General features: G+C 41.6%; 121 protein-coding genes and 5 pseudogenes (1 of these 126 only partly in view). 94 read left to right on the plus strand and 32 right to left on the minus strand.

The annotated features are described in order from the left end of the window. Nucleotides 1–55: 55 nt before the first annotated feature. Complete coding sequence (locus tag BA70_RS20775) at nucleotides 56–187, minus strand: hypothetical protein (RefSeq protein ID WP_275574577.1); 132 nt, start codon at nucleotides 185–187, stop codon at nucleotides 56–58. A gap of 67 nt (nucleotides 188–254) precedes the next feature. Continuing rightward, the gene (gene hemQ, locus BA70_RS03245; protein ID WP_034318155.1) at nucleotides 255–1,025 is read right to left on the minus strand and encodes a hydrogen peroxide-dependent heme synthase; all 771 of its coding nucleotides are present in this window, start codon (nucleotides 1,023–1,025) and stop codon (nucleotides 255–257) included. Nucleotides 1,026–1,265: 240 nt separating this feature from the next. Here hemQ and pta point away from each other — a divergent pair, with 240 nt between their 5' ends. From pta to BA70_RS03335, 18 genes and pseudogenes are all read left to right on the plus strand, one after another. Next, a complete protein-coding gene (pta, locus tag BA70_RS03250; RefSeq protein ID WP_034318158.1) occupies nucleotides 1,266–2,237 on the plus strand; it encodes a phosphate acetyltransferase in 972 nt (323 codons plus the stop codon). Nucleotides 2,238–2,349: 112 nt separating this feature from the next. Next, nucleotides 2,350–3,201 (plus strand): MurR/RpiR family transcriptional regulator, encoded by an 852-nt coding sequence (locus tag BA70_RS03255; RefSeq protein WP_034318160.1) that lies wholly within the window; start codon nucleotides 2,350–2,352, stop codon nucleotides 3,199–3,201. 152 nt (nucleotides 3,202–3,353) lie between these two features. After that, nucleotides 3,354–4,025 carry an RraA family protein gene (locus BA70_RS03260; RefSeq protein WP_078061631.1) on the plus strand — a complete coding sequence of 224 codons (672 nt, stop codon included), beginning with the start codon at nucleotides 3,354–3,356 and terminating at the stop codon, nucleotides 4,023–4,025. An 11-nt stretch (nucleotides 4,026–4,036) separates the two neighbouring features. After that, a complete protein-coding gene (locus BA70_RS03265) occupies nucleotides 4,037–4,912 on the plus strand; it encodes a prephenate dehydrogenase/arogenate dehydrogenase family protein (RefSeq protein WP_034318165.1) in 876 nt (291 codons plus the stop codon). 55 nt (nucleotides 4,913–4,967) lie between these two features. Continuing rightward, entirely contained in the window at nucleotides 4,968–6,302 is a 1,335-nt protein-coding gene (locus tag BA70_RS03270; RefSeq protein WP_034318166.1) for a TRAP transporter large permease subunit, read from the plus strand. A gap of 13 nt (nucleotides 6,303–6,315) precedes the next feature. Continuing rightward, a complete protein-coding gene (locus BA70_RS03275) occupies nucleotides 6,316–6,582 on the plus strand; it encodes a hypothetical protein (RefSeq protein WP_034318169.1) in 267 nt (88 codons plus the stop codon). A 166-nt stretch (nucleotides 6,583–6,748) separates the two neighbouring features. Then, nucleotides 6,749–7,156, plus strand: a complete 408-nt coding sequence (locus tag BA70_RS03280) for a YwqH-like family protein (protein WP_239646615.1) — start codon at nucleotides 6,749–6,751, stop codon at nucleotides 7,154–7,156. A 76-nt stretch (nucleotides 7,157–7,232) separates the two neighbouring features. After that, on the plus strand, nucleotides 7,233–7,559 hold the full coding sequence (locus tag BA70_RS03285) for a hypothetical protein (RefSeq protein ID WP_034318172.1): 327 nt from the start codon (nucleotides 7,233–7,235) through the stop codon (nucleotides 7,557–7,559). 208 nt (nucleotides 7,560–7,767) lie between these two features. Next, nucleotides 7,768–7,947: pseudogene (locus BA70_RS20780) on the plus strand (pre-toxin TG domain-containing protein); the annotation flags it as partial. A gap of 36 nt (nucleotides 7,948–7,983) precedes the next feature. Beyond that, entirely contained in the window at nucleotides 7,984–8,370 is a 387-nt protein-coding gene (locus BA70_RS03290; RefSeq protein ID WP_239646616.1) for a hypothetical protein, read from the plus strand. Between the two features lie 21 nt (nucleotides 8,371–8,391). Then, nucleotides 8,392–8,709, plus strand: a complete 318-nt coding sequence (locus BA70_RS03295; RefSeq protein ID WP_034318175.1) for a hypothetical protein — start codon at nucleotides 8,392–8,394, stop codon at nucleotides 8,707–8,709. A 111-nt stretch (nucleotides 8,710–8,820) separates the two neighbouring features. Beyond that, the gene (locus BA70_RS03300; RefSeq protein ID WP_034318178.1) at nucleotides 8,821–9,153 is read left to right on the plus strand and encodes a hypothetical protein; all 333 of its coding nucleotides are present in this window, start codon (nucleotides 8,821–8,823) and stop codon (nucleotides 9,151–9,153) included. 246 nt (nucleotides 9,154–9,399) lie between these two features. Further along, nucleotides 9,400–9,633, plus strand: a pseudogene (locus tag BA70_RS20950) (hypothetical protein). Nucleotides 9,634–9,713: 80 nt separating this feature from the next. Further along, the gene (locus BA70_RS03310; protein WP_078061632.1) at nucleotides 9,714–10,100 is read left to right on the plus strand and encodes an SMI1/KNR4 family protein; all 387 of its coding nucleotides are present in this window, start codon (nucleotides 9,714–9,716) and stop codon (nucleotides 10,098–10,100) included. Between the two features lie 282 nt (nucleotides 10,101–10,382). Beyond that, complete coding sequence (gene lipL, locus BA70_RS03320; protein WP_034318183.1) at nucleotides 10,383–11,228, plus strand: octanoyl-[GcvH]:protein N-octanoyltransferase; 846 nt, start codon at nucleotides 10,383–10,385, stop codon at nucleotides 11,226–11,228. Nucleotides 11,229–11,271: 43 nt separating this feature from the next. Next, a pseudogene (locus tag BA70_RS03325) lies at nucleotides 11,272–11,758 on the plus strand (tetratricopeptide repeat protein). Between the two features lie 118 nt (nucleotides 11,759–11,876). After that, on the plus strand, nucleotides 11,877–14,153 hold the full coding sequence (locus tag BA70_RS03330) for a glycosyltransferase (protein WP_034318186.1): 2,277 nt from the start codon (nucleotides 11,877–11,879) through the stop codon (nucleotides 14,151–14,153). Further along, a complete protein-coding gene (locus BA70_RS03335) occupies nucleotides 14,150–14,383 on the plus strand; it encodes a DUF5970 family protein (protein WP_034318189.1) in 234 nt (77 codons plus the stop codon). The genes BA70_RS03330 and BA70_RS03335 overlap by 4 nt, the downstream gene beginning before the upstream one ends. A gap of 34 nt (nucleotides 14,384–14,417) precedes the next feature. Here the strand turns inward: BA70_RS03335 and BA70_RS03340 are convergent, their stop codons facing one another. Beyond that, complete coding sequence (locus BA70_RS03340) at nucleotides 14,418–15,218, minus strand: RsfA family transcriptional regulator (protein ID WP_034318191.1); 801 nt, start codon at nucleotides 15,216–15,218, stop codon at nucleotides 14,418–14,420. 242 nt (nucleotides 15,219–15,460) lie between these two features. On the opposite strand from BA70_RS03340, the gene BA70_RS03345 reads away from it, so the two are divergent. The 4 genes from BA70_RS03345 (at nucleotide 15,461) to BA70_RS03360 (ending at nucleotide 18,722) form a co-directional block, all read left to right on the plus strand. After that, entirely contained in the window at nucleotides 15,461–15,682 is a 222-nt protein-coding gene (locus BA70_RS03345) for a YuzB family protein (protein WP_003215259.1), read from the plus strand. A gap of 170 nt (nucleotides 15,683–15,852) precedes the next feature. After that, entirely contained in the window at nucleotides 15,853–17,154 is a 1,302-nt protein-coding gene (locus tag BA70_RS03350; protein ID WP_034318194.1) for an HD domain-containing protein, read from the plus strand. A 30-nt stretch (nucleotides 17,155–17,184) separates the two neighbouring features. Beyond that, nucleotides 17,185–17,685 carry a YwgA family protein gene (locus BA70_RS03355; protein WP_034318197.1) on the plus strand — a complete coding sequence of 167 codons (501 nt, stop codon included), beginning with the start codon at nucleotides 17,185–17,187 and terminating at the stop codon, nucleotides 17,683–17,685. Nucleotides 17,686–17,909: 224 nt separating this feature from the next. Then, nucleotides 17,910–18,722 carry a zinc-dependent metalloprotease gene (locus BA70_RS03360; RefSeq protein WP_034318200.1) on the plus strand — a complete coding sequence of 271 codons (813 nt, stop codon included), beginning with the start codon at nucleotides 17,910–17,912 and terminating at the stop codon, nucleotides 18,720–18,722. A 55-nt stretch (nucleotides 18,723–18,777) separates the two neighbouring features. Here the strand turns inward: BA70_RS03360 and BA70_RS03365 are convergent, their stop codons facing one another. After that, entirely contained in the window at nucleotides 18,778–18,963 is a 186-nt protein-coding gene (locus BA70_RS03365; RefSeq protein ID WP_034318202.1) for a 2-hydroxymuconate tautomerase, read from the minus strand. A 107-nt stretch (nucleotides 18,964–19,070) separates the two neighbouring features. Between BA70_RS03365 and BA70_RS03370 the strand changes: the two genes are divergently transcribed. Together BA70_RS03370 and BA70_RS03375 are read left to right on the plus strand one after the other, a co-directional pair. Further along, on the plus strand, nucleotides 19,071–19,733 hold the full coding sequence (locus tag BA70_RS03370) for a site-2 protease family protein (protein ID WP_034318205.1): 663 nt from the start codon (nucleotides 19,071–19,073) through the stop codon (nucleotides 19,731–19,733). Between the two features lie 12 nt (nucleotides 19,734–19,745). Then, a complete protein-coding gene (locus BA70_RS03375) occupies nucleotides 19,746–20,264 on the plus strand; it encodes a YwhD family protein (protein WP_034318208.1) in 519 nt (172 codons plus the stop codon). 128 nt (nucleotides 20,265–20,392) lie between these two features. On the opposite strand, the gene BA70_RS03380 is transcribed toward BA70_RS03375, so the two are convergent. Next, nucleotides 20,393–22,462: a transglycosylase domain-containing protein gene (locus BA70_RS03380; RefSeq protein ID WP_034318210.1), complete on the minus strand. Its 2,070-nt coding sequence runs from the start codon at nucleotides 22,460–22,462 to the stop codon at nucleotides 20,393–20,395. Between the two features lie 227 nt (nucleotides 22,463–22,689). Between BA70_RS03380 and speE the strand changes: the two genes are divergently transcribed. The 4 genes from speE (at nucleotide 22,690) to argS (ending at nucleotide 27,102) form a co-directional block, all read left to right on the plus strand. Next, nucleotides 22,690–23,520 (plus strand): spermidine synthase, encoded by an 831-nt coding sequence (speE, locus tag BA70_RS03385; protein ID WP_034318212.1) that lies wholly within the window; start codon nucleotides 22,690–22,692, stop codon nucleotides 23,518–23,520. A gap of 69 nt (nucleotides 23,521–23,589) precedes the next feature. Continuing rightward, the gene (speB, locus tag BA70_RS03390; protein WP_034318213.1) at nucleotides 23,590–24,462 is read left to right on the plus strand and encodes an agmatinase; all 873 of its coding nucleotides are present in this window, start codon (nucleotides 23,590–23,592) and stop codon (nucleotides 24,460–24,462) included. Between the two features lie 547 nt (nucleotides 24,463–25,009). Beyond that, nucleotides 25,010–25,432, plus strand: a complete 423-nt coding sequence (locus tag BA70_RS03400) for a YwiB family protein (protein WP_034318216.1) — start codon at nucleotides 25,010–25,012, stop codon at nucleotides 25,430–25,432. Next, entirely contained in the window at nucleotides 25,429–27,102 is a 1,674-nt protein-coding gene (gene argS, locus BA70_RS03405) for an arginine--tRNA ligase (RefSeq protein WP_034318219.1), read from the plus strand. The genes BA70_RS03400 and argS overlap by 4 nt, the downstream gene beginning before the upstream one ends. A 407-nt stretch (nucleotides 27,103–27,509) precedes the next feature. On the opposite strand, the gene BA70_RS03410 is transcribed toward argS, so the two are convergent. Continuing rightward, the gene (locus BA70_RS03410; RefSeq protein ID WP_034318221.1) at nucleotides 27,510–28,481 is read right to left on the minus strand and encodes a S66 family peptidase; all 972 of its coding nucleotides are present in this window, start codon (nucleotides 28,479–28,481) and stop codon (nucleotides 27,510–27,512) included. A gap of 157 nt (nucleotides 28,482–28,638) precedes the next feature. On the opposite strand from BA70_RS03410, the gene cls (BA70_RS03415) reads away from it, so the two are divergent. The 3 genes from cls (BA70_RS03415) (at nucleotide 28,639) to BA70_RS03425 (ending at nucleotide 33,396) form a co-directional block, all read left to right on the plus strand. After that, complete coding sequence (gene cls, locus BA70_RS03415) at nucleotides 28,639–30,141, plus strand: cardiolipin synthase (protein ID WP_034318713.1); 1,503 nt, start codon at nucleotides 28,639–28,641, stop codon at nucleotides 30,139–30,141. A gap of 105 nt (nucleotides 30,142–30,246) precedes the next feature. Next, nucleotides 30,247–31,962 (plus strand): ABC transporter ATP-binding protein, encoded by a 1,716-nt coding sequence (locus tag BA70_RS03420; RefSeq protein WP_034318716.1) that lies wholly within the window; start codon nucleotides 30,247–30,249, stop codon nucleotides 31,960–31,962. Between the two features lie 435 nt (nucleotides 31,963–32,397). After that, nucleotides 32,398–33,396, plus strand: a complete 999-nt coding sequence (locus tag BA70_RS03425) for a S66 family peptidase (protein ID WP_034318223.1) — start codon at nucleotides 32,398–32,400, stop codon at nucleotides 33,394–33,396. 152 nt (nucleotides 33,397–33,548) lie between these two features. Here the strand turns inward: BA70_RS03425 and BA70_RS03430 are convergent, their stop codons facing one another. The 3 genes from BA70_RS03430 to cls (BA70_RS03440) form a co-directional block, all read right to left on the minus strand. After that, the gene (locus tag BA70_RS03430) at nucleotides 33,549–33,836 is read right to left on the minus strand and encodes a hypothetical protein (protein ID WP_051691107.1); all 288 of its coding nucleotides are present in this window, start codon (nucleotides 33,834–33,836) and stop codon (nucleotides 33,549–33,551) included. 73 nt (nucleotides 33,837–33,909) lie between these two features. Then, the gene (gene uvsE, locus BA70_RS03435; protein WP_034318226.1) at nucleotides 33,910–34,872 is read right to left on the minus strand and encodes a UV DNA damage repair endonuclease UvsE; all 963 of its coding nucleotides are present in this window, start codon (nucleotides 34,870–34,872) and stop codon (nucleotides 33,910–33,912) included. 12 nt (nucleotides 34,873–34,884) lie between these two features. Beyond that, nucleotides 34,885–36,081, minus strand: coding sequence for a cardiolipin synthase (gene cls / locus BA70_RS03440; RefSeq protein WP_034318229.1), 1,197 nt, complete (start codon nucleotides 36,079–36,081; stop codon nucleotides 34,885–34,887). A gap of 143 nt (nucleotides 36,082–36,224) precedes the next feature. Here cls (BA70_RS03440) and BA70_RS03445 point away from each other — a divergent pair, with 143 nt between their 5' ends. From BA70_RS03445 to BA70_RS03470, 6 genes are all read left to right on the plus strand, one after another. Continuing rightward, nucleotides 36,225–38,336, plus strand: coding sequence for a heterodisulfide reductase-related iron-sulfur binding cluster (locus BA70_RS03445; RefSeq protein WP_034318232.1), 2,112 nt, complete (start codon nucleotides 36,225–36,227; stop codon nucleotides 38,334–38,336). Nucleotides 38,337–38,437: 101 nt separating this feature from the next. Next, nucleotides 38,438–39,613 (plus strand): acetyl-CoA C-acetyltransferase, encoded by a 1,176-nt coding sequence (locus BA70_RS03450; protein ID WP_034318235.1) that lies wholly within the window; start codon nucleotides 38,438–38,440, stop codon nucleotides 39,611–39,613. 19 nt (nucleotides 39,614–39,632) lie between these two features. After that, nucleotides 39,633–40,496 carry a 3-hydroxybutyryl-CoA dehydrogenase gene (locus tag BA70_RS03455; protein ID WP_034318237.1) on the plus strand — a complete coding sequence of 288 codons (864 nt, stop codon included), beginning with the start codon at nucleotides 39,633–39,635 and terminating at the stop codon, nucleotides 40,494–40,496. An 11-nt stretch (nucleotides 40,497–40,507) separates the two neighbouring features. Beyond that, on the plus strand, nucleotides 40,508–41,620 hold the full coding sequence (locus BA70_RS03460; RefSeq protein ID WP_034318239.1) for an acyl-CoA dehydrogenase family protein: 1,113 nt from the start codon (nucleotides 40,508–40,510) through the stop codon (nucleotides 41,618–41,620). Nucleotides 41,621–41,636: 16 nt separating this feature from the next. Next, a complete protein-coding gene (locus BA70_RS03465; RefSeq protein WP_034318242.1) occupies nucleotides 41,637–42,779 on the plus strand; it encodes an acyl-CoA dehydrogenase in 1,143 nt (380 codons plus the stop codon). A gap of 149 nt (nucleotides 42,780–42,928) precedes the next feature. Beyond that, nucleotides 42,929–43,111 carry a hypothetical protein gene (locus tag BA70_RS03470; RefSeq protein ID WP_239646617.1) on the plus strand — a complete coding sequence of 61 codons (183 nt, stop codon included), beginning with the start codon at nucleotides 42,929–42,931 and terminating at the stop codon, nucleotides 43,109–43,111. A 14-nt stretch (nucleotides 43,112–43,125) separates the two neighbouring features. On the opposite strand, the gene BA70_RS03475 is transcribed toward BA70_RS03470, so the two are convergent. After that, nucleotides 43,126–43,599, minus strand: coding sequence for a DUF2798 domain-containing protein (locus BA70_RS03475; RefSeq protein ID WP_239646619.1), 474 nt, complete (start codon nucleotides 43,597–43,599; stop codon nucleotides 43,126–43,128). 377 nt (nucleotides 43,600–43,976) lie between these two features. On the opposite strand from BA70_RS03475, the gene rpoE reads away from it, so the two are divergent. Together rpoE and pyrG are read left to right on the plus strand one after the other, a co-directional pair. After that, nucleotides 43,977–44,516 (plus strand): DNA-directed RNA polymerase subunit delta, encoded by a 540-nt coding sequence (gene rpoE / locus BA70_RS03480; protein ID WP_034318249.1) that lies wholly within the window; start codon nucleotides 43,977–43,979, stop codon nucleotides 44,514–44,516. A gap of 238 nt (nucleotides 44,517–44,754) precedes the next feature. Further along, nucleotides 44,755–46,362, plus strand: a complete 1,608-nt coding sequence (pyrG, locus tag BA70_RS03485) for a glutamine hydrolyzing CTP synthase (protein ID WP_034318251.1) — start codon at nucleotides 44,755–44,757, stop codon at nucleotides 46,360–46,362. Between the two features lie 41 nt (nucleotides 46,363–46,403). Here the strand turns inward: pyrG and BA70_RS03490 are convergent, their stop codons facing one another. Beyond that, nucleotides 46,404–46,934 (minus strand): DUF2529 domain-containing protein, encoded by a 531-nt coding sequence (locus BA70_RS03490; protein ID WP_034318254.1) that lies wholly within the window; start codon nucleotides 46,932–46,934, stop codon nucleotides 46,404–46,406. A gap of 180 nt (nucleotides 46,935–47,114) precedes the next feature. Between BA70_RS03490 and BA70_RS03495 the strand changes: the two genes are divergently transcribed. The 10 genes from BA70_RS03495 (at nucleotide 47,115) to BA70_RS03540 (ending at nucleotide 57,507) form a co-directional block, all read left to right on the plus strand. Continuing rightward, nucleotides 47,115–47,489, plus strand: a complete 375-nt coding sequence (locus tag BA70_RS03495) for a response regulator (protein WP_003214681.1) — start codon at nucleotides 47,115–47,117, stop codon at nucleotides 47,487–47,489. Between the two features lie 178 nt (nucleotides 47,490–47,667). Continuing rightward, the gene (locus BA70_RS03500; RefSeq protein WP_034318256.1) at nucleotides 47,668–48,525 is read left to right on the plus strand and encodes a class II fructose-bisphosphate aldolase; all 858 of its coding nucleotides are present in this window, start codon (nucleotides 47,668–47,670) and stop codon (nucleotides 48,523–48,525) included. Nucleotides 48,526–48,636: 111 nt separating this feature from the next. Next, nucleotides 48,637–49,275, plus strand: coding sequence for a fructose-6-phosphate aldolase (gene fsa / locus BA70_RS03505; protein ID WP_034318259.1), 639 nt, complete (start codon nucleotides 48,637–48,639; stop codon nucleotides 49,273–49,275). A 247-nt stretch (nucleotides 49,276–49,522) separates the two neighbouring features. Then, nucleotides 49,523–50,812 carry a UDP-N-acetylglucosamine 1-carboxyvinyltransferase gene (locus BA70_RS03510; protein ID WP_034318262.1) on the plus strand — a complete coding sequence of 430 codons (1,290 nt, stop codon included), beginning with the start codon at nucleotides 49,523–49,525 and terminating at the stop codon, nucleotides 50,810–50,812. A gap of 32 nt (nucleotides 50,813–50,844) precedes the next feature. After that, nucleotides 50,845–51,810: a class II fructose-bisphosphatase gene (gene glpX / locus BA70_RS03515; protein ID WP_034318265.1), complete on the plus strand. Its 966-nt coding sequence runs from the start codon at nucleotides 50,845–50,847 to the stop codon at nucleotides 51,808–51,810. Nucleotides 51,811–52,175: 365 nt separating this feature from the next. Next, the gene (rho, locus tag BA70_RS03520) at nucleotides 52,176–53,459 is read left to right on the plus strand and encodes a transcription termination factor Rho (RefSeq protein WP_034318268.1); all 1,284 of its coding nucleotides are present in this window, start codon (nucleotides 52,176–52,178) and stop codon (nucleotides 53,457–53,459) included. 130 nt (nucleotides 53,460–53,589) lie between these two features. Further along, complete coding sequence (gene rpmE, locus BA70_RS03525) at nucleotides 53,590–53,790, plus strand: 50S ribosomal protein L31 (protein ID WP_034318270.1); 201 nt, start codon at nucleotides 53,590–53,592, stop codon at nucleotides 53,788–53,790. An 89-nt stretch (nucleotides 53,791–53,879) separates the two neighbouring features. Then, nucleotides 53,880–54,482: a thymidine kinase gene (locus BA70_RS03530; protein ID WP_034318272.1), complete on the plus strand. Its 603-nt coding sequence runs from the start codon at nucleotides 53,880–53,882 to the stop codon at nucleotides 54,480–54,482. A 278-nt stretch (nucleotides 54,483–54,760) separates the two neighbouring features. Continuing rightward, nucleotides 54,761–56,461, plus strand: coding sequence for an oxaloacetate-decarboxylating malate dehydrogenase (gene malS / locus BA70_RS03535; RefSeq protein ID WP_034318275.1), 1,701 nt, complete (start codon nucleotides 54,761–54,763; stop codon nucleotides 56,459–56,461). A gap of 89 nt (nucleotides 56,462–56,550) precedes the next feature. Continuing rightward, on the plus strand, nucleotides 56,551–57,507 hold the full coding sequence (locus BA70_RS03540; RefSeq protein ID WP_034318278.1) for an AEC family transporter: 957 nt from the start codon (nucleotides 56,551–56,553) through the stop codon (nucleotides 57,505–57,507). Nucleotides 57,508–57,737: 230 nt separating this feature from the next. Here BA70_RS03540 and racA read toward each other — a convergent pair whose 3' ends face one another. Then, nucleotides 57,738–58,286 carry a chromosome-anchoring protein RacA gene (gene racA / locus BA70_RS03545; RefSeq protein WP_034318280.1) on the minus strand — a complete coding sequence of 183 codons (549 nt, stop codon included), beginning with the start codon at nucleotides 58,284–58,286 and terminating at the stop codon, nucleotides 57,738–57,740. 210 nt (nucleotides 58,287–58,496) lie between these two features. Between racA and prfA the strand changes: the two genes are divergently transcribed. The 21 genes from prfA (at nucleotide 58,497) to BA70_RS03650 (ending at nucleotide 75,454) form a co-directional block, all read left to right on the plus strand. Next, nucleotides 58,497–59,564 (plus strand): peptide chain release factor 1, encoded by a 1,068-nt coding sequence (prfA, locus tag BA70_RS03550; RefSeq protein WP_034318282.1) that lies wholly within the window; start codon nucleotides 58,497–58,499, stop codon nucleotides 59,562–59,564. Continuing rightward, nucleotides 59,554–60,438 (plus strand): peptide chain release factor N(5)-glutamine methyltransferase, encoded by an 885-nt coding sequence (prmC, locus tag BA70_RS03555; RefSeq protein WP_034318285.1) that lies wholly within the window; start codon nucleotides 59,554–59,556, stop codon nucleotides 60,436–60,438. Before prfA ends, prmC begins: the two co-directional genes overlap by 11 nt. 142 nt (nucleotides 60,439–60,580) lie before the next feature. Beyond that, entirely contained in the window at nucleotides 60,581–61,060 is a 480-nt protein-coding gene (locus BA70_RS03560; protein ID WP_034318287.1) for a hypothetical protein, read from the plus strand. A 120-nt stretch (nucleotides 61,061–61,180) separates the two neighbouring features. Beyond that, the gene (spoIIR, locus tag BA70_RS03565) at nucleotides 61,181–61,837 is read left to right on the plus strand and encodes a stage II sporulation protein R (protein WP_034318289.1); all 657 of its coding nucleotides are present in this window, start codon (nucleotides 61,181–61,183) and stop codon (nucleotides 61,835–61,837) included. 63 nt (nucleotides 61,838–61,900) lie between these two features. After that, nucleotides 61,901–62,344: a GNAT family N-acetyltransferase gene (locus tag BA70_RS03570; protein WP_034318292.1), complete on the plus strand. Its 444-nt coding sequence runs from the start codon at nucleotides 61,901–61,903 to the stop codon at nucleotides 62,342–62,344. A 161-nt stretch (nucleotides 62,345–62,505) separates the two neighbouring features. Continuing rightward, nucleotides 62,506–63,558, plus strand: a complete 1,053-nt coding sequence (locus BA70_RS03575) for an L-threonylcarbamoyladenylate synthase (RefSeq protein ID WP_078061634.1) — start codon at nucleotides 62,506–62,508, stop codon at nucleotides 63,556–63,558. A gap of 60 nt (nucleotides 63,559–63,618) precedes the next feature. After that, a complete protein-coding gene (locus tag BA70_RS03580) occupies nucleotides 63,619–64,173 on the plus strand; it encodes a manganese efflux pump MntP (RefSeq protein WP_034318298.1) in 555 nt (184 codons plus the stop codon). A gap of 63 nt (nucleotides 64,174–64,236) precedes the next feature. Then, nucleotides 64,237–64,695 carry a low molecular weight protein arginine phosphatase gene (locus BA70_RS03585; protein WP_034318302.1) on the plus strand — a complete coding sequence of 153 codons (459 nt, stop codon included), beginning with the start codon at nucleotides 64,237–64,239 and terminating at the stop codon, nucleotides 64,693–64,695. Between the two features lie 141 nt (nucleotides 64,696–64,836). After that, the gene (gene rpiB / locus BA70_RS03590) at nucleotides 64,837–65,286 is read left to right on the plus strand and encodes a ribose 5-phosphate isomerase B (RefSeq protein ID WP_034318306.1); all 450 of its coding nucleotides are present in this window, start codon (nucleotides 64,837–64,839) and stop codon (nucleotides 65,284–65,286) included. Nucleotides 65,287–65,298: 12 nt separating this feature from the next. Next, a complete protein-coding gene (locus BA70_RS03595) occupies nucleotides 65,299–65,838 on the plus strand; it encodes a TIGR01440 family protein (RefSeq protein WP_034318309.1) in 540 nt (179 codons plus the stop codon). Nucleotides 65,839–66,015: 177 nt separating this feature from the next. Beyond that, nucleotides 66,016–67,263 (plus strand): serine hydroxymethyltransferase, encoded by a 1,248-nt coding sequence (gene glyA, locus BA70_RS03600; RefSeq protein WP_034318310.1) that lies wholly within the window; start codon nucleotides 66,016–66,018, stop codon nucleotides 67,261–67,263. 147 nt (nucleotides 67,264–67,410) lie between these two features. Beyond that, nucleotides 67,411–68,040, plus strand: coding sequence for a uracil phosphoribosyltransferase (gene upp, locus BA70_RS03605; RefSeq protein WP_003214553.1), 630 nt, complete (start codon nucleotides 67,411–67,413; stop codon nucleotides 68,038–68,040). Nucleotides 68,041–68,537: 497 nt separating this feature from the next. Next, nucleotides 68,538–68,921 (plus strand): ATP synthase subunit I, encoded by a 384-nt coding sequence (locus BA70_RS03610; protein WP_034318313.1) that lies wholly within the window; start codon nucleotides 68,538–68,540, stop codon nucleotides 68,919–68,921. Nucleotides 68,922–68,928: 7 nt separating this feature from the next. After that, complete coding sequence (gene atpB, locus BA70_RS03615; RefSeq protein WP_034318315.1) at nucleotides 68,929–69,663, plus strand: F0F1 ATP synthase subunit A; 735 nt, start codon at nucleotides 68,929–68,931, stop codon at nucleotides 69,661–69,663. A 48-nt stretch (nucleotides 69,664–69,711) separates the two neighbouring features. Further along, nucleotides 69,712–69,924: a F0F1 ATP synthase subunit C gene (gene atpE, locus BA70_RS03620; RefSeq protein WP_003214968.1), complete on the plus strand. Its 213-nt coding sequence runs from the start codon at nucleotides 69,712–69,714 to the stop codon at nucleotides 69,922–69,924. Nucleotides 69,925–70,044: 120 nt separating this feature from the next. Next, nucleotides 70,045–70,566, plus strand: a complete 522-nt coding sequence (gene atpF / locus BA70_RS03625; RefSeq protein WP_034318318.1) for a F0F1 ATP synthase subunit B — start codon at nucleotides 70,045–70,047, stop codon at nucleotides 70,564–70,566. Next, on the plus strand, nucleotides 70,563–71,108 hold the full coding sequence (locus BA70_RS03630) for a F0F1 ATP synthase subunit delta (RefSeq protein ID WP_034318321.1): 546 nt from the start codon (nucleotides 70,563–70,565) through the stop codon (nucleotides 71,106–71,108). Before atpF ends, BA70_RS03630 begins: the two co-directional genes overlap by 4 nt. Nucleotides 71,109–71,124: 16 nt before the next feature. After that, nucleotides 71,125–72,633: a F0F1 ATP synthase subunit alpha gene (gene atpA / locus BA70_RS03635; protein ID WP_034318323.1), complete on the plus strand. Its 1,509-nt coding sequence runs from the start codon at nucleotides 71,125–71,127 to the stop codon at nucleotides 72,631–72,633. An 88-nt stretch (nucleotides 72,634–72,721) separates the two neighbouring features. Then, nucleotides 72,722–73,588 (plus strand): F0F1 ATP synthase subunit gamma, encoded by an 867-nt coding sequence (locus BA70_RS03640; protein WP_034318324.1) that lies wholly within the window; start codon nucleotides 72,722–72,724, stop codon nucleotides 73,586–73,588. A gap of 24 nt (nucleotides 73,589–73,612) precedes the next feature. Beyond that, entirely contained in the window at nucleotides 73,613–75,034 is a 1,422-nt protein-coding gene (gene atpD / locus BA70_RS03645; RefSeq protein ID WP_034318326.1) for a F0F1 ATP synthase subunit beta, read from the plus strand. Between the two features lie 24 nt (nucleotides 75,035–75,058). Beyond that, nucleotides 75,059–75,454: a F0F1 ATP synthase subunit epsilon gene (locus BA70_RS03650; RefSeq protein ID WP_034318329.1), complete on the plus strand. Its 396-nt coding sequence runs from the start codon at nucleotides 75,059–75,061 to the stop codon at nucleotides 75,452–75,454. Nucleotides 75,455–75,502: 48 nt separating this feature from the next. Here the strand turns inward: BA70_RS03650 and BA70_RS03655 are convergent, their stop codons facing one another. Then, the gene (locus BA70_RS03655; protein ID WP_034318722.1) at nucleotides 75,503–75,970 is read right to left on the minus strand and encodes a hypothetical protein; all 468 of its coding nucleotides are present in this window, start codon (nucleotides 75,968–75,970) and stop codon (nucleotides 75,503–75,505) included. A gap of 170 nt (nucleotides 75,971–76,140) precedes the next feature. Here BA70_RS03655 and BA70_RS03660 point away from each other — a divergent pair, with 170 nt between their 5' ends. The 6 genes from BA70_RS03660 (at nucleotide 76,141) to BA70_RS03685 (ending at nucleotide 81,637) form a co-directional block, all read left to right on the plus strand. After that, nucleotides 76,141–76,371, plus strand: coding sequence for a DUF1146 family protein (locus BA70_RS03660; protein WP_008354922.1), 231 nt, complete (start codon nucleotides 76,141–76,143; stop codon nucleotides 76,369–76,371). Between the two features lie 128 nt (nucleotides 76,372–76,499). Next, a complete protein-coding gene (locus BA70_RS03665) occupies nucleotides 76,500–77,234 on the plus strand; it encodes a YwmB family TATA-box binding protein (protein ID WP_034318333.1) in 735 nt (244 codons plus the stop codon). Nucleotides 77,235–77,266: 32 nt separating this feature from the next. Beyond that, nucleotides 77,267–78,574 carry a UDP-N-acetylglucosamine 1-carboxyvinyltransferase gene (gene murA / locus BA70_RS03670; protein WP_034318336.1) on the plus strand — a complete coding sequence of 436 codons (1,308 nt, stop codon included), beginning with the start codon at nucleotides 77,267–77,269 and terminating at the stop codon, nucleotides 78,572–78,574. Between the two features lie 257 nt (nucleotides 78,575–78,831). Continuing rightward, on the plus strand, nucleotides 78,832–79,857 hold the full coding sequence (gene spoIID / locus BA70_RS03675; protein WP_034318339.1) for a stage II sporulation protein D: 1,026 nt from the start codon (nucleotides 78,832–78,834) through the stop codon (nucleotides 79,855–79,857). A gap of 324 nt (nucleotides 79,858–80,181) precedes the next feature. Further along, nucleotides 80,182–80,880 carry a VWA domain-containing protein gene (locus BA70_RS03680; RefSeq protein WP_078061635.1) on the plus strand — a complete coding sequence of 233 codons (699 nt, stop codon included), beginning with the start codon at nucleotides 80,182–80,184 and terminating at the stop codon, nucleotides 80,878–80,880. 82 nt (nucleotides 80,881–80,962) lie between these two features. After that, nucleotides 80,963–81,637, plus strand: coding sequence for a VWA domain-containing protein (locus BA70_RS03685; RefSeq protein ID WP_034318342.1), 675 nt, complete (start codon nucleotides 80,963–80,965; stop codon nucleotides 81,635–81,637). Nucleotides 81,638–81,691: 54 nt separating this feature from the next. Here BA70_RS03685 and BA70_RS03690 read toward each other — a convergent pair whose 3' ends face one another. Further along, the gene (locus BA70_RS03690) at nucleotides 81,692–84,040 is read right to left on the minus strand and encodes an FdhF/YdeP family oxidoreductase (RefSeq protein ID WP_034318345.1); all 2,349 of its coding nucleotides are present in this window, start codon (nucleotides 84,038–84,040) and stop codon (nucleotides 81,692–81,694) included. 83 nt (nucleotides 84,041–84,123) lie between these two features. Then, entirely contained in the window at nucleotides 84,124–85,389 is a 1,266-nt protein-coding gene (locus BA70_RS03695) for an L-lactate MFS transporter (protein ID WP_034318347.1), read from the minus strand. A 134-nt stretch (nucleotides 85,390–85,523) separates the two neighbouring features. On the opposite strand from BA70_RS03695, the gene fdhD reads away from it, so the two are divergent. Together fdhD and moaA are read left to right on the plus strand one after the other, a co-directional pair. Beyond that, on the plus strand, nucleotides 85,524–86,312 hold the full coding sequence (gene fdhD, locus BA70_RS03700; protein ID WP_034318349.1) for a formate dehydrogenase accessory sulfurtransferase FdhD: 789 nt from the start codon (nucleotides 85,524–85,526) through the stop codon (nucleotides 86,310–86,312). Between the two features lie 10 nt (nucleotides 86,313–86,322). Further along, entirely contained in the window at nucleotides 86,323–87,330 is a 1,008-nt protein-coding gene (moaA, locus tag BA70_RS03705; protein ID WP_034318351.1) for a GTP 3',8-cyclase MoaA, read from the plus strand. Between the two features lie 254 nt (nucleotides 87,331–87,584). Here moaA and rpsN read toward each other — a convergent pair whose 3' ends face one another. From rpsN to BA70_RS03725, 4 genes and pseudogenes are all read right to left on the minus strand, one after another. Next, nucleotides 87,585–87,854 carry a 30S ribosomal protein S14 gene (gene rpsN, locus BA70_RS03710; protein WP_034318354.1) on the minus strand — a complete coding sequence of 90 codons (270 nt, stop codon included), beginning with the start codon at nucleotides 87,852–87,854 and terminating at the stop codon, nucleotides 87,585–87,587. A gap of 16 nt (nucleotides 87,855–87,870) precedes the next feature. After that, entirely contained in the window at nucleotides 87,871–89,067 is a 1,197-nt protein-coding gene (locus BA70_RS03715) for a GTP-binding protein (RefSeq protein WP_034318357.1), read from the minus strand. Nucleotides 89,068–89,196: 129 nt separating this feature from the next. Continuing rightward, nucleotides 89,197–89,298, minus strand: a pseudogene (rpmG, locus tag BA70_RS19285) (50S ribosomal protein L33); the annotation flags it as partial. A gap of 142 nt (nucleotides 89,299–89,440) precedes the next feature. Beyond that, complete coding sequence (locus tag BA70_RS03725; protein ID WP_034318359.1) at nucleotides 89,441–89,863, minus strand: DUF5362 family protein; 423 nt, start codon at nucleotides 89,861–89,863, stop codon at nucleotides 89,441–89,443. Between the two features lie 298 nt (nucleotides 89,864–90,161). On the opposite strand from BA70_RS03725, the gene BA70_RS19290 reads away from it, so the two are divergent. Beyond that, the gene (locus tag BA70_RS19290; RefSeq protein ID WP_078061637.1) at nucleotides 90,162–90,356 is read left to right on the plus strand and encodes a hypothetical protein; all 195 of its coding nucleotides are present in this window, start codon (nucleotides 90,162–90,164) and stop codon (nucleotides 90,354–90,356) included. Nucleotides 90,357–90,389: 33 nt separating this feature from the next. Continuing rightward, nucleotides 90,390–90,791, plus strand: coding sequence for a hypothetical protein (locus BA70_RS03730; RefSeq protein ID WP_034318362.1), 402 nt, complete (start codon nucleotides 90,390–90,392; stop codon nucleotides 90,789–90,791). 48 nt (nucleotides 90,792–90,839) lie between these two features. Here BA70_RS03730 and BA70_RS03735 read toward each other — a convergent pair whose 3' ends face one another. Then, complete coding sequence (locus BA70_RS03735; RefSeq protein WP_034318365.1) at nucleotides 90,840–91,349, minus strand: thioredoxin domain-containing protein; 510 nt, start codon at nucleotides 91,347–91,349, stop codon at nucleotides 90,840–90,842. Between the two features lie 98 nt (nucleotides 91,350–91,447). On the opposite strand from BA70_RS03735, the gene BA70_RS03740 reads away from it, so the two are divergent. From BA70_RS03740 to BA70_RS03750, 3 genes are read left to right on the plus strand one after another with little or no spacing between them, the layout of a single operon-like run. Next, a complete protein-coding gene (locus tag BA70_RS03740) occupies nucleotides 91,448–93,247 on the plus strand; it encodes an ABC transporter ATP-binding protein (RefSeq protein ID WP_034318367.1) in 1,800 nt (599 codons plus the stop codon). 1 nt (nucleotide 93,248) lies between these two features. Beyond that, nucleotides 93,249–93,806: a MauE/DoxX family redox-associated membrane protein gene (locus BA70_RS03745; RefSeq protein WP_034318370.1), complete on the plus strand. Its 558-nt coding sequence runs from the start codon at nucleotides 93,249–93,251 to the stop codon at nucleotides 93,804–93,806. Then, entirely contained in the window at nucleotides 93,803–94,333 is a 531-nt protein-coding gene (locus BA70_RS03750; RefSeq protein WP_034318373.1) for a TlpA family protein disulfide reductase, read from the plus strand. The genes BA70_RS03745 and BA70_RS03750 overlap by 4 nt, the downstream gene beginning before the upstream one ends. 32 nt (nucleotides 94,334–94,365) lie before the next feature. Here the strand turns inward: BA70_RS03750 and BA70_RS03755 are convergent, their stop codons facing one another. Then, a complete protein-coding gene (locus BA70_RS03755; RefSeq protein ID WP_034318376.1) occupies nucleotides 94,366–94,875 on the minus strand; it encodes a GNAT family N-acetyltransferase in 510 nt (169 codons plus the stop codon). A gap of 116 nt (nucleotides 94,876–94,991) precedes the next feature. Between BA70_RS03755 and BA70_RS03760 the strand changes: the two genes are divergently transcribed. Next, nucleotides 94,992–95,888 (plus strand): stage II sporulation protein SpoIIQ, encoded by an 897-nt coding sequence (locus BA70_RS03760; RefSeq protein ID WP_003214850.1) that lies wholly within the window; start codon nucleotides 94,992–94,994, stop codon nucleotides 95,886–95,888. A gap of 85 nt (nucleotides 95,889–95,973) precedes the next feature. Here BA70_RS03760 and BA70_RS03765 read toward each other — a convergent pair whose 3' ends face one another. The 5 genes and pseudogenes from BA70_RS03765 to BA70_RS03785 all read right to left on the minus strand — a co-directional run bounded on the left by BA70_RS03765 (nucleotide 95,974) and on the right by BA70_RS03785 (nucleotide 100,097). Then, nucleotides 95,974–96,321, minus strand: a complete 348-nt coding sequence (locus BA70_RS03765; RefSeq protein WP_034318379.1) for a P-II family nitrogen regulator — start codon at nucleotides 96,319–96,321, stop codon at nucleotides 95,974–95,976. A gap of 18 nt (nucleotides 96,322–96,339) precedes the next feature. Next, nucleotides 96,340–97,548 (minus strand): ammonium transporter, encoded by a 1,209-nt coding sequence (locus BA70_RS03770; RefSeq protein ID WP_034318381.1) that lies wholly within the window; start codon nucleotides 97,546–97,548, stop codon nucleotides 96,340–96,342. 192 nt (nucleotides 97,549–97,740) lie between these two features. Further along, nucleotides 97,741–98,481 carry an amino acid ABC transporter ATP-binding protein gene (locus BA70_RS03775; RefSeq protein WP_034318382.1) on the minus strand — a complete coding sequence of 247 codons (741 nt, stop codon included), beginning with the start codon at nucleotides 98,479–98,481 and terminating at the stop codon, nucleotides 97,741–97,743. 10 nt (nucleotides 98,482–98,491) lie between these two features. Continuing rightward, entirely contained in the window at nucleotides 98,492–99,169 is a 678-nt protein-coding gene (locus BA70_RS03780) for an amino acid ABC transporter permease (protein WP_078061638.1), read from the minus strand. Nucleotides 99,170–99,210: 41 nt separating this feature from the next. Further along, nucleotides 99,211–100,097: pseudogene (locus BA70_RS03785) on the minus strand (transporter substrate-binding domain-containing protein). Nucleotides 100,098–100,275: 178 nt separating this feature from the next. Here BA70_RS03785 and BA70_RS03790 point away from each other — a divergent pair. After that, complete coding sequence (locus tag BA70_RS03790; protein WP_034318386.1) at nucleotides 100,276–101,664, plus strand: MFS transporter; 1,389 nt, start codon at nucleotides 100,276–100,278, stop codon at nucleotides 101,662–101,664. Between the two features lie 38 nt (nucleotides 101,665–101,702). On the opposite strand, the gene BA70_RS03795 is transcribed toward BA70_RS03790, so the two are convergent. The 3 genes from BA70_RS03795 to BA70_RS03805 all read right to left on the minus strand — a co-directional run bounded on the left by BA70_RS03795 (nucleotide 101,703) and on the right by BA70_RS03805 (nucleotide 104,030). After that, the gene (locus tag BA70_RS03795; protein WP_034318388.1) at nucleotides 101,703–102,302 is read right to left on the minus strand and encodes an undecaprenyl-diphosphatase; all 600 of its coding nucleotides are present in this window, start codon (nucleotides 102,300–102,302) and stop codon (nucleotides 101,703–101,705) included. A 111-nt stretch (nucleotides 102,303–102,413) separates the two neighbouring features. Then, entirely contained in the window at nucleotides 102,414–103,601 is a 1,188-nt protein-coding gene (locus tag BA70_RS03800; RefSeq protein WP_034318390.1) for an MFS transporter, read from the minus strand. A 15-nt stretch (nucleotides 103,602–103,616) separates the two neighbouring features. Continuing rightward, nucleotides 103,617–104,030, minus strand: coding sequence for a MarR family winged helix-turn-helix transcriptional regulator (locus tag BA70_RS03805; protein WP_034318392.1), 414 nt, complete (start codon nucleotides 104,028–104,030; stop codon nucleotides 103,617–103,619). A gap of 348 nt (nucleotides 104,031–104,378) precedes the next feature. Here BA70_RS03805 and spoIIID point away from each other — a divergent pair, with 348 nt between their 5' ends. The 4 genes from spoIIID (at nucleotide 104,379) to BA70_RS03825 (ending at nucleotide 107,656) form a co-directional block, all read left to right on the plus strand. Continuing rightward, nucleotides 104,379–104,657: a sporulation transcriptional regulator SpoIIID gene (gene spoIIID, locus BA70_RS03810; protein ID WP_008343327.1), complete on the plus strand. Its 279-nt coding sequence runs from the start codon at nucleotides 104,379–104,381 to the stop codon at nucleotides 104,655–104,657. A gap of 184 nt (nucleotides 104,658–104,841) precedes the next feature. Next, nucleotides 104,842–105,843 carry a cell shape-determining protein Mbl gene (gene mbl, locus BA70_RS03815; protein WP_034318394.1) on the plus strand — a complete coding sequence of 334 codons (1,002 nt, stop codon included), beginning with the start codon at nucleotides 104,842–104,844 and terminating at the stop codon, nucleotides 105,841–105,843. 124 nt (nucleotides 105,844–105,967) lie between these two features. Beyond that, the gene (locus tag BA70_RS03820; protein ID WP_034318395.1) at nucleotides 105,968–106,807 is read left to right on the plus strand and encodes a flagellar hook-basal body protein; all 840 of its coding nucleotides are present in this window, start codon (nucleotides 105,968–105,970) and stop codon (nucleotides 106,805–106,807) included. Between the two features lie 30 nt (nucleotides 106,808–106,837). Then, nucleotides 106,838–107,656, plus strand: a complete 819-nt coding sequence (locus BA70_RS03825) for a flagellar hook-basal body protein (RefSeq protein ID WP_034318397.1) — start codon at nucleotides 106,838–106,840, stop codon at nucleotides 107,654–107,656. A 14-nt stretch (nucleotides 107,657–107,670) separates the two neighbouring features. Here BA70_RS03825 and BA70_RS03830 read toward each other — a convergent pair whose 3' ends face one another. Next, the gene (locus tag BA70_RS03830; protein ID WP_034318399.1) at nucleotides 107,671–108,726 is read right to left on the minus strand and encodes a tetratricopeptide repeat protein; all 1,056 of its coding nucleotides are present in this window, start codon (nucleotides 108,724–108,726) and stop codon (nucleotides 107,671–107,673) included. Nucleotides 108,727–108,945: 219 nt separating this feature from the next. Between BA70_RS03830 and fabZ the strand changes: the two genes are divergently transcribed. Both fabZ and mscL read left to right on the plus strand, forming a co-directional pair. After that, nucleotides 108,946–109,380: a 3-hydroxyacyl-ACP dehydratase FabZ gene (gene fabZ, locus BA70_RS03835; RefSeq protein WP_034318400.1), complete on the plus strand. Its 435-nt coding sequence runs from the start codon at nucleotides 108,946–108,948 to the stop codon at nucleotides 109,378–109,380. A gap of 126 nt (nucleotides 109,381–109,506) precedes the next feature. Then, a complete protein-coding gene (mscL, locus tag BA70_RS03840; RefSeq protein ID WP_034318401.1) occupies nucleotides 109,507–109,902 on the plus strand; it encodes a large conductance mechanosensitive channel protein MscL in 396 nt (131 codons plus the stop codon). Nucleotides 109,903–109,929: 27 nt separating this feature from the next. Here the strand turns inward: mscL and BA70_RS03845 are convergent, their stop codons facing one another. Beyond that, complete coding sequence (locus BA70_RS03845) at nucleotides 109,930–110,340, minus strand: YwpF-like family protein (RefSeq protein WP_003215215.1); 411 nt, start codon at nucleotides 110,338–110,340, stop codon at nucleotides 109,930–109,932. 117 nt (nucleotides 110,341–110,457) lie between these two features. On the opposite strand from BA70_RS03845, the gene BA70_RS03850 reads away from it, so the two are divergent. From BA70_RS03850 to ytvA, 3 genes are all read left to right on the plus strand, one after another. Further along, nucleotides 110,458–110,814: a hypothetical protein gene (locus BA70_RS03850; RefSeq protein ID WP_034318403.1), complete on the plus strand. Its 357-nt coding sequence runs from the start codon at nucleotides 110,458–110,460 to the stop codon at nucleotides 110,812–110,814. 403 nt (nucleotides 110,815–111,217) lie between these two features. After that, a complete protein-coding gene (locus tag BA70_RS03855) occupies nucleotides 111,218–112,078 on the plus strand; it encodes a Cof-type HAD-IIB family hydrolase (protein ID WP_239646621.1) in 861 nt (286 codons plus the stop codon). A 151-nt stretch (nucleotides 112,079–112,229) separates the two neighbouring features. After that, nucleotides 112,230–113,018, plus strand: a complete 789-nt coding sequence (gene ytvA / locus BA70_RS03860) for a YtvA family blue-light photoreceptor (protein ID WP_034318409.1) — start codon at nucleotides 112,230–112,232, stop codon at nucleotides 113,016–113,018. Nucleotides 113,019–113,095: 77 nt separating this feature from the next. Here the strand turns inward: ytvA and BA70_RS03865 are convergent, their stop codons facing one another. After that, nucleotides 113,096–115,074, minus strand: the 3' portion of a protein-coding gene (locus tag BA70_RS03865) for a DEAD/DEAH box helicase (RefSeq protein ID WP_034318412.1). It continues 799 nt past the right edge of the window; 1,979 of the gene's 2,778 nt are visible here — the last part of the coding sequence; the start codon falls outside the window, past its right edge; it ends in the stop codon at nucleotides 113,096–113,098.

Here is a 115,074-nt window from a genome sequence, read left to right on the forward strand (position 1 = left end):
CAAGGGTTTTCATATCACGCTGAAAAGAAGACAAAGGGCTAAAATAAAGATCATTTTAGCCCTTTGTCGACAATACATGGAGATCATTTGCGACGTTTGGCAACAGCCCCATAATGACAAATTCAGTCATGCCAATCGAAAATGCACCGAGTGTTAATGCAAAAATAGCGATGGGGAAGTTTTTCATGATGAGATCCCCTTTCTAAACAAATACATAAAAAGGCTTCGGATCTCTCCGAAGCCTTAAGAGTTTATCATACATGGAAATATGACGCCAGTTGCTCGTTTGCTAATCGGTTTCCAACAAAGAAGGAACCAAATTCGCCGTAGCGTGCACTGACTTCATCAAATCGCATTTCATAAACCAGTTTTTTGAATTGAAGAACATCGTCAGAGAAAAGGGTGACGCCCCACTCATAATCATCAAAACCGACGGACCCTGTAATGATCTGTTTTACTTTACCAGCATAGCTTCGGCCAATTAAACCGTGGCTTCTCATGAGGGATTTACGTTCATCCATAGAGAGCATGTACCAGTTGTCATTGCCAGAACGTCTTTTATCCATTGGATAGAAGCACACGTATTTAGAAGAAGGGAGCTCAGGGTATAGACGCGCACGTACATGTGGGTTTTCGTAAGGATCCCCGCCATCTCCGCCGCCTGCTAAGTAGTTGCTGAGTTCAACAACTGACACGTACGAATAGGCTGGTATCGTAAATTCTGCTAGTCGTGATTTGTTGAATTCAAGCTCGATTTCATTCAGTTCTTCCATTGTCGGACGTAAAATCATGAGCATAATATCTGCTTTTTGGCCGACAATACTATAGATTGTTTGGCTTCCAGCCTTATCGTGCTCAGCTGTTTTCCATTTTTCCATTAGACCTGTGAACTCATGAATAATGGCTTGACGCTCATCGCTTGTCAGCAACTTCCAAGCTGTCCAGTCAATTGTTCTAAAATCATGCAGCGCATACCACCCGTCTAGTGTTTGAGCTGCTTCATTTGTTGTATGTTGTTCGCTCATTTCATTCACTCCTATTTACAGTTTTCCATCTGTTCCAACTATAACATAGTTTGTCTACATGAAGATGTGATCAAAACTTGAACGAAGAAAACAGCATTTATGGAAATTGATTAAATTAGTTTGAAAAATAAGAATTTAAATTGTAAGCGCTATAATATAAGTTGGTAGTTTGAATTTAGGTAGAAGAAGAGTATGCTTAAAAGAGAACGCTTTTTTTGTAAAATCAAGGAGGGTATTGAAGTGGCAGATATTTTTTCAACAGTTCAGGAAAAGGTTGCAGGTAAAGGCGTAAAGATCGTTTTTCCTGAGGGAATGGACGAACGCATTCTAACAGCCGTTCAAAAACTAGCAGATGGCAAAGTATTACAGCCAATTGTTGTAGGCAAGAAGCAAGAAGTTGAAGCAAAAGCAAAAGAATTAGGTCTTACACTTGATGGTGTTCACGTGTATGATCCTCATACATATGAAGGTTTTGAAGAGCTTGTACAAGCTTTCGTAGAAAGACGTAAAGGCAAAGCGACAGAAGAGCAAGCAAGAAAAGCATTACTGGATGAAAACTATTTCGGTACAATGCTTGTATATAAAGGTCTTGCAGACGGACTTGTGAGCGGTGCAGCACACTCAACTGCTGACACAGTACGCCCAGCACTTCAAATCATCAAAACAAAAGAAGGCGTAAAGAAAACGTCTGGCGTCTTCATCATGGCTCGCGGCGAAGAGCAGTATGTGTTTGCTGATTGTGCGATCAATATTGCACCAGACAGCCAGGATCTCGCAGAAATTGCGATCGAAAGTGCAAACACAGCAAAAATGTTTGACATCGAACCACGTGTAGCAATGCTTAGCTTCTCTACAAAAGGTTCAGCAAAATCAGACGAAACAGAAAAAGTATCTGAAGCGGTTCGCATTGCAAAAGAAAAGGCACCTGAGCTTGTACTTGATGGAGAATTCCAATTCGATGCAGCTTTCGTTCCTTCAGTGGCAGCGAAAAAAGCACCAGATTCCGTCATCAAAGGCGACGCTAGCGTATTTGTTTTCCCTAGCCTCGAAGCTGGAAACATCGGCTACAAAATTGCACAGCGCTTAGGTAACTTTGAAGCTGTAGGTCCAATTTTACAAGGCTTAAACCAGCCAGTAAACGATCTTTCAAGAGGCTGTAATGCAGAAGACGTTTACAATCTTGCGCTGATCACAGCAGCTCAAGCACTTTAATGTCATCTCGACTAAGGCAGCCAGTACGATAGATTCGTGCTGGCTGTTTTTTTATTGATGACAAATGTGTACAATATAGGGTGTAAAGCCGATAGAATGGGCAGGTGCTATAATGGAAGATTTAATACATAAACTTCAGCATAAAGTTGTGGAATTAACCGAGGCACAAAGAAGAATTGCAGATTATATTGTACAAAACCCGATGGAGGTCGCTTTTTTAACTGTAGATAAATTGGCGTCAAAAGTAGGGACGAGTACAGCTACCATCATGAGGTTTTCTGCCGCTGTGGGGTATTCCGGTTTTTCTGAGCTTCAAAAAGAGCTTCAATCAAATATGAAGCATAAGGCGGCACCTCAAACGAGACTTGAAGCGAACCTAAAGCATTCAAATAAGAGTAAGCTTCTGCATAATCATGTAGAACTGCAATTCCAAAATATCCAGTACGCACTGGACAATATCACTGAGGAAACCTTTCAGCACATTGTTGAAAAAATAGCAAAGTCCCGCCAGGTTCTCTGTACAAGTGTGCGAAGTGGAAGACCTGTTGGGGAGTACCTGTCACTAGGAATCAATCGGCTATTGGGGAACTGTCAATATATTGATGCAGATCAAAGTGACTGGGTGGATGATCTGGTTCATTTCAATTCTGATGACTTCATTATAGCTGTCAGCTATCCTCGTTATGCAAAACGTATGAAGGACTTGCTGGAGGCAGCGAAGTTATATCAGGTGGAAGTGCTTTTAATTACAGACAGCTACAGCTCTCCACTAACCAAGTATGCACAATATGTATTACCATGTTCCTCAGCGAGTGTAGGTTCTCATAACTCCGTCGTATCAGCTATCTTTATCGTAGATTTCATTTTAAGTGCTTTAGCGATTAATGAACCTGAAAGAACAAAACCACGTTTAGATCAAATCAATCACATGCTAACGAAAATGAGTTATCACACGACACATTAGTGGTGTGGTGACTCATTTTTTATTTTTATATTTTTTATGAAAGCGCTTTACTAAATAAAAACGAGGTGGTATGATCGTATCACAAAAGTAATATATATTACTTTTAATAATTTTAATGTAATGAATATAACTCAAAGGGGATGATGGAAACAATGAGTACAGTTCATTTAGAGTCAAATGATCTCATTGATCGGGCAAAAAAGCTTAACTCGACCTTGCTGTCAGACGTGATGGGGTGTACAGGTGCGATGGATCATCAGATCAAACCAGTTGCGAGAGGCATGAATGTAGTAGGTACAGCTTTTACCGTTAGCTTACGGCCAGGGGATAATTTATTTCTTCATCAAGCGATTTACTCTGCTCAAAAAGGAGATGTTCTCATCGTTGATGGGAAAGACCATAAGGGTCATGCCTATTTAGGGGAATTAATGGCCAGTTCAGCAAAAGCTGTTGGAATAGAAGGAATCGTGATTGACGGGCTTGTTCGCGATAAAGTCGCTTTAGAGGAATTAGCTTTTCCGATATATTGTAAGGGGTTTACGCCAAATGGACCTTTTAAGGACGGACCTGGTGAATTGAACCAAATCATCTCGTGCGGAGGTGTCAAAGTAACACCGGGAGACCTAGTCGTTGCTGATGATGACGGAGTGGTGATTGTTCCAAAGGAGAAGGCAGAAGCTATGCTGTCACTAGCTGAAGAGAAACTAGAATATGAAAACCAAAGACTAAAAACCATTCAACATTACATGAGCGAAGGAAAACAGGATATCAGTCTCTTAGCACCCGCATGGCTGGCAGACAGAATGAAAAAATTCCAGGGATAGGGGAAATGGTGATGAAGTTCGGTTTTATCGGTTATGGAGAAGCTGCATATGAGCTGTCAACGGGTTTAAAAACGGAAGGGTTAGATCATTTTTATGCGTATGATGTACTATTACAGAATGAGAAATATGCTGGAGCGATCAAAGAAAAAGCAGCTCATACAGGAGTTGAATTAACCAGCAGTGTCAGTGAAGTCATTGAGAAATCTGATATTGTGATTGCAGCTGTACCAGCGAATAAAACCTTAGAGGTGGCGCAATCCGTGTTAGGAAGTTTGAAAAAGCAGCAAGTATATGTGGATGTGTCAGCATCAACACCAGACATCAAAAAGCAAGTGGCAAAAGAAATTGACAAGCAAAATGCGCTTTTTGTAGATGCAGCCATGCTAGGATCTCTTCCAGTAAACAAACATAAGGTACCAATCACGGCAAGCGGTAGTGGAACAGACCGGTTCATTGAAGAAACGAAAAAGTATGGCATGAATATCACAAAAATCAGTGACCAACCAGGAGATGCTTCGGCCTTAAAATTGATAAGAAGCATTTATATGAAAGGTATTGTCGGACTTTTAATTGAATTTTTGGAAATTTCAAAAAAATATAATGTCGAAGATCAGGCCATTTCTTCTCTCAGTGAAACGATGGATAGCAAGAGCTTTGAAGAAACCATGAATCGCCTTGTGACAGGCAGTGCTCTGCATGCAAAAAGACGGGCGGTTGAGCTTCTTGGCTCTATTGAAATGCTTGATTCAGCTCATATTGATGCCAGCATGTCTCGGGCAGCACAACAGAAGTTAGAGAAATTAGCAGATTTCAACTTCTTTGAACGATTTGACGGGAAAAAACCAGTCAGCTGGGAAGAGGTCATTGAAGTGATGCAGCAAGGCTGATGTATTTGAAGCATTTCATTTCATCTATTTAATCAGGAGGAGGCGAAGATACGTCATGGGTTTTATTGCATTGATTGTATTCATAGCTGTCATCATTATATGGAATGTCGTAGTGAAACGGAATATGGGAGAAGCCATGCTATTAGGTTTTATTGCAACCACATTATTTGGCGGAATGGATGCATTAAGACTTTTCTGGGATGGTTTAATATTTGCATCCACATATGAGGTGCTTTATGCAGCCGTAGCATTTGTATTTATGGCCTATTTAATCGAAAAGTTAGAATTAATTCATGCACTCTTGCGAATCTTGAATTCAGTTGTAGGCAAACTTCCTGGTGGAGCGGCTTATATGAGTACGTTAGGTTCAGCTGTCTTAGGTGCTCTTTCAGGTTCGAATTCAGCAAACACAGCCGCTACTGGATCTATAACGGCCTCTTGGATGATTAAATCAGGGTGGAGCCGAACCCATACGGCCACTATTCTAGCAGGGAATGGCGGACTTGGAGCCGCACTGCCTCCGAATTCTTCGATGTTTATCATGCTAGGGTTTGCACCAGTTGCAGCCCTCGTGTCTGAGGGGGATTTATATATTGCCCTTTTAATAGGAGGACTGTATCAAGTCGTTTACCGATTTATTCTTGTGTATATTCTTGTGAAAAAGAATAAAATTCAAGCCATGCCGCCAGATGATATTGTCTCCTTTGGGGAAGCTGTGAAAAAAGGGTGGAAGTCGATCTTTATTTTTTTCGGTGCATTGATCCCTATTATCATGACGATTGGTCCACTGGCAAACTATTTAAAAAGTAATCCAAACATCGGACCAGAGGCGATGGATCAAATTTCATTAATTACGTGGATTCCGATTCTCATGATGTTGATTAGCTTAACAATTGGAAGAAAGAAGGCGTCTGCACTAGATTGGTCTAAGTTTTTCAAATCGGCCATTCCTAAGTTTACAACGATTGGAGCATTGATGCTGTTTGCTGTCGCTGCTAGTCAGGTACTGGCTGAGTTAGGATTGGCAGAAGATTTAACACAAATCACGTCAGTGCTTGCGATTCCGAAGTGGCTCATGGTGCTGATTGTCGGTGTTCTTGTGACACTTGTGGCTGGACCATTATCTTCAACGGCTACGTTAACAGCTGTTGGCCTTGTCTCATTTTCAGCTTTAATCTCAGTCGGAGTTGATCCAGTTGTGGCTGTTGTCGCCATTCTTGCCTTTTCATCAACAGAAGGGGCTTCCCCGCCTGCATCAGGGTCGATCTTTATTGCTTCTGGTCTTGCAGGAGCCAAACCGGAAAAAACTTTTATACCGCTGATTCTTTATTATATGCTGCCGATCGTGGGAATTGGCTGGCTCATCGGGATGGAGATACTTCCAGTATAGAAAGGAGAAACACATGAGAGCATTTATGGAATTTTTATTTAAAGTGCTGCTTGTCCTATTTTTAACATCAGGAACTTTGTTGGTATTCGGTCAAATCCTAGGGATTCTCTTGCAAAAGGGAGACATGATCATTGCAAGTACGAACCTATTCAAAAACCCAACACTTGTGTTAAGCGCCTTTTTCAGTCTTGTCGGTTTTTCTCTCCATTATATTCCTGAAAAGAAAGACACCATATATAGCGATCATGAATCAGCATCAGCTGGTGATTCGTTAAAATAAGCGTCAGAAGCTGAATTCAGTTGATGGATTCAGCTTTTTTTGTGCACGAAATAGGTATAAAAACCCAATACATACGATTCATTTTTGCTGAATTCTTTTTCAATCATATGCCTCTTGTGCTAGTAAATGGTAACATAACGGAGGACTAATTGAGGAATAGAGGTGTTTGACGATATCTGGAGCAATCATTGGATATAAAGCAGCCTTGTATTCGTTAAAGGCAGACATATCCATAAAAAAAGAACAAATCACAGAACTCAACATGTGTCGAAAAGAAGTAAAAGCGGCAAAAGCGGCCCTGTCAGATGCCAGCAAGAAAATCACTCATCCAGATCTGACTTCACATACATGGTTTGGCAGTCTGGCAGATACGTTTGATGGCCTTCGGGATGAGATGGCATCGGCCAGTCAAGAGATAAAGGGTGCACAGTTGACCAATCTATTGAATCGAATTGATGAAAAAATCAATGATCTCACATCGGATATCCATTCGTTAGAACGTGACATCCATTCGGTTGAAAGAAAAATAGAGAAAGAAAAGCAGAAACAACTAGAAAAAAAAAGAGGTAAGTAAAATGGGCAGAGAAATCAAAATAGATGCCAATGAGGCGAAAAAAGCATTAAAAATTAAATAGAGATGATGTAATAGAATGATTAAGAATGATTGGATTTCTGTTCAGGAAGTTGAAGATGATACTCGAATTTGGGCTGGAACCATAGTCAGGGTTTTTAAGGGAGAAATAAATAAGGATAACAGTGAAGGTAATTTCTATGATTATATAGTTTCTTTTATTTATGATAACACTGAATATTTACAGTTAACCTGTCTAACACAAGGTGAGGGTGGAAATATTGTTTGTATATTGCAAACAGAACCAGGATCTAATTATTCATTAGGTAGGGAATTGAAAAGAATGATGGATGACGGCAAAGACTCTGTTTTTGTGAAGTTTTCTCCTAAGTGCATCGTCACATAAACCTCTACAAGGAGTTGGAAAGACCAGATTCTTGTCAAAACAAATGAGAAGAAGTGATAGAAAAGGTGAGCTTACAGAGATGTCGCTCATCTTTTTTCTGTCCAAGTTTCTTTTATGATGGTCCAATACAAGCTGATAGGGTGATTGGATATTTTGAAGGAACTGATACAGAAGAAGTCAAAGCCGAAGCCGCGGAAACGCCAAACGCATATTAGAAGGTGAAGTCGTCTCAACTGCCGAAAACATCATCCTAGAATACAGCGGCATCTACGACGGCTACCGAGCTGTCACAGGCAAAGACCCCGAAACCAGCAAAAAAATCAGCAGTACCGACCAAGCCCTATCCGCAGCCTCTATTATCCCAATCTCGAAAATAACGAAGGCTGGGAAATATGTTTTTAAGATGGATCAAGGGAAGAATGTGGTGAAGAGGGTTGAGAAGTCGGCTAGCGTAACAGGTCAAGTTGGTAGGGGTTTATCAAAGGCCGGAGGAATAATAAATCAAAGAAAATATTCTCAACATGCCCTAGAAAGAATGGCACCAGATATTCCTGAAGTAAGGGCAGCCTTAACAAGAAGAGCAATAAAAAAAGCTGACGAATTAGGTTATAAGCCACAAACAAAGGAATTCAGCGAATTTATAAAAAAATATGTAGATCCAAGAGATATTCCGCCTTCTGTTATTGAGGACGCTATAAAGAATACCGATAAGATGCCTGGTAATAGAAAAGGAACTTTTATTCACGGGACACAGGATGTGAAAGTTATTATTAATGAATTAGGTGATGTTATTACAGTTATCCCTAAATAATGAGTAAAAGGGTGAATTAAAATGTTTATAAAGTATGATGAATATGACTTGTTAGAACTTTTTCAAAGTGAGCCAGTTAGTATTACGGGCAATTTAGATGATGGAGAGTTAATTTATACTTATAAAGACGACCTGAATTTCAAGTTAATCTTATCCCTTGATGTGTATAAACAAACAAGCAGTATAAGTATTACATTTAATGATTTTGTAGTTTTTGCGGGTGAATTCTCTCACGTAACCAGCATAAAAAAACATGACAGGACTCTGATTTTGTATGTGAAAGAGGAAGAAAGACTAAAAGTTAAATTTTACAACCAAGTAGGGGTTGAGCTAATTTAATTGATCTTAAAACGTTTTTAAGATCTACATGGCAGATTGTATAAAAATAATAACGAAAGTCGAGTACTCATTAAAGCCGTAAGACTGAGTTAACCAAGTGAAGGGATATAGATGAGTTATGATCCTATGATTGGGACATTAATAAAGTATGAAAAAAGAGATATGATATTGGAATGGAAAAGTGGATTAGAAATTTTAGGTAAACTAGATACGGTTTTTGAAACAAACAATATATTAGATGAAGATGATATTAATTTTACGGAATATATTGCTGCCACTTTCCAAGTAAATGATATTCTATCCCATCCTGATGAAAACAGTGGTAGTGTATACGTTTGGTTAATTCAAGGGAAAAGCTCCTTGGTGGAGATATCTCTTTATGATGATCCACCAAATAAGATTTTAGTAGGTTGTCAAAAAGTAAGGGAACTGGCAGATGAGTAACAATTGACATCTTAGAATTTTAAAATCCAAGCCCTCGTGTAAGAGGGCCTTTTTTATATTTATGAGATAGTGATTTATGCTGCAAGTTAACAGTTGGCAAAATACCGATTTCTATAGGTTCATGACTTGATCAATTTAGTCTAAAATAGGACAACTCATGTGCATCATAAATGCTTCATCAATATTATTCATAGGTAAAATACCATCGACTGATCTGAATAGACTTTTGAAAACTAGGAAAATTATATGGACAAACAAGAAGAGCTGACTAAACAAATTCAAACGGTAATAGACATTCTAGAGAAAGAATATTCTCATGAGATAAATCAAGGTGTTCTCCAATGAATATATAAAAGATATAAGGATGCTCGAAGGATTATTCAAAACAATGAAGATTTCCAAAAGGTCTGTATTATAGTCGGAGTAAGAGCTTATTTGGATAGTGACAATGACTATCTAAATCCCTTTCTAAACGAATGACATAAAGCGAATGTATAAAAGGTTCATGAAAAAGTCAGTTGCTTAAAATATACCTCAACCTTTTAGGAGGCTCTCAAAAAATGATCAATTTACCTCAAATCCCAAACCTGCTCATGAACGAACCAGCAACTGACATACACATCAAAGAGGCAGAATTCCAACTCAACATGATTTTGCCTCATGCCTATAAAGCCTTACTGAAACATACCAATGGGTTATCCATTGGCGGTGAGCTGCTTCTATACGGTACTGAGGACATTGTGGAACGTAATGAAACGTGGGAGGTCCACCATTATGCAAACGGCTATGTGGCGATTGGCGATGATGGCGGCGGGCAAGTATTTCTCATGCAGCAGGCTGAAGAAGAGAAAAAAGTATGGATCGTAGATGCTGGTGTGATGGACCCTCAGCATGCGGAGTTGATGACCGAAAACTTGATAAAATGGGTAAGTGATGGCTGTACATAGAAACATGATCCATAAAGGAGATGATCGATTTGTCTTGGAACACATGGATCGCTGCCGGCCTCATAATTGGGGTACCTTTCATTTTGTTCGCCACTGTTTATTTCATCATGAAAACCAAGAACAAGAAAACCAAATCATCCAGCTGAAACGCTCTGTGACGCCCAATGTCATAGAGTTTTTTTGAAATGAATAACTGACAAGTCTCTTATTTTCCCTCCATTCATCCCATGTTCCTTCCATGTTATAATAAACACAGTTTATGAACGAGAGGATATGCAGGAGATGAAAAATGAACCTATTGAATTACTGACACAGCCGAAATGGCGAATCATAGATCAGTCAAGCCTGGGTCTCTATGTAGACCCTAAGCAATCCTTCGCTATGGATGATACGCTTTGTGCATCGGTGGGGAAGGGGCTCTCACCAGCAACAGCCCGTTCTTGGGTGCATCATAATACGATTGTTCTTGGTATTCAGGATACAAGACTTCCATTTCTTCAAGATGGCGTGAAGCTGCTTGAGGAAGAGGGCTATCGTGTGATTGTGCGCAATTCAGGCGGTCTTGCTGTGGTGCTGGATGAAGGTGTACTGAATGTGTCTTTAATCTTTGCGGAACAAAAGAAGGGCATTGATATTGACCGCGGATATGATGCGATGGTGGCGTTGATTCGCCGAATGCTGGCAATGTATGAGGTGGAGATTGAAGCCTACGAAATTGTCGGCTCTTACTGTCCAGGTAGCTATGATTTAAGCATCAATGGAAAGAAATTTGCAGGCATTTCTCAGCGCAGATTACGCGGAGGAGTCGCTGTGCAAATCTATTTGTGTGCAGATGGAAGCGGGCCAGAACGTGCCGACTTGATCCGCCGATTTTATGACGCCGCCTTAAAGGATAAACGACCAGAAGTGAAGGCAGTGTTTCCCGACATACAGCCTGATACGATGGCATCTTTATCAGAGTTAATTGGTGAACCGATCGATTGTACGCTTCTGATGCGTCTTTTACTAGAAGAGCTTCAAAAGCTAAGTGACCAACTGACAGCATCTGGGCTGAACGCAGAAGAACAGCTTGAATTTGAGAAAAACATGACGCGGATGATTGAGCGCAATGAAAAGGTGTTTTCGTAAACACGTAAGTACTTCAATCTTGAAAAAGCATAGAGGTGAAGTAATGGAAACAAAGCTTGTGACAGCCATTGAACTTCGAGAAAGTGGACACCTTCAAGAATCAAATGAAATGCTGACTCATCTTGTGGAGGAGTATCCAGACCATGCCTCCATTCACTATCAATGTGCATGGAGTTATGACTTGTTAGGAGAGGAAAGGCAAGCAGTCTTTTTTTATGAAAAGGCAATCGAGTTAGGATTGTCTTCAGAAAAACTAGAAGACGCTTTACTAGGGTTAGGAAGTACGTACAGAACGTTAGGAGAATATGAAAAGTCAAAACACATATTCCTAAACGGGATGGAAACTTATCCGGATAACAAAGCTATTCAAACGTTCTATGCCATGACTTTGTATAAATCAGAAAGAACATCGCAAGGCGATGGAAATATTACTGAACTGTTTAACTGAAACAACAAAAGATCCTGCTATTTTGAGTTATCGAAAAGCGATTGATTTTTATTCAAATCAGTTAGATACATTGTGGAAATAATCAGTTGGTTTGGTTGTTCAAATAGATTCGGAGGGGCAATGTAATGGAAGAATCCTCTCCTTTGTTATGAAATTTTATATGTGATGGTCATTTATGGCTTAAGAAAGAAGGGAATTTGTTGTCATTATTCACCACGTATTACCCGCTATTCATGCTTTGCATTTTGTCTGTGCTGTATGTGATGTATCGTATACAGCCAATAGCTTCTACTGTGAAAAAAATCATCATTGTGCTTTGTGTGATAACAAATGCCGCATATATTTGCTGGCGTCTCTTCTTTACACTGCCGCATGAAGGTACATTTAATATTGTGATGGGGATTTTGCTTGTTGCCTGTGAATGTATTGGATTTTTACAGCTGCTTGTGTTTTATACACTTGTTTGGAAGCCTTCAAATCGGAAACAAGTCATGATCAGTGATCTTGAAAGGCTGCCAACAGTTGATATTTTCATAGCTACATATAATGAACCAATTGAAGTGCTGAAACGCACGGTTGCTGGTTGTTTGAATCTCTCTTATCCAAAGGAAAGCGTTCAAATTTATTTATGTGATGATGGCAAGAGGGAGGCTGTAGAGCAGCTTGCTTCTGAGTTTGGTGTTCATTATCTGACAAGAACAGATAACCAGTTTGCTAAGGCAGGTAACTTAAATCATGCGATGTCTCAAACGAATGGGGAGCTGATCCTGACTCTTGATGCAGATATGGTCCCCCTTCCAGCCTTTTTAGAAAAGACAGTGCCTTACTTTCATGATGGAGCGACTGCGTTTGTTCAAGTTCCACAGGCGTTTTATAACGAAGATCCTTTTCAATATAATATGTTCTCGAAGGATCGAATTCCAAACGAACAGGACTTCTTTATGCAAACCCTCCAAGCTGGTAAGGATCGGTTTAATGCTGTCATGTATGTGGGGAGTAATACTGTATTTAGAAGAACGGCCTTAGATGAAATTGGTGGATTTGCTACTGGGGTGATTACTGAAGACATGGCGACAGGAATGCTTCTCCAAGGGAAATTCAAATCTGTGTCTGTCGGAGAGGTATTAGCCGTCGGTCTGGCACCTGAAAGCTGGCTTGATTTGTTAAAGCAGAGAGACCGGTGGTCGAGAGGGAACATTCAGTGTGCCCGTAAATTTAATCCTTTGAAGGTTCGCGGCTTAACGTTGATGCAGCGAGTTCTTTATTTAGACGGCATTGTGTATTGGTTTAACGGTTTGTTTAAAATGATTTATATTCTCACGCCGATTTTGTTTTTATTGTTTGGTATTCAAAGTTTCTGGGCGGATTTCCAGTCCATTTTCATGTTTTGGCTGCCGGCATTCTTCAGTTCGTATTTAGCGTTTAAACTTGTGTCGAATCAAAAAAGAAGTATGTTTTGGAGTCATATTTACGAAAGCTCTATGGCATTCCACCTAGCAGGTGTGGCTTTAAGTGAGCTGTTTTTGAAAAAGAGAGTTGAATTTCTTGTCACACCGAAGGGAATTCAAACGGACAAAAGACATTTTCATTTGAAAACGATGATTCCCCATTTGATCTTCTTGCTGCTCTCATTGCTTGTCCTTGTGAAAATAGGATATGAAGTGAAGGTAAAGGGGACGATGAATGCGGATCTCATGCTGATTAATATTTTTTGGGTGCTTTATAACGGTGCAGGTCTATTCATGGCACTGATTGTGGCGTTTGATCGTCCGCGTTATCGGAAATCAGAGCGATTTGTCATTGAAAAAGAGGGGCACCTTCGTTCTGATCATCAAGATCAGTCTATCGCTTGTTTTCTACTCGATATGAGTGATTCAGGTGCACGTCTATCCATTCCATTGGATCAAGCTTCTTCTCTAAATCAAGGACAAATGCAATTATTCTTTTTAGAGGATGAAAGTGTGGCGTGTGATGTGGTTTGGAGCCATTCAGAGGGAGACCAGCTGATGGTTGGTGTTGCTTTTACTGACACACAAAAATCAGAGTATCTATCACTGATTCGCTTCTTATTCACACGAGAGCATGTAGCGATTACGGATCGTGAGAAAAAATCCTATGCTGTACGGACGTTTCTTCGCTTTTTGAGAGAAACAGAGAAAGTGCCAAAGGCCTTGCAGCGCAAATGGCTGAGAAGACCTTTGCAAGGTGTGACAGGAACGTTTTCCTATGAGAGCCAATTAGAAGAGAAGGTGCCGATGATCATACATGATATCAGTTTATCTGGGTGTAAAATCGAGTCTGAAGCTTCCATTGAATTACATGAGAAAGTGCTGATCACCATTGACACAGAATCTCTGACCGATCAGCCGGCGGTTGCGGTCTGGACATCACGAAAGCGCGGCCGTACAATGGTTGGACTCAAGTTTGTTCAGCCTAAAATCAAGCAGATAGAAGAAAGAGAGGGAGTGGTTTCTTGAAATCCAAAAAAGGTGGTTATCTCTACTTACTATGGCTTCCTGTCATCATGGGAGCCGGCTATGGCATTTCGCTTTTAGTACCATTTCTTCAGCCTGTACTGACACTTGGCATCGCAGGGCTTTATATTTTTATTTTTGGTGATTTTCAGGTGAAACAGGTCAGGTATATCTTTATGTTTGTGTTTTTGATCAATGTCCTTTTTAGTGTGATGCTATTTTTGGATATATAAAAAAGTGCTTCCCGCATGCGGGGAGCACCTTTTGTTATTCTGCCATTTTTTCAAGATTGCCGTTACGGTCCATTTTAAAGGTTGGAGCGGCATTGTCGTCATCTTCAAACAAAACTAGTTTTCTTGCACGGTTCATGATTTTGACGAGTGTTTCATAATCTTCTTGAATCGTGAGCTGATCCTTTTCAAGCTTTTTCACTTCAGCTTCTAGCTGCGAGACTTTATGAGAAAGCTCGTTGTTTTCTCGTTTTAAGCGGCTGTTTTCCATACGTAATGCAGTGGATTGCTGTCCATCACCTTCATAGCGGCGTAAGAAATCAATGATATCTTCGATGGTTAATTCCTGACGCTGTCCAAATGGATTGGCTTCTGGCTTTTTCTCTGCGACGTGGGAAGCCTGTGACAATAAATGTGATAAACTAGCTAACTCTTCATTGTAGCTTTGATCCACAAACTGGAGCTGTTCTGCTGTTTCGGCTGCTGGTGCAAACGTTTTGTCTTGCGCTGGTTCCAGCTCTTGAGAGAATTCCTCCTGTGTGATCGTTTCTTCTACTTGCGGCTGATAGAGTAATCGTTTTTTCGCAGGCTGGCCATTGCCGAGTGCACGCATTCGTTGCTTTCGCTGTTTTTTGGCAAGTGCCAAGGCTTTTTCATATTGATGCCTCACGACAGCATTCCATCTAAAACCGCATGCCGCTGAGGTGCGGTTCAGCTTGTCTCCTACTTCTTCAAACGCATTCAGCTGTGTGCTGCCCTCTCTGACATGGCGTAAGACGGTTTCTGCCAGAAGAAGATCATCTTCCTCTGACCAAGCATCTTGTCTTTGTTTTGACATGTGTTTAAACCCCCATATGATTTGATGGTATTAGATTAGCCAAGTTGAAGAAGGTTTATACAAGTTTGCTAAAAGGATAGTGGAAAATACTAGCTTTTATGTAAGCGCGTTTCTGCGCTGACAATACGTCTTGCAAGTCCAGCCGCTTCGATGTACAATGTTGGGTGGTATATTATTCACTATTGGTTGTCCAACTGTTTCAGATAGATTGAAGTATCATCATTGAAAGGAAGCGTAAGACCATGGCTAATGAGTTTCGCGTATGTGACGATTGTGATGCGACGAACCTGAAGACGTTATTGCCTCGACTCAAATCGGTTGACCCTGATGCAAAAATTGAGATTGGCTGTCAATCCTATTGTGGTCCAGGACGAAAAAAGGCTTTTGCGTTTGTGAACAATCGCCCATTATCCGCACCAACAGAAGATGAGTTACTCGAAAAGGTTCAAAAAAAAGTCAAATAAATGTCACTGAATGTGTTCAGTCGACCTAAAAAGAGGTCCGTCCCTGTCAGGTCGGGCTTTTTACGTCCGTGCAATCTTTGAGAACACAATCACCAGCAAATTCAAGGATGTTTTCGGGAAAAGTTACCCGATATAATAGAAACACGTCTTAAAAAAAGAGGGACGAAACGATGGCGTATCCAAAAGGGAAATTATCTGAAGAAAAGGTATTTAAAGATCCTGTGCACCGGTATGTTCACGTACGGGACGGATTAATATGGGATTTAATAGGAACAAGAGAGTTTCAGCGCCTGAGACGAATTAAACAGCTAGGAACCACTTACTTGACGTTTCATGGTGCAGAGCACAGCCGATTTAATCATTCACTCGGTGTATACGAGATTGTGAGACGGATTGTCGATGATGTGTTTAAAGGACGACCTGAATGGGATGAAGGGGAGCGTGAGCTTGTACTCAGTGCCGCCTTGCTTCATGACCTCGGTCATGGTCCATTTTCTCATTCCTTTGAAAAGGTCTTCCACTTAGATCATGAATTGTTTACAAGAGATATTATTTTAGGGCAAACGGAAGTAAATGAAGTGCTTCGCCGGGTCAGTGATGATTTCCCAAAGCATGTGGCGGAAGTCATTGCTAAAACCTATCAAAACAAACAGGTTGTCAGTTTGATCTCAAGTCAAATTGATGCCGACCGAATGGACTATTTGCAGCGTGATGCCTACTATACAGGCGTCAGCTATGGCCACTTTGATATGGAGCGTATTTTGCGTGTGATGCGTCCGAGAGAAGATCAGATTGTGATGAAGCAGAGCGGGATGCATGCCGTAGAGGATTATATTATGAGCCGCTATCAAATGTACTGGCAAGTTTATTTCCACCCAGTGACACGCAGTGCGGAAGTCATTTTAACGAAAATCCTTCATCGTGCAAAAGAACTGCATGAAACTGGCTATATATTTACACATGCCCCTGTTCATTTTTATTCGATTTTTGAAGGGAATGTCACCACAGAGGACTATATTAAGCTGGATGAATCCATTGTCTTATTTTATTTTCAGGCGTGGGAAGATGAAGAAGATCATGTGCTGGCTGATTTGTGCCGCCGTTTTATGAACCGCCGATTGTTCCAATATACAGAGTTTAATCCAAATGAAGAAATGACGAAATATTTCAAGCTGACCGCCTTGTTCAAGGAGGCAGGCATTGATCCTGATTATTATTTAGTGGTCGACTCTTCCTCTGACTTGCCCTATGATTTCTACAGACCAGGGGAGGAGGAAGAGAGGCTGCCAATACACCTCTTGACGCAAAGTGGTCATATTAAAGAACTGTCGAGACAGTCAGATATTGTTGACGCCATTTCCGGTAAACGAAGAACCGATCATAAACTTTATTTCCCGATGGACTTAATTGTAGATATGTCGGAAAAAGCTGAAGAAAAGAAGGCGATCATGAAGCTGCTTGGATTGGGATAAGGAAGTACTGAAAAAGGAGATGTCGGGAATTTGTTGAAAGAGCATGCAAAGTTGATGAAGGTATTCTCTGAATCAGGGGAAATCGTTGGACGGAAGAAGCTGCAAAAGATGATTTACATAGCAAAAAAGCTAGATTTGCCTTTTTACGAGAAATACGATTTTCATTTTTATGGCCCCTATTCAGAGGAGTTGACGCTCAGAATTGAAGAGCTGTGCAACCTTGGATTCTTGGACGAAATGAAGGAAAAAAAGGGCGGATACTATCAATATCGCTATTCGCTGACGGACAATGGGAAAGAGTTTCTCGATCAGTGTGAAGTGGACATGCCTGACCTCAAAGTGCTGACGCAGCAGATGAACGAGCAATCGTCTCGTTTTCTAGAGCTTGTCTCAACGATTTTATACTTTGATGATCTGCCAAAAGATGAGGTAAAGGAAAAGGTCTTCACCATTAAAAGCAAGCAGCGCTATACGGACGAAGAATTTGAAGCTGCTCTTCTTTATATCGATCAGTTGAAGGAACTGAACTAACTAGACAAAAGCCCGACTTTTTGGGCTTTTTTTGTTTTGTAAGACCCAGACCAAAAGCGCTATTTTTCGATGAAATTTGTGCCAAAACATCCGAAAAATTAGTGAAAATGACGTGATTCGACTTTCTTCCTGTGCATCTTATTCCCTGTTTTTGACTGAAAAGAAGGAAAATGGTGAATTTTCAGTGAATATATAACCTTGTGAAAAACAAAGGAGGGATAGGAATGAAAAAGCGTTCAGTCTTTTTGTCATTTTTATTGGTAGGTAGTTTGTTACCGGGGGTTAGTTCAGCTTCAGCACCAGTAGCGAGTGCAGGTCATGGGCATGATCATGGTCATGCGCCGTTCGAAACACATATTGGTGAGGGGTTGCCAAAGGCAAATGATTTTAAAGATTTGACGACAGCACCTTCCATTGAACGAGATGTCACAACAAAGGTGTTAGATGAGTCTGGTAAGCAGGTAGGCTCCAGAACCTTTAAGGCCAATACAGGTGATTCTATTTCAACAAAAGCAAGTACAGGCAGTCAGAAAGTGACAGTCTATGCAGTTGCTGATGCGCAGTATCGAGCGAAATATAGTGATTGGCAGACGCGGATTGTCAGCATCATCGAGCAAGCGGACGTCACTTTTAACCGCGACCATGATGTGGACTTTGTGGTGCAAGCAGTAGGATCTTGGACGTCTTCTGGATCAAATGCAGAGCAAATTCTATCAAACCTTCAGCGCAGCTTTGATGGCAGAGGGTACGACTTTGTCACAGGATTTACAGCAAATCCAAACTTTGACGCTGGCGGTATCGCTTATGTATACAATAGTGCACCGCGCGGAAGTGCATTCGCCGTCAACCTTGATCAAGGAACAGCGAATACAGCAAAAGCCGCTACGCATGAATACGGCCATAACTTTGGCTTGCCGCATGACCCTCAAGGCAGTGGAATTGTCTGCTTAATGAATTATGATTATTCCTATACAGTTGATTACTTTGATGCGGCTCACAAAAATCAAGTGAACCGTAATAAAGCATGGTACAGATAAGATAGAATAAGAGACAAAAGGACAAACACAGAGGTGTTTGTCCTTTTTTATATGCTTACAGGTCGCTCATTCTCTTTCCTGCTAAAGCATAGTGTTCTTTTTTCATTTCTTCAATAATGACAGAGACTTTTTCTGCACCTGCGCCTGTTGTTTCAACAACGGCATCAGTGACTTTCTCCACAAGAGCTCTTTTCTGCTCGTCTGTTCTTCCTTCAAGCATTTGAACGGTGACAATCGGCAATGCAAAAACCTCCTTTTTCCATTAGTGCTTCGCTTCCCTTTAGTTTAAGGGACTTCTTATAGTATACTGAATGAAGTAAATCATTGTATAGAAAGAAAGAGGGATTCATGCCTTTGAACCAATTTCTTGCTTATCCATTAGAACTGATTCCATTTGTCGCCATTACACTTGTTGTTGCATTCACGATGCACGAGCTGGCGCATGCATATGTTGCGTATCGTTTCGGAGACCCGACAGCTAAAAATCAAGGGAGACTCACGCTAAATCCACTAAAGCATCTCGATATATTCGGGACGATCTTGATCTTTGTGGCTGGGTTTGGCTGGGCGAGACCGGTACCGGTAAATCGGTACCATTTTAAGAACCCGCGCTTGGCAGGGATTTGTGTGTCGATCGCTGGGCCTTTAAGTAACTTCGTTTTAGCGTTTCTGGGCTTTTTTGTGTATGTGCTTCTTCAGAAATTTGGAGGAGAGTGGATCATGCGCTTTGAGCCAGGGGTCGATAATTTCTTCTTAATCTTTATTAACTTGAACGTCATTTTGTTCCTATTTAACTTGTTGCCGATCCCGCCTCTAGACGGGTATCGTATTATTGAGGACGTCGTCAGTCCGGGCATCCGTGCGAAAATGACGCAATTTGAACAATACGGGATTATTATTTTCCTCATATTCGTCATTACGCCACTCGGTCAGTTTGTGTTTGGTCCATTGATCAGTATGAGAGATCAAATTATTTACTGGTTTAATTTAATTTTGAAACCGCTGCTTTAGGAGGTCTAACAAATGGAAGGTAAAAAGAAGAAACCAATTGGTTTTAATATCATTAAAAAAACAGACGCAACTGACGGACACGGAGGCTTTGGAGCTGGTGCGCTCAGCCTAGATAACATTTCGCCGGTGATCATTGATGTAGAGGAAAAGGAAGCTATCATTGATATTGGTGCCATGCATGCAAGAAGTGCCGTCGAAAAAGGGATTAAATTTTTGAAAACAAAAGAAGAGGTGCCAAACGGAAAGCCGTATTGGCTCGTATGGGTGACCATTGACCGCAGAGAAGATGGACCTTATTATGCAGGAGTGACGGCTTGTGAAATGACCGTCGACCGTTCAATTCGTCGCGGATATAAGTCACTTCCAGAGCATGTGAATTTAATGGATAAATCGATGAAGCGCAAAATTGTCGTCAATCATATGGATGACGTATCGAAAAAAGTGCTTGCTGATTTTTTGAAGAGTCATAATGAAGCATTATGGGAAGCATCCACAGATGAATTAAAAGAAGGATTGGCTGTTCCTGAATAATTGTGAAATTTTTGTGAAGAATGGTGAATGATGACCAATTCCAGCCGTTTTTTGAGTAAACTGGTGTTAAAGCTAGGACATGGAGAATCCCGAGATGTAGATCTCGGGGTTTTTCATGTCTTTTTTATTTATCGCTTCAGCCACTTTTCCCACCATTTCTTTGGTTTTTGATCCTGAACGGGGTCTTGCTCAGAGGATTTCTCCTCAGCACCATAGCAGACACCTGTCGGCTCAGTTCCTTCTATAAAATAGGTAAATACCTTTGATTCACATCCTGGACCAGCAAGATCGCCGGTTTTTGGATTGATATACACACCTTTTACGCCGTCTGGCGGCATGAAGGAGGAGGCTGGCTGCTTAGAGAGGGCTGTTTCCATAAAGGAAGCCCATATTTTTTTCGCATAGGCGCTTTCTTCGACCGAGTCAATGGTGCGCCCTTTATCGTAACCCGTCCACACACCAGTGACGAGCTGGGGAGAGAAGCCGATCATCCAGCTGTCGGCTCCTGTTGTTCCTGATTTCCCCCCGTATGTTCGCGTAAGATCCTTCATAATGGTACGTCCAGTAATACTTGTATAGCCATTTAATTGATCATTGAACATCCCTGACATCATGTCGGTGGTAACAAATGCTGCTTTTTCATCTAGGGCTTGCTCTCGTTTTTGTTTCTCCTCAAAGAGCACGTTGCCTTTTGCGTCTGTTACTTTCGTAATAAAGGTTGGTTTGACGCGTTTTCCACCATTGACAAGCATAGCGTAAGCGTTGGTCATTTCAATTGGTTTGACAGGAGACGTGCCTAGGGCAAGTGAGGGCACTTGATCTAATTTCTCGTTGATACCAAATGTCTTACCTGCACGTACAAGCTGCTCCATGCCCAAAAACAAATGGGTTTTGACCGCATAAATATTATCAGATAGCGCCAGGGCTTGAAGCATCGTAATGCCGTCATTGGCGTAATAGCCATGATAATTGCTTGGTGAATAAGCAGCACCGCTTCCTTGATCATCCAGCTCAAAAACCGTTTCCTCACTGCGCATGACAGTTGCTGGTGTAAAACCATTTTGCAAGGCAATGTAATAGAGAAGTGGTTTCATTGTCGAACCGGGCTGTCTTTTGGCTTGTGTCACCCGATTGAATGGACTTTTCTCATAATCTCTTCCCCCAATGAGGGCAAGCACATGTCCTGTTTGGGGATGGATGGCGGTAAAGCCGACTTGGATGTCTGAATGAGAATTCATCGTTTGTTTCAATGTCTTCTCTGCGATGTTCTGTAACTCTGGATTTAGGGTCGTTTGTATATGAAGTCCATAGGTTTCGATCTGTTCCTCTGTTAACCCCAAGGTTTGTTTCAATTCTCTAATCACATCATCATAAAAGTACGGGGCTTGCTTTGCTTGCAGCTGCTTCTGCTTGAGTGGACGATAGGACAGCGTTTCTTTTGCGGCATCAGCGACTGCTTTTTTTGAAATCATGCCATCCTCTTGCATTTGCCTTAGAATCATGTCTTTTCTTGCCACGGCTTTCTCCTCATTCACATAAGGAGAATAGAGGGAGGGTCCCTTTGGGATACCAGCAAGCAGGGCTGATTCGGCTAGGGTCAAGTCCTTCGCTTTTTTCCCGAAATAAAGACGGGACGCCGCTTCCACACCGTACGCTCCATGACCATAATAAATGGTGTTCAAGTATCCTTCTAAAATCTCATCTTTTGTATAGTTTTGCTCTAAGCGGATCGTATAAAAGGCTTCATTCCACTTCCGCTTCCACGTTTTATCATGATCTAAATAAAGATTTCGTGCATATTGCTGGGTGATCGTGCTGGCACCTTGTACCTTTGCCATTGCACGAATATCGGCTACCGCAGCACCCACCATCCGTTTCACATCAAAGCCATGATGCTCATAAAAGGTTTTATCCTCAACAGCTACAACTGCTTGCCTGATATGAGGGGACATGTCCTTTAACGGGACCCAATACCTCTTTTCTCCAAAGCTGGACTCTCCAAGTTTTGAGCCATCTGCTGCATAAATGGTCGTGGATTGGGGAACTTGAACAGAAGGGGCACCTTGCCACTTTGCAAGTAATAAAATCGTCAAAAAGACAGTGCCTGCAAATAGAAAAGCGAGCAAGCCAATAAAAAAGCAGGCTCGAATCGTTTTCACGGTCATGCGGATTTTTTTATTACTCATGATTGTGTCCATGCAAAGCCCCCATTTTGACGGTTTTTTTATCAGTATGGAACAAAGAAAACCGTTTTAAACAAGCGATTGCAAGAGCGTACTTTAAAAAGTGAAGATATGTTATGCGGTTCTTTACAATTTGATATGAATCCACTATACTTTTTTCTTGGACAATCGATATAGTCATAGCCGATATAAGGCGCTAACAATAGATGTTTGTTTATTATTGGATGAGAGGAAGATGGACAATGAGCGAACTTTGGTATACAGAGAAGCAAACGAAGAATTTTGGCATTACATTAAAGGTGAAGAAAACCCTTCACACAGAACAAACAGACTTTCAGCATTTAGAAATGGTGGAAACAGAAGAGTTTGGCAATATGCTGTTTTTAGACGGCATGGTGATGACATCTGAGAAAGATGAGTTTGTATACCACGAAATGGTGGCGCATGTTCCTCTTTTCACTCATCCAAACCCGGAAAATGTTCTTGTCGTAGGCGGAGGAGACGGCGGTGTGATTCGTGAGATCCTCAAACACCCAAGTGTGAAAAAAGCGACACTTGTTGATATTGACGGAAAGGTCATCGAATACTCGAAGAAATTCATTCCTTCTATTGCTGGGAAACTAGACGATCCTCGAGTGGATGTCAAAGTGGGAGACGGTTTTATGCACATTGCGGAAGCTGACAACGAGTATGACGTCATCATGGTTGACTCGACTGAGCCAGTTGGACCAGCTGTGAACCTGTTCTCTAAAGGTTTCTATGCAGGAATCTCAAAAGCACTGAAAGAAGACGGTATTTTCGTTGCACAAACGGACAACCCTTGGTTCACACCAGAGTTGATTACAAATGTACAGCGTGATGTAAAGGAAATTTTCCCGATCACAAAGCTTTACACAGCGAATATCCCAACGTATCCAAGCGGTCTTTGGACGTTTACAATAGGTTCTAAAAAATATGATCCACTTGCTGTGGAAGACAGCCGCTTCTTTGATATTGAAACAAAATATTACACAAAAGAATTGCACAAAGCGGCATTCGTTCTGCCGAAATTTGTGAGCGACTTATTGAAATAAATAAAGCGAAATGGAAATGCGCAAATGACGGTTTGCGCATTTTTTGAAGCGTAAAAGGAGGAATCTTGCATGAGATTCGACGAGGCTTATTCAGGAAAAGTGTTTATTGGAAGTCAACCGACATGGGAAGATGCAAAGGTCATTTTATACGGCATGCCGATGGACTGGACAGTCAGTTACCGCCCAGGATCACGTTTCGGTCCGAACCGCATCCGTGAAGTATCGATTGGTTTAGAGGAATACAGCCCTTATTTAGATCGTGAGCTTCACGAGGTGCCATTCTTTGATGCGGGTGACATCCCACTTCCTTTTGGGAATGCACAAAAGAGCTTAGATTTAATTGAAGAGTATGTCGACAGCATTTTAGAAAAAGGGAAGTTTCCATTAGGAATGGGCGGAGAGCACCTCGTGTCTTGGCCGGTTTTCCGTGCGATGTATAAGAAATATCCTGATTTGGCGATCATCCATATGGACGCACATACAGATCTTCGTGAGGAATACGAGGGTGAGCCGCTGTCACATTCGACACCGATTCGTAAAGTTGCAGGACTCATTGGACCTGAAAATGTATACTCTTTCGGTATCCGTTCTGGAATGAAAGAAGAATTTGAATGGGCAAAAGAAGCGGGTATGCACATTTCTACATTTGAAGTACTGGAGCCATTGAAGCAAGTATTGCCAAAGCTAAAAGGGCGTCCAGTGTATGTGACGATCGACATTGATGTACTTGACCCAGCTCATGCACCTGGTACAGGCACGGTGGATGCTGGCGGTATTACATCAAAAGAGCTGCTTGCATCCATTCATGCGATTGCAGGCTCTGATGTCCAAGTAGTCGGTGCAGACCTAGTTGAGGTAGCACCTGTATATGATCATTCTGACCAAACAGCGAATACAGCGAGCAAGCTTTTGCGTGAAATGCTGCTTGGATTTGTGAAATAAACCTTTTGATAGAGGAGCTTGTCATCTCATGTGGACAAGCTCTTTTTTGACATTGGGCAAAAAGATAAAGGAGGCAGCTCATGGTTTCTTCTATATTGATGGTGATCCTCGCTTTATGTGTGTTAGCGGCAGACTTTCTCACACTGAAAAAAGAGCTGGCAGCCGATCCGCCCATTTTTAGTTCGAAAAAAAGGCAAAGGAAGAGATGGTTGGTCTGTTTCAGGATCGAGGTTTTTTCTATCTCACTGGCATTGCGTTATTGATGCAGGTGGTATGTAAGCAAGCGTCGTTCCATTTGATTTTTTTCAGGCATTTTTGGCAAGTTCAGGCATACAAGCTCTATTTTATTTCATAAAGAGAAAGGACTTGGGATTAAAGACTGTGCTCGTTATATTGGTCAGTTTCATTTTCCTCTTTTTCTAAAGTGATTCTAGAAGATCAAAAACGAAGTTTAATCCTAGTGAAGAAGAGAAATGATGGTATGATAGGCGATCGTGAATATGGTATACTATTTTAGTTAAACGGGTCTTAGCAAAGGAAGTGCAACATGACACAAAACCAAATTTCAATTCATGTAAAGTCAGTGATGAAACCAGAGATGGAGCCGGCTGAAACGATCGAATTCCGAACAACTGGAACGTATCAGGAGAAGAATGACAAAACGTATCTCACTTACCATGAAGAACATGAAATGGGTCAAGTAAAAACCGTTGTGAAAATGAGTGAAAAAGAAATTTTTGTCATGAGATCAGGTGCCGTTCAAATGAAGCAGCGCTTTCTCATTGGTGAAACGACCGTGACACATTACACGATGCCATTCGGTACACTTCAGCTCGATGTGCACACACATGGCATTGATCTCGATGTGGACAAGGGTTTACTACACATTACGTACGATATGCTGACAGGTGAAGATCAAAAGCATTTACATACATTATCGATTTCGTATAAGGAGGATTTACGTTCATGAATATCGCAGAACAGGTCAAAGATGCGTTAAAAGAAGAAATCATTGCGGCAGTCGTCAAAGCAGGTCTTGCCGAGGAAAGCCAGGTGCCAGATGTCCTTTTGGAAGTGCCAAAAGAGAAAACGCACGGTGATTACTCCACCAACATGGCGATGCAGCTTGCCCGCATTGCGAAAAAAGCACCTCGTCAAATCGCAGAAGACATTGTCAATGCGTTTGACAAAGGGAAAGCTTCTATTGAAAAACTGGATATCGCAGGTCCAGGATTCATCAACTTTTATATGAACAATCAGTATTTAACAAAACTCATCCCAGCTGTCCTTGAGGCAAAAGAGGCATATGGCGAAACGAATACCGGCGGTGGCCAGAAGGTACAAGTCGAATTCGTTTCAGCAAACCCAACAGGTGATCTTCACCTTGGACATGCCCGCGGAGCAGCTGTAGGTGATTCTCTTTGCAACATCCTTGATAAAGCAGGGTTCAATGTGAGCCGTGAATACTATATCAACGATGCTGGGAATCAGATCAATAACCTCGCTTTATCTGTAGAAGTACGTTACTTTGAGGCACTCGGTCTTGAAAAAGAAATGCCTGAAGACGGCTACAGAGGAGAAGACATCAAAGGCATCGGGCAAAAGCTTGCGGATGAATTTGGTGACCGCTTCGTCCATGATTCAGAAGAAGAGCGCATGAAGTTCTTCCGTGAGTACGGATTAAAATACGAATTAGAAAAATTACGTGTAGACCTTGAAAATTTCCGTGTTCCATTTGATGTATGGTATTCCGAAACATCTTTATATGAAAACGGCAAAATCGAACCGGCGCTACAAACGCTTCGTGAAAAAGGCTATATCTTTGAGGAAGATGGCGCAACATGGCTGCGTTCAACTGATTTTGGTGATGACAAGGACCGTGTACTGATTAAAAAAGACGGTAGCTTCACGTACTTGCTTCCAGACATCGCATATCATAAGGACAAACTGGACAGAGGCTTTGATCAGCTCATTAACATTTGGGGAGCGGACCATCATGGCTATATCCCTCGAATGAAAGCGGCCATCCAAGCCCTTGGATATCCTGCTGACAAGCTTGAAGTAGAAATCATTCAGCTCGTTCACCTATACAAAAACGGTGAAAAGATGAAGATGAGTAAACGAACAGGTAAAGCCGTCACAATGCGTGACTTGATTGAAGAAGTGGGCTTAGATGCTACTCGTTATTTCTTTGCGATGAGAAGTGCGGCGACACATATGGACTTTGACCTAGACTTAGCGATTTCTACGTCTAACGAAAACCCTGTCTACTATGCGCAATATGCGCATGCGAGAATTTGCAGCATGCTGCGTCAAGGTCAAGAAAAAGGCTACGAGCCGAACCTTGAGAAAGCAGATTTCTCTCACATTCAATCGGAAAAAGAATACGATCTTCTGAAAATCATTGGCAGCTTCCCAGAAGTTGTAGCAGAAGCAGCTGAAAAACGTATTCCGCACCGCGTGACGAACTATATTTATGACCTTGCATCAGCCCTTCACAGCTTCTACAATGCCGAGAAGGTCATTGACGCAGAAAACGAAACAAAAACGATAGCACGTCTTTCACTCATGAAAGCAACACAAATTACGCTAGCTAACGCATTAAAACTAATTGGTGTATCTGCACCGGAAAAGATGTAATGCATTAAAGCCCCGCTCTACTGTATGAGCGGGGCTTTTTTATATGAAAAACCCGCTATCTTTTAGAGAAAGCGGGTTTTGAAAATTAACCAAGCGTATTAATAATGTTAGAGATAGAATCGAATAATTGGCTAAGTACATCAGAGAACATGAGCGTAACCTCCCTTCGGAAAGCATTTAGTCTGTGTGCAAAATTGGCTTAACCAAGCGTGTTAATGATGTTAGAAATAGAATCGAATAGTTGGCTGAGGACATCTGAAAACATGTTTTCGCCTCCTCTCTTTTCGTTGTGACATCTACTTAACGAGGGGGATTAAGGTTTGGATCACTTTTTCTAAAAAAATTTCTAAAATAGATCATGGCATAGAAAAAAGCACCTCGTTTTTCGGGTGCTTTTTTGGCTTTGTTTATGAATAAATGCGCAGCTTAACGTCTCCGTTTTTGCACGTTAGCTGCGCACTTCCGCCAATCGGTAAGGTGAATACAGGCTGTGTATGTCCTATATCTACATCGTATATCACCGGGATGTGTTTGAGCATGGGATGCTTATCTAGGATGAATCTCATATGTTCCTCTGTCATCTCGGATTTCTTTTGAAAGCGTCCGATGATCAATCCTTTGATTGATTCTGCATGCTGCAAGAGGGAGGTGAGGTCTCTGGCGAACATTTCAGGGAACACCAAATCATCATCTTCAACAAATAAGATGGCATCCTTAATATGAGGCATAAACGATGTCCCTTGCAGTAAGTTCAGTGTACAAAGGTTCCCGCCATACAAGGTGCCTTCAGCTGTTCCCTCCTGATATATTTTCCATTTCGTCGGATGAAACTGCCGGTTGGTTTGATCGAGATACCACGCGTCATCACTCCACTTTGTAGAAGGGATCACATCAAATGGCTCACCGCCGTTCATCAAGCAGGCTTGAAACATGGCTGACTGCTCCTCTTGTCCCTGCTCCATTTGAAAGCTGGAGAAATGAGGACCTGAGTATGTCACCACATCACATCTTGCGGTAATGGCGCTTGCGAGTGCGGTAATATCACTGTAGCCGCAAAGGACTTTGGGATGCTGACGGATCAAGTCGTAATCAATATAAGGCAAAAGCTCATTGCAATTGAAACCGCCGATTGCAGTCAAAATGCCGTCGACTTTATCATTTGAGAACGCCTCATGTAGATCAGATACACGGTGTTCAATGGACGATGAAGAATGAAGATCACATTCAAACACGTGTTTTCCAAAAGAGACAGTGAACCCTAAAGTCTCTAAATGTTTTTTTGCTTGAGACATTCCTTCTTCTGATAAGATGCTTGCACTTCGGCTTGGGGCGATGACCCGAATATGGTCGCCTTTTTTTAAAGGAGATGGTGTGTGCATAAACAAATCTTCCTTTCCTTCACATATTTCTCCATTATATCGGATCAAATCGCTCCAGTCTGTAAAAGCTAAAAGAAAGAAGTGGACCGTGCGTTTCAGACAAGCTGTGCAAAGGGTATGGAAGAGAAAAAGACAGAAACGAATGAGGGCGGAGAATGTGAAAAAGAGGAGACTGGAATTTTTATTTTTATATTTCATGATATTCGGGGCATATGTGGTGTTTTGGTGGCCGGTGCCAGCGTGGGGCTTTCAGCTTTACGCAGCTAGTTATATCGCCATTATTTTATTTAGTATCATCTCACTCATGCTAGAGAACCGGACATCACAGCACACATTGTTATGGATATATGTACTGATCTTTTTCCCGATCATAGGCTATATGTTTTATTTATTCTCGGGGCAGCTCTACGTAAAAGGTCATTTGTTCAAATCGAAGAGAATGTATAACCGTGAAAAGTTACGTAGAATATCTGAGCTTGAGAGCAAGCCGGATGAAACACGTTTAACCGAGAATCAGCGTGCTTTTTTTCATTACACAGAAAAAGCGACAGGAATGCATGTGAATACAAATAGTGATATGGAGATTTTAAAGAATGGGGAGGAAACCTTTCCTCGGATTTTTGAAGAGTTGAAAAAGGCAAAAACGTTCATTCATATTGAATATTACATGTTTAAATCTGATTTTCTCGGTCACCAAATGATGGAGATTCTGATTGAAAAAGTGAAAGAAGGGGTAGAGGTTCGCTTCATCTATGATGCGGCAGGCAGTATTCGCTTCTCTCGAAAAGATATTAAACGATTGAAGCAGGCAGGAGTCAAGGTCGCTCCATTTCTGCCTTTAAAATATGGTTTCTTTAATCAAAAAATCAATTTCCGCAATCACCGAAAAATCGTGATCATTGATGGGAAGACAGGATTTGTCGGCGGGTTAAATGTCGGAAAAGAATATGTCGGACGTGATGAAAATATCGGTTTTTGGCGTGATACGCATACGATGTTAAAGGGTGAGGCTGTTCAAACCCTTCACTCTGTTTTTATGCTCGACTGGGAGTATGTATCAGATGAAGTATTAATTGATGATCCGAAATATCATACGCCGCATCCTGTGACGGGAGAGGATGTCATTCAGGTTGTACCAACTGGACCTGATATGAAAGAAAGTATGAGTGATTTATATGATGCACTCATCTCAAATGCGAAACAATTTGTCTGGATTGCTACACCTTATTTTGTCCCAAATGAATCCCTTCGTACGGCATTGAAAATTGCTGCGACAAGAGGGGTGGATGTCCGGGTGATGGTTCCGGAGATCAATGATGGCTTTCTCACACAATACGCCACACGATCCTATTTTTCTGAGCTCCTAAAAGAGGGCATCAAGGTATATCACTATCAAAAAGGCTTCATGCATCAAAAGGTCATGATCGCAGATGGGGAACTTGCCTCTGTCGGTACCGCCAATGTGGATATGAGAAGCTTTCAGCTCAATTTTGAGGTCAATGTCTTTACAGCCGCGAAGAAGCCAATCGAGCAATTGATAGCCCATTATGAGGAAGATATGAAGGAATGTGAGCAAATGGGACCCGTTCATTTTTATAAAAGAGGCTTAAAAGAGCGATTAAAGGAATCATTTGCTCGGTTGTTTTCTGGCGTTCTATGAGGATTTCTAGTCAAAGAAATCATTTCCTAATCTAGTATTTTCATGAGGATTCCTCTATAATTGAAAATGATTATCAATTATAGAGGAAATGAGGTTCTTTTACATATGCTAAAACGCTTTTTCGCCTATTACAGGCCCTATCGAGGTCTGTTCTTTTTAGATTTCTTTTGCGCTGTCGCCGTTGGATTGATGGAACTGGGTTTCCCGCTTATCGTGAACTACTTCATTGATACATTGTTGCCAACAGGGAACTGGACAATCATTGTTTGGACGGCACTTGCGCTGTTTGTCATTTATGCAATCAGCTCGGTTATGCAATTCATTGTGTCGTACTGGGGGCACATGCTAGGCATCAATATTGAAACAGATATGAGGAAGAAGCTATTTGATCACTTTCAGCGTCTGTCATTTAAATTCTTTGACAACAACAAAACGGGTAAGCTCATGTCACGAATGACAAATGACCTCATGTACATTGGAGAGGTGGCGCATCATGGACCTGAAGATTTGTTTATTGCGATTATGACGATTCTTGGTGCCTTTGCTGTCATGCTGATGATTAACTGGCAGCTTGCCATTTTAACCTTCCTCATCATGCCTGTCATCATCTGGCTGGCGCTTTATTTTAATAAGAAGATGACGAAGGCCATTACACAGCTGAACAATGATATTGGAGACTTTCATGCAAGGGTTGAAAACAATATCGGGGGCATTCGTCTTGTTCAAGCTTTTGCCAATGAACATTTCGAGAAAAAGCGCTTTGCGGAAAACAACAACCGTTTTCGTAAGGCGAAGCTTCTTTCTTATAAAATTATGTCGGTCAATGGATCGATCAGCTATATTCTCACACGTCTTGTGACACTGTTTGTCCTTCTCGCAGGTACATGGTTTGTCCTGCAAGGTCAATTAACGGCGGGTGGCTTTATCGCATTTGTTCTGATCACAAATGTTTTATTTAGACCGATTGATAAAATCAACACGGTCATTGAAATGTATCCGAAAGGCATTGCGGGCTTTAAAAGCTATGTCGATTTGCTAGACACAGAGCCGGATGTGAAGGATACAGAGGGAGCACGTGATGTACACGGATTGAAAGGTGAAATTGAATATCGAAACGTAACATTTGGCTACGATGAACACAGTCATGTGTTAAAGAATATCGATTTAAAGATCAAACAAGGAGAGACGGTTGCGTTTGTCGGCCCTTCAGGAGCGGGGAAATCAACAATTTGCAGTCTGCTGCCTCGTTTTTATGATGTGGATGAAGGGGAGATCACGATTGATGGTATAAGCACAAAGTCGATGACATTGTCTTCTTTAAGGCAGCAGATCGGTATTGTGCAGCAGGATGTCTTTTTATTCTCAGGCACCATTCGTGAAAACATTGCGTACGGGAACTTAGAAGCGAATGATGCAGAGATTTGGGAGGCCGTACGACGTGCGCATTTAGAAGAACTCGTTCAGCGTTTCCCAGAAGGGTTAAATACCGTCATTGGCGAACGGGGCGTCAAATTGTCAGGCGGACAAAAGCAGCGTTTGTCGATTGCACGGATGTTTCTGAAAAACCCTTCCATTCTTATTTTAGATGAAGCCACGTCAGCACTTGATACAGAAACAGAAAAAGCAATACAGGATGCACTGAGCGAACTGGCTGTCGGCAGAACAACACTGGTCATTGCTCACCGGCTTGCGACGATCAAACACGCAGACCGTATCATCGTCGTGACGGAGGAAGGCATCCAAGAACAAGGCCGCCACCAAGACTTAATCCAAATGGGCGGCGTATACAGCAGACTGCATGAAGCGCAGTTTGGTCATTAAGGAGAAAGCCCAGAATGAGTCCAGCTATTGAGTTGGACTCATTTTTGACGTGCTGCTATAACTCAAAAACAAAAACAATCATGATGAAAAGCGTTCACTACGTGACTCTTATTGGTTTTTGATCATTCCAGCTGGAATCAATCCAGTATTTTTTTTATCGGTATTATTTTGTTTGGCATCAATATTGGAGTAAATGCAATAGGCAGTTCTCTGAGTAAAAAAATATATTTGCGACGTTGACCATTTGTTTTGCTCTCATATCATTTGGACTTCTTAAGCTATTCTTTTGAAAAGACTCTCATTAGTTCTCACTATAACTTACTTCATATTTTTACTCGAAGGTAGAGTGTGATCAATGAACGATCAAGTTACCCTTTTGAAATAGGGCTTTTTTTGTTAGGATAGTAAAAACTCGTGTAGGAAGGATCTGATGGAATGAAGGGGCTTCGGCGTTTACAGAAGGGCGATAGGATCGGCATTTTTTCTCCGTCAAGCCCTGCATCAGCAACCTCGCCTCTTAGGTATCAGCGGGCGAAGGAATGGCTTGAGCACAAAGGATTCATTGTTGAACCAGGTTCTTTAACAGGGAAGGAAGATCATTACCGTTCAGGTACAATTCAAAAACGAGCAGATGAGCTGAATGAACTGTTGGCTAGAGACGATTTGGCCTGCGTGATGTCGATGATTGGCGGGACGAATTCGAATAGTTTGCTGCCTTATCTTGATTTTGAGCTGCTGAACAAACATCCGAAGATCCTGATCGGTTATTCAGACGCGACGGCCATTCTTTTAGCGGCCTATGAAAAAACGGGTCTGCCTGTTTTCTACGGACCGGCGCTTGTCCCATCTTTTGGAGAGTTTGAACCGTTCGTCACCCTTACATATCAGTCGTTTGAGGACATCCTGATGCACCCGCAGACCATTCCATATCAGGTGGAAAAGCCACCTTTTTGGACAGATGAAGGGGTCAACTGGGAAGAGAAGACCTGTGACAAAGAAAAGCGTCCAAACGATTGGCTGTGCGTCATAGAGGGACAGGCAGAAGGCAGACTGATCGGGGGGAACCTAAATGCCATGTATGGCATATGGGGGAGTGAGTTCATGCCCACGATTCAGAAGGGAGACATCCTCCTGATTGAAGATTGTATGAAAACTGCTTCGGTTGTAGAAAAAAACTTCTCTCTTTTGAAGGTAAATGGTGTGTTTGAACAAGTATCAGGTATCCTCTTAGGGAAACATGAGCTATTTGATGATGAAGGAACGGGCAAGAAACCGCACGATATTTTACTTGAGGTGCTCGGAGATACAAAGAGACCGCTCATCGCTGATTTTGACTGTGCTCATACACACCCGATGCTCACCATGCCAATAGGGACACGAGTGAAAATGGATGCAGCTGCAACGCAAGTTTGGCTGACAGAAGAGTGGATATAAAGAAGAGCAGCCCAAGGGCTGCTCTCAGCGTGTAGACAGGCATTCGGTGTCAGTCCTGCGCTCCGGTGCTCACGAATGTCAAATCGCTCAGGTTTTCTATCACGCTGAAAAGAAGACAAAGGGCTAAAATAAAGATCATTTTAGCCCTTTTGTTAATCATCTGATAGTAGCCCAGGGGCTGCTCTTTTATGAAACCCCTCTTTTTCAAATGGTTGAAGGAGATCTTGTGCCTTTTTTCCCTCTACTACAATTAAGTAGTCTGACTCTAAATGAGTGAGCCTGAAGGTTTCAAGCTCTACGATGTTTTTAATGTTGCACATTGTTTTTTTAGAATACACATATAAACGATGCTGAGCCTGATGGCACTTTTCATATAGAGAAATAAGCTTATGTAAATTCAATGCTTTCGCAGCGATTTGGATTGAATAGATTTGAGACATCTTCATATCCTCCTGTTAATAACTTTCTCACAATAGCTTTTTTACCCCTGTTTGCATAGGGATAAACCTTTCTCTATGATTTCCACTCAATGGTTCCTCCGCCCGTTCGCCGATTCCCTCTCATTGCAGACAGCTCTTCGACAAGACGGAGCAGGGCTTGATCCTTTAGCTTCGCCTCAATCATAAAATCCACATCGCGTCCATACGGCTTTAATGCTTGAAAAAGCGGTAAGACAAAGGACATATCCACACCATCGGCATGGCTGCGTATGGCCTTTTCTGATTTTGGTGAGGACAAATGGATTTTAGGCGGAATGCCAGTGTTGATCCAGGTGTCGAACGTTCTTGGCAGGATGTCATCAAGTGCGACATCGTCATCTTTGTTTGCCACATGATGATGGTAATCAAAAACAAACGGAATGCCGTGCTTTTCGCATACACTGAGCGTTTCTAACGACGTATACGTTTTGTCATCATTCTCAAGAGTCATTCTCGCCTTGATATGAGCCGGAAGCTGTTTTATATTTTCATCAAAGCGGTGAAGTGCCGATGCCTTATCTCCATAAGCACCGCCCACATGAATATTCATATAGCCTTCCTTTTCGAGCTTCATCGCCTCAAGCATCTGATAATGATACGTCATATCGATCACGGCATTCTCTGTAATTGAGGGCTTTGGGCTTGTAAATAAGGTGAATTGATTGGGATGAAAGCTAACTCGTAACCCGTGGCGTTTGACCAATTGACCGATCTCAAGAAATTCCTTGCGAAAGGGTGTCACAAAGTCCCAGCGAACCTCAGGATGGGTTGCCAGCGGAACAATCGAGCTAGAAAAACGGTAAAGCGGAATGTCATGAGCAATCGCAAAATAAAGTGTTCTTAATGTATTGACGAGATTGGCCTTCGTAGTTCGCAATAAAGACTCTTCTCTTTCTTCCTTTGAGAGCTTGCTGTATCTTGCAAAGGTCAGCGACTTGGCAGGAGAAGCTTCCCACAGGGTGACGGCATTGGATACATAACCAAATCGATAACGCATATGTCATCTCCTTTATAAAAAATACGAGAACATGGCGCCTACCCACTCAAGCGGCCGTGTGAAAAGCGGGCGCTGTTTAAATTTCTCTTCTGTCATGAGCTCAGACACTTCAATGTGTTCACGAATCTTTTCCTCCACGTGTGCAGTAAAGGCTGCATCATCAATGGCCACATCTACTTCCTCGTTTAAAAACAAGCTTCGTTTATCAAAATTCGCCGTACTGATGATGCACCGACTGTGATCAATGAGAATCGCTTTGGAATGATAAAACCCTTTATAAAAACGATACACAAGACAGCCAGAGGCAATCAGATCCTTCAAATAATGAAATCCAGCTTCTTTCACAAGAGGATGATCTGCCTTCATGGGGATGATGATTTCCACAGTGACGCCTCGCGTTCTCGCCTCAAGCAGGGCCTTGAGAAGAGGGGCTGATGGAATAAAATAAGGCGTACAGATGGTGATCTGCTGCCTAGCCTGCTGAATATCACGAAGAAATAAAGCTTCTAAAGAAAAGCCAGCAGTCGCACGTGTAGTGCATTGTAAAGTTCCCGGTTCCAGTGCAGGGAAAACCTCGTATTGCAGCTGATGAATGCCTGATGACCGGTACAAATCATTGAGGAACACATGCTGAAGGTCTGCGACAACCTGTCCTGTCATTCGCAGGTGATAATCCTTCCAAATACCAAATCGCCCCTTTTTCCCTACATATTCATCACCGATATTAAACCCGCCAATATAGCCGATCTTCCCATCAATCACGGTGATCTTACGATGATTCCTCATGTTTAACCGATAAATTAAAAAAGGGAAACGAGGTTTATTTAAAAAGTAAAATTGGATGCCGCTTTTTTCTAGCATGTCAATTGACTTTTGATCAAACGGATAGGACCCTAATCGATCTGTCAGCAAAAAGACTGAAACCCCTTGTTCCGCTTTGGTTTTCAATGCTTGTAAGATCCTTTGTCCAATATCGTCGTTCTTTACAATAAAGAACATCATATGAATAGAAGAAGAGGCATGATGAATATCCGTGAGCAGCTGATCAAAAAGTGGTTCGCCATCATGATAAAAGGCTGCATCGCCGCTTGTTTGATCAAAGGTTCGTTCGAAAGCATGGGTCGAAAAATATTTCTTTGCTGTATAAAGGTCCAACATCACGAGTAGTACGATTGCGATGAGTACGAGTAGGATGATCAATGCGATCATGAAGGTTCCTCCTTTTTTGCATATTTCAATAGTGTACCCAAACGCGCAAAAAATATTGACTGAATACTCATTCATTATTTATGATAGAGGTACAACATGGAAACGGAACAAAGTGGGTTGTGGGGAATGAAAGGGGGAGCAAGATGAATAGCCTTTTAATGATTAACTTGATCGCTTTTGCGGCGGTGACCGCTTACGCTGTGTATTTGTTTATTTATCTCATTCGTACACGAGCGGCGTATATTCGTCTTGGCAAAAAAGAAGAGTTTCAACAAGACATGAAGAAACGCTTAGAGCGTGTTTGGGTCAATGTGTTTGGGCAAAAGAAGCTGTTAAAGGACAAAAAGAGCGGCATCATTCATGTGCTGTTTTTCTATGGATTTATTCTTGTTCAGTTCGGAGCCCTTGATTTTATTATGAAGGGACTTGTCCCAGATAGCGGGCTCCCGTTAGGTCCGCTGTACGGCGTCTTTACATTCTTCCAAGAGGTCGTCACACTTCTGATTTTATTGGCGGTTGTTTGGGCTTTCCATAGAAGATATGTGGAGAAGCTTGTCCGTTTAAAAAGAGGCTTTAAATCAGGTCTTGTGCTGCTGTTTATTGGCGGCTTGATGCTGACAGTATTATTAGGGAACGGCATGAACATCATCTGGCATGGACACTCTCTATCACCAACTGAACCAATTGCTTCAGGCATTGCGTTCTTGCTGGGCGGGCTCTCGCCTCTGGCGGCAACGATTGTTTTTTATGTCGCATGGTGGGTGCATCTCCTGATTTTGCTGACGTTCTTAGTGTACGTCCCGCAATCTAAGCATGCTCATCTAATTGCAGGGCCAGTGAATGTATTTGTCAGCAGATTGGACCCGCCAGGCAAGCTGCAAAAAATTGATTTTGAAGATGAGACGCAAGAGACCTTTGGTGTTGGGAAAATTGAAGATTTCCGTCAGTCTCAGCTGATTGACCTTTACGCCTGTGTGGAATGTGGGCGCTGTACGAATATGTGCCCCGCAACAGGGACAGGAAAGATGCTTTCTCCAATGGATTTGATCTTAAGATTAAGAGATCATTTAACAAATAAAGGGGCCGCCATTACATCAAAGACACCGTGGGTCCCGCAGCTTGCCTTCAAGCAGACAACAGGGAACCAGCTTGCGATGCAGGCGAGAGGAGCTGGAGCGGAAGAATCGGCTGCCAGCACCATGTATCATCCTTCTCTCATTGGTGAGGTCATTACAGAAGAAGAAATCTGGGCATGCACAACGTGCCGAAACTGTGAAGATCAATGCCCTGTCATGAATGAACACGTCGACAAAATTATTGATATGCGCAGATATCTCGTGCTGACAGAAGGAAAAATGGACGCAGATGCACAGCGTGCCATGACAAGCATTGAGCGCCAAGGAAACCCATGGGGATTGAACCGGAAAGAAAGAGAAAATTGGCGTGAACTTAGAGAAGATGTGCATGTGCCGACAGTGAAAGAGCTGAAAAAATCAGATCAGACCTTTGATTATTTATTCTGGGTTGGTTCGATGGGGGCATATGACAATAGAAGCCAAAAGATTGCGCTTGCCTTTTCAAAACTGCTCAATGAAGCAGGGGTCTCCTTTGCCATCCTAGGCAATAAAGAGAAAAACTCAGGCGATACACCAAGAAGACTTGGGAACGAATTTTTGTTCCAAGAGCTAGCTACAAAGAACATTGAAGAATTTCAGAAAAACGGCGTGACAAAGATCGTCACGATTGATCCGCACGCCTACAATTTATTTAAAAATGAATACCCAGACTTCGGGCTTGAGGCAGAAGTATACCATCATACAGAATTACTGGCAGAGCTAGTGAAAGAAGGGAAATTAACACCTGTACATGAAGTGAACGAGGTGATTACCTTCCACGATTCTTGCTATCTGGGTAGATATAACGAGGTGTATGACCCGCCAAGAGACATTTTAAAAGCCATTCCTGGTGTGACGCTGAAAGAAATGGAGCGCAATCGTGAAACCGGTATGTGCTGCGGTGCAGGCGGAGGCTTAATGTGGATGGAAGAAGAGACAGGTACGCGGATTAACACAGCACGAACGGAGCAGGCCTTACAGCTGCAGCCATCCATTATCAGCTCAGGATGTCCTTATTGTTTAACCATGCTCGGAGATGGAACAAAAGCGAAAGAAGTAGAGGAGCAGGTCGGCACATTTGATGTCGCAGAACTTCTTGAAAAATCAGTGTTTGGCGAGGCTAAAACGCAGGCTTCGTAAGGGTGACAGGCCGATGAATATGATGTTCATCGGCCTAAACATGGCACTGTTCATCAGCTGCCTGACTAAAATGTAAGCGGTAACAAATAGGAGGGGAATACATGAGCACGACAGTCATTGTATCTGGTGCGAGAACACCATTTGGAAAACTGGGCGGATCTTTAAGTGGTTTAACTGCCGCAGAATTAGGCGGAATGGCAATCAAGGCTACGCTGGACAGAGCCTCAAGTTCTCATAAGGTGGATGAGGTCATCATGGGAAGTGTTCTTCAAGGAGGCCAAGGTCAGATCCCTTCTAGGCAAGCAGCTAGATATGCTGATCTTCCATGGTCGGTTCCGACACAAACCATCAATAAAGTCTGTGCATCTGGCATGCGCAGTGTTAGCACAGCAGATCAAATGATTCGAGCAGGAGATGTAGAGGTCATAGTGGCGGGCGGTATGGAATCCATGTCTCATACCCCTTATCTTCTAAAAAAAGCGCGATGGGGCTACAAAATGGGAGATGGTGCAGTGCAAGATGCGATGATTTTAGATGGATTAACCTGTTCGTTTACAGGTGTTCATATGGGCGAATATGGAAGCATGACAGCGAAGGAGCTCGGCATCACCCGAGAAGAGCAAGACCTTTGGGCGCTAAGAAGCCATGAGCGAGCCATTGAAGCTCAAAAAAGTGGCTTTTTTAAAAATGAAATCACCCCAGTCACCGTCAAGACGAAAAAAGGGGATCAGCTGATCACAGAAGATGAATCCCCGCGGCGTGATACGTCTTATGAAAGGTTATCAAAGCTCATGCCTGTTTTTGATCAGACCGGTACCATTACTGCTGGGAACGCACCAGGTGTCAATGACGGAGCAAGTGCGCTTCTTCTAATGAAAGACACATATGCTAAGCAGCATGGCGAAAAACCAATGGCTGTCGTGCTTGGACATACACAGGTAGCAGTAGAGGCAAAGGACTTTCCAAAAACACCAGCCTTTGCGATCGAAAAATTGATACAGAAAACAGGAAAGCGTTTAGAGGATATCGATTTGTTTGAAATCAATGAGGCTTTTTCAGTAGTGGCTCTGGCATGCGAAAAAATACTCGGGCTGGACCGGCGGAAAATGAATGTCAACGGAGGAGCAGTCGCGCTCGGTCACCCGATTGGGGCAAGCGGAACACGTATCATACTGACCTTGATTCATGCACTCAGACAAAGAGGCGGCGGCATTGGCATCGCGGCGATTTGCAGTGGGGGCGGTCAAGGAGATGCCATCATGATCAAGGTGGATTAAAAGGGAGGCGTTTATTGTCATGAGTACAGAAGAGACCGTCATGGTCGTCGGGGCTGGTCAAATGGGATCAGGCATTGCCCAAATATTTGCTCAGTCAGGCTACACAGTCCTACTCCATGATGCACAAGAAGAGCAGATTCATAGAGCGATTTCCTCCATGGCCAAACAACTGACGACACGAGCGGAAAAAGGAAAGCTGGCACATCAGGCAGTCCGTGATATTACGCAGCGGCTTGCTGTCTCCACGGATTTAAAGGACGTACAGCATGCACATTTAGTGATTGAAGCGGCATCTGAACAAATGAGTGTTAAGAAACAAATCTTTAAAACTCTCGATCAATATGCAGAGGAGAAGACGATATTTGCGACCAATACGTCTTCCCTGTCCATCACCGAATTAGCAGCCGCTACGACAAGGCCAGAGCAGGTCATTGGCATGCATTTTATGAATCCGGTTCCTGTGATGAAGCTGGTTGAGGTCATCCGTGCACTGCAAACGAATGACGAAACGTATCAATTCGTTTTTGAAACAGCGAAGAAATTAAACAAAACCCCAATTGAAGTGGAGGACTTTCCGGGTTTTGTATCAAATCGCATATTGATGCCGATGATCAATGAGGCCATCTACACCCTTTATGAAGGCGTGGCAGATGCAGAAAGCATTGACAGTGTCATGACACTTGGGATGAATCACCCAATGGGTCCGCTTCGTCTCGCTGATTTAATCGGACTGGATACATGTTTATTTATTATGAATACCCTTCACGAGGGTCTTGGAGATAGCAAATATAGACCTTGTCCTCTTTTGAAAAAATACGTGAACGCAGGCTGGCTTGGCAGAAAGACAAAGAGAGGTTTTTACACATACCACGACCACTCATAGGGGGAGTCAAGATGGATGTTATGCTAACGGAAAAACAGCGTCTCTGGAGAGAACAAGTGGCATCATTTGCACGTCAGCATGTATTCCCTGAAGTAGAAGCCATGGAACAAGGCCAGTTTCCAAAAACACTTTTAGCTGAGATGGGAGGTCAAGGCTTTCTAGGGCTTCCGATACCAGCTGCGTATCAAGGATTAGGGGCAGATTTTACAACGTATATCATCGCGATTCATGAATTATCGAAAGTGAGTGCAACCATCGGTGTCATTGTGTCCGTTCATACATCTGTTGTGACGATGCCTATTTTGGCTTTTGGTACGACCGAGCAAAAAGAATCCTATGTTCCGCTGCTTGCGTCTGGGCAGAAACTGGGCGCCTTTTGCCTGACTGAACCAACAGCTGGCTCAGATGCTTCTAGTATTCAGCTAAGAGCAGAGCGGGTAGACGACCACTATGAGTTAAATGGAACGAAAATTTTTATCACAAGCGGCGGGGAAGCAGAACTGTATCTTGTATTTGCAGTGACAGACCCTGCTTCTGCTAAAAAAAATATATCGGCGTTCATTGTCGAAAAAGATACGCCGGGTTTTACGATCGGAAAAGATGAGAAGAAGATGGGGCTGCACGGATCAAAAACAGTGACGCTTCATTTTGATGGCGTGCGAATTCCGAAGGAGCAGCTGCTCGGTGCGGAAGGAGAGGGCTTTCGAATGGCCATGTCTAGCTTAAATGCGGGGAGAATCGGTATCGCGGCCCAAAGCCTTGGTATTGCAGAAGCCGCATTAACGGAGGCAGTGACTTATTTAAAGCAGCATCCAGCCGGTCTTGAAACGACCATTCGGTTAGGCGATTTGGCGGCGAAGCTTGAAGCGGCCAAGTTGCTCGTCTATCAAGCAGCTTCTTATAAAGAGGCAAATCGCCCAGTCACAAAGGAAGCGTCGATGGCAAAGTTATTTGCTTCAAAAACGGCGGTTGAGATCAGTACAGAAGCCATCCATTTGCTAGGCATGGACGGTTATACCAATCGATATCACGCAGAACGCTATTTTCGTGATGCGAAAATTTGTGAAATCTATGAAGGAACAAGTGAAATTCAAAGGCTGGTCATTTGTAAACAGCTAATATGAAATGAGGTGGCTCATGATGCAGTTCCAATTAAGTGATGAACATGAAATGATACAAAAAATGGTGAGAGATTTTGCGAGAAATGAAGTGGAGCCAACAGCAGCAGAGCGGGATGAGACAGAAACCTATGATCCAGCTATTTTTCGCCAGATGGCGGAGCTCGGTTTAACGGGCATACCTTGGCCGGAAGAGGTTGGCGGGATCGGCAGTGACTATTTAGCCTATGTCATAGCGGTTGAGGAGCTCTCAAGAGTGTGCGCCTCTACGGGCGTTACCCTGTCTGCTCATACATCTCTCGCCTCATGGCCAATCTATACCTTCGGGACAGATGAGCAAAAGGAGACCTATTTAAAGCCGCTTGCAGAGGGACAGAAGATAGGTGCATACGCACTTACTGAAAGCGGCTCCGGTTCTGATGCAGGCGGAATGAAGACAACAGCAGTGAAAGCGGGTAGTGAATACGTCCTGAATGGTGCGAAAATCTTTATAACAAATGGAAGCATTGCGGATTATTATATTGTGTTTGCCGTGACTGACCAAGAAGCTACATCTCGAAATACAACCGCCTTTATTGTAGAAAAAGAGACACCGGGCTTCTCGATAGGTAAAAAAGAAAGCAAGCTGGGCATACGCTCATCGCCAACAACTGAAATCATATTTGAAGATTGTCGCATTCATGAAAGGAACCGGCTCGGCAAAGAAGGAGAAGGATTTAAAATAGCCATGATGACGCTCGATGGCGGCAGAAACGGCATTGCTGCACAGGCTGTAGGGATCGCCCAAGGTGCTCTTGATGCGGCGGTCAATTATGCAAAGGAGCGCAAGCAATTTGGGAAACCGATCATTCAGCAGCAAGGGATCGCTTTTAAGCTAGCCGATATGGCGACAGCGATCGAGGCGTCGAGACTGCTCACGTACCAGGCAGCATGGCTTGAAACGAAAGGGCTTCCGTATGGAAAGGAATCAGCCATGTCCAAGCTCTTTGCTGGTGATACAGCCATGAAGGTCACGACAGAAGCGGTTCAAATCTTCGGCGGGTACGGCTATACAAAGGATTACCCAGTCGAACGATACATGCGTGATGCGAAAATCACTCAAATTTACGAAGGAACACAGGAAATCCAGCGGCTGGTCATCTCACGGAAACTGCTAGATATGTAGAAAAAAAGCAAAGACCACCTGAACGTGAGGTGGTCTGTTTTGGTTTTGTTTCAATCATTTTTCGAATTTGAGGCAATTTCCAATATTGATCCATATCATCATGGCATTATGTTAAAATTGGGAAAAATATAAATAAGGAGGTTATGATGATGACGACCATCTTAGCATTAGTCACTCTGGTTATTTGGATCATGGTTTCCACAGAGCTTTCGAAGTCTTCAAAGAAGGACGATCAAGAAAAAAGTCGCAGAAAGTTAATCGTATTAATGTCTGCGGGGACTTTGTTTACCATACCTGTCGTTTTCTCATTAATCCAGAACATCCAGCTTTAAATATGCACATTCGCCTATATTGCGGCTGTCTGTTTCGATTTCATCCATTTGAAAAAGACATAACGGACAAGCGGCCCCATAATCAATAGCTGTAAAGGCAGCGCCATGATCACATTATGACCGAAAATCGTAAAGTAATCAGACAGAATTGATTGTGCTTGAAATCCTGTGCTGATGCTTTGAACCACATATCCGCATAAAGACATGAGGCACACCATTCCAAATACGATGCAGATGGAAAGAGTGAGAATAAAATAGATTTTCTTGCCTTTCGGGGCAAAGCGGCTGGCTGCTTTTTTTGCTGAAGGTTCAACAATGTACATTTCAATCAACAAAGCGATGACAAAACCGAGCACATAGCTGAGAACCCCTTCTAACCACGTCATATGTCCAAGCTGCCCGTTTAGAAATAGATTGTAAAAGAACATTACTGAAAACATACAAAAACACATCAATACACCAAATTGTATATCTTCTTTTTTTGTCATTGGCAATTCGATCAACCTCTCAAAATTAGTCTACTTATTATAGATTTTTGTATCAAACGGTCGTAAGTGAACATTTTGTGAAGGAATAAATCCCCTTTTTAAAGAAGAAGAAGTAGCTCTTATACGATCAAAATGGAAGATAAAAATGCACGCAAAATGTGTACGGCACACAAGAACCAGTCCAATTCTGCGCAAATGATTGACCTCTGGAGGCTCCTCATGAGAAAAAATCAAAATTTAACATCGATAAAGGTGGCATAAACTCCCCTAATTTGTTTATAATGAGAGGTATGGTTTGTCGTAAGAATAAGGTATAAATACTTATTATTTCACTGATAAATGGATACATACATGTAATAGAAAGGGAGTGTCTGACCTTGAGTTTGAAAGAATACTCACAGGAACAGCTCAAACAAATGTCTTTAGTTGAACTTGCTTATGAAATTTTCAGAGACAGCAAAACACCGATTACGTTTTCCGAGTTAATAGATGAAATGATCCGTTTGCAAGGGATACAAAAATCTGATCTTGATGATCGACTTGCCCAATTTTATACAGACTTAAATATAGATGGCCGCTTTATTTCGTTAGGTGATCAGAGATGGGGACTTCGCAGCTGGTATCCAGTTGATCAAATCGAAGAAGAAGTTCAGCCAGCTGTGAAAACAAAAGCGAAAAAGAAAAAAACAAAAGCAGCTGTCGTTGAAGAAGACTTCGATGAGATTGAAGAGGAAGAAGAAATCGAAGAGCTTGAAGAAGATCTTGATCTTGTTGAAGACGACGATGATCTCGACTTAGATGAAGAAGAAGTTGATGAAGATCTAGAAGACTTCGACGAAGATGATGATGACGAAGATGATGACGGCTTAACGGAGATTGATGAAGACGATTTAGACGAGGAAAAGGAAGGCAAATAATCCTTTGAAACCGGTCCTTAAAACAGGACAAAACCGTCTTGACTTTCGAGAGCGAACTATGTAGTATGTATTTTGGGCTCTCTAAAAAGAGTACGTAAAGATACGTTCATTTACGCTCCCTTTCATTTATTTGAAAGGGAGCTTTCTTATTTTTCAAGAGATTTAGGGATACACTCTAAAAAGGATGAAGCTGTGCATGTCTAGTCATGCAAGGGTAAAAAAGAGAGGAGCATACGAAATGACAAAGTATATTTTTGTAACAGGAGGAGTTGTTTCCTCACTTGGAAAAGGGATCACGGCTGCATCGTTAGGCCGCCTTCTAAAAAACAGAGGGATGGATGTCACCATTCAAAAATTCGATCCATATATAAATGTAGACCCAGGGACAATGAGTCCATACCAGCATGGTGAAGTATTTGTTACAGATGACGGTGCTGAAACAGACCTTGACTTAGGTCACTACGAGCGTTTCATTGATATTAACTTAAATAAGTATAGCAACGTAACAACGGGTAAAATCTACTCTACTGTCTTGAAAAAAGAGCGTCGCGGCGACTATTTAGGCGGTACAGTACAGGTCATTCCCCATATTACAAATGAAATCAAAGACCGTGTATACCGCGCAGGGAAAGAAACTGGTGCGGATGTTGTCATTACAGAAATTGGCGGAACAGTTGGAGATATCGAATCCCTTCCATTCCTTGAAGCGATTCGTCAAATGAAGAGTGACATCGGACGTGAAAATGTCATGTACATTCATTGTACCCTTGTTCCTTACATCCGTGCAGCGGGCGAACTGAAAACAAAACCAACACAGCATAGTGTGAAAGAACTTCGCAGCCTTGGCATTCAGCCAAACGTCATTGTTGTCAGAACAGAAATGCCAATGACACAAGACATGAAGGACAAAATTGCTCTATTCTGTGATATTGATACAAAAGCTGTCATCGAATGTCAGGATGCAGACACCCTTTACTCCATTCCGCTTGATTTACAAAAACAAGGATTAGACAAGCTTGTATGTGAACACATGAAGCTTGAATGCCAAGATGCGGACATGACTGAGTGGACGGCTCTTGTCGACAAAGTGCAAAACCTTTCAAAACAAGTAACGATTGGACTTGTAGGGAAATATGTTGAGCTGCAAGATGCATACATTTCTGTTGTTGAATCACTTCGTCATGCTGGCTATGCATTTGATGCTGATGTTCAAATCAAATGGATCAATGCAGAGGAAGTCACAGCGGAGAATATAGCTGATTTCGCTCAAGATGTTGACGGTATGATCGTTCCTGGAGGCTTCGGAGACCGCGGAGTGGAAGGGAAAATCATTGCAACACAATATGCCCGCGAAAACAAAGTGCCATTCTTCGGCATTTGCCTAGGAATGCAAGTCGCTTCTATCGAATATGCGAGAAACGTACTAGGTCTTGAGGGAGCTCATTCAGCGGAAATTGATCCGGAAACAGCATTCCCAATCATCGACCTTCTTCCAGAACAGAAGGATGTAGATGATCTAGGCGGAACACTTCGTCTTGGCCTGTACCCTTGTAAATTAAATGAAGACTCGAAAGCATTTGCTGCATACAATGACGAAGTGGTCTACGAACGCCACCGTCATCGTTATGAGTTTAATAACGAATACAGACAGCAAATGGAAGCAGCGGGCTTTGTATTCTCTGGTACAAGCCCAGACGGACGTCTTGTTGAAATTATCGAGCTGAAGGATCACCCTTGGTTCCTTGCTTCTCAGTTCCACCCAGAATTCATTTCAAGACCGACAAGACCACAGCCATTATTTAGAGATTTCGTTGGTGCTTCTTTGCAAGCATCTGAATCAAAATAAAACAAAAAACTGCCGAGAATATCATCTTCTCGGCAGTTTTTTTATTCATATTCTTCAACGATTTCTTTCACAGTAAACGATAGAGCGTGGTAGACATATAAGCAGGTCATTAACGCAGGATAGCCGAACCTTGTTCCATCCTCAGCAGGCACAAGTGGTTTCTTGAGCTGGAAATCAATGTGAACATCGCAATGCTCTTCAATCATTGACGGCTCCTTTTGTGCTGGCCCAACTCCAACAATGGGCGTACCTTGCGCGTGCAGTTCTTTTACGAGGGATTGGATCTCCTGATCTTGTGGATCTGAATAAAAAAGCAGCACCCTGTCACTTGGGTGAAGTAAGCTGCGCTCCTTTTGACCCAGCGGCAGTACTTTCGCACCGGGAAAGGGCTCCTTGCTTTCGGATGCCTCTAGGGCTACAGCAGCCAGCTCTTTCTTTCCGTGGAAATAAACGGCATGTCCACTGACAACGGATTGAGCAAGAAGGCGTGCACCGTCCTCAATCGCTTCTGTCTGCTTTTCTCCAATACGTGAAAAAATACCTGATAACTGGGTTGTGAAAATTTTTAACAAGACTCATTTCCTCCTTCGGTTAGCTCATTTTATAATAGAATATAAAGAGAATATTAGGAAAAATGCTCAGAAAATGTCGTAAAGTAGACTATTATAAATAAAGGAAATGTGAAAATCAAACAGAATTATTTAACAACTGCTCTTTTTATGGCGAAAAATGAAAGCGATGGGGTGTAACAGATGAATGAGAAAATTTTAATTGTCGATGATCAGTACGGTATTAGAATATTGCTGAATGAAGTGTTTCATAAAGAAGGCTATCAAACCTTCCAAGCGGCCAATGGTCTACAAGCGTTAGATATTGTGAAAAACCATAGACCGAACCTTGTTCTGCTTGATATGAAGATTCCCGGAATGGATGGGATTGAGATTTTAAAACGAATGAAATTAATTGATGAAGACATCCGCGTGATCATTATGACAGCTTATGGCGAATTAGATATGATTCAAGAATCCAAAGAACTCGGTGCGTTGACACACTTTGCTAAACCATTTGATATTGATGAGATCCGAGATGCAGTCAAAGAATACTTGCCTCTTGAAACAAATGGCTAGCTGGAAATGATTGAATCGAGTCATTCTGTTGCCGATTTGTCGAATAATTGGTATTCTAGATAAGAAGAAGAAAGCGATCTGACTTTGAAAGTTTACATATGGCGAGAAATTCTGGTCATGCTAGGGTGGAGAGCTTTTTTTAGTAAGCAAATTAGCTACATAGGGAGGATTTTTCATCATGCCTTTAGTTTCAATGACAGAAATGTTGAAAGACGCAAAGGAAAAAGGTTACGCTGTTGGACAGTTTAACTTAAATAACTTAGAATTCACGCAAGCGATTTTACAAGCTGCTGAAGAAGAGAAATCTCCAGTTATCTTAGGAGTATCTGAAGGAGCAGGACGCTACATGGGCGGCTTCAAAACAGTTGTCGCAATGGTTAAAGCGTTAATCGAAGAATATAATGTAACAGTTCCTGTTGCGATTCATTTAGATCACGGTTCAAGCTTTGAATCTTGTGCAAAAGCGATTCATGCAGGATTTACTTCTGTTATGATCGATGCTTCTCACCACCCATTCGATGAGAATGTGGCAACAACTGCAAAAGTAGTTGAGCTTGCACATTTCCACGGTGTATCTGTAGAAGCTGAGCTTGGAACTGTTGGTGGACAAGAAGACGACGTCATCGCTGAGGGCGTTATTTATGCTGATCCAAAAGAGTGCAAAGAGCTTGTAGAACGTACTGGTATCGACTGCCTTGCACCTGCACTAGGTTCAGTTCATGGTCCATACAAAGGTGAACCAAACCTTGGTTTCGCTGAAATGGAAGAAATTGGTAAAACAACAGGTCTTCCACTTGTTCTTCACGGCGGAACAGGTATCCCAACTGCTGACATCAAGCGTTCAATTTCACTTGGTACAGCAAAAATCAATGTAAACACTGAAAACCAAATTGCTTCTGCGAAAGCAGTTCGCGAAACACTTGCTGTAAAAACAGAAGAGTATGATCCACGTAAATATCTTGGACCAGCTCGTGACGCAATTAAAGCAACTGTTATCGGCAAAATGCGCGAATTTGGTTCTTCTAACCAAGCATAATTTGATGAGAACCGAAAGCCGCCTGAGTCACAGGCGGTTTTCTCCATATCTTGAGAAAGCGCAATCAAATTTACATTTCAGACAATTTATTGATAGGAGAGTGGCACAGTTATGTTATTTTTTGTAGATACAGCGAATATTGCAGACATCAAAGAGGCGCACGAGCTTGGCATTTTAGCAGGCGTCACAACAAACCCTAGTTTAGTAGCGAAAGAAAAGGACGTATCATTCCACGATCGCCTTCGTGAAATCACTGATGTTGTGTCAGGTTCTGTCAGTGCGGAAGTCATTTCCTTAAAAGCAGAGGAAATGATTGAAGAAGGAAAAGAGCTTGCTGCTATTGCACCAAATATCACGGTCAAAGTTCCAATGACAACGGACGGCCTGAAAGCTGTCAAAGCGTTAACAGACCTTGGTATTAAAACAAACGTCACTTTGATTTTTAATTCAAATCAGGCACTGCTTGCAGCTAGAGCTGGTGCGACGTATGTTTCTCCGTTCCTCGGTCGTCTAGATGACATTGGCCACAATGGTCTTGATCTCATTAGCGAAGTGAGAACCATTTTTGATGTTCATGGATTAGATACACAAATCATTGCTGCATCCATTCGTCACCCGCAGCATGTGACAGAAGCTGCGATTAGAGGTGCTCATATCGGCACAATGCCGCTGAAAGTCATCAAGCAGCTGACAAAACACCCATTAACGGATGCAGGCATTGAGCAATTTTTAGCAGACTGGAATAAATAAGTGATTGTGGCAGGCGGGAGCGTATTCCGTTTGCCGCAGTTTTCCTTAAAAACGCTAAGAAATGTTTTGTGCAAAGAAGAGAACATCACAGCCTCGCAAAGCTTCGATTATTTTTCTTCCGACAAATTTCGTTTAACCTGTATTCTTTCTCTTGATATTGGCTAAATTTTGGACAAGACCTTTTAATGCGCGACATCCACAAACAGTATAACTCCAACAGTGATCTTCTTTAAGAAGGGAGACAAATATGGAAAAGTTAAACATTGCCGGCGGTGACCCCTTACGCGGGACCGTACATATTAGTGGTGCGAAAAATAGTGCTGTGGCACTGATTCCTGCCACGATTCTCGCAGATTCTCCAGTAACCATTGAGGGCCTACCGCATATTTCAGATATTGACACATTACGAGATTTGTTAGAAGAAATTGGCGGGAAGGTCACATTTGAAAAAGGTGAAATGGTTGTCAATCCTAAAGAAATGATCAGCATGCCGCTTCCTAATGGGAAAGTGAAGAAACTACGTGCGTCCTATTATTTAATGGGAGCCATGCTCGGCAGGTTCAAGCAGGCTGTCATCGGTTTGCCAGGAGGATGTCACTTAGGACCTAGACCGATCGATCAGCATATCAAAGGCTTTGAAGCACTTGGAGCCGAGGTGACAAACGAGCAGGGTGCGATTTATTTGCGTGCTGAAAAATTAGTCGGAGCCCGTATTTATCTTGATGTTGTCAGTGTCGGTGCGACCATCAATATCATGCTGGCAGCTGTACTGGCCGAAGGAAAAACGGTGATTGAAAATGCCGCAAAAGAGCCCGAAATTATTGACGTAGCAACACTGCTTGCAAGCATGGGAGCCAGAATCAAAGGTGCGGGTACTGATGTGATTCGAATCGAAGGTGTAGAATCTCTTCATGGCTGTAAGCATTCAATCATTCCTGACCGCATAGAAGCAGGTACGTTTTTAATTGCTGGTGCAGCGATGGGAGATGAAGTTGTACTTGATAATGTGATCCCAACTCATTTAGAATCAATTACGGCGAAACTTAGAGAAATGGGGTTCACCATTGAAACGAGCAACGATCAGATGTTGATCGTTGGCAGAAACGAAGGACTCAAGCCTGTCGATATCAAAACCCTTGTGTATCCGGGATTTCCGACTGACCTTCAGCAGCCGATGACGGCTTTGTTAACAAAAGCGAAAGGCACGAGTGTGGTCACAGATACGATCTACTCTGCCCGTTTTAAGCACATTGACGAATTGCGTCGAATGGGTGCAAACATGAAGGTGGAAGGAAGATCTGCCATTATTACAGGACAAACGCAGCTTCAAGGAGCAAAGGTGAAAGCAAGTGATCTGCGTGCAGGTGCTTGTCTCGTTGTCGCAGGGTTGATGGCAGACGGTGTGACCGAAATCACAGGGCTTGAACATATAGACAGAGGTTATAGTTTGCTTGAGGAGAAGCTTGAAGGCTTGGGTGCAACCATCTGGCGTGAAAAGCTGAATGACCAAGAAATAGAAGAACTTCAAAATTCATAAGGCTTTGACTGTGAGAGGAGATTTGGACAAAAATGGAAAGAAGTTTATCGATGGAACTAGTACGGGTGACAGAAGCAGCCGCTTTAAAATCTGCCCGTTGGATGGGAAGAGGAAAGAAAGACGAAGCGGATGATGCTGCAACAAGTGCAATGCGTGATGTATTTGACACTATTCCGATGAAGGGAACAGTCGTCATCGGCGAGGGAGAAATGGACGAAGCGCCAATGCTTTATATTGGGGAAAAGCTTGGCAACGGATATGGACCTCGCGTGGATGTCGCTGTTGATCCATTAGAAGGAACAAATATTGTGGCAAGCGGCGGCTGGAATGCCTTAGCTGTCATTGCGGTTGCAGATCATGGCAACTTGCTGAATGCACCTGATATGTACATGGATAAGATCGCAGTAGGTCCAGAAGCGGTAGGCTGCATCGACATTGAAGCGCCTGTCATTGATAATCTTCGCGCTGTTGCAAAAGCGAAAAACAAAGATATTGAAGATGTTGTTGCGACGATTTTAAACAGAGGTCGACATGAGAAAATTATTGCTGAGCTGAGAGAAGCAGGAGCAAGAATCAAACTAATCGATGATGGTGACGTTGCAGGAGCCATTAATACAGCATTTGATCACACAGGTGTTGATATTCTATTTGGTTCAGGTGGAGCGCCTGAGGGTGTCCTTTCTGCTGTTGCGTTAAAGGCACTTGGTGGAGAAATCCATGGTAAGCTTCTTCCTCAAAGTGAACAAGAGCTGATACGCTGTGAGAAAATGGGGCTAGATGTTGGGAAAGTCCTAAGAATGGAAGACCTCGTAAAAGGAGACGACGCCATTTTTGCAGCGACAGGTGTAACGGACGGCGAGTTATTAAAAGGTGTTCAATTCAAAGGCTCTGTTGGAACAACACATAGTGTTGTCATGCGTGCGAAATCGGGTACTGTTCGATTCGTTGATGGCAGACACAGCTTAAAGAAAAAACCGAATCTTTTTATTCGTCCGTAATCAGAAAGCGGGTATTCATTACCCGCTTTTCATATAGGTTTCAAATGTATATCATTTTCTTTTTAAAGTTGAATATTCTCTGCAAATGAGGTAAAACTAAAGAGTGCTGCGAAATTTCCTGCGAATTTACTTCTTTTAAGCTTCAACAAGTTTAAATACTGCCGCATCATGACGATATACTCATTATCCTTCTCTATGTTGACAAAGCTCTATTCCACATTGATTCTATCGATCACGATAAAACGAGTGGGAGCGTTACCATCAGAGCGAGGTCATTCCAACAAAAAAGGAATTAAAAGCTAATCAAATACAATGGTCATGCATTTGTAATGAAATACATTGACTAGAAAAGTGTGGTGTCCATATTGAAAGATGTTTCGATCTCATCTTTGGAAAATATGAAATTAAAAGAGCTGTATGAGTTAGCAAAACGCTACAAAATCTCTTATTACAGCAAACTAACAAAAAAAGAATTAATCTTTGCCATTCTAAAGGCAAATGCTGAGCAAGAGGATCTCTTATTTATGGAAGGGGTTCTTGAAATTATTCAGTCTGAGGGATTTGGTTTCTTAAGACCGATTAACTACTCCCCAAGTTCTGAAGATATTTATATTTCTGCTTCACAAATCAGACGCTTTGATTTGCGAAATGGAGATAAAGTGTCTGGAAAGGTACGACCTCCAAAAGAGAATGAACGCTACTATGGCCTCCTTCATGTAGAAGCGGTAAATGGGGACGACCCAGAATCAGCAAAGGAACGTGTTCACTTTCCTGCACTCACACCGCTATTTCCTGATCGCCAAATGATTCTTGAAACACAGCCTAATCATCTGTCTACTAGAATTATGGATATGATGGCGCCAGTTGGGTTTGGACAGCGTGGATTAATCGTTGCGCCGCCTAAGGCAGGGAAAACCATTCTACTCAAAGAAATTGCCAACAGCATATCTGAAAATCATCCAGAGGCAGAACTGATTGTCCTTCTGATTGACGAACGCCCGGAGGAAGTAACAGATATCGAACGGTCTGTTGCAGGGGATGTTGTTAGTTCAACCTTTGACGAAGTACCGGAAAACCACATTAAAGTAGCAGAGCTTGTATTAGAGCGTGCCATGCGTCTTGTTGAACATAAAAAAGATGTCATCATCTTAATGGACAGCATTACAAGGCTTGCTCGTGCATACAACCTTGTCATCCCACCAAGCGGCCGAACGCTTTCCGGCGGGATTGATCCAGCGGCTTTCCATCGCCCGAAACGTTTCTTTGGTGCTGCGCGTAACATCGAGGAAGGCGGAAGCTTGACGATTTTAGCTACTGCACTTGTTGATACTGGATCACGTATGGATGATGTGATTTATGAGGAGTTTAAAGGAACTGGAAACATGGAGCTTCATTTGGACCGTTCTCTTGCAGAGAGAAGAATCTTCCCAGCGATCGACATTCGTCGTTCTGGTACGAGAAAAGAAGAACTACTTGTGCCAAAAGAGCATCTTGATCGTCTATGGGCAATGAGAAAATCGATGTCAGATACACCTGACTTTGCTGAGAAGTTCATGCGTAAAATGAGAAAAACAAAGACAAACCAAGAATTTTTCGAAGTTTTAACGCAAGAATGGAAACAAGCAAATATGTCTGCATCAAGAAGATAACTTCCTGAAAAAATACATTTGCAATCATAGACTCACACTGTTATAATTTTATCATGTGCGTTTCAGAATTTATTCTGAGATATTAACTCTGTTTCCGAATTGGATTCAGGGCGGAAGGAGATGACAGTAGATGAAAACAGGAATTCATCCTAACTACAAAAAAGCTACAGTCAAATGCGCTTGTGGAAATGAGTTTGAAACTGGATCAGTAAAAGAAGAGATTCGCATCGAGATTTGTTCTGAGTGCCATCCTTTCTATACAGGCCGTCAAAAATTCGCTTCTGCTGATGGACGTGTTGACCGCTTTAACAAAAAATACGGTCTTAAGTAATAATAGATACAATAAACAGGCAGGAATCCGTTCTTGCCTGTTTTTTTACGTGGATTGATGGAACTTTAAAACGGGGGAGAATAGACCTTATGTATGTGATGAAACAAAGCGGTTGGCTTGAAGTCATCTGCGGTAGTATGTTTTCTGGAAAGTCGGAAGAATTGATTCGGAGAGCCAAAAGATCCACCTTTGCCAAACAAGAAGTAAAAATATTCAAACCAGCGATTGATAACCGATATAGCAAGAGCTCAGTTGTGTCACATAACGGTTCATCAGTAGATGGGATTGCAGTAGCCTCACCAAAAGACATAATAACGCACATATCAGAAAGAACCGATGTCATTGGCATTGATGAGGTGCAATTTTTTGATGAGACAATCATTGATATTGTCACTCAATTGGCTGATAAAGGTTACCGAGTCATTGTTGCAGGCCTGGATCAAGACTTCAGAGGAGAGCCATTTGGTGTTGTTCCGCATTTAATGGCATGTGCAGAGCTTGTAACAAAACTTCAAGCCGTTTGTTCGGTATGCGGCTCCCCAGCGAGTAGAACACAACGCTTGATCGACGGTAAACCCGCATCCTATAATGATCCCATTATTTTAGTAGGTGCGCAGGAATCATATGAAGCACGATGCAGACATCACCATGAAGTACCAAGACTTGACGTTGGTACAACACTTGACAATTAAAAAAATAGCAAATGCCGCTGTGTTTCGTTTTTCGAGATTTTGGCTGAACACCCATCATTTGTACTTAAATAAATTAAATAACACTACGAAAAAATTATCTAATTTTCAACGCTTGCGTTTTGGCATAAGCAGGCATAAAATGACTAACTGTAGTGTAAAGCATTTTAACGAAAAGTTCGATTTCTTGTCATAATTTTTTGATTAAGGGTTTTTCTCCTTAATCGTTCTTTTGATTAATAGTTAACTTTATTTATATTTTAGAAAGAGGGTAGTTTTTGATGAACAACGTGAAGAAAACAAAAGAAGGGTACCTCGAAACCACTTTAACAGGTAAAGATGTATTATCGATTCCAACGTTGAACAAAGGAGTTGCTTTCTCTGAAGAAGAAAGACAAGAGCTTGGACTAGAAGGCTTGCTTCCTCCAACTGTTCTAACTTTAGAACAACAAGCAGAGAGAGCGTACAAGCAGTTTCTTGCTCAGCCAGATCGTCTTCGTCAAAACGTCTACTTAAGCGATTTACAAAACCGTAACGAAGTATTGTTCTACAAGCTGTTAAAAGACAAGCTTCGTGAAATGCTTCCAGTTGTCTACACACCAACTGTTGGTGAAGCCATTCAAGAATACAGCCATGAATACAGAAGACCTCATGGTGTTTATCTTTCAATCGACAACATTGACGGCATTGAGAAAGCATTTGAAAACTTACATGCAACAGCTGGAGATATTGACCTAATCGTTGCAACTGACTCTGAGAGTATCCTTGGAATTGGTGACTGGGGTGTTGGTGGTATCAACATCGCAATCGGTAAATTAGCTGTTTACACGGCAGCAGCAGGTATTGATCCAAGCCGCGTGATTCCAGTTGTATTAGATGTTGGAACAAACAATGAAAAATTATTGAATGATCCATTATACATCGGTAACCATCACAAACGTGTACAAGGTGAAAAATACGAAGAGTTCATTGATGCTTATGTAAAAGCAGCACTTAAATTCTTCCCGAAAGCATTGCTTCACTGGGAAGACCTTGGAAACAAAAATGCTCGTAACATCATGAAAAAATACAATGATAGCATCCTAACGTTCAATGATGATATTCAAGGTACTGGTGCCATTACTTTAGCGGGTGTACTTGCAGCTGTCAAGAAAACTGGTACACAATTGAAAGATCACCGTGTTGTGATTTTCGGAGCAGGATCAGCTGGTATCGGAATCGCAGATCAAGTGCGTGACACAATGGTACTTGAAGGTCTGACTGAAGAAGAAGCAAACAATGCATTCTGGACATTAGACTACAGAGGGCTATTAACAGATCAATTTGAAGATGAAGTGCTTGATTTCCAAAAACCGTATCTTCGTTCATCTGACGAAGTTGAGGGCTGGGCACGTGATGAAAAAGGACAAATCTCATTTGCAGAAACCGTTCGCAAAGTGAAGCCAACAATCCTAATCGGTACATCAGGTCAAGGCGGCGCATTCACTGAAGAAATCATTAAAGAAATGGCAGCTCATACAGAGCGTCCAGTGATCATGCCAATGTCTAACCCAACACCACTTGCTGAGGCAGTGCCAGAGGATCTGTTTAAATGGACAGACGGCCGTGTGCTGATTGCAACAGGAAGCCCGTTCGAAAACGTTGAGTACAACGGAATCGAACATGAAATCGGACAATCAAACAATGCGTTCGTTTTCCCAGGACTTGGTCTTGGTTCTATCGTCACAGAATCAAAAATCATCACAAAAAGCATGTTTGTTGCTTCTGCAAATGCGATTGCTGAAATGGTTGATCACGAAAAACCAGGTGCTGGCTTACTTCCAAGCATTGATAACTTGCAAGAAGTGTCGATCCATGTGGCAATTGAAGTAGCGAAAGCAGCGATTGAAGATGGAGTCGCAAGAAAAACTCCTGACAACATCGAACAAGCTGTGAAAGATGCAATGTGGATTCCTGAATATAAAAAAATTGTAAGAGCATAATAAAATGTGTAACGCGGCATTGTTTAGGGTAATTTAAGCAATGCCGCAATAAATAGAATTATGTAAAGGATTTAAGGAGGAAGAGTAAGGTGGACTTTTTAAATATTTTGATCCTCCTAGCACCGATTTTTTTCGTTATCGCGCTGGGTTGGTTCGCAGGGAACTTCGGCAGCTATGACGCTAAATCTGCAAAAGGTGTAAGTACACTTGTGACAAAGTATGCTTTGCCAGCGCACTTTATCGCCAGCATTCTGTCAACACCAAAAGATAAATTCTATAGTCAAATTCCGTTTTTCGTTGCATTAATTTTAGGAATCGTTGGTTTTTATATCATTATCCTTCTTGTTACGAAATTTGCTTTTAAATACGATTTAACAAATTCATCTGTTTTCTCGTTAAACTCAGCTCAACCGACCTTTGCATTTATGGGGATTCCGGTCCTAGGCAGTTTATTTGGGGCTCAAGAAGTTGCAATTCCGATTGCAATTACCGGAATAGTTGTAAATGCAATGCTTGATCCAATTGCGATTATTGTGTCAACTGTCGGTGAAAAAACAAAAGGAAAAGCCAAAGACGGCGAAAGTTTCCTTAAAATGACGACAAAAGCCATTTTGCACGGTTTATCAGAGCCGCTTGCACTTGCACCGCTAGCAAGTATCATTCTTGTTCTTTTAGGATTTAAACTTCCTGAAATTGGACATGAAATGTTAGAGGAAATTGGAAGTGTTACATCAGGGGTTGCGCTATTTGCAGTCGGTGTCACTGTTGGTATCCGTAAGATTAAATTAAGCATACCAGCATTCAGTATCGCATTGCTAAAAGTAGCTGTACAACCATTACTTATGTATTTCATCGCCATTTTTATGGGTCTTTCGGCTGATGAAATCACAAAAGCTGTATTGCTTGTTGCTTTCCCAGGTTCAGCTGTTGCAGCGATGATCGCAACGCGATTTGAAAAACAAGAAGCAGAAACTGCATCCGCATTTGTGATAAGTGCAATCATGTCATTAATTTCATTACCGATCATTATTGCACTTACCTCATAATAAAGTAGAAAGGCTGCCTAAACAGGCAGCCTCAGCGTGTAGACAAACCCTCGCATTCGTTGTCAGTCCTGCGCGCCGGTGCTCACGAATATTTCATTCGCTCCGCTCCGGTACTCGTCCTTCCTAGACTTCAAGGGCTTTCTATCACGCTGAAAAGAAACAAAGTGCTAAAATAAAGATCATTTTAGCACTTTGTCAACAATCTGAGGCTGCCTAAACAGGCAGCCTTTTTAGCGAAATGAATGAAACATAGGGAAGAGCACACGTTTCTTTTTGATCTTAGGAGGTGCGATTTCCTGCTCTTCTACTACTTGTGACGGCTTTTTAACTGTCGCGGCGAGGCGTTCAAATTTTGTGGTTAATTCTTCAATTTCTCTACGATGCTGGAGCAGCTGATAGGACACACCTTCATCTGCTTTTTTAGCCAGTTTCCGTTCAAGCTCTTGTAAACGCTCTTCAACATCATGGACGTGTGATTGCTGCTGAATGAGCTGCTTCACTTGTTCTTCTAATGCTTCCATCCTTTGTGTAGAGACGTCAGTTTCGACAGCAGGTGCTAATTGACGAACGGTTTCCTTATGAATGGGCAGTTGAATGTCTTGGAGGATCACACCTTCATTCATTTGGTGTTTGACCTCTTTGAGCAGCTGCACAATATCTTCATGAAAATCATAATGTCCAAGTTCATTTCGGGCGACAGGGATGTTGAGCTGTTTGACCCAACGCTGAATCGTTTTTGAAGAGACGCCAATTTCCTTTGCAACCTCATTTGTATTCAAACCAAATGCCCTCCCTTTTTTCAATTACAAGTACCATTCTCTTCAAGGAGCCCCTGTTCCTTCACGTTAGACAAAACAAGTAACCAATCGTCAAAGATCGTGTTTTCTAGCGGAAAATTGCAGAAAATCAATTGTTTTGGAAATTTTTTTGACTGTCATACCCCGCTATACTATAATTAGACTGTTACGCACAAAACAGAGGTGAAGACCATGTTAGACCGTTTAAAATCAATTGAAGAACGCTATGAAAAGCTAAATGAATATTTAAGTGATCCTGAAGTGGTAAACGACCCTAAGAAGCTTCGTGAATATTCGAAGGAACAATCTGATATTCAAGAAACTGTTGAGGTATATAGACAATATCGTGCAGCGTACGACCAGCTGAGTGATGCGAAAGCCATGCTGGAAGAGAAGCTGGATGCGGAGATGCGCGACATGGTCAAAGAAGAAATTTCAGAGCTCACAGAGGAAACGGAACGTTTAGAAGACGAGCTGAAAATCTTGCTGATTCCGAAAGATCCAAATGACAACAAGAACGTTATTGTGGAGGTTCGCGGTGCAGCGGGCGGAGAAGAGGCTGCTCTTTTTGCAGGAAACCTTTACCGTATGTACAGTCGTTATGCTGAAATGCAAGGCTGGAAAACGGAAGTCATGGAAGCAAGTGTCACTGGCACAGGCGGTTATAAAGAAATCATCTTTATGATCAGCGGTAAAGGCGCATATTCTAAATTAAAATTTGAAAATGGCGCACACCGCGTGCAGCGTGTTCCTGAAACTGAATCAGGCGGACGGATTCATACATCAACTGCGACAGTCGCGGTATTACCTGAGGCTGAAGAAGTTGAAATTGATATCCATGAAAAAGACATCCGTGTAGATACTTTCACATCAAGCGGACCTGGCGGACAGAGTGTAAACACGACCATGTCTGCTGTTCGATTAACTCACCTGCCAACAGGAGTCGTTGTATCCTGTCAGGATGAGAAATCACAAATCAAAAACAAAGAAAAAGCAATGAAAGTATTACGTGCGAGAATTTATGATAAATTCCAGCGTGAAGCACAGGCTGAATATGATCAAACGCGTAAATCTGCTGTTGGAACAGGGGATCGTTCAGAGCGTATCCGTACGTACAACTTCCCACAAAACCGTGTAACAGACCACCGCATCGGATTGACGATTCAAAAGCTTGATCAAATTTTAGAAGGAAAACTTGACGAGGTCATTGATGCATTAATTATGGAAGACCAAGCAAGGAAGCTTCAAAATGCAAAATAATCAACGAACAATCTTTGAAGCCCTTAAATGGGCTTCTTCTTTGTTAACGGAAGCCGGTAGAGACCAAAATGCAGCAGAGCTTCTTCTGATGCATGTACTAGGATGGAGCAGAAGTGAACTTCTTGCGCGTTTTCATGACCCACTGCCAGAAGAGAAAGATCGACTGTTCAGCGAGTTTGTCACACAGCACAAACTTGGAGTGCCTGTGCAGCATTTAACAGGTATTGAATTCTTCTATGGTCGTCCCTTCGAGGTGAATAAACATGTGCTCATTCCTCGTCCTGAAACGGAAGAAGTCGTACTAGCGGCGTTGAATATGACGGGTGACGTCTTTCCGCACGATCAGACGCTCAAAGCAGTTGATGTTGGCACAGGAAGCGGGGCAATCGCCATTACGTTAGCTCTTGAAAAGGAATCTCTATCTGTCACAGCGACTGATATCTCACTTGATGCACTTGCAGTAGCGAAGCGGAATCAACAAGCGCTTGGTGCAGACGTTCATTTTTTACATGGAGATTTACTTGAACCAGTCATAGCTCAAGGCATCAAAGTGGATTTGTTTATTTCCAATCCACCCTATATTGCGGTAGAAGAAATGGATAGCCTATCAGAGGTTGTCACAAAGCATGAGCCAGTCCATGCGCTGACTGATGGACGTGACGGTCTGTGGTTTTACCAGAGGCTCGTTCGAGATCTCCACAACGTACTGAGCGAGCAAGCGGTGGTCGTCTTTGAAATTGGACACACCCAAGCGCAAGATGTAAAAGCGCTTCTCATGCAGTCATTCCCTGCGGCTGATGTTCGCATCGTTAAGGATATTAACGAGAAGGACCGAGCTGTTTGCGCACACATTCAAAACGAAAAGTCCGGCTGAATAAAGTCGGACTATTTTATTATGTAAAGATGAAACTTATGGTAAAAGAGAAACGTATATATAAAAGAATGAACATTCTGATCATGATTTTTTTACATAAATTTGTTTTGAAGGAGCGAATGGTGTGAACAGAAGGTATGCGATGGTGTTGGTCATCGTCAGTGTACTATTGATTGTGAGTGCTTGCGGTAAACCGAGCTTTAAAAAAGAGGCAGCAGCATTTGGAGAAAGCTATAAAAAAGCACAATACACAGTGAATCGAACGGATGACCTATCTGACATGAAGGAGAAGTTGAAGTCTTATTTAACCGAGCATGAATATCAAGAATATACACAAGACAGCATGTTTCCAAGTGTATTAGAAGCAGCCAAGGATCAAGATTGTCAAATTAAGCTGAAAAAAATTACGTTTACGCCTTCAGATGAAAGCGATGACAGAATTGAATTTGACTATGAAATGATCATTCAATTTATTGATCAAAAAGGAAAGGTCAAAAAAGAAATCGAGAAAAAGGGGGCAATGACTGTCATCAAAACAGAAGCAGGTTTAAAAATCAGCCGTGATTGGGATGGAAGACTGTACCCTTCTGACTACCAATCCTCAGTCCAAAGTCGTTCTTAATTTGAACGGCTTTTTTTGATTTGACTCATAATCTATTAAAAACATCATGTTTGCTGTTTAAGAGATGAGTTTCCTGGACACAATGTTTGTAGCGAAGAGAAAAAGTGGGGGGAACACATCATGTTCAAAAGTAAAATGATGATTTGTCTTTATATGTTTCTATTATTATGCGGTGCTTTTGCAAACCTTGGCCGGGAGGAGACGGCGGCTGCTTCTGCAAACCAGCCTGTCGTGATACCGGATGAAGCGATTCGATTACGAATTTTAGCGAATAGTGATCGTTCAGCGGATCAGGATGTGAAAAGAAGCATTCGAGATGAGGTCAATGCCAATATGACGGAGTGGGTCAAAGACCTGACATCCATTGAAGAAGCAAGACGTGTCATTCGGTCAAAGCTGCCAGAAATCAATCGTATGGCCAAAGCAAAGTTGAAAGAACAACACATTGATCAATCCGTGTCGGTCAGTTTTCAAAAAGCCTCTTTTCCAACAAAGCTATATGGAAATTTTGTCTATCCTGCTGGAAAATATGAAGCCATTTTAATTACGCTTGGAGAAGGGGACGGAGCCAATTGGTGGTGTGTGTTATTCCCGCCTCTCTGCTTTATCGACTTTTCAAATGGAGAAGCCATTGCCTCGCCAGAAGGGAATGATGAAGACCAAGTGACAGCGCAGCAAACAGGTGAGTCCGTCAATGAAGTGGTGAAAGAAGAGGAAGAAGAGACTGGAGAAGTGAAATTCTTTCTGTTCGAATGGGTCTCTAGTCTTTTCTCTTAAAAAAGGTATAAAACTGTTTTTGCCTCATAGAGTTGAAGTAAGAGATCAAAAAGAGGTGAAAGCATGTATTATCAATTGAGGATAGCCACAGAAGAAGATGCTCCTACTATTAATGCTTTTCTTGAAAAGGGACAAGCGAAAGGTGGAGTAACGATTGCAGAGTGTACCACATTTGTTGTCATGGAAGATGCGAATGGACAGCTGGCAGGCTGTTTAGGTCTTGAACAGCTTAATGAACAAGAGGGATTGCTGCGGTCACTTGTCATTTCAGATAAACTCGGTCAGGGGCACATTGTTTCTTTGTTCCAAAGTGTTCAAACACTGGGAGAAAAAAAAGGTGTGGATACTTTTTATGTCGTAGCAAACCATTCAGCCTCACATGACTTTTTAGCATTAATGGGATTCACGCCTTTAAAGGATATTCCGGATAGCGTGTGGGTATCTGCGCATGCAAAAGAGTCATTGGACAAAGAACAGGCCGTGGTGCTGCAAAAAAAGAGCAGTTAATCACAAAACACTGGACTTATTCACATACTTATCCACTGTTAAACAAGCGTTATCCACAAATTGTGGACAACGCTTGTTTTATTTAGCATCATCTTTTATACTTTCAAAAGGATAATTGAGATATATCAACAGTTTTATCTTTTTTAAAAGGAGTTTGTATGATGTTAAATACAAAAAGATGGTCTGTGGATTTAGAAAAGGATTTATCCACATACTATCCACAAATTGAACAGGCTGCCCTTCTGTTGCAGCAAAACGAAGTGGTCGCTTTCCCGACAGAGACCGTTTATGGACTAGGGGCAAATGCGAAAGAGACAGAGGCCGTCATGAAAATTTATGAAGCGAAAGGACGTCCAAGTGATAATCCGTTGATTGTTCACATTGCGGAGGTTCAGCAGCTTCATGAATTTGCACAAATAGAAAACGAAAAAGCGAAGGCGCTAATGGATGCCTTTTGGCCGGGTGCCTTAACCATTGTCCTTCCGTGTAAACTGGGCACTTTATCAAAGCAGGTCACAGCTGGCCTATCCACAGTTGGCGTGAGAATGCCTGATCATCCCATTGCGCTTGAGCTCATCCGAGCAGCTGGTCTGCCAATTGCCGCACCAAGCGCCAATCGCTCAGGGAAACCATCACCGACACTGGCTGACCATGTAGCGAGTGATCTCGATGGAAGAATTGCAGGGATTGTCGATGGTGGTTCTACTGGTATTGGTGTTGAGTCAACGGTTGTATCCTGTGTAGATGAAACTCCAGTGATTTTAAGGCCGGGCGGTATCACAAAAGAAGCGTTAGAAGAAGTAGTCGGTGCAGTCAGCATCGATCCAGGGCTAACGAAAAAGGACGAGGCACCAGTATCGCCAGGGATGAAATACACACATTATGCACCTGAAGCACATATGTATATCTTTCATGGAAGTGATGAAGAGATGCAGCGTCACATTCAGAAGTATCAGGCTGAGGGGCAAAAAGTCGGTGTACTGACAACAGAAGAAAAGAAATCGTTGTTTACGGCAGATGTTGTGTACAGCTGTGGATGGAGAGAGAAGCCTGAAACTGTTGCTGCAAACCTATATCGTGTGCTGAGACAATTTGATGAGACGGATGTAGACTTGATCATTTCAGAAGCCTTTTCAGAGCAGGGGGTTGGTTCTGCGATTATGAACCGTCTGCAAAAAGCGGCAGGAGGGCGTACACTCTCTTCTTTCAAATAGTTCTAACCTTCCTTGGACAAACATAGGTTAAAGGAGAATGCGTGTCCAAGGGGGATTTACATGAATGAACTAGCTGGCGAATTGCTGACACTCAGTATCATGGCTTTTGCGCTTGGGATGGATGCCTTTTCGGTTGGACTTGGCATGGGGATGATTCAACTGAGGTTCCGTCAGATCATTTATATTGGACTTGTCATTGGGATATTTCATATGTTTATGCCTCTTTTTGGCATGCTGACAGGTCAGCTCTTATCTGGTTGGCTCGGTCTCCTTGCAACCTATATCGGAGGGGCGCTGCTTATCGTGCTGGGGCTGCAAATGATCATTGCGTCTATCCGAAAAGAGGATAAACCATTTATCGCACCTGTTGGTACTGGTCTCGTTCTTTTTGCGACAAGTGTGAGCTTAGACAGTTTCTCCGTTGGTTTAAGCCTGGGGATTTACGGTTCTCGGGTGTGGATGACCATTTTATTGTTTGGTTTTTTTAGTATGTTGCTTACATGGCTTGGATTATTACTCGGTAAACAGGTCCGGTCATGGGTTGGTTCATATAGTGGGGCGCTTGGCGGCATCATTTTACTAGCCTTTGGAATCAAATTATTATTTCCGCTATAGCCAGTCTCCTTACATAACATGTAGAATGAAATCCTATATAATAGAAGAAAAGGAGGGCGAATGATGAATATCTTATTTGTTTGTACTGGTAATACATGCAGAAGTCCGATGGCTCAAGCCCTTTTTGCTTCAATTGCAGATGAAAAAGGTTTGCAGGCCACTGTGAAATCAGCGGGCATCTTTGCCACTAATGAGGGGAAGGCTTCTCCGCAAGCGGTCGAAGCATTATTTGAGAAAAGCATTCCACTCAATCACTCATCGTCAAAGCTGACAGAGGATCTTCTTCACGAAGCTGATTACGTCTTCACCATGACGATTCAGCATAAACAGTTGATTTTGGAGCAATATGGATATGGAAAAGAAAAGGTTTTCACATTAAAGGAATTTGCGATAGGAACAGAAGGCGATGTATCCGATCCATTTGGAGGAAGTCTTGCTGTTTATCAGGAAACACGTGATGAACTAGAAGTATTGCTGTATCAGCTGGCTGAAAAACTAAAAAAGGATAGGACATCCTCATAAATGGACAACCTGTAAAACCGTTTCGAAAACGGTTTTTCTGCTTTTGTTTGCAAATGACTAGGCAGAGGTTAAAATATAACTGTGAATAAAGAATGAATGTAAGACATGACAGATCAACTCACCCTTAGGAGGAATAGCCTGATGAAAGTAGCCATTGCATCCGATCACGGCGGAACGAATATTCGTGAAGAAATCAAGCAACTGATGGATGAATTGAAGATTGAATACATTGATATGGGTTGTGAATGTGGATCAGGATCTGTAGATTATCCGGATTATGCTTTTCCTGTAGCCAATATGGTGGCAAACGGAGAAGTCGATCGTGGCATTTTAATTTGTGGGACAGGCATCGGCATGAGCATCTCAGCAAACAAAGTGAAAGGCATTCGCTGTGCACTGGCACATGATACATTTAGTGCGAAAGCAACGAGAGAACATAATGATACAAATGTTCTTGCGATGGGGGAACGTGTCATTGGACCAGGACTAGCACGTGAGATCGCACACATTTGGCTGACGACAGAATTTATGGCAGGACGCCATGCTACGCGGATTGGTAAAATCTCTGATTATGAAGAAAAGCACCTATAAGGAGCGCTTAACATGAACATTGGTCAAGATTGGCTTGAAATGTTAAAAGAGTTTCATCAAGCAGTCGAACTGCGTGCTGGCCAAATCTTAGTGATTGGCTGCAGTACGTCGGAAGTGGCTGGCGAGCATATTGGTACAGCAGGAAGTGAGCAAATTGCGGAGGCCATTTATCAAGAGCTGGACCAGCTAAGAAGAGAGACCGGTATTGAGCTAGCCTTCCAGTGCTGCGAGCATCTCAATCGTGCCCTCGTCGTTGAAGAAGAAGTGGCTTTCCGGCTAAACCTAGAAATTGTGGCCGCGGTACCTGTACGTAAGGCAGGGGGTTCTATGGCGGCTCATGCATATCAGCAAATGGAACACCCTGTATTAGTTGAATCCATTACGGCGCATGCAGGAATTGATATCGGCGATACATTGATTGGGATGCACTTAAAGCGAGTGGCCGTTCCTGTCCGCCTTAGTCGTCATCAATTAGGACAAGCACATGTGACGTTTGCGAAAACACGTCCGAAGCTGATTGGTGGAGAACGAGCGGTTTATACAAGATCATAGCTCGATTATATTTCTAATATAATGTTGAATGATGAAGAGGCTTCACCCCTTTAATATTCGGTTTTTCATAAAAAAGAAGTCCATTTTCCAAAAAAAACTTTTACATTTTACTCAAAAACCGTGTACAATGAGATGGTGAAAACATCGAATGGAAATAGATTGGAGAGGATTTCGCTGATGAAACATTTACCTGAGCAAGACGCACAAGTATTCAAAGCAATTCAACTAGAGCGGAAACGCCAGCAGGACAAAATCGAATTAATTGCATCAGAAAACTTCGTAAGCGAAGCAGTCATGGAAGCACAGGGCTCAGTTTTAACAAACAAATATGCTGAGGGCTACCCTGGTAAACGCTACTATGGCGGCTGTGAACATGTAGACGTTGTAGAAGATATCGCACGTGATCGCGCAAAAGAAATTTTTGGCGCTGAGTATGTGAACGTACAGCCTCACTCAGGTGCTCAAGCGAATATGGCCGTATACTTTACAATTCTTGAGCATGGCGATACAGTGCTAGGCATGAACTTATCACATGGTGGGCATTTAACACACGGAAGCCCTGTAAACTTTAGTGGTGTACAATACAACTTTGTAGAATATGGTGTAGATAAAGAAACACAGCATATCGACTATCAAGATGTACTTGAAAAAGCACGTGAGCATAAGCCGAAGCTAATCGTTGCGGGTGCAAGTGCATATCCACGTCAAATTGATTTCAAAAAGTTCCGTGACATTGCTGATGAAGTCGGTGCTTACTTTATGGTCGACATGGCTCACATTGCGGGTCTTGTTGCAGCAGGTCTTCATCCAAATCCAGTTCCTTACGCAGATTTTGTGACAACGACAACTCACAAAACTTTACGCGGACCTCGCGGCGGAATGATTCTATGCCGTGAAGAGTTTGGTAAAAAGATCGACAAATCGATCTTCCCTGGTATTCAAGGTGGACCACTGATGCATGTTATCTCTGCAAAAGCTGTTTCTTTCGGTGAAGTATTGAACGGAGATTTCAAAACATATGCACAAAACGTGATCGATAACGCAAAACAACTAGCTGAAACACTTTTATCTGAGGATATTCAGCTTGTATCTGGTGGAACAGATAACCATCTAGTTCTCATCGACTTGCGTACTCTTGGCATCACAGGGAAAATTGCAGAAAATGTTCTGGATGAAATCGGCATCACAGTGAACAAAAATGCGATTCCTTATGATCCAGAGAAACCATTTGTCACAAGTGGTGTACGAGTAGGTACAGCAGCAGTGACAAGCCGCGGGTTCGATCAAGAAGCGATGAAAGAAGTCGGTTCCATTATTGCGCTTGCTCTTAAACATCATGAAGATGAAGCGAAATTAGAAGAGGCGAAAAAGCGTGTGTCTGATCTCACTGCCCGCTTCCCTCTATATAATGAATTAGATTATTAAAAAGCAGACCCATTTGCCTATTTTTGGCATGTGGGTTTTTTTTGTAGGATTTGCGAATCATATTGAAAGATGATGTCTTTTTATGTAGAATTGTAGGAAGTGTGCAAAGTTCACCGGAAGATGACAGAAAAGGAGTTGTAGCAAGCAATGGCAAAGGTTTATGTATTTGATCACCCGCTAATTCAGCACAAACTTACATATATTCGTGACGTTCATACAGGAACAAAAGAATTTAGAGAGCTAGTGGATGAAGTCGCAACATTAATGGCATTCGAAATCACAAGAGACTTACCGCTTGAAGAGGTAGATGTAGAAACACCTGTACAAGTAGCTAAATCAAACGTGATCTCAGGTAAAAAACTCGGTGTTGTGCCAATTTTAAGAGCAGGTCTTGGAATGGTAGACGGGATTTTGAAGCTCATTCCAGCTGCTAAAGTGGGACATGTCGGTTTATACCGTGATCCGAAAACATTAAAGCCTGTTGAATATTATGTGAAGCTTCCATCTGATGTGGAAGAGCGTGAATTTATCGTAGTAGACCCAATGCTTGCAACTGGCGGCTCAGCAGTCGAAGCGCTAAACAGTTTGAAAAAACGCGGTGCGAAAAACATTCGCTTCATGTGTCTCATTGCTGCCCCTGAAGGTGTAGAAGAAATGCAAAAACATCATCCAGATGTCGATATCTACATTGCAGCATTAGATGAGAAGTTGAACGAAAAAGGTTACATCATCCCAGGTCTTGGTGATGCTGGTGACCGCATGTATGGAACAAAATAAGAATGTTCAAATGAAACCCCACATGCAAACGTGCATGTGGGGTTTTTGAAAAATATGACAAACGGGTGATATCGTTCTTAGAAAAATCAATGTATACTGAACATTAGCTGTTTTTTTCAATGAATGTCACAACTCTCCTAAAGTTTGATGAAATTGTGAACATTTTGTGTGCTCTATCACTATAGAAAAGTTTTTTAACTTTCAACGGATTGACACATCATAGACGCTATTGTATGCTAAACGAGGGTATTATGGTAAGGTTTTCATAGCCTATAGCACTCTACTAATCCTCATTGTGAACCCTTTAATTATCAGGGTTTGTATCAGCGAATGAAGCAGCATCCCATAGATCTAAAGATTCCAAGTCTGATTGTGCAATTAGACCGATGGGTGATTGATTTTTTTCGAACAAGACGTCTTATCATCAGCGTCTTCTACGCAGTTTTCATCACCATTTATCATCTTTTTTACAATATTTTTCATCGGGAGTCAGATGAATGAACGATCCAAACGCGATTTTCCGCAGACAGAGTAAATACATGTTGTATCTATTGGCAATTTTTGTGTTTGGCTTTGCCATGCCTGGTTTTAAACCACTGTTCCTTGGTTTCATTATCGGCACAATTTTTGCTTTCTTTAATTTATTCCTACTTATACGGAGAATGCACGCTTTTGATCGGGCGGTTAAAAAAGGAAAATCAATTCGTTCAATGGGAAGTACAGCCAGGTGGGCCAACGCGATTCTCGCAGTAGCGATTGCTTGGCGTTACCCTAATGAAGTTCATCTGGCAGGTGTTGTTATAGGATTAATGACAATATATCCTGTCATTATGATAGATTCCTTCATTCAACTTAAACGTTCTACTATGGAAGAGAGGTGAATACTCTTTGGGTCACAGTTCAAAAACTACAGAATTTTTAGGGTTAACGTTCAACTTATCCAATGTTCTCATGATTACGATTGCTAGTATCATCGTTCTTCTCATAGCGGTGCTGACTACTCGTGTTCTGTCTATTCGTCCGACAAAGGCGCAGAACTTCATGGAATGGATTGTTGATTTTGTTCGAAATATCATAGGTAGTTCGATGGACATGAAAACAGGAGCCCCATTTCTAGCGCTTGGCGTTACATTACTCATGTACATATTTGTTTCAAACATGCTTGGACTGCCATTCTCGATTTCGGTCGATCACAACTTGTGGTGGAAATCACCAACAGCAGACCCAGCAATCACAATGACACTAGCGATTATGGTCATGGGATTGACACATTACTACGGTGTCAAGGCAAAAGGAGTCAAGGAATATACGAAAGACTACTTTAGACCAATTCCACTTTTAGTACCATTGAAACTTATTGAAGAATTTGCAAACACGCTAACACTTGGTTTGCGTCTTTATGGAAATATTTTCGCTGGAGAGATTCTTCTTGGGTTACTTGCAGGACTTGCGACCAATTTTTACTCGCAAAACATTGCGCTTGGTATCATTGGTACATTAGGTGCCATCGTGCCGATGATTGTATGGCAGGCATTCAGTTTGTTTGTCGGAACAATCCAGGCATTTATTTTCACAATGCTGACAATGGTCTACATTTCCCATAAAGTCAGCGACGAACACTAAAAATTTGAGAGTCCAAAAAGGACGTTATTTTAAAGGAGGAGCTTTTTAATGAATTTAATAGCAGCAGCAATTGCAATCGGTTTAGGAGCACTAGGAGCAGGTATTGGTAACGGTCTAATCGTATCTAAAACAGTTGAGGGAATCGCTCGTCAGCCAGAAGCTGGTAGAGAACTAAGAACACTTATGTTCATCGGGGTAGCTTTAGTAGAGGCACTTCCAATTATCGCTGTCGTTATCGCATTCTTGGCATTCTTTGGTTAATATGTGAGAAGCGTTCTAATATGAATTTTAATGGCGAAGATCAGATTAGTTCGAAACTTCGCCATTCCTTTATGTTTTGTTTCTTAACATATTATTTGAAGAAGGGAGTTGCCGTACTAAATGTCTCAGTTACCAGTGGTTTTAGGAGCAGGAGGCTTAAGTTTCAACGCCGGGGATATGATATTCCAGCTTATCGCTATGCTCATCCTGCTTGTACTTTTAAAGAAATTTGCGCTTAAACCTTTATTAGGTATTATGAAGCAGCGTGAAGATTATATAGGAAATGAAATTTCAAGTGCTGAACAAAAGCATGTTCAAGCTGAAAAACTTCTTGAAGAACAACGTGTTTTATTGAAAGAAGCACGCGAAGAATCACATACACTCATCGAAAATGCGAAAAAGCTTGGTGAGAAACAAAAAGAAGAGATCATTCAAGCAGCACGTCAAGAGTCAGAGCGCTTGAAAGAATCTGCTAGAACTGAAATCGTGAAAGAAAAAGAACAAGCTGTGGCTGCACTGCGTGAGCAGGTTGCATCACTATCTGTGCTAATTGCTTCTAAAGTGATTGAAAAAGAACTTGATGAGCAAGCACAGGAGAAATTGATCCAAGAGTATCTTAAAGAGGCAGGCGAAAGCCGATGAGCATAACAATTGTCTCTAAGCGTTACGCTTCTGCTCTTTTTGACATCGTTCTTGCTTCTTCGGCAGTAGACGAAACTGAAAAAGAGCTGAATGAGATCAAAAAAGTGCTAAAGGCTGATCAAGAACTGAACCACTTTCTTGTTCATCCGAAGATTACGGCAGACAAAAAGAAACATTTGATTGCAGAAGCTTTCAAAGGTGTTTCAACTTATGTGTTGCACACAATGTATTTACTGATTGACCGCGGACGCACGAATATTTTCCCTGAAATGACGTCTGAGTTTGTGAAACTTGCAAACCGCACGAAACAAATAGACGATGCGATCGTGTATTCAGTTAAACCGCTTAGCGGGGCTGAAATTCAATCATTATCTGAAGTATTTGCCAAAAAAGCCGGAGTCACATCACTGCGTGTTGAAAATGTGATTGACAAGGATCTAATAGGCGGAGTGAAAATCCGTATCGGAAACCGCATTTATGACGGCAGTGTCAGCGGAAAGCTTTCCCGCATTGAACGTCAGCTTGCAGGCGAAAATCGTTAGAAGGGGTGAAACCTTAGTGAGTATCAAAGCTGAAGAGATTAGCGCGCTGATAAAGCAGCAAATCCAAAACTATCAATCTGAAATCGAAGTAAAAGATGTCGGTACAGTCATTCAAGTAGGGGACGGTATCGCGCGTGTACATGGCCTTGACAACATTATGGCAGGAGAACTAGTTGAGTTCTCTAACGGTGTAATGGGTATGGCTCAAAACCTTGAGGAGTCTAACGTAGGTATCGTTATTTTAGGACCTTACAAAGATATCCGCGAAGGTGATGACGTAAAACGTACAGGTCGTATCATGGAGGTTCCTGTAGGTGAAGAGTTAATCGGACGTATTGTGAACCCACTTGGTCAGCCTGTTGATGGACTAGGTCCAATCTTAACAAGCAAAACACGTCCAATCGAAAGTGAAGCACCAGGCGTTATGGATCGTAAATCTGTACATGAGCCGCTTCAAACAGGAATTAAAGCCATTGATGCCTTGATTCCAATCGGACGTGGACAGCGTGAATTAATCATTGGTGACCGTCAAACAGGTAAAACATCTGTTGCAATTGATACGATCCTAAACCAAAAAGATCAAAACATGATCTGTATCTATGTAGCGATCGGACAAAAAGAATCAACAGTTCGTGGCGTTGTTGAAACACTTCGTAAGCATGGTGCGCTTGACTACACAATCGTTGTCACAGCTTCTGCATCACAGCCAGCTCCACTTCTTTACCTTGCTCCATATGCAGGTGTAACGATGGGTGAGGAATTCATGTATAACGGCAAGCATGTACTTGTTGTATATGATGACCTTTCTAAACAAGCGGCAGCTTATCGTGAGCTTTCATTATTGCTTCGTCGTCCTCCAGGTCGTGAAGCATTCCCTGGTGATGTTTTCTATCTTCACTCTCGTTTATTAGAACGTGCAGCGAAGCTTAGTGACGAAAAGGGTGGCGGTTCTATCACAGCATTGCCTTTCGTAGAAACGCAAGCTGGTGATATCTCTGCATATATCCCAACAAACGTTATTTCGATCACAGATGGACAGATCTTCTTACAATCTGATCTCTTCTTCTCAGGCGTACGTCCAGCGGTAAACGCAGGATTGTCTGTATCCCGTGTAGGTGGTTCTGCACAAATTAAAGCGATGAAAAAGGTAGCAGGTACACTTCGTTTGGACCTTGCTTCATATCGTGAGCTAGAAGCATTCGCTCAGTTTGGATCTGATCTAGACCAAGCCACTCAAGCGAAATTAAACCGTGGTGCAAGAACAGTTGAAGTCTTAAAACAAGACTTGAACAAACCGCTTAAAGTTGAAAAACAAGTAGCGATTCTTTATGCACTGACAAGAGGATACTTAGATGATGTAGCCATTGCTGATGTCAAGCGCTTTGAAGCTGAGTTATTCATGTACATTGAAGAAAACCATAAAGACTTGTTTGACACGATCTCTCAAACAGGAAACATGCCTGCTGATGAAGAGTGGAAGACAGCAATCGAAGGCTTTAAACGTACGTTTGCGCCAAGCAACTAATTAGTAATCTTTCCGAGAGAAAAAGATTCTCTTTTTCTCTCTTTTCACGTAAATGAACACGGATTCCTGAAAAAAGGTGGTGAAATCTTTGGCCTCATTACGCGATATAAAGTCAAGGATCACGTCAACGAAAAAATCGAGTCAGATCACAAAAGCGATGCAAATGGTATCAGCTGCGAAACTGAATCGTGCTGAAAACAATGCGAAGTCTTTTGTTCCTTACATGGAGAAAATCCAGGAAGTCGTTGCTGCAATAGCAACTGGAACAAGTGCTAAGCACCCAATGCTTCTTTCAAGACCGGTCAAGAAAACAGGGTATCTCGTCATTACATCTGATCGAGGGCTTGCAGGACCTTTTAACAGCTCGATTTTGCGTGCCGCTTACCAAACCATTCAATCTCGTCATCAATCTGCTGATGAATACGCGGTGATTGTCATTGGTAAAATCGGACGCGACTTCTTCAAAAAGCGCGGTATTCCAGTTATTTCTGAAGTCACAGGGCTTGGAGACGAAGTAGCGTTTGCTGATATTAAAGAATTAGCAAGCAGTACAGTTCAAATGTTCTCTGATGAAGCGTTTGATGAACTTTACATGTTCTACAACCATTTTGTCAGTGCCATTTCACAAGAAGTAACAGAGAAAAAATTATTGCCGCTAACGGACCTTTCGGCCGCAGCGACATCAAATAAGCGTTCCGCATCTTATGAGTTTGAGCCTTCTGAAGAAGAAATTCTTGAAGTTCTCCTTCCTCAATATGCAGAGAGTTTGATTTTCGGTGCGCTTCTTGACAGCAAAGCAAGTGAACATGCTGCAAGAATGACAGCAATGAAGAGTGCAACAGACAACGCGAAAGAATTGATCGACAACCTGACACTCTCTTATAACCGTGCTCGTCAAGCAGCGATTACACAAGAGATTACAGAAATTGTCGGCGGAGCAGCTGCCTTAGAATAGAAATAATTGTCAGGAGGGAATGCAATGAAAACAGGACGCATCAGTCAGATCATGGGACCAGTCGTAGACGTTCATTTTGAAGACGGTCACTTGCCTGAGATTTATAATGCGATCAAAGTTTCGCATAAAGCGGAAAGCGAAAGTGAAGTTACTATCGACTTAACTTTAGAAGTAGCACTACATTTAGGTGATAATACAGTCAGAACCATCGCAATGGCATCAACAGATGGTGTTAAACGCGGCATGGAAGCTGTAGACCTTGGAAAACCAATTTCAGTACCTGTTGGTAACGTAACACTTGGACGTGTATTCAACGTACTGGGAGATAACATTGACTTAGATGAGCCACTTGGTGTGGAAGCTCAAAGAGATCCAATCCACAGACAAGCGCCATCTTTTGATCAACTTTCTACAGAAGTTGAAATTCTTGAAACAGGTATCAAAGTTGTTGACCTTCTTGCTCCTTATATCAAGGGTGGGAAGATCGGTCTATTCGGTGGAGCCGGTGTAGGTAAAACCGTTCTGATTCAAGAATTAATCAACAACATCGCACAAGAACACGGCGGTATTTCTGTATTCGCTGGTGTTGGAGAGCGTACACGTGAAGGAAACGACCTTTACTACGAAATGAAAGATTCTGGCGTTATCGAAAAAACAGCGATGGTCTTCGGTCAAATGAACGAGCCACCAGGTGCACGTATGCGTGTTGCCCTAACTGGTTTAACAATGGCAGAGCATTTCCGTGATGAACTAGGTCAAGACGTATTGTTCTTCATCGATAACATCTATCGTTTTACACAAGCAGGTTCTGAAGTATCAGCCCTTCTTGGACGTATGCCTTCAGCGGTAGGTTATCAGCCGACACTTGCAACAGAAATGGGTCAGCTGCAAGAGCGTATCACATCTACAAACGTAGGATCGGTTACATCGATTCAAGCGATCTATGTACCTGCGGATGACTATACAGATCCAGCTCCAGCAACAACGTTCGCTCACCTTGATGCAACGACGAACCTTGAGCGTAAGCTGACAGAAATGGGTATTTACCCAGCGGTTGATCCACTTGCATCAACATCTCGTGCACTTGCACCTGAGGTTGTTGGCGAAGAACATTATGCGATTGCGCGTGAAGTTCAGCAAACATTGCAACGTTATAAAGAGCTACAAGATATCATTGCCATTTTAGGTATGGATGAATTATCTGAGGACGATAAGCTTGTGGTACACAGAGCACGTCGTGTTCAATTCTTCCTATCTCAAAACTTCCACGTAGCAGAACAGTTTACTGGCCAAAAGGGTTCTTATGTGCCATTGAAAGAAACTGTTAAAGGCTTCAAGGAAATCTTATCTGGTAAATACGATCACCTTCCAGAAGATGCATTCCGCTTAGTCGGTCGCATTGAAGAAGTGGTTGAAAAAGCCAAAGAGATGGGTGTAGAGGCCTAATCTGGTCCTTAGGAGGGTAAAAGCATGAAGACCGTTCAAGTCAATATCGTTACTCCCGACGGCCCAGTGTATGAAGCGGATGTGGAAATGGTCAGTGTAAGAGCAGAAAGCGGTGAGCTTGGTATTTTAGCTGGCCACGTTCCAATGGTTGCTCCGCTAAAAATCGGTGCAGTTCGCTTAAAACATAGTGGATCAACTGAATTGGTTGCAGTAAGTGGGGGATTTGTTGAAGTTCGCCCTGAAAAAGTAACCATTCTTGCTCAGGCCGCTGAAACATCAGAGAAAGTTGATGTAGATCGTGCTAAATCAGCGAAACAGCGTGCTGAAGAGCATTTGAACCACCCGAATGAAAGTGATGTACGCCGGGCGGAACTCGCATTAAAACGGGCGTTAAACCGTTTAAATGTAGCAGGGAAATAAAACAGAAAATCCTTCTTATCACAATGATAAGAAGGATTTTTTTAAGAATTACAGGAGAGACTGATACATCGACACATAAGGATGAGATGCTTGTTTTTCAAGATATAAGTGCTCGCAAAACTGCGTACTATGCCATGTTTTATTGTTTCTGCGCAAGCCAAGGGTATATTGATGCGAAGAGTCCATATAAGGCCGCACCACCCAGTCAGCATCTAAATGATGCCTAATGACAACCTCACCCATATACACACTCATCATCGCTTCTAATGCATCAATGGGCATTTTCCACTCAGCAAAAAGCTGCTGGGTAAACGCATCAAAGTATAATGACTCTAACTGATACAGGCTTTCCTCTGAGTAATCCAAAGAAATGTTATGAAAATGACACAATTGTGCTAATTCTTCTAGCTGTGTCTGTCTATAATCAAAGTAGAAAGCAATGGCTTCCCATTCATGATCAAATGAGGGAACCAGTTCTCCGTACAAATCAACAAAATCAGGAAAAGAATCTTTCAAACTGATCAGCTCCTTCCACACGCAGTATATCATCTCCTATGCAACAGGATAAGAGGGGATTCACACTAAATGTAGCTCTTTTTTCCAAATGATTCATCTTTCCGATTTTCGAGGATATAATGAAAGGGAGTTTTCCTTTACAGAAATAAATAGAAGGAGGATTCAACTGTATGGAAGACGTAGGACAACAAGCAATTGTGAGTATTGTGATCCACCTATTTTTTATCGCGATCACTTGGTGGGCATTGCTTGCCGTAAATATTGATCCACTGATTAAAAAAGGGAAAATCGTTCAGGCAAGATTGCTGATGATGCTCATCACCATTGCCATCGCATCTGCGGTCAGCAATTTCTTCCTTGATTATTTAAATTTCTCCAGACAAATTCCTTATATGTTTTAACATAAAAGGTTTGGTCAAGTCCTTCTGCGGGAACGTAAAAAGAAGTGTCAAAAGTCCGGCCTTTGATGACTTTTCCACGTATGCATTTATCTCCTTGCGGCAACACTGGTAGCAAGGGGGAATGACAAGTGAGAAAGTATTTGAAAGGTTGGCCATTATTTGCGTTTATTCTTTTTTTTGTTCTGATGATGCAAGGAGTTCGTGCGGAAGAATCTTCCCCACTCGCCCAAATAGCAGAAGGTCTGAAAAACCAGCAAATCGAAGTAGATGGATGGACCCTTCATGCCAAAACAAATGTAGACATTTCATCCGAACAATTTTCAAAAAAAGTGAAACGTTTGAAAGACGAACTACGACAGTATGAGTGGACCGAAAAAAAAGAGAAACATGTCACCAAAGTCACAGGAATGTACAAAGATGAAAAAAATGATACATTATCGAAAATTTTACTCGTGAAGACCGACACAAAATCAAACCAAAAGTCGTATTTATTATATGAGCAAAAAGGTGCTCGCCCACTGAATACCTGGGAGCATACATATGATCAGTTCGTACGTCATGCAAAAAGCATATTACAAGAAAAATTTGTGATTTTTACTTGTCTCGATGGTCATGTAAATGGTATGATGGATGTTGTTTTGCAAAAAAAAGCTGAAATGTTAGCAAAAGAATTTCAAGCAAAACCAGTTGAGTATCTCGTTGAGTCTAATTTTGTGTCGCTTTCCGCTTACACAGATAAGTGGGAACAGTTCATTATGACTTCAAATGATAAAATGAATGTTCAAATTGCCATCAGAAGTTCGGAAATGAACGAAAATCATACGATTACGGTTGGCACACCAATCGTAACGACTGAATATTAATATAGAGAATTTGGGACGCGGAGGGGAAGACCTTGGAAAAAATCATCGTCCGCGGCGGTCAAAAGTTAAACGGCACAGTTAAAGTAGAAGGCGCAAAAAATGCCGTTTTACCAGTTATCGCTGCATCTTTGTTAGCAAGTACAGAAAAAAGCGTAATTTGTGATGTACCTACGCTCTCCGATGTATATACAATCAATGAAGTGTTACGTCATTTAGGAGCAGAAGTACATTTTGAAAATAACGAAGTATCAGTAGATGCATCTCATGCACTAGAAACTGAGGCTCCGTTTGAGTATGTGCGTAAAATGCGAGCATCTGTGCTCGTCATGGGACCACTTTTAGCAAGAACAGGTCATGCAAGAGTTGCATTACCTGGAGGCTGTGCGATTGGTTCAAGACCAATTGATCAGCACTTAAAAGGCTTCGAAGCAATGGGAGCTAAAATTCAAGTAGGTAATGGTTTCATCGAGGCTGAAGTAGAAGGCCGTTTAAAAGGTGCGAAAATCTATTTGGATTTCCCAAGTGTGGGTGCAACTGAAAATATCATCATGGCAGCAGCACTAGCTGAAGGAACAACGATTTTAGAAAACGTAGCAAAAGAACCTGAAATTGTTGATTTAGCAAACTACATCAATGCCATGGGCGGTAAGGTTCGTGGGGCAGGTACTGGTACAATCAAAATCGAAGGTGTGGAAACACTTCATGGTGCAAAACACAACATCATCCCTGACAGAATTGAAGCGGGTACTTTCATGGTGGCAGCAGCCATTACAGAAGGAAATGTCCTTGTGAAAGGCGCAGTACCAGAGCACATGACTTCACTTGTTGCAAAAATGGAAGAAATGGGTATTCAGATCATTGAAGAAGAAGAAGGTTTAAGAGTCATTGGACCATCTGAGCTCAAGCCAATCGATCTAAAAACAATGCCGCATCCTGGGTTCCCAACGGATATGCAATCTCAGATGATGGCGCTATTGCTTCGTGCGAACGGAACAAGCATGATCACAGAAACTGTATTTGAAAACCGTTTTATGCATGCTGAAGAATTCCGCCGCATGAATGGCGATATTAAAATTGAGGGTCGCTCTGTGATTATCAATGGGCCGGTTCAACTTCAAGGAGCTGAAGTGGCAGCGACTGACTTAAGAGCAGGAGCAGCACTTGTACTTGCTGGATTAGTGGCAGAAGGTCATACACGTGTCACTGAACTGAAGCATATTGACCGTGGATATGTGAACTTCCACCAAAAGCTTGCAGCAATCGGTGCGGATATTGAAAGAGTAAACGATGAATCAGCAGATGTTACACAAGAACAAGTTGTGTCAGATCTGAACGCGTAATGATAAAGAAATCAGTGTGTCCATTTGGGCATGCTGATTTTTTTTTAGAATCATAGAATGCTTCATGTTCAAAAGCTTATCATTAGTGTATCCAATCGTATGAAATTTTATTCATAAAGACGAACAGTAAAATCAATTGGTGAAGAGCATGTTGGCATGATCAAAAGTCTTGTCCAATGAATGAAAGAAGCTGTCATATTAGCTTGTCCTTGCCCATAGGATAAAAGAGATTCAATGACAAATGGGGGCAGCCAAATATGAAACCAATGATATGGACTATCGCAGGTATATGCATCATCATTTTAATGATTCCAACCTTACTCGTGTTGCCGACGTTTCAAGGGAAACCTGCGGCCAACCAACACGTAGCAGCAGAACCATCAGTTAAAAAAGAAGTGAAAGGTTCAGTCAAATTGAAGCAATCACCCGTCTCCATTCCCGTCTATCGCTCGACTCATCAGCAGGTAGAAAACATTCCCTTAGAAGAGTATGTGATCGGTGTCGTAGCTTCTGAAATGCCAGCTGATTTTGAAATGGAGGCGCTCAAGGCACAGGCACTCGCTGCTAGAACGTATATCGTCAGACAAATGATCAGCGATAAGACCGTAAAGTCACCAAAAGGCTCTCTTGTAGATGACACACAAATGTTCCAAGTCTACAAAAACAAGCAGGAACTCAAGAAAATTTGGGGGAAAGCGTACAATTGGAAATTAAAAAAGGTCACAGAAGCTGTCGCGAGCACACAAGGGAAAGTACTGACCTATGACGAAAAACCAATTGATGCTTCTTTCTTTTCTACAAGTAATGGGAAAACTGAAAATGCAGAAGCCTATTGGAAAAACGAAATCCCTTATTTGAAAAGTGTCTCAAGTAAATGGGACGAAAAATCACCAAAATTTCAAAACACGAAGACCATCACGGTTAGTGAATTTCAGCAAAAACTAGGTGTGACCCTCAGTCAGCAGGCTCAGGTAGGAGAGATTGTAGAGCGGACACCAGGAAACCAAGTAGCCAAAGCCGTGATAAACGGTAAAACACTGACAGGCAGAGACATTCGAGAATCACTGGGACTTCATTCTGCAGATTTTACATGGGAAAGAAAGGGCCAGCAAATTGTGATCACGACAAAAGGATACGGCCATGGTGTAGGGATGAGCCAATATGGTGCGCATTATATGGCGCAGTCAGGCAAAAAAGTAGAAACCATTGTGAAACATTATTATAAAGGGATTCAAATTGAATCAGCTGATCGTTTTCTCAATACGTACATGGCTAAAAAATAAAAGCAAAGGTGCCTCAGAAACGGGGCATCTTTTTGTTTGTTCAAAGAGGTTTGAACAGAATGTGTCAAATTGCGACTTAAGATGCAGGTCAGGAAATCTTAAACATTTATGTCCTGACAAGCACCGATGGCCGATACAAAGTCCCTCGAAAGACAGAGAAAACGAGGGGGATAAATGATGAGTTAGGTGAAAATATCTAGTCATCTGACAGAATTTTAGTGATTTTGATGAAAGAGAAAAAGGGACCGAGTCCTATACCATTCCAAGTGAGAATAATTTACGATTAAGATGTTTCAATCAAATACATAAGGAGGAATGAAAAGTATGTTGAAAAAAGTATTTACACTCGTAGCCTTAGCTGTATTGACATTATCCATGTCAATCTCTTCACCAGTATTTGCAGAAGCATCAACAGCCAAAAAACATAAGAAAGATGTAAGAGTCACAATCTTACTTGATGCAAGTGGAAGCATGGCAAGAAAAGTAGATGGAGAGCGCAAATTTGATCTAGCAAAACAAGAGGTATTTAAATTTGCACAGTCACTTCCGGAAGACGCTAAAATTCGTATGAGCTTGTTTGGTTCTGAAGGAAACAACAAAAATTCAGGTAAAGCTCAATCATGTGAAGTCATTAGAGGAGTTTACGGCGTACAGCCTTACGAAAAGGATAGCTTTGAAAACTCTTTAAACGGACTTGGACCAAACGGATGGACACCGATTGCACGTGCTCTTGAAAGTGCAAAGCAAACAGATAAGCAGCTTCATAAAGGAACAAAACATATTGTGTACTTAATCACTGATGGTGAAGAAACTTGTGGCGGAGATCCTGTGAAGGTAGCAAAAGAATTGCATCAATCAAAAGGATCTACTGTTGTCAATGTCATCGGATTAGACTTTAACGATGGCTATGAAGGCCAATTAAAGCAAGTAGCCCAAGCTGGTAAAGGTCATTACTACCAAGCAAGCACTGGTAAAGAGATGGGTTCTATCTTTACGGCAGAATCATTAAAACTACACGAATAACTTGTTGAACAAAAGAGAAACGATTGATTTATGCTTTCGTTTCTCTTTTTCTGTACAAATGTAAAAAGGGAGGTTTTCATTGATGAAAAGAAATATTGTCTTAACTATTTTAGCTAGTCTTGTCTTGCTTCTTTCTTCACCAGCTCATGCTGTGACAAAACAGGAGCCTGCTCATGTGGTCATATTACTCGATTTAAGCGGCAGCATGGCACAATCGCTTGAGGGAGAAAAGAAAATCGACATCGCAAAACGTTCTATTCAAAGCTTTGCAAGTATTTTATCTGAAGATACGCAAGTCCTGCTTCGTGTGTTTGGTCATGAAGGGACCAATAAAAATGCAGGAAAAGCCGTTTCATGTGCTAGTTCTGAAGCCGTTTATGGATTTGGAACATATGAGCAAACAACATTTCAGCAAGCGCTGAATGTGTATGATCCAACAGGCTGGACACCACTAGCAAAAGCATTAACTGATACGAAACAAGATTTTGAAGATCACCAGGCTGAAGGGAAGAATATTGTATATGTTGTCAGCGATGGTGAAGAAACATGTGGTGGAAGCCCTTCTCAAGCAGCAAAGGAATTACATGAAGACGGTATTGATACAATCGTCAATATCATTGGCTTCGATGTGAATGAAAAAGAAGCCAAAAGTCTAAAATCTGTTGCAAAAGCTGGTGGTGGACAATATCAACCGGCAGCAAATGCAGAAGAATTGAAACAGATTCTTCAACAAGAAGCGAGCGCTTTTGGTCAGTAGGATATGAATGGCAGCTGGGGGGGGGAACAACCCCAGCTGTTTTTTAGTTGAAGATCAATTTAAAGTCGTTTCTAATTCATCAATTCGTTTCTCCACGTAGTGCTGATCTTTTCTTGCATGAAAGGTTTCGGCTTTTTCTAATATCGCAGTTGTATTATATTCTGGAATCTGTGAATAGCTCTCATAAATACCTTTAGGAATTAAAACGTTCCCTTCAGGCCAATAAACAGCGATATTTCCACGTGTCAATTCCCCAAATTGAGCAACTCCTTGATAGGACCCATATTGATTAAAAAGAACAACTGGATCACCTTCTTGGACGTAAAGCTCTTTTGCATCTGCGTCATTCATCAAGATAGAATGACGCTTTCCGCCATTAAAGGCATCCTTTTCACTGTAGATCATAGAGTTGAATTGTTTACCTCGTCTTGTCGTGATATTGAAATGTCCCTCAGTTTTCCGGTATTGAGGCAGCTGGGCAGGTAGAAGGTGTCCCTTGCCATCCGGTGTTGGACATACACCATCTTCGCAAAGCCATGCGCCTCCCCATTGAAAAACGTCCCCTTTATGACGCAAATGCTGTATGCCATCATAGTTTCGATTCGCAATGGCAATCTCACGGCGAATGTCTTCAGCATGTTCAAAATGAATCAGCTCGGCATCCTCTGGTCGGACCCTTTTCGCAAGATCAATATAAATGTCCCATTCTGCTCTGGCTTCTTCAATACGAGGTCCTTCAATTTCTGGACTGAAATATACCATCCGTTCCGTACTGGTTGACGTACCGCCGCCTGGCTGTTCATATCTTGTCATAGCAGGCAGAACAATGACCGTCTCTTCTGCCTCTACGAGTGTAGAGGTATTCAAAATGATATCTTGATGGACACGGAGTTCAAGCTCAGATAATGCTTTTTCGATCGCTTCTGGATTTGGCATCGTTTCTAAAAAGTTTCCACCGCTAGTAAACAGCATTTTAAGTTTTTGCGGGTGTTCTTTTGGGAGCGCCATCTTTTCAAACGATTGACCGATGGTATCACCATGCCATTTCGGAATGTCAAATCCCCATATCTTCTCGATTCTTTCGATATTCTCTTCATCAAAATCACTGCCTGGCAAAACAAATGGATCGGCGCCCATTTCGCCTGAACCCTGAACACCACTATGTCCACGAATCGGCATGACGCCACAATGTTTTCTGCCAATAAATCCACGTAACATGGCAATGTTTGCGACTTGCGATATATTATCTGTTGCAAATCGGTGCTGAGTAAGGCCCATACTCCAAATAAAAACGCCGGAATTGGCATTGGCAAGGAGGACTGCAAATTCCTTCATTCTTTCTTTTGACATGCCTGACGATGCTTCTAGATCCTCCCACTTCAACTGTTCGACATGTTGCTTTACATCCTTTATGCCGGTTGTATGGGCTTGAATAAATTCATGATCAAGAGCGGAATGAGGAGCATGCTGCTCCATATCAAACCAATGTTTGATGACGCCGTTCATAAACGCAATATCGCCGCCTATATTGACTTGATAAAAATCATCAGCTATTTTTGTTCCGAATAAAGCACTTTCTGGAATAGAGGGAACCCAGTACTTTTCCATCGCAGGCTCTTTATACGGATTGATGACAATAATTTTGGTTCCTTTCTTTTTAGCAGCGTACATATATTTAGTGGAAACGGGCTGATTGTTTGCGGCGACTGATCCCCAAAAAATCAATACATCCGTTCCGATCCAATCACTGTAATTACAGCTAGAAGCACCTATGCCAAGGGAGCGTTTAAGAGCGGTTTTGCTCGGTGAATGGCAAATGCGAGAAGCATTATCGATATGATTTGTTCCTATAAATCGTGCAGCCTTCGCAGCAGTATAATAAACTTCATTTGTGATTCCTCTGGCCGTTAAGTAGAAAGCGAGCTGTCGTTTATCAATTGATTTGATTTTAGCCGCGATTTGATCTAATGCATCATCCCAAGAAATACGTGTAAAGGCATTCTGCCCTTTTTTTCGAATTAGTGGATAAGGAATACGCCCGAGCTTACGCAGAGAGGTGCTATCCATTTTTTTTAGCTGATGAATATCTTCAAACCATTTTGGGTCAATAGCTGACATTGTGTTAAGACGAAGTACATTTAGCCTTGTTGTGCATATATGAGGTCCTGCGAGTGTCTGATCGTATAAGCCTGAAACACCAAGGGCACAGCCGTCACAAACGCCCTGCGTTAAAATACGGTACGCGTAGGGGAGGTTATCTTTGTTTTCCCAAGCCACCTTCATCGTATCTCGAATGTGTTTAGGTTTCACTTTTCCAAGCCCCATAGGAGCAAAAGAGGCCCATAGCTTTGGTGAGGGTTTTTTGTTGAGTTTAATAGGCCCCTTGTGTTTTGTTTTCCCCATGATATTCATCACCCTCCTATTACTTTATAAAGCGTTTTCATATCTAAAAATTACCTTTAGATTGCGAATCTGTCAAATTCAAATTAAGGTCGGGCTGAAACAGAAGAGGTAGCAGTAAGGTTTGATTCTTTAAGCTGTTGAATATCCTTCCGAATGAGAAGAGATATGATAAAAGCAATGAAAAATAAGCCAGAGAACACCATGAGACTTTGTGTGTAATTACCTGTTATATCTCGAATGAAGGATGAAAATAAAGGTCCTGCTAAACCAGCAGCGGCCCAAGCGGTCAGAATATAACCGTGTATTGCACCAAGCTGCTTCGTACCAAATAAGTCTCCAATATAGGCTGGAATTGAGGCGAATCCTCCTCCATAGCACGTATAAATGATTGCCATCACGATTGAAAAGATGAGTGGTTCTTTTAAGTAGGGTAGTAAAGGAAAAGCAATGAGCTGGATACTAAAGAAAATCGTATACGTATTCGGTCTTCCAATATAATCTGAGAAGGATGCCCAGCCAATCCGTCCTAAGCCATTAAAAGCACCTAAAACACCAACAAGAGTAGCCGCAGCACCTGCAGTGAATCCAACACTTTCTTGAGCAAGAGGCGAGGCTACTGAAATAATGGCAATTCCGCATGTAATATTAATAAAGAGCATGAGCCACAAATAATAAAAACGCCGTGTTTTAATCGCTTCATTTGCTGTAAGCTGTGATAAATCTTGAGGAATTTTTCTTTGATTTGTTTTCAATCCGTCAAATTGTTTGACGTCATCGGGCGTTGGTGGTGATAAATAAAGAGATGAGATCACCATAATGATAAAATATGAGAGTCCAAGAATATAAAAGGTATTCGCGATATCAACTTTTTCAATGAGAGATTGAATAATTGGGCTGCAGATAAGTGAAGCAAATCCAAAACCCATAATGGCTAAACCGGTTGCAAGTCCTCTTCGATCTGGAAACCATTTGACTAATGTTGATACAGGTGCAATATAGCCTACACCTAATCCTATTCCACCAAGTACACCATAAAATAAATAGAGGAGAGGAAGTGAAGACATGTGGACAGCAAGCCCTGACCCAGTCATTCCGATGCCGAAGAAAATAGCTGAGAAGAGCCCCGATGCCCTTGGGCCATACTTTTCAACGAAGTGTCCCATGAAAGCAGCAGATAAACCTAAAAATAAAATGGCAATGCTGAAGGTGAGGCTTATTTCTGTTAATGACCACTGAAAGGTTTGATGTAAAGGATTTGTAAAAACACTCCATGCATAAACAGACCCGATAGATAAATGAATTCCCACAGCACTTGTCGCAATGAGCCAACGATTCTTTGATTTGTTCATTGTGTTCCCCCCATATAAAGCAATCAAAAAGTTTGATAAGATAGAAATATGTTACATTTTTATGACTTTTTAAAATAATATCACAATTTGTTTGGTTCATATAACTAAATTTGTGTTGAAAGGAAGATCATACAATGAACCCTTCTGTTAAAAAGAAACGAGTCATACACCAATATCGTGATGGCCAATTTACCTGCAAAACAGATGATGTTGTAGAAGAATTTCCTTTAACTGTGATGGTGAATGGAGAAGAGTTTGTGACACTCGTTTGTTCACCAGAGCATTTGAAAGAATTGGTTATCGGTTTTTTAGCTTCAGAAGGAGTCATTCGATTTGAAAATGAGATTAAAAGGTTTACAATAGATGAAAGTATGGGCTTTGCATATGTTGATTTAATCCACTCAAGTCGTTTTCATTCATCAGACTTTACAAAGCGAGTGATTGGTTCTTGCTGTGGGAAAGGGAGACACTTTTATTTTCTCCAAGATGTGAAGACAGCAAAAACAGCCACTGATCAAATTAATATATCTGCTGAAACCTGTATGCACTTAATGAAATGTTTACAAGACGAAAGCCAATTATTTCGACATACTGGTGGTGTGCATAATGCTGGACTGTGTGACACAGAGAAGCTATTCATCACTAGAACTGATATAGGAAGACATAATGCTTTGGATAAAATCTATGGATATTGTTTACTTCACCGAATCCCACTTAGAGATAAAATCCTTGTGTTTAGCGGCCGGATATCGTCGGAAGTTCTATTGAAGGCAGCGAAACTAGGAGTATCTATTGTGATATCAAAATCAGCACCTACTGAGCTAGCGCTTAAAATGGCAGAAGAATTAAATATCACGACAGTTGGATTCGTCAGAGGAGGATCTTTTAATATCTATACTCATCACCAGCGTATTACAGAATAGGAGGCAAAGTATGGTCAGTATTTTGGATAAAAGGCATCGACCATTGCGCGATTTAAGAATATCGGTAACCGATCGCTGTAACTTTAGATGTACGTACTGTATGCCTGCTGAAATCTTTGGACCAGATTATCCTTTTTTAAATAAAGAAGAGCTACTTAGTTTCGAAGAAATTGAACGACTTGCTACCCTTTTTGCAAAGGACTTAGGTGTGGTGAAATTACGCATCACGGGCGGTGAACCTTTAATGCGTAAAGATCTGCCCATCTTAATAGAAAAGCTCGCAAAAATTCCAGGAATTGAAGACATCGCTATGACAACCAATGGAACGCTTTTACCTTTATATGCTGATAAGTTAAAGAAAGCAGGGCTTCACAGAGTCACCATTAGTTTGGATTCATTAAACCCCGAACGTTTTAAGCAAATGAATGGAAGACATATTTCCATCCAAAAAGTGTTTGATGGGATTAAGGCAGCAAAAAAGGCTGGACTTGCTATTAAGATCAATATGGTTGTCCAAAAAGGTGTGAATGATCAGGATATCTTACCAATGGCAGCCTATTTTAAAAAAGAAGGACACATTTTGAGATTTATCGAATTTATGGATGTCGGCAATACAAATAAATGGAATTTAGAGCATGTGATGACGAAAAAAGAGATAATTGATCTGATTGATTCAAAAAATCCTATCAAACCCGAACCCCCTCGATATGCGGGTGAAGTAGCCAATCGATTTTTTTACGAAGATGGTTCAGGAGAGATTGGTATTATTTCTTCCGTTTCAGATGCTTTTTGTGGATCATGTAATAGAGCAAGACTATCTGCACGTGGTGAATTGTTCACATGTCTCTTTGCATCATCGGGTTTTGATCTAAAACGGATCATTCGTACGACAGAAAATGATGAAGATATAACGAGAATATTGAAGGAGCTATGGTCAAATAGGCATGATCAATATTCAACTGAGAGAGAGCAAAAGAAAGATCAGAAAAAAGTTGAAATGTCATATATCGGTGGGTAGTGACAACAAAGTATCATGATCATGTATTTTTGAAAAGAAGAGGAAATGGCATAATCACTGTTGAAAATCTCTTTTTAAAAACAGGCCAATTCATCATATAAACTCAATCATCATAAAAAAACAGCAGAGATTCTGCTGTTTTTTAAAATGCTATTATATGACTCGAAAAGAGTAAGATAAGTCTGGAAAATAGTTTTTCAATCATACTGCGCTGCTTTACTTTTACAGGAGCTGTGATAAGATCGAATCAATCTTTACCAGCTTGATTTTTTCACTCCTGGGTTATGTCCTTTATAGGCAAGCTCACGAAAAGCAATCCTAGACATTTTGAATTTCCGTAAGTAACCTCTAGGACGGCCAGTTAATTCACAGCGGTTTTTTAAGCGAGTGGGGGAGGTATCTCTAGGTAATTTCTGCAAAGCTTCATAGTCACCTTTTTCTTTTAACTCTTTCCTTAATTCCGCATATTTCAAAACAAGCTGCTGCCGCTTTTTTTCTTTAGCAATCTTTGATTTCTTTGCCATTTAAAACCCTCCTGGTTTAATTGTGTATTTTCCATTGAAAGGGGTCTTCAAACGTTGTCCAATCTTGATCATATTCCTCAGGAGTGAGTAAGCATTGGTCAAGTGTGCGAATGATATCTGCTTTAGGTAAGTCCACACCGATAAAAACCAGTTTCGTATGTCGATCGCCAAACTCTGCGTCCCACTCATCAAGAAGCTCTGGTTCCTGATTTAAAATCCGTGTTTTTTCTTGCTCGGGCAAGGCAGCAATCCAGTATGCAATAGGTTCAATCGCAACAGATTTTCCGGCTTGTGAAATTAAAATGGTTAAATCATGATGTGTGGCAAGCCAGGTAAATCCTTTAGTGCGAACAATCTGCTCTGGCATCTGATCTAACCAATTATTCAGCCTGCCAGTATGAAAAGGGAGTCTTCTTTCATAAACAAATGAAGAGATTTGGTATTCTTCTGTTTCCGGCGTATGCTGAGAATGTCCAGCGTTGATTTCCTTTATCCAGCCAGCAGAAGCACTGGATTTTTCAAAGTCGAATAAACCAGTATTCAAAATGTCGCTTGGCTGTACTTTACCTTTTGTGGTTCTTATGATAGTTGCTTCTGGTTGAAGCGTGGTCAGCACGTGCTCAAGTCGATCTAGTTCTGATGGTGATACAAGATCACATTTATTAATAATTAGCACGTCACAAAATTCAATTTGATCAATGAGTAAATCAGAAATTTCACGTTCATCATCATCGGAAACGGCTTCTTTACGATCTAATAGACTTTCTCCAGATTGGAAATCAGTCCAGAAACGGTTTGCATCTACCACTGTTACCATCGTGTCTAGTCGGCAAAAGCGTGTCAAATCTATGCCCATTTCTTCATCGATGTAAGAAAAAGTTTGAGCGACAGGGATTGGTTCACTAATACCTGTTGACTCAATGAGGATATAATCGATATGACCAACCTGACAAAGGCGTTCTACTTCGATTAACAAGTCCTCTCTCAATGTGCAACAAATACAACCATTAGATAGTTCAACAAGTTTCTCATCTGATCGAGAGAGCTCGCCGCCTTGCTTGACTAATTCCGCATCAATATTAATTTCACTCATGTCATTTACAATAACAGCTACTTTTAATCCTTTACGATTTTGAAGAACATGATTTAATGTCGTTGTTTTTCCCGCTCCTAAAAAGCCGCTTAATACTGTAACAGGTATTTGTTTATTCATTTGTTTCTGTCCTTTTAAAAATGCTCATTTTGTTTTCCGCCTCACTTAAAAAGTAATCGTTACGATTTAAAATCTAAAAAATTATTTTGTTTCTCTATGAAGGGTATATTTCTTTAATCGAGGAGATTATTTTTTTAATTCCAATCGGTCCGGATTTGTTCGTTTATTTTTTGTAGTGATATAGTTTCTGTCACCTGTTTCAGTACAGGCTAAGGTGATTTTCACGCGCATAAGTGATATGATCCTCCTTTATTCGTAATCGTTACGATTTGTATTTTAAAATGATAAAGGCTGATTGTCAAGCTTAGTATCATGATCAATGCAAAATCACAAAACAAAGGGGGTATCTAATGTTAATTGATACCCCCCTCCATTAATAAAAGTCACCGAGTTCTTGTTCGTAATCACCGTCGTACTGCTGGAAATCACTAGGAATCTCTTGGAGAAAGGCTAGTCCTCCTAGTACAAGCATCAAAATGATGGCGATGAATGAGAGAATGACTGCGGCGATACTTGAAATGGCGAACAGTGTCTGCATTTTCATCATCTTAGCATATTGTTCTAACAAGTCTTCGTAAGAAGTATCAGGAGCTTGAATCAATTGTTCAGCTGCTTTCACAGATTTTTGTACATGAATCCCCATCATAATGAGGAAAACGCCAAGGGCAGCAGGAAGAACAAGCCAAAACCCAATAAGGATCGAAAGTCCACCTGAAATATAGAGAAAGATACTACCAACTTTTCCCCACTTTGTAATTGAATGAAGAGATTGAATGATTTTTTCAGTTTGTTGCAATCGTGTTCACTCCTTTATGTATTCACTCTTTATCATACTTGAGCAAGTAGTACTTTAGGAAGAGTGAATGTTGAACAATTTTAAATGTTTCTATCTTCACTTTACTATTTATGGATAATTAAATTATTTCCAAATAAGAAAAAAGTAACATTTACTATGATTTTTAGCGACAAATTATGTCATATACAAGGGTAGTAGTCAAAAATAATTAGTAAATTTATCAAAATATGTTGTTAGTTGTCTTGTAATTGGTTATTATTGTGTTGTATTACCATAAAAATTGGAAGGTGGAATTCATATGTTAGATCGTTTTTTAAACAAAATGACCAATGTTCAACCTGCATTATCTAGATGTATTTTGCAAAAATTAGTAACTTCTTGCAAATCAGCACCAACTTGTTTCCTTCAAGGTGTTGGAACTTTCCGTTACTACGTGGATCGTGACACAGGTGAGATTTGTACTAGCGAAGAACGCATTAGATGTGGCTGCTAAATCTAGGTATCTTATTTAACAGGATGTGAACGCATGAGCATAACTTCAATTTCATTCTTAACAAATGCTATGCAGACGTCGAACAGTCGTCAAGCGGGCCAAACATCAAACTCTTTTTTAACCCAAGCTGCGCAAATTGTTCAAGGCGACCATTCTCCAGAAGAGAGAAAGGCATTGTTTCAACAACTGACTTTAGTTCAGCAAGGAAAGGATTTAGAGCTTCATGTTTCTAAATTAAAGGAACTAGAGAAAGAGGTTCAAAAAGAGGGGGCTTCTTCGTCTGTTACTGTGAATCAGCACGGTGATCAAGTAGACATTTCAAATGAAGCTCGCAGTGAGTTTGAACAAGCTGAGGAACAAGCATCAGCTTCAAGTGAAGCTAGTGAAGTCGCTGCAGGGGAAAAAGATAAGGATATTCAGCCAAATTCACAATAATAAATCATGAGGCGTGTGTTTGATACTCTTCACATGCCTCATTTATCTTTATTTTGCAGGCAGCCTTGAATAAAGACCATCCGGAAAAGGTGCTGCATATGAGATTGTTTCATCGTCTTCTACCATGATGTAATATGGAAACTCTTGAATCTGGAATGCCTCTATTAATTGCTCATCCACCGGGATAATTTGCATGTTGGTTTGGTTATCACGATATAATTCTTGATCCTTTTTTTGCCCATTCTTTAACAAGATACTAAATGAGACGTTTAATTTACGCTGTTCTATCGTTTCTAGGAATTGTTCAAGTGATGGGATACAGTGCGGACATGCTGTGTCAGTGAAAATAAGTAATTGCTGCTTGTGATTTGTTTGCAGCAGATCATTCATATGAATGGGTGATGGTTGTTCGAGAAGCGGGTGCGAAAGTTTTTGTCCAACATGTTGAATAGGTAAGATGATCAGTTTCATCTGATGTTTTAAATAGGTGATGATTCCGACAGTTAATAACAGACTGCAAAGAATAAGAGTGAGCTGTAAAGTTAAGATTGAATTCATCGTATATCGTCCTCTCAGAGTGAAGTTACGCAAAGCTATCATAATACAAATATCAAAAATATGTCAATTATACTAAATGGTGTAAGGTGGAGCATTTGATGATTACAGTAAACCATTGTTTATATGCAATCTCCTATACTTGGAAAAGAAGTCGTTCTTATCTTCTTTTAACTTTGTTGGTCCAAGTGATCGTTGGTTTTATGCCTTTGGCTAGCGTCTGGATTATTCAAACATTGATTAATGAAATTATTCTATTTATGACTTCTTCAGGAGACATACAAAAGGTTTTATGGTTATTTGGGTTGCAAATGGTCATTGTGGTTTTAGGATATGGGCTTCAGTTCATTCTTCAGCTTAGTCAGCAGAAAGCGACAAATCTGATTGGTTTGCATTTGAAGGGTGAATTGCTTCAGAAGGCGATAAGGCTTCCCTATATTACGTTTGAACACCCGTCTTTTTATAATGAAAGTCAACGTGTGATGAACAGTCATCAGCACGTTCTGAGTATGGTCAGAAGTATTTTCACAATCATGAGCGCGTTGATTACTGTTGTATCACTTCTCATTTACATGATCGGTATCCACTGGGGCTTGGCAGTCATTCTGATCGTGTTTACCCTGCCTGTCTTGTGGATTGAACTTTTCTTTGGAGGTGCGCGTTATCAATTAAACCGTATGTTAACTGCCAATGACCGAAGAGAAATGTATGTGTCCGATCTTGTAGCACAAAGAGATTCTCTGAAGGAAGTACGTTTATATGGAATAGGGAATTATCTTCTTCAAAAATGGAAAGGTCATTATGTAAAAAGTGCAGATGAGAAATATAAATTGCTTAAACGGCAAGTTCGCTGGGAGATGGCGGGCGGATTGCTCATGACCTTTGCCTATGTGTGCTGCGGTCTTTTTATTGTCTTTCTTATTTTCCAAAAAAAAATAGCGGCGGGGACGTTTGTCGCTGTGCTGCAAGCTGTACAAAACATTCAAAGTGGTTTTCAAGATTTAACGAGGGAATTCTCTAGTTTATATGAAACGAGTCTTTATGTGGATGAAATGAGGGCTTTTCAAAAGAGAGAAGAGGAGATTCATGAACAGTCAGAAAGTGCAGCATCGCTTCGGAGGATCGAGCATATTCAGTCTATCACACTAGAAAATCTCTCTTTTACTTATCCGAATATGAAAACGCCTGCTATTGAGCATATACATTTTCATATCAATAAAGGTGAACGTGTAGCATTAGTCGGGGATAACGGATCAGGTAAAACCACTTTGATCAAATGTTTGACCGGCTTATACGATCCAGATCAGCCGAATATGCAGAAAGTCAATGGTGAGTCCATTTCTACCATTCATAAAAGGTCATATCATGCTAGAATGTCTGTTCTTTTTCAAGATTTTATGAAGTACGAATTCACTGTGAAAGAAAACATTGGGTTTGGCCGTATCGACGATATAGATGAGGAAGAGCGAATGATTTTAGCTGCGCGGCAAGCAGGTATAGAAAAAAGAATCCATCAAATGGAAGAGACGTATGATGCGCAGCTTGGCCGCTTTTTTGAAGAAGGTCATGAACTGTCTGGTGGACAATGGCAAAAGCTTGCGATGGCGAGAACCTTTTTTAGAGAGAGTGATTTTATCATTTTAGATGAACCAACATCTGCTCTCGATCCACTGTCGGAGATTTCACTCATTCGAAAGTTATTCGATCATACGCAGGATCAAGGTGTTTTGTTTATTACACATCGTATGGGAGCGGCCCGCTTAGCAGACCGTATTATCGTTATGAAAGATGGTGCTTTCGTTGAAGAGGGGAACCATGATGAGCTTATGACGCTAAACGGAGAGTACAAAAGGCTTTACGAGGCACAATCTCAACTATTTCAACAAAAGGAGATGGTGTAAGGTGAGTGTCTTTTATTTCATAGGTGTCTATCTACTAGGAATCATTTTTGCAGGTGCGTGGCTTGATAAAGTGAGAAAACAGACGGCGCATGTGCAGCAGATGAATGCTTATCGGTTGCTGCCTCCATCTTTCGCAGCACCAATGTTTTATTTATTTTTGTTTGTTGAATTGGTTTGTACGGTTCATTTGTTCATTTGGAATATGTCTCTCGTACCTGCGATTGGTCTTACAGCACTTTTATGTATCTATACTGGAGCGGTCACGTTTAATTTATTGAGAGGGCATCGTGATATTTCGTGTGGCTGTGGAGGCCTTCTTGAAAACGAACGTCTTCATTGGGGGATTGTGATTCGAAATATGTTGATGTTGGCACTTGTGATGGGGTTATTTTATGTGCATTCCTATGTAGAGACGATTCCATTGAACTTCAAAATCATTTGTTTTCTGATTGCAGTGGCTGTCTGTTTCATCATAGCGGTCGGTCAAGAAATCATGTTATTCAAGCGAAAGTGGATCAATCAATTTGGATCAATTATAGAAGGAGATAAAATGAAATGACAGATATTCTATTAATCATTGTGTTATTGATTGTCATTGCTCAGCTGGCTGTGGTGTTTCTGCTTGCCCGTTTTATCGGGAAATTTATGAATAAAATAAAAACCCTTGATGGGATTGAATTGAAGGAAGCGGAAGTTGGTGATCCGGCTCCGTTATTTCGAAGCTATACGCATTTAGGGGAAAAGGTGATGTTAAAGGAATATTTGCAAAGCGGGAGAGCCGTCATGCTGTTATTTGTGAATTCTACTTGTATGACGTGCAAAAGCATTTTGGCTGATATGCAGCAGCAAATTTCTAGTGATGATGTTCAGTTCATTTTTATTAATGGAGATGAACAAGCGGATGATGCGTCGCTCCTTCAATTGCTGCCGGATCAGGCCGTTTATATGCGCTCTTCACAAATCATGGAGCTGTATGGGATAACTGTTGTCCCGCAAGCGATTCACATTGATGAACATGGAATCATCCTACAAAGAAAATCTCTTCAAAATGCGAAACAGTTTGAACAGCTGTTGCACGCTTCATAAAAAAGCGTCTCTTTCTTTTAGAGACGCTCGTTTTATAATTCTTTTCCTAGAATATCTAAATCGTACCTGTTGCCGTCCATTTCTGCGATGCGTGGCAGGTGTCCCCAAGTCTCAAAGCCGTGTTTTTTAAATAGTCGAATGCTGGCTTCGTTGTGCCCGAAAATAAAGGCAAGCAACGTTCGGATGCCTAATGAGGGTGCCAATTCAATGGCCTCTTGTAAGAAAATCGATCCTAAGCCTTTTCCTCGATAGTCTTGGTTTAAATAAATACTCATTTCAACGGTTCCGTTGTATGCAGGTCTTCCGTAAAACGTTTCAAAGCTGAGCCAGCCGTAGATATTCCCTTCTTCATCTGTTTTCACATAGAGAGGTCTTTTCTCTGAATGATTCAAAAACCACTGCCTGCGGGCTTCAACTGTAACAGGTTCTGTATCGGCAGTCGCTTCTCTTGAAGCAATGGTTGAATTGTAGATATCGACGATTGTTTTGAGGTCATCTTCTGTTGCAATGCGGTTGAAAGTTTTCACAATAAAGTCTCCCATCTTTTTTTCATTCATCATACATATTATTGATGCGATTGCGCAAAATAAAAAGAAAAATGATTTCGGGTGTATATATTTTTTGAAAAGTGTTCAGAATGTTGCTGAGGTGATGAAAAATGAGAGAGGAAGAAAAGAAACGTACTTCCAAAATCACAAAAGTTCAGCAATTTTTCCGTAAGCGCTGGGTATTCCCTGCTATTTACTTGGTCAGCGCAGCGGTCGTGTTAACAGCAGTTCTTTGGTATCAAGCTGTATCAAAAGATGTGAAAGATCAACTATCTGATGGAAATCAAACAGGACAAGAACAGCGTGATGATGCCGTTGAAGTTGGAAAGCCAATTGAAAATGTTGCAATGCCAGTCCAGAATTCTGATAATGTTTCTGTCGTGAAAAAGTTCTATGAAGCAGATGCTGATCAAAAAGAAAAAGAAGCAGCACTTGTAAACTATAATAACACCTATACCTTAAGCAAAGGTATTGATCTTGCAGATAAAGATGGCAAAGTGTTTGATGTCACAGCTGCTCTTAGTGGAACGGTCGTTCAAGCGAAAAAAGATCCAGTTCTCGGTCATGTCGTTGAAATTGAACATGAAGATGGATTGTCAACTGTTTATCAATCGTTGTCTCAAGTGAGTGTAAAAGAAGGCGATGAAGTGAAGCAGAATGATGTCATCGGTGCTTCTGGTAAAAATCTTTATGGTGCTGAAAGCGGCAACCATGTGCACTTTGAAATTCGTATGGAAGGTTTAGCGCTCAATCCACTTAGCTTCATTGATAAGCCTGTTTCTACTATTGAAAAAGCAGCACAAGAAGTAACGGAAGAAGCAAAAGAACCTGCTCAGCCAAAGGCTGATGAAAAAACGAAGGAACCTGCTGCTGAAGATAAGGCCAAAGAGCCGGCTGGAGAAAAATCTGAAGAAAAGTCTGATGAGAAGGGGAAATCCTCTGATCAAGAAAAGTCTTCAGATTCCTCTAAAGACAGCAGTCAGTCAGAAGAAACAAAACAATCTTAATGTCTTGTAAGATCCTCTGTGTAGATGACTACACAGAGGTTTTTTTCTGTCTTAAAAAGATCCCCGCCACGCGGCGGAGGATGTATTATAAGGCGGCAGGTCCTTCTTCACCTGTTCGGATGTTAATTGTATTCTCTATTTCATATATAAACATTTTCCCATCCCCTGGTTCGCCTGTGCGAAGTACTTTTTGTGCTGTTTCAACGACCTGTTCGACAGGTACCTTGCTTAGGACGATCTCGATCTTTAATCGTTCGTACACGTTGCTTTCCTTTTTGACGCCGCGGTATAGCTCTGTATGTCCCTTTTGTAAGCCGCAGCCGTGTACATTTGAAAAAGTAATTGAGGTGACACCAATCTTTCCAAGCTCCACCTTTAATGTTTCAAAATTAGCTGGCCGTGTGACAATCTCCACTTTATACATTTTGCTCATCGAGACACCCCTTTTTCTTTAATCTTGATATGCTTTTTCGCCGTGCATGGTCAAATCAAGACCCACTGATTCTTCTTCTTCGGTTGCACGAATCTTGAAGAAGATATTGACCACTTTGATGATCACGTATGTTACAACAGCAACAAAGACGTAAGTGGCGACAATGGCGACAACTTGCTTCCAAAGTAAGCTTGGATCTCCGTAAAATAAGCCATTGGCTCCGCCGTCATTGACAGAGGTTGTTGCGAAAAGTCCTGTTGCAATTCCTCCCCAAGTACCACCAATTCCATGAAGACCGAATGCATCAAGGGCATCATCATAGCCGAATTTGGCTTTGAGAGAGAAGACTCCCCAGAAACAGACGATTCCGCCAATGATTCCTATAATAATAGAAGCAAATGGTGTGACAAAGCCTGCGGCAGGTGTAATGGCGACAAGACCAGCAATGGCTCCAGAAATGGCGCCGAGCATTGTTGGTTTTTTGTTGATCATCCACTCTACTAACAGCCAGCCGATGATTCCTGCGGCAGCTGCTGTATTGGTGTTAATAAAGGCAAACATGGCGACGCTGTCTAACGTCAGGGCGCTTCCGACGTTAAAACCAAACCAGCCAAACCAGATGACAGCTCCGCCAAGAAGTGTGTAGATCAAGTTATGCGGGGAAGAACTTGCTGCTTCTTTTCGCTTCCCAAGAACAATCGCAACGATTAGACCGGCAACACCGGATGAGATGTGAACCACGTTTCCTCCAGCGAAGTCAAGTGCGCCCATTTCTCCAATCCAACCGCCGCCCCATACCCAGTGTGCGACTGGAGCGTATACAAATGTGACCCAAAGGATTGTAAACACGACCACTGCCGAGTAACGAATACGTTCGGCAAAGGCACCTGAGATGATGGCTGTTGTTAAGACGGCAAAGGTCATTTGGAACATCATGAACAATGAATGTGGAATGGTATCGCTATATGAACCAGGCTCAAAGCCAACCCCTTTTAGCCCAGCCCATTCGAAGCCTCCGATCCATGCATTGCCTGGCGCAAAAGCCAAGGAATAGCCAAACACGATCCAGACGATCGAGACGATGGCTAGTGATGTTAAGCTGTGCATTGTTGTACTTAACACATTTTTACTTCTCACAAGTCCCCCGTAGAATAAGGCTAAACCCGGTGTCATTAACCACACGAGTAGTGTGCAGAAGAACATAAATACTGTATCACCCATTTGCATGCTGCATTCCCCCGAATCATTCAGAATTAATTGATTTCTTAATTCTTCATTATAGAGAGAAAAGTCACATATAACATATTCGTGTAAGTTTATCTAACATGGTTTTTGGTTATGTTCAATATAAATGGATGAAATGTTCGTGGGAAATGAGAAAAAACGTGCGTTGATCACTAAAAATAAAGGGCATTTGACCTATAAAATGGAGCTGAGAAACAGTTTGGTTCGCTCCTCTTGAGGAGAATCGAACAATTCCGATGGAATCCCTTCTTCAACGATGCGCCCTTCGTGCATATAGACGACACGATCGGCGACTTCTTTCGCAAAGCCCATTTCATGTGTAACAATGACCATTGTCATGCCTTCTTTTGCGAGGCTTTTCATGGTTTGCAGCACCTCACCTACAAGCTCTGGGTCAAGGGCAGACGTAGGTTCGTCAAATAACATGACATCAGGTTTCATGGCGAGAGACCGTGCAATGGCAACACGTTGCTTTTGTCCGCCTGATAGTTTAGAAGGATACACTTTGGCTTTATCTGCAAGTCCTACTTTTTCTAACAAGACTTTGGCTTCAGCGATGGCCTGTGCTTTCTTTGTTTTTTTCACCATCACAGGTGCTTCGATGATGTTTTCAAGCACAGTTTTGTGCGGGAAGAGATTAAAATGCTGAAACACCATGCCTATTTTTTGTCTCATTTCGTTTAGTTGATCACACTTTGGTTGTACAGGGCTGCCATCAATGATGATCTGACCGTCATTTTTTATTTCTAAAAAGTTCATACAGCGGAGCAAGGTGCTTTTTCCAGAGCCGCTTGCCCCAATTAAGACGACGACATCATTTTCGTACACGGTGAGATCGATATCCTTTAAGACATGCAGATATCCAAAGTATTTATTGAGTTTTTCAACACGAATGATTTCCTTTGATTTTGTCATGCTTCTCCTCCTAATGATCACTGACTGAAAGTTTCTTCTCAAAGGTTTGGACAGCGAATGTTAATAGCAGGACAAGAACTAAGTAATAGACAGCGACAACAAGTAAATACGTCATATTGTCAAAGCTGTTGGAGCCTTGAGTGGTTGCTACGTTAAATAGTTCATTGACACTGATAAAGGCGGCAAGTGATGAGTCTTTTAAGCCGATAATGAACTGATTACCGAGAGGGGGGAGGGCTCGCCGCATCGCTTGCGGGAGAATGATACGTCTCATGGTTAAAAAGCGGCCCATTCCAAGAGAACGTCCTGCCTCTTTTTGACCTTGGTCGATTGATTGGATGGCGCCTCTGAATATTTCTGCTATATAGGCACCATTATGAAAGGCTAGCGCAATGGAAGCAGCCCAGAAGTCGGGTATATTTAATTCCGTGAGTCCAAAATAAAGGATAAAGATTTGAACAATGAGTGGTGTTCCGCGTACAAGAAAGATATAGGCATTTGCGATATAACCGAAAACCGCCACGCGGGATATCTTTAGTAAAGCAAAGAAGAGCCCAATGAACATACCGATGAAGATGCTGATCACAGTTAGTTGTAAGGTGAGCAGCATCCCTTCTAAGAAAATGCCTCTAGAATCAATCAGCGTCTGAAAAAAGTGTGATAGGGTAGGCAAAACAATCATCTCCATTTGAAGAAAGTGCGCCTAGAAAAGGGCGCACAATCGTGGTTTTAATCCTGTTTGACGGTAATATCTTCGTTAAAGTATTTTTCGCTAATTTGTCTTAATGTTCCGTCTTTTCTTAGTGCGTCGATTGCGTCGTTGATCTCTTCTATGAGCTGTTCATTTTCTTTTGACACAGCGATTGCTTGCTCACTTTGTCCGAGTCTTTTCTGCGGTTCGATTTTCAATTTTTTCTTCATGGCTTCTGCACCTGTAACAAAATCAGTCACGACCGCATCGTGTTTTCCGTTGGCTAGTGCTTCTAAAGCGACTACATCACTGTCGTAATATTTTGGTTCCTGCCCGCTATGTTCTTTCGCAATATCAGCGTAGGACGAACCTTTTGATACAGCGATTTCTTTGGCTTTTAAGTCATCAGCACTTTGAATGTCTGCTTCAGGTCTTGTGAAGATTTGTGGACCCGAGTAATAGTAGGGCTTAGAAAAAAGGACGTGTTTTTTTCGTTCCTCATTGATGGTGTGACTGGCAACTGCCGCATCAAATTTTCCTGACTTGACGCCTTCGACAATACCTGCGAATTTATATTTTTTCTGTACAGGCTCAAGACCGAGCTTGTCGCTAATCGCATTGCCTACATCGATATCAAAGCCGGACATCTGGTTTCCATCCATGTAACTGAATGGGTGAAATTCACCTGATGCTGCAAAAATAAATTTTCCATCCTCCAAAATCGGGGACCCTTTCGCTGTAGAATTACGTTTATCTCCGTTCCCATTTGTTTCATTTGAACCACACGAAGACAGAAGTAATACTGCAACCGAGAAAAGGGCTGGGACCCAAAACCGTCTTTTTTTAATAATATGCTTCTCCTCCTTTTCAGCTGTTCTCCTATAAGGAGAAAGTAGGCTTTCAAACATGAAATGAATATTACCATCTCTTCCTCATATTCTCAATTTTGCATGTGCTTTTCTAATGTGCTCCCTTTTTAAAATGTATGTCTTGCTGTTCCAAGAGAGAACTTGAATTGATAAGGGTAAAAAAGGGAAATGAATCTCATAATAACGGAAGGATAGGCAAAGAACATGCCATTTAACAAAGAGGGGGATCGGTGTATGAACAAGTGGAGGGACAACCGAAAGGTCTTTTTAACCGCTATTGCTTTTGGAACGATGTTAAATCCACTGAATTCCTCGATGATTTCTTTGGCCTTGCATCAAATTCAGCATGAGTTTGGTTTGTCGTTTACGACCGTATCCTGGCTCATTTCGACTTTTTATTTAGCCAGTGCGGTGACGCAGCCGGTGAGCGGCCGGATTGGGGATCATGTGATGAGCCGGAGAACATTGTTTTTATTTGGGTTGGCTCTTGTAGCCATTTCGGCCATTTGCGCCCCTTTTGCCCCGACTTTTGCAGTGCTGATTGTGATCCGGCTGTTGCAGGCGATTGGAAGTAGTGCCATCTATCCTTCCGGTGTTGGACTCATTCGGGATCATATTAAGGAAAGACAGGCTTCGGCATTAGCGGTATTGTCCATTTTTGCTTCAGCGATGACAGCGCTCGGACCAACGCTTGGCGGGTTTTTGATGACAATCGGCGGCTGGCCAGCTATCTTTTTAGTGAATCTGCCTTTTATTCTGATTAGTTTCTTTCTTGGGCTATCTTTGTTTCCGAAGGAGCAGAAGAAGAGAAAGCTCCGCATAGGAGAAACTGTACGAAAGCTCGATTTGCCAGGAATGCTTCTTTTTACAGTTTGTATTGTACTCCTGCTTTCATTTTTATTATCACTTGCTGATGGTATTCAGTATGTACAGGGCATTCTTTGTCTCCTGAGTGCAGGTGCTTTTATCTGGTGGGAATATCAGGTGGATGAACCGTTTATTCAAATTCGGATGTTTCGTAAGGAGAAGCGGCTGTCGCTTGTGTATGTGCAATTTATCATCTTAAATATTTTTTTCTATTGTCTCTTTTTTGGTTTGCCGAGTTATTTCCAAGATGAATTAGGCTGGCGTGTGGAGATGACGGGTCTTTTTATGCTGTGCATGTCGGGGATGAGCATCATTGTGTCGCCGCTGACAGGAAAGTGGGTGGATCGCGGGGATGAACGTCATCCGATTTTAGCAAGTACAGTATTGATGCTGGGTGGAGCTTCTGCGATGACATTCTTTTTTATTCCTGCGCCCTTATGGGGGAAAGGAGTGGTTCTTGCGTTACTCGGACTCAGTTACGGCATTGGGAATGTTGCGCTTCAAGCTGCGATGCTAAAAGCGAGTCCTCAGCAAATGATTGGCACATCCTCCGGACTTTTTCAAACATGCCGGTACCTTGGTTCCATTCTGTCATCTGCCGTACTTGGCATGTTGTTTGGTGAGGAAATCGCTGGTTCCCATTTTGAGCAGTTAGGCTGGACGTTGATCATCATTTCTCTGATCGGCATTGGCGTCAGTCTTTATTTTTCAAGTATGGTCAGAGGGAGACAGCCAATAAAAAAAGCAGCCGGATAAAGTGGAAGAAGAATCTTCATCACTTTATCGCAAGCCGCTTAAGAATTGGACAGGTCAGAGCCCTGATCCTTTTGCTTCCTTCTGAATATTTTCCCCATGATTGTTTCATAGAACGTCACGATGCGATCAATTGGAGCGTCAAAGAACTTCCATAATTTATTCATGATAAAGACAACCACAATCGATACGACCAAGCTGCCTAAGACATCAAATGGATAATGGTGACCGACCCAGATGCGGGAGAATCCTGTAAGTAATCCAAAGACGAGCAAAATGTTGCCGAGCTTTTTATTACGGGATCTAATGGCTAATGAAAGAGCCAGTGCGCCTGTTGTATGGTCACTTGGGAAGGAAGCGTCTGCTGAGTGCGGGATGAGTGTGTCGACTTTATGCGCCACAAACGGCCGCTCTTCATAATAAAACAGTGTAATGGCAAAATTGACAATGAGTGCCACGATACCTGTTACACCGGAGAAGAAGACATGCTTCTTAAATTTGTGATTACCTAAAAACCAGCAAATCAATAAGACAAGGGCATACACAAGAATGGCTTTTTTCGTAATGAAAATCATGGCCTGATCTAAAAACTCAGAATGATGAGCCATCCCGTGTATGACTTTAAACAATTCGTAATTCAAAACATCACCTATACTTTCGCTTAACGCCAACTATTTTTCAAACAAGCCTGTATGCTTTATTTGAAATATCCTATATTTTAGCATGTTTCCGGTGAAGTTTAAAACAGTATCCTATTCTGACAGTGAGACCTTTTGTGCTTTTGCTTCTTGGGGTTTTCGTTCGCTCCAGTAAAAAACGCCCATGCTTAGCAAGACAACGATGCCTGCAATGAGATACACATTTGAAAAGTCTGTGAAGCTGACAAGAAGACCAAATACAAATGAGCCAGCAGCAATGCCAGTATCATATAGTGTAAAGAAAGTGGCCGTTGCATAGCCCGTACGGTGAGCTGGAGAGTGCTGAATCGCTAGTGTTTGCAAACAAGGCACCAAAGATCCATAGCCGAGGCCAATCACAGCGCCTGATAAAAGAAGCATTGTCGCTGAATGTGTAGCGGTCAGCATCCATAAACCAATGGCAAAAAGGGCAATGGATGGATAGATCACAATGTGAGGTCCTACTCGGTCAAAAAGTTTGCCTGTAAACGGACGGGATCCAAGCATTGCAGCCGCAAAAACAATGAAGAAATAACTGCTTGCATCCATCAGATGAAGTGAATTGGCATAGACTGAAATAAACGAAATGATTGGCGAATAACAGAAGGAAATAATGATTCCGACTGCCGCTGTTTTTAAGGCACCTTTTTCAAACAGGTGAGAAAAAGTGAATCGAAAGACGACGCTTCCTCCGTTTTCAGGCTCCGGCTGTCTAATCATGATCGTAAAAGCTGCTCCGATGGTGACGATGATGGAAAAGAGAAGAAATAAGGAATGGAATCCTACTTTTCCTACTTGATTCAGTGCGATAAACGGACCGATGACCACTGCCAGGTTCATTGACATCACAAAATATCCTAAGCCTTCCCCTCGTTTATTTTTCGGGATCATATCGGCAGCAATGGCACTCGCTACTGTTGTCAAAATGCTAAAAAAGATTCCTTGTACAAAACGCAGCATGAGCAGCGTTTGGAATTGATCTATTGGAATGTATAAATAAGTGAGTAAGGCAAAAGCCGTTGAAGAGAAAATCGCCATGCGTTTTTTGCCGAATTTCTCAATAATTGCTCCGGAAAACGGCCTCGTCACAATGGCGGATAATAAGAAGACCGTCACAAGGAGTCCGCCCTGTGATTCTGTTCCATTTAGTTCATCCATTGTGTAAATGGGCAACAATGTCAAAAGGGCATAAAAAGAGGTGAATGTAAATAAATTCACCAGGACAATCATGATAAAGTCTCTCGTCCAAATGCGTTCGTTCATGATGTATGTCACTTCCTATTCAGTTGATAATTTGTGTAAAAGTGTATGGAGGAGCTGTTTTTCTTCGTAGGTAAAGCCTGAAAGGCATTCTTCTTCAAATTGTTCCATCGTGCGCTTAATTTCTTCAAATCGAGCTTTTGCATCATCTGTCATCACGATGAGATTTTGGCGTTTGTCTTTTCCTTGTACACGCTTCACCCAGCCGTTTGCTTCTAAACGGGTAACGGTTCGGGTAATGGTCGGTGCTTCAACGTTCAAATATGTCCAAATGTCTTTTTGTGTTTTCGGGCCGAATGTATCCAAACAAAAAAGTACAGTCCACTGGGACATGTACAAGTCATAAGCAGCAAGCGCTTCGTTCGCCTTTTTAGACAGCAGTCGTGCGCTTTGATGTATTTGATGTAAACACTCTCTGTTTAACGTATCCATATGCTCACCTTTATTAAATATTTATCTAGGTAAATAAATTCACCTTTTCTATTTTACGTGCTTGATCCATGCTTGTAAAGTGAAAATTTTCGCCACCCGAAATGAATTTTATATTTTGCCTTTTCTGATAAATCCCTTGTCCCATCTTCATTTTTAGCATATTCCCTGTGCAATGCTAATACACTGTTACAAACCTGACAAAGAGAGTGTTTGAGGTGAGGGATCGTGTTTGGCATTTACTACCTAATGGATGAGAAATTACGACGAACAAGCGCTGCTAAAAATGCATAATCTTCATACGGATCTCATTTCACACTTCTCACATCCATTTTAGGGAGGTCGAGTGGTGTGCACGATTACATCAAAGAGCGAACAATCAAGATAGGAAAGTATATCGTGGAGACAAAGAAAACCGTTCGTGTTATTGCGAAAGAATTTGGAGTCTCTAAAAGTACTGTACACAAGGATCTAACAGAAAGACTGCCAGAAATTAATCCAGATCTGGCTAATGAAGTGAAGGAGATACTGGATTATCATAAATCAATCCGCCACTTGCGAGGAGGAGAAGCCACGAAGTTAAAGTATAAAAAAGAAGAAATTTTAGAAGGTGAGCCTGTGAAACAGTAAGCTTAGTTCTTTGTTCATAAACATGATATATATATCTTCCTCATATCGGTAGTTTCTAACCACAAAATTTGTAAAGACTTTTGTAAAGAAAGATCTTTTTTTCTGCAAATTATGATAGAATATATAATTAGGGCAGAATGTGGTATTTGCTATGGAAACAGATTTTCAAGGAGGATATATATAGATGTTTGCTAGGGATATTGGAATTGATCTTGGTACTGCCAATGTACTGATTCATGTCAAAGGAAAAGGAATTGTGTTGAATGAACCATCTGTAGTAGCACTTGACAAAAATAGCGGGAAAGTACTGGCTGTTGGAGAAGAGGCTAGACGTATGGTTGGACGTACGCCTGGGAATATTGTTGCGATTCGACCATTAAAAGATGGCGTAATTGCCGATTTTGAAGTAACTGAAGCAATGCTCAAGCATTTTATTAACAAATTAAATGTGAAAGGGCTGTTCTCTAAGCCTCGTATGCTCATCTGCTGCCCAACAAACATTACATCTGTTGAGCAAAAGGCGATCAAAGAAGCTGCTGAAAAAAGCGGCGGTAAGCATGTATTTCTTGAAGAAGAGCCAAAAGTAGCGGCAATTGGTGCTGGTATGGACATTTTTCAGCCAAGTGGAAACATGGTCGTAGATATTGGAGGCGGAACGACAGATATTGCTGTCATCTCTATGGGTGACATTGTAACCGCCTCTTCTATTAAAATGGCTGGAGACAAATTTGATCTGGAAATTTTGAATTACATTAAAAAAGAGTACAAGCTGTTGATTGGTGAGCGTACATCAGAGGATATTAAGATCCAAGTTGCAACGGTATTCCCAGACGCACGTAACGAAGAGATTTCGATTCGTGGACGAGACATGGTGACAGGATTACCAAGAACGATTACCGTCACAAGCAAAGAAGTAGAAGAAGCATTACGTGAATCTGTATCTGCGATTGTTCAGGCAGCGAAGCAAGTTCTTGAGAGAACACCACCTGAACTATCAGCTGATATCATCGATCGCGGAGTCATCATTACAGGTGGCGGAGGTCTTCTAAACGGGCTTGATCAATTGCTTGCAGAAGAGCTGAAAGTACCAGTTTTCGTAGCTGAAAATCCTATGGACTGTGTAGCAGTTGGTACTGGCGTGATGCTTGATAATATGGATAAGCTGCCAAAGCGTAAACTCAGCTAATGATTCCCCTCATTCTTTTTAGAAAGAATGGGGGATTTTTATTAAAGAACCCTGCAAATATGCCGATATATTTCATAGAAGATTGAGTTTAGGTCATGTGAAAGAATCTTAATGAGGTGAGCACGTGTTAAAAGGACTATACACCGCAACATCTGCCATGATCGCTCAAGAGCGACGGACAGAAATGCTTTCAAATAATATCGCAAATGCGAATACACCAGGATATAAAGCTGATGAAGGGGCAATGCGGGCGTTTCCAGAAATGCTGCTGAGCCGAATGGAATCAGGACGTTTCCAAACATCCTCAGGCAAAGGCTTTAATGTCCCACAACAAACGCCGATTGGTGGAATTAATACTGGGACATATATGCAGGAACTGATCCCTCAATTTACACAAGGAACATTAAAGACAACGGATCAAACAACAGATGTCGCACTAGTAGAAAATAATGTACCAATCAACCCAGAGACAAATCAAAAATCAGCACTATTTTATGCCGTCAACACACCAGAAGGCGTTCGTTATACGAAAAGTAGTTCTATTACATTGAACGCACAAAATCAATTGACCATCAATGGCCGTGCCCTTCTTTCAGTGACGGGTCAGCCGATTACGGTTCAGAGTGAGAATTTCAAAGTGAATGCAGATGGAACTGTGAGTGAAAATGGACAAAATCTCGGGCAAATCGATGTACGTGTCGCAATGGACACAAGAAATCTTGCGCGTGAAGGAAATGATTTATACCGTACGGCTGATAACCAGCCCCTGCCAAGTGCAGTAAATAACGGTCAAATGTCCTATTCGTTAAGCCAAGGTGTATCGGAGCTGTCAAACGTGGATGTGACGAAATCATATACAGAAATGACAACAGCCTATCGAGCATTTGAAACAAATCAAAAAGTTGTTCAGGCGTATGACAAAAGCTTAGAAAAAGCAGTGAATGAAATCGGAAGAGTGTACTAATCAAGAAATGAAAGGGAAAGGAGGATTCTTATGCTCAGAACAATGATTAATGCAGCTGTGTCGATGAACGAAGTACAAAAACAGCTTGATATGATCAGTAATAACATCGCGAACAGTGAAACAACAGGGTATCGCGCGAAAAACACCCGTTTCTCGGAGCTGGTCAGACAGCAATTTAATCAAGTAGATGAAAAAAATGAGCAGGTGGCAAACAGTCGTCTGACACCTGCTGGACTAAGACTGGGAACAGGTACAATGGTCAATGCGTCCATTAACTCATTGCAGGGGTCTATTAAAGAAACAGGCCGTGACCTTGATGTTGCGTTTGGGGCGCCATCGCAGTATTTGCAGGTCAATGCCGGCGGTAATATCCGTTATACAAGAGATGGTTCTCTTTACTTACAGCCAGGCAATAACCGTAACCAAGTTCAGCTTGTTACAAGTGAAGGTCATCCGATTCTTGATGAAAACGGAAATGAGATCGTCTTAAATGCTAATTTTCGTGATATTTCCATTGATAAAAATGGACGACTCACGGCAATTTCTAGAGATAATCAACCGAATCAGCAGGTGAATCTAGGCGTTGTACAAGTGAATAATTCTTCAGCACTCGTCTCTGAAGGAGAGAATTTGTTCTCAGTAGATGGTAACTATCAAGGTGCATTAACGGCACTGAATGGGGCAAACCGCCAAGCCATTCAGCTTCAGCAAGGTGCACTTGAAACCTCAAATGTGGACATGTCTAAAGAATTAACTGATTTAATGACGACACAGCGCTCATATCAGATGAATTCAAGAACCATTACGATGGGTGATCAGATGCTGGGATTAGTGAATACGATTAGATAATCAGCAGGCTGAAGTCAGCCTCTCATGATAAAAAAGGCGGCTCGCTCAAAGTCGCCCTTTTTTTTATAAAAATCTGAGACATCTGCAAGTAGATCCTCAAGATCAATCCAGGCTTCTTTTCGTTCAAGACATGTGACGAGTGTGGCAATCTGCTCATCTGCTTTGGGCGCTTGGTTGTAGAGAAGGAACAGGATTTGGAATTTAATTCTTAATATATCAAACTGAGAAGCAACCGCTTCTTTTAGCCCTTTTTGTATATATTTCATTCCTTCTTCGGTTAAATTTTCTTTAAAACAGGAGCGCACAGTTTCGTAGAGACACGATACGTAGGAGTGTGCGGACTTCCGGTATGCTGGGAGACGAAGCGCTTTTTTAAAGTATTCTAGCGCTCTCTTATGACGGTTTTGTCTCGACTGAATAAAACCAGCATCATAATAAACGATTCCGAGCAGTTCTTGGTCATCAATCATTTTCACGTATTCGATAATCTCAATGAAAATAGCTTCTGCTTCCTCGTATTTTTTTTGGTCGCTAAAATTAAGTGCGAGCACAATTTTACAACGATAAATGCTATGGATATCCCCGTGTTTTGCAAAGATATCCATGGCTTTTTGAATATGACGAATCGATAACAACGAGTAGCGGTTGTTATAATAAACACCACTTGTACGAAAATGGAATTCTGCTTCCTCGAGCTCATCGTTTAGTAAGGGAAGGCGTTCTTCTGCCTTTTCAAGATAATGAATGGCATCATTTTGATCGCTGTTTAAAGATTCGTATAGTCCGAGAAAGAAGTGAAAATAATATTGTAGTTCTTCGTTCATTTGATCCTTATGAAGCATCAGTTCATGTTTGAGTTTTTCTAAGTCCTCTGTCTGATTCATCCAGAGCTGATGACGGAATAGCATGAGTTGATAATGTAAATAAAGCCCCGGTTTCTTTGATAATTTACGTTTATGTTTTGATAGAGTTATTTTGATATCTTCAGCCTTCGAAAAATGTCGATGCTTCAGCATTGTATACCACGAATGGAGAAGTTTTTTAATGGATTTATCGCTCATAAAATTCATTTTTACCCTCTTATTCAATCAATGATGTAATATATATTACCATATTTGTGAAAAAACAATGAGTGTAGTGTGGATTATATTTGATGACAATTGGCAATAGTAGATTCTATTTTCTACCATATATGTAGAGTGAACATTGAAAAATGACAGCATTCATAATATACTTTTATAGGAATCAAATGAAGATCAGCCATATAGAAAAGAAGGAGAGATCAAGATATGCTTGATGCTCAGCAAATTCAAGAGATTATTCCACACCGTTACCCATTCTTATTGGTCGACCGTATTTTAGAGGTTGAAGGTGAGAAAAGAGCGGTTGGGATTAAAAATGTCACAGTCAATGAAGAATTCTTTAACGGTCATTTCCCAGGATACCCAGTCATGCCGGGTGTACTTATTGTGGAAGCACTCGCACAGGTTTTTGGGGTGATTATGTTGGGCAAAGAAGAAAACAAAGGGAAAATTGGTTTATTCGCTGGGATTGACGGCTGCCGATTCAAAAGACAGGTCAAGCCTGGTGATCAGCTACGTTTAGAGGTTGAAGTGACGCGTCTCCGTGGTCCGGTTGCAAAAGGAAAAGCGGTAGCTACAGTCGATGGCGAAGTTGCATGTGAAGCAGAACTTACATTTTCTATCGGTCCTAAAGTATCATGATTTGCCTAGCGGTTCATCTTGTATGAACCGCTTTTTATATGGGAAAGCTCAGTCTGAAAGGATCAGGACTTGCATTTTTGACAAAAAAACGTCATATTAGACAAAAAAAGATGAAGGTGATAAAGGATGCTGAAAGAATTTAGAGAGTTTGCAGTTAAGGGGAATGTTATTGACCTGGCTGTAGGTGTCATCATTGGGGGAGCATTTGGCAAAATTGTCACTTCTCTTGTGAATGATTTGATCATGCCGCTTGTCGGTATTATTATCGGGGGACATGATTTTAGCAATTTAGCCATTAAAATCGGATCTGCTCAAATTTTGTATGGTAACTTCATTCAAACAGTGATTGATTTCTTGATTATCTCGTTTTCCATTTTTCTCTTTATTCGTTATTTGAATAAATTAAAACGGAAAAAGGTAGAGGAAGAAGAGGCTGTGGAAACACCAGATCAATCAGAGGTTTTACTAACTGAAATTAGAGATCTATTGAAAAATCAAAGCCAATCTAAAGATGTGCAATAGAAAAAGAGCGGCTAATCCCGCTCTTTTTTATGTGTTTTGTTTAAAAGCATCCAGCAGTTTTTCTCCTGAAAGCCCCTCTTTGACGAGGTCTTTTAATACTTCTTCGGTTTCTGTTCTGTAACGATTTGTAATCATTTTACCATCGAGTAACACAGAAATGTTTTCTTCTAAGGCAACGATGTTTTTGACTTGGACAGATAGATGAACAGGGCGGTTGTTTTCTTTTGTGATCGTCACGAGAATCTTCACTTCTGTGTGCTGCTGAAAGAGCACCTCAAACACCTGTCTATGCTTCTTTGGAATGAGTGCCTCGATCATCCAGTGATTTTCACCGTCTTCTTTATTAATGATTAAACCGTCGCGAAGAGGAATGCTGGACATTTTATCTTGCTTTGGATCAAGTTCGATTTTGAGATCAATTAGCCTAAAGGTTTTCATATTTATCACCTCACAAGCGTTCGTTATTCGTATGTATCATTATAGCATACAACATCTGTATAAATGAAACCGCTGCCTACTCAGAACTAGCTGCATATAAGTGAAAGGAGATATTTTATGGAGTCCTATCAACTGCGAAAAATACATATCGGTGAGGAGAAGGCAAAAAGCAATATGCGAGTATATTCATGGGGAGACATTCTTTCATTTTGTGATGTATATATGGAAGAAGGCGAGTCTCTCACTTTTCAATACGTCACAGAGGATCAAATGGATTGCTTTGAATTTCAACTGTCGATTCATGACGGGCGGCTTTGTTTTTATTGGTTTGCGTGGGACGGATCTGATTATATTCACATGCCTTCTAGTAATTGGATTCATTCAGATATTTTTAATCAATTTATGAAAAATAAGTATTTCGTCAAACAAAACAAGATGATGTTTTATACTCAAGCGGTAAAAAACAAAAATTAACGAGGAAATAGAGAATTTGAAGGGTGATTTTGACATTTTTATGTTTTGTCACATACAACCTTTCTCAGTAGACTAGGGGTAGTTGAAAGGAAAGGAGGCCAGTCTTGATTCAAAAGGTAAACGTCTAGCATCTCATAGCCCCCCCTCTAGCTAAAGCTGATAGACTTTGCCTAGTGCAAATGAACACTGCGTAATAGAACCGATGCTTCTTTGTATAGGTCATGTGTCCCCTATCATCCCCTTATGTGTATCCGGTCATGTTTCATGGCCGGGTACCCTTTTATTCACTGATAAGCCGATCATCCCTTGCAAATAGTGGATACTCATTTCATAATGATGGTGGATTTAATCAGTGGTATGTCAATTGAAAATGGAGACAAAAAAGGAGAGAACGATGACAAACATTCAATTAATCGCAACGGATTTAGACGGAACTTTACTAAACAGTGAACACAAAGTGAGTCAGGAAAACGAGCAGGCATTAAAGGAAGCAGCAGCGAATGGGATTGAGGTTGTCGTTTCAACAGGAAGAGCGTATTTTGATGTGAAGTCTATTTTTGATCAGCTTGGTATGAATACGTGGGTGATTAGTGCGAATGGAGCTGTGATTCATGATCCAAGTGGACAAGTGTATCACTCAGCTACTTTACAAGAAGAAAAGGCCAAACACATATTATCATGGCTTGAGGAACGTGATTATTACTATGAAGTCTTTACGAATGAGGCCATTTTCACACCGAATAGCGGTAGAGAGCTTCTTGCGATCGAAATGGACCGTTTAAAAAGTGCAAATCCAGAAACGGATCGAAGTGTTCTAAAGCAAGCGGCAGAAGTTCAATACAGCCAGTCGGGTTTTGCCTATATTGATACATATAAAGAATTGTTTCGTGAGGATCAAAAGCTTTCATTTTATAACATCTTAGGCTTCTCTTTTTTTCAAGAAAGACTGAAAGCCGGATGGGATACATTTGGACATGATTCAGATTTAACATTGGTCAGCTCAGCTGATCATAACTTTGAGATTGGTTCAAAGGATGCGTCTAAAGGGCAGGCATTAACAAGGCTAGCAGAAAGGCTTGATATTCCTTTAAGCCAGACAGCAGCTGTAGGAGACAGCTTAAATGACGAATCGATGCTTCAAGTAGCTGGTGTTGGGGTTGCGATGGGGAATGCAAGAAAGGATATAAAAGAAATAGCTGATCAGGTCACGTTAACAAACGATGAACATGGTGTGGCACATATGATTCGACACCTTTTGAAATAGACGAATCGGATGTATTGGTATAAATCATATAGGATAAAGCGCATTCTACAAAAGAGGAATTCAGAACTACTTCTATTTACACCTGATGTGGAACATCATATAATTTAATTATGAATATAACCCGCTTGTAAGGATTAAGGAGAGTAAACGAATGGCGCTGGAATCTTATAAGTCCGAAAATCTTCATTTAATCAAGGAAGCCTTAGACTATACTCAGGTCGGCCTGACGGTGACGGACCCGTCTTTACCTGATAATCCTTTAATATATGTGAACAAGGGCTTTTTAGATATGACAGGCTATCAAGAAGCAGAAGTACTAGGGAAGAATTGTCGTTTCCTTCAAGGAGATGAAACGGAGCAAATCGCTTTAAATCAAATTAGAACAGCCATTGAGAACAAAGAGGCTGTCACTGTTCAGTTGAAAAATCACAAAAAATCTGGACAAATGTTTTGGAACGAGTTAAGTGTGGCTCCTCTTTGGATTGATGAAAATGAAGGAAAACGTCTTTATTTCGTTGGTCTGCAAAAAGATGTCACGAAAGAGAAGGAGCAGCAGGAGCTTCTTGAGAAATCGATTGATGAAGTGTTGAATATTTCTGTCCCAATTGTTCCGGTGAAGGATGGTATCTCTGTGTTACCGATCATTGGTACATTAACAGCGCCAAGATTTGATAAAATCATCTCAACGGTCTCCACCTATATCTCTCAATCCAAGGATGATTATTTCATTGTGGATCTGTCTGGTTTATTAGAGGTGGACTCATTTGTGGCAGATGCGATCTTTAAGCTGAACGATTTAATTTTAATGACTGGCACTGAACTGATTGTGACAGGAATTAAACCAAATCTTGCGATGAAAATGGGAGAAATGAGAGAGGACTTCCGTGATTTGAATACGTATATGAACGTGAAATCTGCATTGAAAAAGCTGCAAATTTAACAATCTTCTAGCATGAATATGAAATTAAAAAAGAGGCCTTTTCATCAAGCTTGTGAAAAGGCCTCTTTTTGCTGTGATTAAGATGATTGAGCTGCCGCACTTAATGTGAATAAATCCTCTAGTTCGTTCGTCGATAGCTCTGTAATCCAGCTTTCACTTTGGATAATTCGATCATTTAATGTTTGTTTTGTTTCGAGCATTTGATCGATTTTTTCCTCAATCGTGCCGGTTGTAATCATCTTATGGACGTGAACAAATCGTTTTTGTCCAATACGGTAAGCACGGTCTGTCGCTTGGTTTTCCACAGCAGGATTCCACCATCTATCGTAGTGAATGACATGATTTGCGGCGGTTAAGTTGAGTCCTGTTCCTCCTGCTTTTAAAGAAAGAATTAAGATGTTGAATTCTTTCTTCTGGAAGCGTTCCACCATTTTGTCCCGCTCCTGTTTTGATAAGCTGCCATTTAAAAATTGAACAGGTTCTCCAAACATCTTCTCCGCTAGCTGCTTGATCATGTTGCCCATTTCAATATACTGCGTAAAAATGAGGCAGCTTTCTCCTTGTTCATGTATCGCTTTTAACAGCTCTGCTAATTTATCCATTTTTAATGAACGTTTCAGCAGCTTCACATCTGTCCCGCTTTCTTTTAAATAGAGAGCAGGGTGATCGCAAATCTGTTTGAGTCTGCCGAGCATACTTAAAATAATGGCTTTCCGCTGCATCCCTGTTAATGAAGCCATATGTTCGAATGTATCCTTGACGAGCTGTTCATATAAAGAAGCCTGCTCGGCGGATAGTGGGATGAATTCTTTTTCTTCTAGTTTCTCAGGCAGATTCAGAGCGACCTCTTCATCTTGTTTTGTTCGTCTTAATAAGAAAGGCTTAATCAGCTGCTGCAGCTGTTCGATTCTTTTTTCTTCACGATCTTTTTCAATCGGAAGAACGAACTTCTTATGAAAGCTGGTCAGGCTGCCGAGATACCCTTTGTTGACGAAGTCGAAAATGGACCAAAGCTCCGTCAAGCGGTTCTCCATTGGTGTACCGCTGAGGGCAATGTGATGCTGTCCTTTTAATTGCCTGATCGCTCGCGATTGTTTCGTATGGGCATTCTTGATGTTCTGGGCTTCGTCTAAACAAATGGTATTCCACTTTGCTGATGTTAATTCATCGCGATCAGAATGTGAGAGTCCGTAAGACGTCAGAACAATATCTGTTGACTCGTATGCTTTTGTAAAGTTCTCCCCTTGTGGGCGTGATGGCCCGTAATGCAAGGCGACACTCAAATGTGGTGCAAATGTTTCAAGCTCTCGTTGCCAGTTTCCTAAAACAGAGGTTGGCGCAATGATGAGTGATGGAGCAGTCGTTTGCTGCTGCTCCTTCAAATAGGTGAAATACGCGATCATTTGAATCGTTTTTCCAAGTCCCATATCATCTGCTAAACAAGCCCCGAACCCATGAGATCTTAAAAATAGAAGCCAGTTCACACCGTGCTGCTGATACGGACGTAGCGTGCCTTTAAAGGACTCACTCATTTCGTAAGAAGGCAGCTCATGTGTATCATTTAACTGGTGAACCAGTCCTCTTAATTGAGATGAAAGTTCAAATTGAATATGGGCAAATGCTGTACTATCCAAAAGCTCTGGGATGGCTTCAGAGGATGCCTCTTGATCTGCCAGTTCGCGTGACAAGATATCAGACATGTGAAGCCCTTCGTTTTCGGCACGCTCCATCCATTTTTTCATTTGCTGGATGAAGGTCGGATCTATTTTGATCCATTGCCCGCGAATATTGACAAGGCGTCGTTTGCTTTGGACAAGCTCGTTGAACTCATCTTCTGTCAGCTCGATGCCGTTTGTCGCAAAGCGCCAATTAAAGTCCATTAAGGCATCCATTCCGACATGCGATTCGCCTCGTGGTGTAGATGAAATCCTTGCTTTTAGCATCATCGTGCTTTCCTTTACGATTTGCCACCACGACGGGAGCAGGATCTCAATGCCCATATTGACAAGTGTTTCACTTGCTTCAGATAAGAAAACCCACGCTTCTTCTTCTGACA

Origin of the sequence: Bacillus zhangzhouensis (genome assembly GCF_000715205.1) — a bacterium.
In the GTDB taxonomy this organism is placed as follows: Bacteria; Bacillota; Bacilli; order Bacillales; family Bacillaceae; genus Bacillus; species Bacillus zhangzhouensis.

Bases quoted from the DNA above. Each gene is read 5' to 3' on its own strand.
- BA70_RS03430 (WP_051691107.1), bottom strand. From the start codon at position 33,836: ATGTCTCAAATCTATTCAATCCAAATCGCTGCGAAAGCATTGAATTTA.
- BA70_RS03760 (WP_003214850.1), top strand. From the start codon at position 94,992: ATGAGAGAGGAAGAAAAGAAACGTACTTCCAAAATCACAAAAGTTCAG.
- rpiB (WP_034318306.1), top strand. From the start codon at position 64,837: ATGAAAGTAGCCATTGCATCCGATCACGGCGGAACGAATATTCGTGAA.
- BA70_RS03770 (WP_034318381.1), bottom strand. From the start codon at position 97,548: ATGCAAATGGGTGATACAGTATTTATGTTCTTCTGCACACTACTCGTG.
- BA70_RS03460 (WP_034318239.1), top strand. From the start codon at position 40,508: ATGGATGTTATGCTAACGGAAAAACAGCGTCTCTGGAGAGAACAAGTG.
- BA70_RS03790 (WP_034318386.1), top strand. From the start codon at position 100,276: ATGAACAAGTGGAGGGACAACCGAAAGGTCTTTTTAACCGCTATTGCT.
- BA70_RS03765 (WP_034318379.1), bottom strand. From the start codon at position 96,321: ATGAGCAAAATGTATAAAGTGGAGATTGTCACACGGCCAGCTAATTTT.
- upp (WP_003214553.1), top strand. From the start codon at position 67,411: ATGGCAAAGGTTTATGTATTTGATCACCCGCTAATTCAGCACAAACTT.
- BA70_RS03510 (WP_034318262.1), top strand. From the start codon at position 49,523: ATGGAAAAGTTAAACATTGCCGGCGGTGACCCCTTACGCGGGACCGTA.
- cls (WP_034318229.1), bottom strand. From the start codon at position 36,081: ATGATCGCATTGATCATCCTACTCGTACTCATCGCAATCGTACTACTC.
- BA70_RS03740 (WP_034318367.1), top strand. From the start codon at position 91,448: ATGATTACAGTAAACCATTGTTTATATGCAATCTCCTATACTTGGAAA.
- BA70_RS03495 (WP_003214681.1), top strand. From the start codon at position 47,115: ATGAATGAGAAAATTTTAATTGTCGATGATCAGTACGGTATTAGAATA.
- BA70_RS03800 (WP_034318390.1), bottom strand. From the start codon at position 103,601: ATGAACGAACGCATTTGGACGAGAGACTTTATCATGATTGTCCTGGTG.
- atpE (WP_003214968.1), top strand. From the start codon at position 69,712: ATGAATTTAATAGCAGCAGCAATTGCAATCGGTTTAGGAGCACTAGGA.
- BA70_RS03780 (WP_078061638.1), bottom strand. From the start codon at position 99,169: ATGGAGATGATTGTTTTGCCTACCCTATCACACTTTTTTCAGACGCTG.
- BA70_RS03830 (WP_034318399.1), bottom strand. From the start codon at position 108,726: ATGAATTTTATGAGCGATAAATCCATTAAAAAACTTCTCCATTCGTGG.
- BA70_RS03750 (WP_034318373.1), top strand. From the start codon at position 93,803: ATGACAGATATTCTATTAATCATTGTGTTATTGATTGTCATTGCTCAG.
- moaA (WP_034318351.1), top strand. From the start codon at position 86,323: ATGGTCAGTATTTTGGATAAAAGGCATCGACCATTGCGCGATTTAAGA.
- speB (WP_034318213.1), top strand. From the start codon at position 23,590: ATGAGATTCGACGAGGCTTATTCAGGAAAAGTGTTTATTGGAAGTCAA.
- hemQ (WP_034318155.1), bottom strand. From the start codon at position 1,025: ATGAGCGAACAACATACAACAAATGAAGCAGCTCAAACACTAGACGGG.
- prfA (WP_034318282.1), top strand. From the start codon at position 58,497: ATGTTAGACCGTTTAAAATCAATTGAAGAACGCTATGAAAAGCTAAAT.
- BA70_RS03455 (WP_034318237.1), top strand. From the start codon at position 39,633: ATGAGTACAGAAGAGACCGTCATGGTCGTCGGGGCTGGTCAAATGGGA.
- prmC (WP_034318285.1), top strand. From the start codon at position 59,554: ATGCAAAATAATCAACGAACAATCTTTGAAGCCCTTAAATGGGCTTCT.
- BA70_RS03400 (WP_034318216.1), top strand. From the start codon at position 25,010: ATGACACAAAACCAAATTTCAATTCATGTAAAGTCAGTGATGAAACCA.
- BA70_RS03295 (WP_034318175.1), top strand. From the start codon at position 8,392: ATGTTTATAAAGTATGATGAATATGACTTGTTAGAACTTTTTCAAAGT.
- BA70_RS03340 (WP_034318191.1), bottom strand. From the start codon at position 15,218: ATGTCAAAACAAAGACAAGATGCTTGGTCAGAGGAAGATGATCTTCTT.
- mscL (WP_034318401.1), top strand. From the start codon at position 109,507: ATGCTGAAAGAATTTAGAGAGTTTGCAGTTAAGGGGAATGTTATTGAC.
- BA70_RS03775 (WP_034318382.1), bottom strand. From the start codon at position 98,481: ATGACAAAATCAAAGGAAATCATTCGTGTTGAAAAACTCAATAAATAC.
- BA70_RS03660 (WP_008354922.1), top strand. From the start codon at position 76,141: ATGGAAGACGTAGGACAACAAGCAATTGTGAGTATTGTGATCCACCTA.
- BA70_RS03465 (WP_034318242.1), top strand. From the start codon at position 41,637: ATGCAGTTCCAATTAAGTGATGAACATGAAATGATACAAAAAATGGTG.
- spoIIR (WP_034318289.1), top strand. From the start codon at position 61,181: ATGTTCAAAAGTAAAATGATGATTTGTCTTTATATGTTTCTATTATTA.
- BA70_RS19290 (WP_078061637.1), top strand. From the start codon at position 90,162: ATGTTAGATCGTTTTTTAAACAAAATGACCAATGTTCAACCTGCATTA.
- BA70_RS03370 (WP_034318205.1), top strand. From the start codon at position 19,071: ATGCCTTTGAACCAATTTCTTGCTTATCCATTAGAACTGATTCCATTT.
- fabZ (WP_034318400.1), top strand. From the start codon at position 108,946: ATGCTTGATGCTCAGCAAATTCAAGAGATTATTCCACACCGTTACCCA.
- BA70_RS03445 (WP_034318232.1), top strand. From the start codon at position 36,225: ATGAATAGCCTTTTAATGATTAACTTGATCGCTTTTGCGGCGGTGACC.
- BA70_RS03530 (WP_034318272.1), top strand. From the start codon at position 53,880: ATGTATGTGATGAAACAAAGCGGTTGGCTTGAAGTCATCTGCGGTAGT.
- BA70_RS03825 (WP_034318397.1), top strand. From the start codon at position 106,838: ATGCTCAGAACAATGATTAATGCAGCTGTGTCGATGAACGAAGTACAA.
- BA70_RS03685 (WP_034318342.1), top strand. From the start codon at position 80,963: ATGAAAAGAAATATTGTCTTAACTATTTTAGCTAGTCTTGTCTTGCTT.
- BA70_RS03570 (WP_034318292.1), top strand. From the start codon at position 61,901: ATGTATTATCAATTGAGGATAGCCACAGAAGAAGATGCTCCTACTATT.
- BA70_RS03630 (WP_034318321.1), top strand. From the start codon at position 70,563: ATGAGCATAACAATTGTCTCTAAGCGTTACGCTTCTGCTCTTTTTGAC.
- BA70_RS03470 (WP_239646617.1), top strand. From the start codon at position 42,929: ATGACGACCATCTTAGCATTAGTCACTCTGGTTATTTGGATCATGGTT.
- BA70_RS20775 (WP_275574577.1), bottom strand. From the start codon at position 187: ATGAAAAACTTCCCCATCGCTATTTTTGCATTAACACTCGGTGCATTT.
- BA70_RS03585 (WP_034318302.1), top strand. From the start codon at position 64,237: ATGAATATCTTATTTGTTTGTACTGGTAATACATGCAGAAGTCCGATG.
- BA70_RS03805 (WP_034318392.1), bottom strand. From the start codon at position 104,030: ATGGATACGTTAAACAGAGAGTGTTTACATCAAATACATCAAAGCGCA.
- BA70_RS03265 (WP_034318165.1), top strand. From the start codon at position 4,037: ATGAAGTTCGGTTTTATCGGTTATGGAGAAGCTGCATATGAGCTGTCA.
- BA70_RS03270 (WP_034318166.1), top strand. From the start codon at position 4,968: ATGGGTTTTATTGCATTGATTGTATTCATAGCTGTCATCATTATATGG.
- fsa (WP_034318259.1), top strand. From the start codon at position 48,637: ATGTTATTTTTTGTAGATACAGCGAATATTGCAGACATCAAAGAGGCG.
- rpmE (WP_034318270.1), top strand. From the start codon at position 53,590: ATGAAAACAGGAATTCATCCTAACTACAAAAAAGCTACAGTCAAATGC.
- rpsN (WP_034318354.1), bottom strand. From the start codon at position 87,854: ATGGCAAAGAAATCAAAGATTGCTAAAGAAAAAAAGCGGCAGCAGCTT.
- BA70_RS03690 (WP_034318345.1), bottom strand. From the start codon at position 84,040: ATGGGGAAAACAAAACACAAGGGGCCTATTAAACTCAACAAAAAACCC.
- BA70_RS03730 (WP_034318362.1), top strand. From the start codon at position 90,390: ATGAGCATAACTTCAATTTCATTCTTAACAAATGCTATGCAGACGTCG.
- ytvA (WP_034318409.1), top strand. From the start codon at position 112,230: ATGGCGCTGGAATCTTATAAGTCCGAAAATCTTCATTTAATCAAGGAA.
- BA70_RS03360 (WP_034318200.1), top strand. From the start codon at position 17,910: ATGAAAAAGCGTTCAGTCTTTTTGTCATTTTTATTGGTAGGTAGTTTG.
- spoIID (WP_034318339.1), top strand. From the start codon at position 78,832: ATGAAACCAATGATATGGACTATCGCAGGTATATGCATCATCATTTTA.
- BA70_RS03850 (WP_034318403.1), top strand. From the start codon at position 110,458: ATGGAGTCCTATCAACTGCGAAAAATACATATCGGTGAGGAGAAGGCA.
- mbl (WP_034318394.1), top strand. From the start codon at position 104,842: ATGTTTGCTAGGGATATTGGAATTGATCTTGGTACTGCCAATGTACTG.
- BA70_RS03420 (WP_034318716.1), top strand. From the start codon at position 30,247: ATGCTAAAACGCTTTTTCGCCTATTACAGGCCCTATCGAGGTCTGTTC.
- BA70_RS03610 (WP_034318313.1), top strand. From the start codon at position 68,538: ATGAACGATCCAAACGCGATTTTCCGCAGACAGAGTAAATACATGTTG.
- BA70_RS03680 (WP_078061635.1), top strand. From the start codon at position 80,182: ATGTTGAAAAAAGTATTTACACTCGTAGCCTTAGCTGTATTGACATTA.
- BA70_RS03275 (WP_034318169.1), top strand. From the start codon at position 6,316: ATGAGAGCATTTATGGAATTTTTATTTAAAGTGCTGCTTGTCCTATTT.
- BA70_RS03735 (WP_034318365.1), bottom strand. From the start codon at position 91,349: ATGAATTCAATCTTAACTTTACAGCTCACTCTTATTCTTTGCAGTCTG.
- BA70_RS03350 (WP_034318194.1), top strand. From the start codon at position 15,853: ATGGCGTATCCAAAAGGGAAATTATCTGAAGAAAAGGTATTTAAAGAT.
- glpX (WP_034318265.1), top strand. From the start codon at position 50,845: ATGGAAAGAAGTTTATCGATGGAACTAGTACGGGTGACAGAAGCAGCC.
- BA70_RS03475 (WP_239646619.1), bottom strand. From the start codon at position 43,599: ATGACAAAAAAAGAAGATATACAATTTGGTGTATTGATGTGTTTTTGT.
- BA70_RS03845 (WP_003215215.1), bottom strand. From the start codon at position 110,340: ATGAAAACCTTTAGGCTAATTGATCTCAAAATCGAACTTGATCCAAAG.
- BA70_RS03650 (WP_034318329.1), top strand. From the start codon at position 75,059: ATGAAGACCGTTCAAGTCAATATCGTTACTCCCGACGGCCCAGTGTAT.
- BA70_RS03255 (WP_034318160.1), top strand. From the start codon at position 2,350: ATGGAAGATTTAATACATAAACTTCAGCATAAAGTTGTGGAATTAACC.
- BA70_RS03580 (WP_034318298.1), top strand. From the start codon at position 63,619: ATGAATGAACTAGCTGGCGAATTGCTGACACTCAGTATCATGGCTTTT.
- glyA (WP_034318310.1), top strand. From the start codon at position 66,016: ATGAAACATTTACCTGAGCAAGACGCACAAGTATTCAAAGCAATTCAA.
- BA70_RS03595 (WP_034318309.1), top strand. From the start codon at position 65,299: ATGAACATTGGTCAAGATTGGCTTGAAATGTTAAAAGAGTTTCATCAA.
- BA70_RS03575 (WP_078061634.1), top strand. From the start codon at position 62,506: ATGTTAAATACAAAAAGATGGTCTGTGGATTTAGAAAAGGATTTATCC.
- BA70_RS03380 (WP_034318210.1), bottom strand. From the start codon at position 22,462: ATGGACACAATCATGAGTAATAAAAAAATCCGCATGACCGTGAAAACG.
- BA70_RS03410 (WP_034318221.1), bottom strand. From the start codon at position 28,481: ATGCACACACCATCTCCTTTAAAAAAAGGCGACCATATTCGGGTCATC.
- pyrG (WP_034318251.1), top strand. From the start codon at position 44,755: ATGACAAAGTATATTTTTGTAACAGGAGGAGTTGTTTCCTCACTTGGA.
- lipL (WP_034318183.1), top strand. From the start codon at position 10,383: ATGAAAAATGAACCTATTGAATTACTGACACAGCCGAAATGGCGAATC.
- BA70_RS03300 (WP_034318178.1), top strand. From the start codon at position 8,821: ATGAGTTATGATCCTATGATTGGGACATTAATAAAGTATGAAAAAAGA.
- BA70_RS03755 (WP_034318376.1), bottom strand. From the start codon at position 94,875: ATGGGAGACTTTATTGTGAAAACTTTCAACCGCATTGCAACAGAAGAT.
- BA70_RS03310 (WP_078061632.1), top strand. From the start codon at position 9,714: ATGATCAATTTACCTCAAATCCCAAACCTGCTCATGAACGAACCAGCA.
- malS (WP_034318275.1), top strand. From the start codon at position 54,761: ATGAACAACGTGAAGAAAACAAAAGAAGGGTACCTCGAAACCACTTTA.
- BA70_RS03695 (WP_034318347.1), bottom strand. From the start codon at position 85,389: ATGAACAAATCAAAGAATCGTTGGCTCATTGCGACAAGTGCTGTGGGA.
- BA70_RS03425 (WP_034318223.1), top strand. From the start codon at position 32,398: ATGAAGGGGCTTCGGCGTTTACAGAAGGGCGATAGGATCGGCATTTTT.
- BA70_RS03715 (WP_034318357.1), bottom strand. From the start codon at position 89,067: ATGAATAAACAAATACCTGTTACAGTATTAAGCGGCTTTTTAGGAGCG.
- BA70_RS03500 (WP_034318256.1), top strand. From the start codon at position 47,668: ATGCCTTTAGTTTCAATGACAGAAATGTTGAAAGACGCAAAGGAAAAA.
- BA70_RS03345 (WP_003215259.1), top strand. From the start codon at position 15,461: ATGGCTAATGAGTTTCGCGTATGTGACGATTGTGATGCGACGAACCTG.
- atpD (WP_034318326.1), top strand. From the start codon at position 73,613: ATGAAAACAGGACGCATCAGTCAGATCATGGGACCAGTCGTAGACGTT.
- fdhD (WP_034318349.1), top strand. From the start codon at position 85,524: ATGAACCCTTCTGTTAAAAAGAAACGAGTCATACACCAATATCGTGAT.
- BA70_RS03375 (WP_034318208.1), top strand. From the start codon at position 19,746: ATGGAAGGTAAAAAGAAGAAACCAATTGGTTTTAATATCATTAAAAAA.
- speE (WP_034318212.1), top strand. From the start codon at position 22,690: ATGAGCGAACTTTGGTATACAGAGAAGCAAACGAAGAATTTTGGCATT.
- BA70_RS03450 (WP_034318235.1), top strand. From the start codon at position 38,438: ATGAGCACGACAGTCATTGTATCTGGTGCGAGAACACCATTTGGAAAA.
- BA70_RS03285 (WP_034318172.1), top strand. From the start codon at position 7,233: ATGATTAAGAATGATTGGATTTCTGTTCAGGAAGTTGAAGATGATACT.
- argS (WP_034318219.1), top strand. From the start codon at position 25,429: ATGAATATCGCAGAACAGGTCAAAGATGCGTTAAAAGAAGAAATCATT.
- BA70_RS03560 (WP_034318287.1), top strand. From the start codon at position 60,581: ATGGTGTTGGTCATCGTCAGTGTACTATTGATTGTGAGTGCTTGCGGT.
- BA70_RS03260 (WP_078061631.1), top strand. From the start codon at position 3,354: ATGAGTACAGTTCATTTAGAGTCAAATGATCTCATTGATCGGGCAAAA.
- atpF (WP_034318318.1), top strand. From the start codon at position 70,045: ATGTCTCAGTTACCAGTGGTTTTAGGAGCAGGAGGCTTAAGTTTCAAC.
- uvsE (WP_034318226.1), bottom strand. From the start codon at position 34,872: ATGCGTTATCGATTTGGTTATGTATCCAATGCCGTCACCCTGTGGGAA.